General features: G+C 65.1%; 96 protein-coding genes (2 of these 96 cut by a window edge). 62 read left to right on the top strand and 34 right to left on the bottom strand.

Annotated elements, in window-relative coordinates; genetic code table 11:
* On the top strand, positions 1–593 hold the 3' portion of the coding sequence (locus AC51GT_RS12280; protein WP_496328923.1) for an aldo/keto reductase. 226 nt of this gene lie to the left of the window's left edge; 593 of the gene's 819 nt are visible here — the last part of the coding sequence; the start codon falls outside the window, past its left edge; its stop codon occupies positions 591–593.
* 6 nt (positions 594–599) lie between these two features.
* On the opposite strand, the gene AC51GT_RS12275 is transcribed toward AC51GT_RS12280, so the two are convergent.
* Positions 600–1,205 (bottom strand): TetR/AcrR family transcriptional regulator, encoded by a 606-nt coding sequence (locus tag AC51GT_RS12275; RefSeq protein ID WP_496323198.1) that lies wholly within the window; start codon positions 1,203–1,205, stop codon positions 600–602.
* A gap of 101 nt (positions 1,206–1,306) precedes the next feature.
* Between AC51GT_RS12275 and AC51GT_RS12270 the strand changes: the two genes are divergently transcribed.
* Both AC51GT_RS12270 and AC51GT_RS12265 read left to right on the top strand, forming a co-directional pair.
* A complete protein-coding gene (locus tag AC51GT_RS12270) occupies positions 1,307–2,653 on the top strand; it encodes a flavin-containing monooxygenase (RefSeq protein WP_496328922.1) in 1,347 nt (448 codons plus the stop codon).
* Positions 2,650–3,606, top strand: a complete 957-nt coding sequence (locus AC51GT_RS12265) for an alpha/beta hydrolase (RefSeq protein ID WP_496328921.1) — start codon at positions 2,650–2,652, stop codon at positions 3,604–3,606. Before AC51GT_RS12270 ends, AC51GT_RS12265 begins: the two co-directional genes overlap by 4 nt.
* Before the next feature lie 16 nt (positions 3,607–3,622).
* Here AC51GT_RS12265 and AC51GT_RS12260 read toward each other — a convergent pair whose 3' ends face one another.
* The gene (locus AC51GT_RS12260) at positions 3,623–4,396 is read right to left on the bottom strand and encodes an SDR family NAD(P)-dependent oxidoreductase (RefSeq protein ID WP_496323201.1); all 774 of its coding nucleotides are present in this window, start codon (positions 4,394–4,396) and stop codon (positions 3,623–3,625) included.
* A gap of 9 nt (positions 4,397–4,405) precedes the next feature.
* A complete protein-coding gene (locus tag AC51GT_RS12255; protein ID WP_496328920.1) occupies positions 4,406–5,386 on the bottom strand; it encodes a zinc-dependent alcohol dehydrogenase in 981 nt (326 codons plus the stop codon).
* 341 nt (positions 5,387–5,727) lie between these two features.
* On the opposite strand from AC51GT_RS12255, the gene AC51GT_RS12250 reads away from it, so the two are divergent.
* Both AC51GT_RS12250 and AC51GT_RS12245 read left to right on the top strand, forming a co-directional pair.
* A complete protein-coding gene (locus AC51GT_RS12250) occupies positions 5,728–7,428 on the top strand; it encodes a class I adenylate-forming enzyme family protein (protein WP_496328919.1) in 1,701 nt (566 codons plus the stop codon).
* Between the two features lie 28 nt (positions 7,429–7,456).
* The gene (locus AC51GT_RS12245; protein ID WP_496328918.1) at positions 7,457–7,987 is read left to right on the top strand and encodes a metallophosphoesterase family protein; all 531 of its coding nucleotides are present in this window, start codon (positions 7,457–7,459) and stop codon (positions 7,985–7,987) included.
* Here AC51GT_RS12245 and AC51GT_RS12240 read toward each other — a convergent pair.
* Complete coding sequence (locus tag AC51GT_RS12240; RefSeq protein WP_496323205.1) at positions 7,972–8,661, bottom strand: class I SAM-dependent methyltransferase; 690 nt, start codon at positions 8,659–8,661, stop codon at positions 7,972–7,974. The two genes, AC51GT_RS12245 and AC51GT_RS12240, sit on opposite strands and share 16 nt — an antisense overlap.
* A gap of 41 nt (positions 8,662–8,702) precedes the next feature.
* Here AC51GT_RS12240 and AC51GT_RS12235 point away from each other — a divergent pair, with 41 nt between their 5' ends.
* Both AC51GT_RS12235 and AC51GT_RS12230 read left to right on the top strand, forming a co-directional pair.
* The gene (locus AC51GT_RS12235; protein ID WP_496328917.1) at positions 8,703–9,671 is read left to right on the top strand and encodes an NADPH:quinone oxidoreductase family protein; all 969 of its coding nucleotides are present in this window, start codon (positions 8,703–8,705) and stop codon (positions 9,669–9,671) included.
* A gap of 28 nt (positions 9,672–9,699) precedes the next feature.
* Positions 9,700–9,981 carry a DUF2277 domain-containing protein gene (locus AC51GT_RS12230; RefSeq protein ID WP_496323207.1) on the top strand — a complete coding sequence of 94 codons (282 nt, stop codon included), beginning with the start codon at positions 9,700–9,702 and terminating at the stop codon, positions 9,979–9,981.
* Between the two features lie 113 nt (positions 9,982–10,094).
* Here AC51GT_RS12230 and AC51GT_RS12225 read toward each other — a convergent pair whose 3' ends face one another.
* From AC51GT_RS12225 to AC51GT_RS12190, 8 genes are all read right to left on the bottom strand, one after another.
* Complete coding sequence (locus tag AC51GT_RS12225; RefSeq protein ID WP_496328916.1) at positions 10,095–10,973, bottom strand: amidohydrolase family protein; 879 nt, start codon at positions 10,971–10,973, stop codon at positions 10,095–10,097.
* A gap of 192 nt (positions 10,974–11,165) precedes the next feature.
* Positions 11,166–12,377, bottom strand: coding sequence for an HNH endonuclease (locus tag AC51GT_RS12220; protein WP_496328915.1), 1,212 nt, complete (start codon positions 12,375–12,377; stop codon positions 11,166–11,168).
* 404 nt (positions 12,378–12,781) lie between these two features.
* Positions 12,782–14,149, bottom strand: a complete 1,368-nt coding sequence (locus tag AC51GT_RS12215; protein WP_496328914.1) for an acetamidase/formamidase family protein — start codon at positions 14,147–14,149, stop codon at positions 12,782–12,784.
* Positions 14,150–14,312: 163 nt separating this feature from the next.
* Positions 14,313–15,296 (bottom strand): LLM class flavin-dependent oxidoreductase, encoded by a 984-nt coding sequence (locus AC51GT_RS12210; protein ID WP_496328913.1) that lies wholly within the window; start codon positions 15,294–15,296, stop codon positions 14,313–14,315.
* A complete protein-coding gene (locus tag AC51GT_RS12205; protein WP_496328912.1) occupies positions 15,293–15,715 on the bottom strand; it encodes a carboxymuconolactone decarboxylase family protein in 423 nt (140 codons plus the stop codon). Before AC51GT_RS12205 ends, AC51GT_RS12210 begins: the two co-directional genes overlap by 4 nt.
* The gene (locus AC51GT_RS12200) at positions 15,712–16,659 is read right to left on the bottom strand and encodes an NAD(P)-dependent oxidoreductase (protein ID WP_496328911.1); all 948 of its coding nucleotides are present in this window, start codon (positions 16,657–16,659) and stop codon (positions 15,712–15,714) included. Before AC51GT_RS12200 ends, AC51GT_RS12205 begins: the two co-directional genes overlap by 4 nt.
* A complete protein-coding gene (locus AC51GT_RS12195; protein ID WP_496323214.1) occupies positions 16,656–17,393 on the bottom strand; it encodes an SDR family oxidoreductase in 738 nt (245 codons plus the stop codon). The genes AC51GT_RS12200 and AC51GT_RS12195 overlap by 4 nt, the downstream gene beginning before the upstream one ends.
* Positions 17,394–17,405: 12 nt before the next feature.
* Positions 17,406–18,872 carry an aldehyde dehydrogenase gene (locus tag AC51GT_RS12190; protein WP_496328910.1) on the bottom strand — a complete coding sequence of 489 codons (1,467 nt, stop codon included), beginning with the start codon at positions 18,870–18,872 and terminating at the stop codon, positions 17,406–17,408.
* Positions 18,873–18,938: 66 nt separating this feature from the next.
* On the opposite strand from AC51GT_RS12190, the gene AC51GT_RS12185 reads away from it, so the two are divergent.
* From AC51GT_RS12185 to AC51GT_RS12090, 20 genes are all read left to right on the top strand, one after another.
* Entirely contained in the window at positions 18,939–19,529 is a 591-nt protein-coding gene (locus AC51GT_RS12185) for a TetR/AcrR family transcriptional regulator (RefSeq protein WP_496323216.1), read from the top strand.
* Positions 19,526–20,743: a cytochrome P450 gene (locus tag AC51GT_RS12180; RefSeq protein WP_496328909.1), complete on the top strand. Its 1,218-nt coding sequence runs from the start codon at positions 19,526–19,528 to the stop codon at positions 20,741–20,743. Before AC51GT_RS12185 ends, AC51GT_RS12180 begins: the two co-directional genes overlap by 4 nt.
* On the top strand, positions 20,744–21,538 hold the full coding sequence (locus AC51GT_RS12175; protein ID WP_496328908.1) for an SDR family oxidoreductase: 795 nt from the start codon (positions 20,744–20,746) through the stop codon (positions 21,536–21,538). It begins immediately after the preceding gene.
* Positions 21,535–22,887, top strand: coding sequence for a cytochrome P450 (locus AC51GT_RS12170; protein WP_496328907.1), 1,353 nt, complete (start codon positions 21,535–21,537; stop codon positions 22,885–22,887). Before AC51GT_RS12175 ends, AC51GT_RS12170 begins: the two co-directional genes overlap by 4 nt.
* A 28-nt stretch (positions 22,888–22,915) precedes the next feature.
* Positions 22,916–23,107, top strand: a complete 192-nt coding sequence (locus tag AC51GT_RS12165; protein WP_496323220.1) for a ferredoxin — start codon at positions 22,916–22,918, stop codon at positions 23,105–23,107.
* A 15-nt stretch (positions 23,108–23,122) separates the two neighbouring features.
* Entirely contained in the window at positions 23,123–23,674 is a 552-nt protein-coding gene (locus AC51GT_RS12160) for a nuclear transport factor 2 family protein (protein ID WP_496323221.1), read from the top strand.
* The gene (locus tag AC51GT_RS12155; RefSeq protein WP_496328906.1) at positions 23,668–24,939 is read left to right on the top strand and encodes a hypothetical protein; all 1,272 of its coding nucleotides are present in this window, start codon (positions 23,668–23,670) and stop codon (positions 24,937–24,939) included. The genes AC51GT_RS12160 and AC51GT_RS12155 overlap by 7 nt, the downstream gene beginning before the upstream one ends.
* Positions 24,936–25,808 carry an SDR family NAD(P)-dependent oxidoreductase gene (locus tag AC51GT_RS12150; protein WP_496328905.1) on the top strand — a complete coding sequence of 291 codons (873 nt, stop codon included), beginning with the start codon at positions 24,936–24,938 and terminating at the stop codon, positions 25,806–25,808. The genes AC51GT_RS12155 and AC51GT_RS12150 overlap by 4 nt, the downstream gene beginning before the upstream one ends.
* A gap of 34 nt (positions 25,809–25,842) precedes the next feature.
* Positions 25,843–26,733, top strand: coding sequence for a PaaI family thioesterase (locus AC51GT_RS12145; protein ID WP_496328904.1), 891 nt, complete (start codon positions 25,843–25,845; stop codon positions 26,731–26,733).
* Positions 26,734–26,938: 205 nt separating this feature from the next.
* Positions 26,939–27,712 carry a TIGR03084 family metal-binding protein gene (locus tag AC51GT_RS12140; RefSeq protein ID WP_496328903.1) on the top strand — a complete coding sequence of 258 codons (774 nt, stop codon included), beginning with the start codon at positions 26,939–26,941 and terminating at the stop codon, positions 27,710–27,712.
* A complete protein-coding gene (locus tag AC51GT_RS12135; RefSeq protein WP_496328902.1) occupies positions 27,709–29,415 on the top strand; it encodes an acyclic terpene utilization AtuA family protein in 1,707 nt (568 codons plus the stop codon). The genes AC51GT_RS12140 and AC51GT_RS12135 overlap by 4 nt, the downstream gene beginning before the upstream one ends.
* Entirely contained in the window at positions 29,416–30,579 is a 1,164-nt protein-coding gene (locus tag AC51GT_RS12130) for an acyl-CoA dehydrogenase family protein (protein WP_496323227.1), read from the top strand.
* Positions 30,580–30,611: 32 nt separating this feature from the next.
* Positions 30,612–32,147, top strand: a complete 1,536-nt coding sequence (locus AC51GT_RS12125; RefSeq protein WP_496329097.1) for an acyl-CoA carboxylase subunit beta — start codon at positions 30,612–30,614, stop codon at positions 32,145–32,147.
* A 6-nt stretch (positions 32,148–32,153) separates the two neighbouring features.
* On the top strand, positions 32,154–34,139 hold the full coding sequence (locus AC51GT_RS12120) for an acetyl/propionyl/methylcrotonyl-CoA carboxylase subunit alpha (protein WP_496328901.1): 1,986 nt from the start codon (positions 32,154–32,156) through the stop codon (positions 34,137–34,139).
* 13 nt (positions 34,140–34,152) lie between these two features.
* Positions 34,153–35,310: an acyl-CoA dehydrogenase family protein gene (locus tag AC51GT_RS12115; protein ID WP_496323229.1), complete on the top strand. Its 1,158-nt coding sequence runs from the start codon at positions 34,153–34,155 to the stop codon at positions 35,308–35,310.
* Between the two features lie 23 nt (positions 35,311–35,333).
* Positions 35,334–36,092 carry an enoyl-CoA hydratase family protein gene (locus AC51GT_RS12110; protein WP_496323230.1) on the top strand — a complete coding sequence of 253 codons (759 nt, stop codon included), beginning with the start codon at positions 35,334–35,336 and terminating at the stop codon, positions 36,090–36,092.
* Complete coding sequence (locus AC51GT_RS12105) at positions 36,089–36,691, top strand: TetR/AcrR family transcriptional regulator (RefSeq protein ID WP_496323231.1); 603 nt, start codon at positions 36,089–36,091, stop codon at positions 36,689–36,691. The genes AC51GT_RS12110 and AC51GT_RS12105 overlap by 4 nt, the downstream gene beginning before the upstream one ends.
* A gap of 97 nt (positions 36,692–36,788) precedes the next feature.
* Positions 36,789–37,247 carry an SRPBCC family protein gene (locus tag AC51GT_RS12100; protein ID WP_496328900.1) on the top strand — a complete coding sequence of 153 codons (459 nt, stop codon included), beginning with the start codon at positions 36,789–36,791 and terminating at the stop codon, positions 37,245–37,247.
* Positions 37,234–37,557, top strand: coding sequence for an ArsR/SmtB family transcription factor (locus AC51GT_RS12095; RefSeq protein ID WP_496323233.1), 324 nt, complete (start codon positions 37,234–37,236; stop codon positions 37,555–37,557). Before AC51GT_RS12100 ends, AC51GT_RS12095 begins: the two co-directional genes overlap by 14 nt.
* A 217-nt stretch (positions 37,558–37,774) precedes the next feature.
* Positions 37,775–38,584 (top strand): crotonase/enoyl-CoA hydratase family protein, encoded by an 810-nt coding sequence (locus AC51GT_RS12090; protein WP_496328899.1) that lies wholly within the window; start codon positions 37,775–37,777, stop codon positions 38,582–38,584.
* A 58-nt stretch (positions 38,585–38,642) separates the two neighbouring features.
* Here AC51GT_RS12090 and AC51GT_RS12085 read toward each other — a convergent pair whose 3' ends face one another.
* From AC51GT_RS12085 to AC51GT_RS12035, 11 genes are all read right to left on the bottom strand, one after another.
* Entirely contained in the window at positions 38,643–40,043 is a 1,401-nt protein-coding gene (locus tag AC51GT_RS12085; RefSeq protein WP_496328898.1) for a GDSL-type esterase/lipase family protein, read from the bottom strand.
* Between the two features lie 82 nt (positions 40,044–40,125).
* Positions 40,126–41,514 (bottom strand): FAD-binding oxidoreductase, encoded by a 1,389-nt coding sequence (locus AC51GT_RS12080; protein WP_496328897.1) that lies wholly within the window; start codon positions 41,512–41,514, stop codon positions 40,126–40,128.
* Positions 41,515–41,518: 4 nt separating this feature from the next.
* Entirely contained in the window at positions 41,519–42,988 is a 1,470-nt protein-coding gene (locus tag AC51GT_RS12075; RefSeq protein WP_496328896.1) for an amidase family protein, read from the bottom strand.
* On the bottom strand, positions 42,985–44,172 hold the full coding sequence (locus tag AC51GT_RS12070) for an LLM class flavin-dependent oxidoreductase (protein WP_496328895.1): 1,188 nt from the start codon (positions 44,170–44,172) through the stop codon (positions 42,985–42,987). The genes AC51GT_RS12075 and AC51GT_RS12070 overlap by 4 nt, the downstream gene beginning before the upstream one ends.
* An 89-nt stretch (positions 44,173–44,261) precedes the next feature.
* Positions 44,262–45,134: an ABC transporter permease gene (locus tag AC51GT_RS12065; RefSeq protein ID WP_496328894.1), complete on the bottom strand. Its 873-nt coding sequence runs from the start codon at positions 45,132–45,134 to the stop codon at positions 44,262–44,264.
* Positions 45,131–45,904: an ABC transporter ATP-binding protein gene (locus tag AC51GT_RS12060; RefSeq protein WP_496328893.1), complete on the bottom strand. Its 774-nt coding sequence runs from the start codon at positions 45,902–45,904 to the stop codon at positions 45,131–45,133. Before AC51GT_RS12060 ends, AC51GT_RS12065 begins: the two co-directional genes overlap by 4 nt.
* Before the next feature lie 65 nt (positions 45,905–45,969).
* Positions 45,970–46,749: a creatininase family protein gene (locus tag AC51GT_RS12055; RefSeq protein ID WP_496328892.1), complete on the bottom strand. Its 780-nt coding sequence runs from the start codon at positions 46,747–46,749 to the stop codon at positions 45,970–45,972.
* A complete protein-coding gene (locus AC51GT_RS12050; protein ID WP_496328891.1) occupies positions 46,746–47,192 on the bottom strand; it encodes a cupin domain-containing protein in 447 nt (148 codons plus the stop codon). Before AC51GT_RS12050 ends, AC51GT_RS12055 begins: the two co-directional genes overlap by 4 nt.
* On the bottom strand, positions 47,189–47,953 hold the full coding sequence (locus tag AC51GT_RS12045) for a cysteine hydrolase family protein (RefSeq protein WP_496328890.1): 765 nt from the start codon (positions 47,951–47,953) through the stop codon (positions 47,189–47,191). Before AC51GT_RS12045 ends, AC51GT_RS12050 begins: the two co-directional genes overlap by 4 nt.
* Positions 47,950–49,608: an AtzH-like domain-containing protein gene (locus tag AC51GT_RS12040; RefSeq protein WP_496328889.1), complete on the bottom strand. Its 1,659-nt coding sequence runs from the start codon at positions 49,606–49,608 to the stop codon at positions 47,950–47,952. Before AC51GT_RS12040 ends, AC51GT_RS12045 begins: the two co-directional genes overlap by 4 nt.
* The gene (locus tag AC51GT_RS12035; RefSeq protein ID WP_496328888.1) at positions 49,605–50,378 is read right to left on the bottom strand and encodes a FadR/GntR family transcriptional regulator; all 774 of its coding nucleotides are present in this window, start codon (positions 50,376–50,378) and stop codon (positions 49,605–49,607) included. The genes AC51GT_RS12040 and AC51GT_RS12035 overlap by 4 nt, the downstream gene beginning before the upstream one ends.
* Positions 50,379–50,769: 391 nt before the next feature.
* Here AC51GT_RS12035 and AC51GT_RS12030 point away from each other — a divergent pair, with 391 nt between their 5' ends.
* From AC51GT_RS12030 to AC51GT_RS12015, 4 genes are all read left to right on the top strand, one after another.
* Positions 50,770–51,837, top strand: a complete 1,068-nt coding sequence (locus tag AC51GT_RS12030; protein ID WP_496328887.1) for an ABC transporter substrate-binding protein — start codon at positions 50,770–50,772, stop codon at positions 51,835–51,837.
* A gap of 181 nt (positions 51,838–52,018) precedes the next feature.
* Positions 52,019–53,107, top strand: a complete 1,089-nt coding sequence (locus tag AC51GT_RS12025) for an acetamidase/formamidase family protein (protein ID WP_496328886.1) — start codon at positions 52,019–52,021, stop codon at positions 53,105–53,107.
* The gene (locus AC51GT_RS12020; RefSeq protein ID WP_496328885.1) at positions 53,098–53,808 is read left to right on the top strand and encodes a YoaK family protein; all 711 of its coding nucleotides are present in this window, start codon (positions 53,098–53,100) and stop codon (positions 53,806–53,808) included. The genes AC51GT_RS12025 and AC51GT_RS12020 overlap by 10 nt, the downstream gene beginning before the upstream one ends.
* A gap of 106 nt (positions 53,809–53,914) precedes the next feature.
* Complete coding sequence (locus AC51GT_RS12015; protein ID WP_496328884.1) at positions 53,915–55,633, top strand: SulP family inorganic anion transporter; 1,719 nt, start codon at positions 53,915–53,917, stop codon at positions 55,631–55,633.
* A gap of 4 nt (positions 55,634–55,637) precedes the next feature.
* On the opposite strand, the gene AC51GT_RS12010 is transcribed toward AC51GT_RS12015, so the two are convergent.
* The gene (locus AC51GT_RS12010) at positions 55,638–57,245 is read right to left on the bottom strand and encodes an MFS transporter (RefSeq protein WP_496328883.1); all 1,608 of its coding nucleotides are present in this window, start codon (positions 57,243–57,245) and stop codon (positions 55,638–55,640) included.
* 545 nt (positions 57,246–57,790) lie between these two features.
* On the opposite strand from AC51GT_RS12010, the gene rpsL reads away from it, so the two are divergent.
* The 8 genes from rpsL (at position 57,791) to AC51GT_RS11970 (ending at position 66,432) form a co-directional block, all read left to right on the top strand.
* Entirely contained in the window at positions 57,791–58,165 is a 375-nt protein-coding gene (rpsL, locus tag AC51GT_RS12005) for a 30S ribosomal protein S12 (RefSeq protein WP_023956148.1), read from the top strand.
* A complete protein-coding gene (gene rpsG, locus AC51GT_RS12000; RefSeq protein WP_020109663.1) occupies positions 58,165–58,635 on the top strand; it encodes a 30S ribosomal protein S7 in 471 nt (156 codons plus the stop codon). Before rpsL ends, rpsG begins: the two co-directional genes overlap by 1 nt.
* 47 nt (positions 58,636–58,682) lie before the next feature.
* Positions 58,683–60,788, top strand: coding sequence for an elongation factor G (gene fusA / locus AC51GT_RS11995; protein ID WP_496323240.1), 2,106 nt, complete (start codon positions 58,683–58,685; stop codon positions 60,786–60,788).
* Between the two features lie 156 nt (positions 60,789–60,944).
* On the top strand, positions 60,945–62,135 hold the full coding sequence (gene tuf / locus AC51GT_RS11990; RefSeq protein WP_496323241.1) for an elongation factor Tu: 1,191 nt from the start codon (positions 60,945–60,947) through the stop codon (positions 62,133–62,135).
* 159 nt (positions 62,136–62,294) lie between these two features.
* The gene (locus AC51GT_RS11985) at positions 62,295–63,632 is read left to right on the top strand and encodes a cytochrome P450 (RefSeq protein ID WP_496328882.1); all 1,338 of its coding nucleotides are present in this window, start codon (positions 62,295–62,297) and stop codon (positions 63,630–63,632) included.
* A 139-nt stretch (positions 63,633–63,771) separates the two neighbouring features.
* The gene (locus tag AC51GT_RS11980; protein ID WP_496328881.1) at positions 63,772–64,389 is read left to right on the top strand and encodes a ClpP family protease; all 618 of its coding nucleotides are present in this window, start codon (positions 63,772–63,774) and stop codon (positions 64,387–64,389) included.
* On the top strand, positions 64,386–64,964 hold the full coding sequence (locus AC51GT_RS11975; RefSeq protein WP_496323244.1) for a ClpP family protease: 579 nt from the start codon (positions 64,386–64,388) through the stop codon (positions 64,962–64,964). The genes AC51GT_RS11980 and AC51GT_RS11975 overlap by 4 nt, the downstream gene beginning before the upstream one ends.
* A gap of 157 nt (positions 64,965–65,121) precedes the next feature.
* Positions 65,122–66,432: an HNH endonuclease signature motif containing protein gene (locus AC51GT_RS11970; protein WP_496328880.1), complete on the top strand. Its 1,311-nt coding sequence runs from the start codon at positions 65,122–65,124 to the stop codon at positions 66,430–66,432.
* 73 nt (positions 66,433–66,505) lie between these two features.
* Here the strand turns inward: AC51GT_RS11970 and AC51GT_RS11965 are convergent, their stop codons facing one another.
* The gene (locus tag AC51GT_RS11965) at positions 66,506–66,886 is read right to left on the bottom strand and encodes a helix-turn-helix domain-containing protein (RefSeq protein WP_496323246.1); all 381 of its coding nucleotides are present in this window, start codon (positions 66,884–66,886) and stop codon (positions 66,506–66,508) included.
* 127 nt (positions 66,887–67,013) lie between these two features.
* On the opposite strand from AC51GT_RS11965, the gene AC51GT_RS11960 reads away from it, so the two are divergent.
* The 6 genes from AC51GT_RS11960 to AC51GT_RS11935 all read left to right on the top strand — a co-directional run bounded on the left by AC51GT_RS11960 (position 67,014) and on the right by AC51GT_RS11935 (position 74,181).
* Positions 67,014–68,849 carry an N-acyl-D-amino-acid deacylase family protein gene (locus tag AC51GT_RS11960; protein WP_496328879.1) on the top strand — a complete coding sequence of 612 codons (1,836 nt, stop codon included), beginning with the start codon at positions 67,014–67,016 and terminating at the stop codon, positions 68,847–68,849.
* Positions 68,846–69,472 (top strand): TetR/AcrR family transcriptional regulator, encoded by a 627-nt coding sequence (locus tag AC51GT_RS11955; RefSeq protein ID WP_496323248.1) that lies wholly within the window; start codon positions 68,846–68,848, stop codon positions 69,470–69,472. Before AC51GT_RS11960 ends, AC51GT_RS11955 begins: the two co-directional genes overlap by 4 nt.
* 7 nt (positions 69,473–69,479) lie before the next feature.
* On the top strand, positions 69,480–70,436 hold the full coding sequence (locus AC51GT_RS11950; protein WP_496328878.1) for an o-succinylbenzoate synthase: 957 nt from the start codon (positions 69,480–69,482) through the stop codon (positions 70,434–70,436).
* A gap of 81 nt (positions 70,437–70,517) precedes the next feature.
* Positions 70,518–71,855, top strand: a complete 1,338-nt coding sequence (locus AC51GT_RS11945) for a cytochrome P450 (RefSeq protein WP_496328877.1) — start codon at positions 70,518–70,520, stop codon at positions 71,853–71,855.
* On the top strand, positions 71,855–72,481 hold the full coding sequence (locus AC51GT_RS11940; RefSeq protein WP_496328876.1) for a TetR/AcrR family transcriptional regulator: 627 nt from the start codon (positions 71,855–71,857) through the stop codon (positions 72,479–72,481). The genes AC51GT_RS11945 and AC51GT_RS11940 overlap by 1 nt, the downstream gene beginning before the upstream one ends.
* Positions 72,482–72,489: 8 nt before the next feature.
* The gene (locus tag AC51GT_RS11935) at positions 72,490–74,181 is read left to right on the top strand and encodes an AMP-binding protein (protein WP_496328875.1); all 1,692 of its coding nucleotides are present in this window, start codon (positions 72,490–72,492) and stop codon (positions 74,179–74,181) included.
* Here AC51GT_RS11935 and AC51GT_RS11930 read toward each other — a convergent pair.
* The gene (locus AC51GT_RS11930) at positions 74,086–75,594 is read right to left on the bottom strand and encodes an amino acid permease (RefSeq protein ID WP_496329096.1); all 1,509 of its coding nucleotides are present in this window, start codon (positions 75,592–75,594) and stop codon (positions 74,086–74,088) included. The two genes, AC51GT_RS11935 and AC51GT_RS11930, sit on opposite strands and share 96 nt — an antisense overlap.
* Before the next feature lie 15 nt (positions 75,595–75,609).
* The gene (locus AC51GT_RS11925) at positions 75,610–76,482 is read right to left on the bottom strand and encodes a universal stress protein (RefSeq protein WP_496328874.1); all 873 of its coding nucleotides are present in this window, start codon (positions 76,480–76,482) and stop codon (positions 75,610–75,612) included.
* A gap of 89 nt (positions 76,483–76,571) precedes the next feature.
* On the opposite strand from AC51GT_RS11925, the gene AC51GT_RS11920 reads away from it, so the two are divergent.
* From AC51GT_RS11920 to AC51GT_RS11895, 6 genes are read left to right on the top strand one after another with little or no spacing between them, the layout of a single operon-like run.
* Positions 76,572–77,204, top strand: a complete 633-nt coding sequence (locus tag AC51GT_RS11920) for an Rv1363c family protein (RefSeq protein WP_496328873.1) — start codon at positions 76,572–76,574, stop codon at positions 77,202–77,204.
* Entirely contained in the window at positions 77,201–77,671 is a 471-nt protein-coding gene (locus tag AC51GT_RS11915) for a hypothetical protein (RefSeq protein WP_496328872.1), read from the top strand. The genes AC51GT_RS11920 and AC51GT_RS11915 overlap by 4 nt, the downstream gene beginning before the upstream one ends.
* Positions 77,668–78,282, top strand: a complete 615-nt coding sequence (locus AC51GT_RS11910) for an Rv1363c family protein (protein WP_496328871.1) — start codon at positions 77,668–77,670, stop codon at positions 78,280–78,282. Before AC51GT_RS11915 ends, AC51GT_RS11910 begins: the two co-directional genes overlap by 4 nt.
* Positions 78,279–78,800, top strand: coding sequence for a hypothetical protein (locus AC51GT_RS11905; RefSeq protein ID WP_496328870.1), 522 nt, complete (start codon positions 78,279–78,281; stop codon positions 78,798–78,800). Before AC51GT_RS11910 ends, AC51GT_RS11905 begins: the two co-directional genes overlap by 4 nt.
* Positions 78,801–78,841: 41 nt before the next feature.
* Positions 78,842–80,047: an NAD(P)/FAD-dependent oxidoreductase gene (locus AC51GT_RS11900; RefSeq protein WP_496328869.1), complete on the top strand. Its 1,206-nt coding sequence runs from the start codon at positions 78,842–78,844 to the stop codon at positions 80,045–80,047.
* A gap of 47 nt (positions 80,048–80,094) precedes the next feature.
* Positions 80,095–80,790 (top strand): DNA alkylation repair protein, encoded by a 696-nt coding sequence (locus AC51GT_RS11895; RefSeq protein ID WP_496329095.1) that lies wholly within the window; start codon positions 80,095–80,097, stop codon positions 80,788–80,790.
* A gap of 9 nt (positions 80,791–80,799) precedes the next feature.
* Here the strand turns inward: AC51GT_RS11895 and AC51GT_RS11890 are convergent, their stop codons facing one another.
* The 3 genes from AC51GT_RS11890 to AC51GT_RS11880 all read right to left on the bottom strand — a co-directional run bounded on the left by AC51GT_RS11890 (position 80,800) and on the right by AC51GT_RS11880 (position 83,494).
* The gene (locus tag AC51GT_RS11890) at positions 80,800–81,849 is read right to left on the bottom strand and encodes a 2Fe-2S iron-sulfur cluster-binding protein (RefSeq protein WP_496323259.1); all 1,050 of its coding nucleotides are present in this window, start codon (positions 81,847–81,849) and stop codon (positions 80,800–80,802) included.
* A 39-nt stretch (positions 81,850–81,888) separates the two neighbouring features.
* Positions 81,889–82,506: a mycofactocin system transcriptional regulator MftR gene (gene mftR / locus AC51GT_RS11885; RefSeq protein WP_496323260.1), complete on the bottom strand. Its 618-nt coding sequence runs from the start codon at positions 82,504–82,506 to the stop codon at positions 81,889–81,891.
* Positions 82,507–82,585: 79 nt separating this feature from the next.
* Positions 82,586–83,494 carry an alpha/beta fold hydrolase gene (locus AC51GT_RS11880; protein WP_496328868.1) on the bottom strand — a complete coding sequence of 303 codons (909 nt, stop codon included), beginning with the start codon at positions 83,492–83,494 and terminating at the stop codon, positions 82,586–82,588.
* A 390-nt stretch (positions 83,495–83,884) separates the two neighbouring features.
* On the opposite strand from AC51GT_RS11880, the gene mftA reads away from it, so the two are divergent.
* The 5 genes from mftA (at position 83,885) to AC51GT_RS11855 (ending at position 87,915) form a co-directional block, all read left to right on the top strand.
* Complete coding sequence (gene mftA, locus AC51GT_RS11875) at positions 83,885–83,998, top strand: mycofactocin precursor MftA (RefSeq protein WP_496323262.1); 114 nt, start codon at positions 83,885–83,887, stop codon at positions 83,996–83,998.
* Between the two features lie 79 nt (positions 83,999–84,077).
* Positions 84,078–84,389 (top strand): mycofactocin biosynthesis chaperone MftB, encoded by a 312-nt coding sequence (gene mftB / locus AC51GT_RS11870; protein ID WP_496323263.1) that lies wholly within the window; start codon positions 84,078–84,080, stop codon positions 84,387–84,389.
* Positions 84,390–84,484: 95 nt separating this feature from the next.
* Positions 84,485–85,747, top strand: coding sequence for a mycofactocin radical SAM maturase (mftC, locus tag AC51GT_RS11865; protein WP_496323264.1), 1,263 nt, complete (start codon positions 84,485–84,487; stop codon positions 85,745–85,747).
* A 46-nt stretch (positions 85,748–85,793) separates the two neighbouring features.
* Positions 85,794–86,981 carry a pre-mycofactocin synthase MftD gene (gene mftD, locus AC51GT_RS11860; protein ID WP_496323265.1) on the top strand — a complete coding sequence of 396 codons (1,188 nt, stop codon included), beginning with the start codon at positions 85,794–85,796 and terminating at the stop codon, positions 86,979–86,981.
* A gap of 130 nt (positions 86,982–87,111) precedes the next feature.
* Complete coding sequence (locus tag AC51GT_RS11855; protein ID WP_496323266.1) at positions 87,112–87,915, top strand: mycofactocin-coupled SDR family oxidoreductase; 804 nt, start codon at positions 87,112–87,114, stop codon at positions 87,913–87,915.
* A gap of 121 nt (positions 87,916–88,036) precedes the next feature.
* Here the strand turns inward: AC51GT_RS11855 and AC51GT_RS11850 are convergent, their stop codons facing one another.
* The gene (locus tag AC51GT_RS11850) at positions 88,037–89,128 is read right to left on the bottom strand and encodes a CaiB/BaiF CoA transferase family protein (protein WP_496323267.1); all 1,092 of its coding nucleotides are present in this window, start codon (positions 89,126–89,128) and stop codon (positions 88,037–88,039) included.
* A gap of 153 nt (positions 89,129–89,281) precedes the next feature.
* Between AC51GT_RS11850 and mftE the strand changes: the two genes are divergently transcribed.
* The 4 genes from mftE to AC51GT_RS11830 are packed head-to-tail and all read left to right on the top strand — an operon-like array spanning position 89,282 to position 93,304.
* A complete protein-coding gene (gene mftE, locus AC51GT_RS11845; RefSeq protein WP_496328867.1) occupies positions 89,282–90,013 on the top strand; it encodes a mycofactocin biosynthesis peptidyl-dipeptidase MftE in 732 nt (243 codons plus the stop codon).
* The gene (gene mftF, locus AC51GT_RS11840; protein ID WP_496328866.1) at positions 90,010–91,497 is read left to right on the top strand and encodes a mycofactocin biosynthesis glycosyltransferase MftF; all 1,488 of its coding nucleotides are present in this window, start codon (positions 90,010–90,012) and stop codon (positions 91,495–91,497) included. The genes mftE and mftF overlap by 4 nt, the downstream gene beginning before the upstream one ends.
* 26 nt (positions 91,498–91,523) lie before the next feature.
* Positions 91,524–92,834, top strand: coding sequence for a mycofactocin system GMC family oxidoreductase MftG (gene mftG / locus AC51GT_RS11835; RefSeq protein ID WP_496323270.1), 1,311 nt, complete (start codon positions 91,524–91,526; stop codon positions 92,832–92,834).
* 44 nt (positions 92,835–92,878) lie between these two features.
* Entirely contained in the window at positions 92,879–93,304 is a 426-nt protein-coding gene (locus AC51GT_RS11830; RefSeq protein WP_496328865.1) for a PPOX class F420-dependent oxidoreductase, read from the top strand.
* A 3-nt stretch (positions 93,305–93,307) separates the two neighbouring features.
* Here AC51GT_RS11830 and AC51GT_RS11825 read toward each other — a convergent pair whose 3' ends face one another.
* From AC51GT_RS11825 to AC51GT_RS11815, 3 genes are read right to left on the bottom strand one after another with little or no spacing between them, the layout of a single operon-like run.
* Positions 93,308–94,450, bottom strand: coding sequence for an ABC transporter permease (locus AC51GT_RS11825; protein WP_496328864.1), 1,143 nt, complete (start codon positions 94,448–94,450; stop codon positions 93,308–93,310).
* The gene (locus AC51GT_RS11820) at positions 94,447–95,256 is read right to left on the bottom strand and encodes an ABC transporter permease (RefSeq protein ID WP_496328863.1); all 810 of its coding nucleotides are present in this window, start codon (positions 95,254–95,256) and stop codon (positions 94,447–94,449) included. The genes AC51GT_RS11825 and AC51GT_RS11820 overlap by 4 nt, the downstream gene beginning before the upstream one ends.
* Positions 95,253–96,467: an ATP-binding cassette domain-containing protein gene (locus tag AC51GT_RS11815; protein ID WP_496328862.1), complete on the bottom strand. Its 1,215-nt coding sequence runs from the start codon at positions 96,465–96,467 to the stop codon at positions 95,253–95,255. Before AC51GT_RS11815 ends, AC51GT_RS11820 begins: the two co-directional genes overlap by 4 nt.
* Before the next feature lie 963 nt (positions 96,468–97,430).
* On the opposite strand from AC51GT_RS11815, the gene AC51GT_RS11810 reads away from it, so the two are divergent.
* Both AC51GT_RS11810 and AC51GT_RS11805 read left to right on the top strand, forming a co-directional pair.
* Complete coding sequence (locus AC51GT_RS11810) at positions 97,431–107,003, top strand: amino acid adenylation domain-containing protein (RefSeq protein WP_496328861.1); 9,573 nt, start codon at positions 97,431–97,433, stop codon at positions 107,001–107,003.
* Between the two features lie 4 nt (positions 107,004–107,007).
* Positions 107,008–115,343, top strand: partial view of a non-ribosomal peptide synthase/polyketide synthase gene (locus AC51GT_RS11805; protein WP_496328860.1) — the beginning only. It continues 18,088 nt past the right edge of the window; only the first 8,336 of its 26,424 coding nucleotides appear in the window; its start codon is at positions 107,008–107,010; its stop codon lies beyond the right edge, outside the window.

Genomic DNA, 115,343 nt, shown 5'->3' with positions numbered 1-115,343 from the left:
GGAACGACGATCAGGGTTACGACACCACGATGCGGGCGTTCGAGAAGTCGCTGGGCACTTTGGGTCTCGACTACGTCGACATGTACCTGATCCATTGGCCGCTGGCGAAGGAGGGCAAGTTCGTCGATACGTTTAGGGCCTTCCAGAAATTGAAGGCCGACGGTGTGGTCCGGTCGATCGGGGTCTCCAACTTCACCCGCGCGCATCTCGAGGAACTGATCGAAGGAACAGGTGAGGTCCCCGTCGTCAATCAGATCGAGCTGCACCCGCGACTGGCACAGAACGAACTACGAGAGTTCCACGCATCGCTCGGTATCGTCACCGAAGCGTGGGGACCGCTGGGGCAGGGGAGTACGCTCTCCATTCCGGAAATCGTGGATATTGCTGCCGCCCAGTCGAAGACAGCAGCACAGGTGGTGCTGCGCTGGCACCTGCAGCGCGGCACGGTGGTGATCCCGAAATCGGCGGCGCCCGAACGTATCGAATCGAACTTCGCAGTGTTCGATTTCGAGCTCACCGACGAGCAGATGGCGCAGATCGACGGGCTCGACACCGGCGAACGCCTCGGCGCCGATCCCGACATCATGTGGTGATCGAAACTAGCGCGCGGGAGCGGCCCGTAGCCCCGGCATCACGTAACGCCGAAAGTAGCGCCGCACCGCGGTTTGATCGTCGGGGTCCAGACTCGGACCGGGAACCGTGGTCAGATTGATGAGCACCCGGGCCACCCACTCCGAAGCCTCGGCGATGTCGGTCGCCGGGTGGATGTCACCGCGATCGCGGGCGGCGATCACATAGTCCTGCCAGAAGGCGGCCAGCTCGGGCACCAGACCCTGGACCCCGATGCCCGCGCAGGCGGCGAACTCGTCGGGCTCGCTCAGGCGGAGCTTCATGATCAGGGCTCCCGGCGCATCGTAGGCGCTGCGACCGTGGGCCACACCGGCCGCCAGCTGGGCGTCGAAGTCGGCCAATCCGGCCAAGGTTCGGTGTGCATCGGCCCAGAACGCATCGTTGAGCCGCACGATCGTGGCGCCGAGCAATGCCGACTTGTCCGAGAAGTGCCGGTACAGCCATGCTCTGGACACCCCTGCGGTCTCGGCGACCTCGAGTACCGTGGTCGCCCGAATGCCCTTGGCTGCGAGGCATTCCTCGGCGGCATCGAGGAGCCGATCGTGAACACTGCGGGCATCGACGGAATCTGTCACGGGAGCAAACATAGCAAAACCGGTAGACACATTCTCCGATCTGTGTACTGTCGGGGTCAACAGATTGCAGAATGTGTCAACAGATCTTCTCAGGAGCTCTCATGCAGGGTCCGACCACGGCAGTCATCGGCGCAGGCATCAGCGGATTGACCGCCGGAAAGATATTGAACGACTACGGAATCCCGTACACCTGCTTCGAGGTCTCGGATCGGATCGGCGGCAACTGGGCGTTCAAGAATCCGAACGGTTACAGCAGTGCTTACCGGTCGCTGCACATCGACACCTCCAAACATCGGCTGTCGTTCAAGGACTTCCCGATGCCGGACGACTACCCGGACTTTCCGCATCACTCCCAGATCAAGTCATACCTCGAGAGTTACGCCGACGCCTTCGACCTCAAGGACAACATCGAGTTCCAGAACGGCGTCACCCACGCCCGCAGGCTCGACGGCGGGGGCTGGGAGTTGCAGACCCAGGCCGGCCAGACCCGGAGATTCGACCTGCTGGTGGTGGGTAACGGACATCATTGGGATGCGCGCAAGGCCGACTTCCCGGGAACCTTCACCGGTGAGTCGATACACGCACATCACTACATCGACCCGCAGGATCCGTTGCCGCTGACCGGCAAACGGATACTCGTTGTCGGATTGGGTAACAGCGCAGCCGACATCTCGGTGGAGTTGTCGTCGAAGACATTGCGCAACGAGGTGACATTGTCGACGCGGTCAGGCGCCTGGATCGTCCCGAAATACATTGCCGGCAAACCGGCGGACAAGTACTACCAGACCACGCCGTATCTGCCGCTGTCCTGGCAGCGCAAGCTGGTGCAGATGGGGCATCCGATGCTCTCGGGACGGCCGGAGAACTACGGGTTGCCCACCCCCAATCACAAACTGTTCGAAGCACATCCGACGCAGTCGGTGGAACTTCCGCTGCGGTTGGGTTCCGGCGATGTCATCCCCAGGCCCAACGTTCGTGAGCTCGACGGCGCCACGGTGCATTTCGAGGACGGAACCAGTGGCGAGTTCGACGTCATCGTCTATGCCACCGGGTACAACATCACCTTCCCGTTCTTCGACGAAGACTTCATCAGCGCGCCCGGCAACCACATTCCGCTGTACAAGCGCATGTTCAAGCCGGGCATCGACGACCTGGTCTTCATCGGATTCGCGCAATCGACCCCCACGCTGTTCCCGTTTGTCGAGTGTCAGTCCCGGCTACTCGGCGCCTACGTCGCCGGTAGATACCGGTTACCGTCACCCGAGGTGATGGAGGAGGTGATCGTGAGCGACCAGCAGAAGTACACCGGCCACATGCTCGATCGTCCACGGCACACCCAGCAGGTCGACTACTTCATCTACGAACACGACATGCGGACCAAGGAGCTGCCGGAGGGTCTGGCGCGGGCCGCTGACCTCGGTGCGCCCGACTGGGCGGTGGCCGCATGACCGCGCAGACCGCCGCCCCCGGCACCGGCAGTTCGGATTCCGGGCCTCATCTGACCCGGACGTTCTCCAGCGGCGGCGTCGAATGTGATGCCTGGTATTTCCGGGCAGGCACCGACACCCTCAAGGGTCCTGCCGGTACGCCCATAGTGGTGATGGCACACGGACTCGGTGGGACGAAGGATTCCGGCCTGGAACCGTTTGCCACGGCACTCGCGGCCAGTGGCCTGGACGTGTTCGCCTTCGATTACCGCGGATTCGGGTCCTCGGGTGGCGAGGACCGGCAGACGGTGTCGATCGAGGGTCAGCTCGAGGACTACCGCGCCGCCATCTCGGCCGCGAAAACGCTCGACGGTGTCGATCCCAACAGGATCGTCCTGTGGGGTGTTTCGTTGTCCGGCGGGCATGTGCTTTCCGTCGGGGCCGGCCGTGACGACCTGGCCGCGGTCATCTCGATGACCCCGCTGGTGAACGGTCTGGCAGCAGGGCGGTTGGCGTTCGCGAATGTGCCGGCCTCGGCGATCGCCCGCTCGACCGCGCTGGGGCTGTGGAGCCGGGTCCGCCGGAGCACCGGTCGGACGCCGACGATGATGCCGATCGTCGCCGAACCGGGTGAGATCGGCGCCATGACGCTGCCGGGCTACCTACAGGACTATCTCGCGATCGCGGGCCCCACCTGGCAGAACACCATCGACGCGGCGATCGGCCCGGAGATCGGTGGCTATCGGGCCGACCGGGATGCCGGCGACATCCGTTGTCCGGTGCTGATGCAGATCGCCGATTTCGACCGGGGTGCGCCACCGCACCCGGCCACCAACGCGGCAGTCAAGGCCCGGGCAGAAGTGCGCCACTATCCATGCGATCACTTCGGCATCTATTCCGGGAAGCCATGGTTCGACGCCGCGGTGCGCCACCAGATCAAGTTCCTGACCAGGCATCTCGGTGGGTTGGCGTAGCAGTCCCGACCGGCGGTCACAAACCCATGGCGGCAACGTGTTCGAGTAGATCGGGATAGCGCTTGGTATGAGCGCCGCCGTTGATGTCGAAGGCGGAACCGGTGATCCAGGACGCCTCGTCGGACAGCAGGTACGCGACCATCGCGGCGATCTCTTCGGGTTTGCCGCTGCGTCCCAGTGGGGTGTTCTCGATGTAGTCCTCGGTCATGCCGGGGACCAGGGACAGCCCGGCGACCAGTGGGGTGTCGACCAGGCCGGGGGAGATCGCGTTGACCCGGATGCCGCGCGCACCGAGTTCGAGGGCGGCGACCTGGGTCAGCATCAGGGCCGCGGCCTTCGCCGCGCAGTAGGCGCCCAGGCCGGGGGCGGGTTGGCGGCCGTTGAGTGAGGCGATGGTGACGATCGAACCACCGTCGGCGATATGGTGCGCAGCGTATTTGAAGGTGAGGAACGTGCCGGTCTGACAGACGGCGATGGTGGTGTTCCAGTCGGCCAGGCTCAGATCTGCCAGTGCGCCGGGGATGGTCAGGCCTGCGCAGTTGACCACCGACGTCAGTTGGCCGTGGTCGGTGCTCACCGACTCGAACAGTGAACGCACCGAATCCTCGTCTGCGACATCGACGGTGGCAGCCACTGTGTTGCCGCCGAGTTCGGTGGCCCGTTCGCGTGCGGCGTCGGCGTTGATGTCGGCGATCACCACCCGAAACCCTCTGGCGCTCAATGTCTGTGCGCTGGCCCATCCGATGCCGGAGGCACCGCCGGTGATGATGACAAGCGGGCTTGACTGCATGGGGCTCTCCTAGGGCGTGATGATGATCTTCTGCTGGTCACTCGGTTGGGACAGTCCGTCGACGACCTGCTGCAGGTCGTCCAGGGTCGCGTAACCGCTGACAAACCCGTCGAGCCGGAGGCTGCCATCGGCCAAAGCCGCCGCAGCGGTGCGGAATTCGTCGACGGTGTAGTAGCTGACGAAGCTCATCGTCACGTCTTTGACGACGGCGCCCAGTGGCATGAAGGTGTCCGGTTCCATGCAGACCCCGGCGATGACGATGCGGCCGCGTGGACCGGCCGCGTCGAGACAGGTAGCGATCATCCCTGGCTTGCCAACACATTCGACGACGAGGTCGAAGCCGGTTCCGACGCCGGCGGTGGTGGGGTCGATGGCATGCGTTGCACCCAGACCCACGGCCGCCTGCCGCCGCTGGGCCACCGGATCGCAGACGGTGATGTCGGTGATGCCGCGGTATCGAGCCCAGACCAGTGCCGACAATCCGACCGGGCCGGCGCCGACGATGAGCAGGCGGTCACCGGCAGCCGCGCCACCCCTGTTCAGGGCGTGCAGACCCACCGCCAGCGGTTCGACCAGGGCGCCGTCTCGGGGGTTGACCGAGGCGTCGAGCGCGACGGTGCCGGACGCTGCCACGGTGACGTATTCGGCGAATCCGCCGGGTCGAATCCCCAGCCCCACGGCCTGCGGGGTGGCGCATCGGGCGGGATCCCCGGCCGCACAGGAACCACACGCGGCGCACCCGATCACCGGCATGGCGGCGACCGGTGTGCCCTCGGGCCACTGATCGGCGACGGCCGATCCGGCGGCGGCGACCTCACCGGCGAACTCGTGCCCCATGATCGCGCCGTCGGGCAGCAGGGGATAGGTCTTGAGATCTGAGCCGCAGACGCCGCAGCCGTGGACCCGGATCAGCACCTCGTCGGACGCGGGCCGGGGCTCGGCGATGTCGCGGACGACAAACCTTCCACCTTCGATGACGGCTGCACGCATTGCTGCAGATTAACCGCCGGGCCGCCGACTGTGTTGACGAATGGCGTAATTGGCAGGCGTTGTCGCTCAAACACTTTCGTGTTCTCTTTGCTTCGGCGTAAACCCTTGTGCAGTACGTGCCGATCATCAACACTGTCAGGCATGTCCGAGGCTGATGCGAATGTCTCGATCGTGCCCGGCCTTGCGTCTGGGGTACGGCGAGGTGGTCCCGGCAGCGGGTGTCGAGCGGTCGCCGACGCCACATCGAGCAGATCCGCGTGACCGATTCTGGCCTTTCGTCATAAAACTAGAACTTGTTCTCATATGCTCGGTGGCGTGTGCAGCCAAGGAGGTGGTCGATCGTGAGTGCAGTCCTCGAACCGGTGTCGCTCTATCGCGAGCTGGAATCTGACCTGACCGGGCCGGATGGTCCGTTTGCGCTGGCAACAGCCCAGGTCCGCGGTGAGTCCATGCTGGTCTACCGGGACGCCCCGGCGTCGCTGGATATGGTGTTCCGCGAACTCGTCGAGACCTATGCCGACAAGATCCTGTTGATCGAGGACGACGTCCAATACACCTATCGTGAGGTCGCAGAGCAGGCCGGACGCCTGGCCGGAGCGCTGGCCGCCGAGTATGGCGTCGGACCCGGAAGCCGGGTCGGCATCCTGATGAAAAATCAAGTGGCGTATGTTATTTCGATCATGGCCATCGCCCGCTGTGGTGGCGCCGCGGTGCTGTTCAACAGCCGGGAGTCCGTTGTCGAGACCGGTCACGCACTGGCAGATGCCGACTGTGTGGTGGTGATCGCCGACGACAAGCGCGCCGAGATGGTGCGTTCGGCGGGCTCAGAGGTGCCGTTGTTGGTGGTCGGTGACGCGCTGCCCGGTGGGTCGGCCCGGTCATATGCCGACGTGATGGCGGAGTCGTTCGATCCGCCGGCACCGGTCGCGGTCGACCCGGAATCGCTGTGTTTGATCCTGTTCACCTCGGGCACCTCGGGCCGGAGCAAGGGTGTGCTGCTGACGCAACGCAACATCTGCACGATGGTCATGAACCTGCTGATGATCAAAGAGGTCAACATCCTCACCAATGCCCGCAAGTACGGGATGGAACCCGATGCGCTGCGCGGGTTGATGCCGAGCCTGTCGGCGCTGCTGATCTTTCCGCTGTTCCACACCTCCGGTCTGGTCTGCGTCCTGACCTCGATGACTTCCGGCGGGTTTGTGGTGATCCAGAATCGATGGAACGCGCAGACCGCGATCGGATTGATCGCCGAGCACAAGCTGGCGATGCTGGCGGGTCCGCCGATGGTGATCACGGATCTGCTGGCGACCAACCCGGCGCCCGAGGCGCTCGCCAGTCTGGTGAACGTGGCACCCGCCGGGCAGGCGACCCCACCTGACCTGGTGAACCGGATCAGCGAGGTGCTCCCGTCGGCCGGCCGGAGTGTGGGATGGGGGATGACCGAAGCGGCCGGCAGTGTGTGTACCGCCGGTGGCGACCTGCTCGCCGCGTATCCGGAATCGTCCGGACCGCTGAGTCCGGTGATGTCGGTGCGGGTGGTCGATGACGCCGGAACGGTTCTGCCGGCCGGCGAGGTCGGCGAGCTGCAGGTCCGAGGGCCGCTGGTGATGGCGGGATACCTCGATCGTCCTGCCGAGACGGCTGCGACCTTTGACGGATCCTGGTACCGCAGTGGCGATCTGGGCTATCTCGACGTCAACGGTCTGGTGTTCGTCGTCGACCGTAAGAAAGACATGGTGATCTCGGCGGGGGAGAACATCTACTGTGCCGAGGTCGAGCAGGCACTGATGGCCTCGGACCGGTTCACCGAGGTCGCCGTATTCGGGGTCCCGGACGAGCGACGTGGCGAGGTGGTGGTCGCGGCGGTCGCACCCCGGGACGGTGTGAACCTCACGGAGGCCCAGGTCAAGGACATCGTGCGCGACGCGCTCGCCGACTACAAGGTTCCTGCCGCGGTGGTGTTCGACCTGGCACCGTTTCCGCGTAGTGCCACCGGGAAGATTCTCAAAAGAAAAGTGCGCGAGCAGTATCGGGGCTGATGTCCGCCGGCAGGTTACCGTCGTAGGTGTGGACCTACTGCTCATCTCCGACACCCACATCCCCAAGCGGGCCCGTGACCTGCCGGCGCCCGTCTGGGAGGCGGTCGAGCGCGCCGACGTCGTCATCCATGCCGGCGACTGGATCGATCTGGCGTCGTACGAAGCGCTCGAGGCGCGGTCGGCCCGGTTGATCGCCTGCTGGGGCAACAACGATGGCGACGATCTGCGCGCTCGGATGCCCGAGCGCGCAGACGCCGTGCTCGGTGGTCTGCGGTTCACCGTCACCCACGAGACCGGGGCCGCGACGGGACGGGAGAAGCGGATGTCGGCGGCCTACCCGGACACCGACGTCCTGGTGTTCGGGCACAGCCACATTCCCTGGGACACCACGTCCGACACCGGGCTGCGGCTGCTGAATCCGGGGTCACCGACCGATCGGAGGCGGCAACCGCACTGCACGTACATGACCGCCACGATCGGCGACGATTCCGTGCTGGACGTGCAGCTGCACCGCCTGCCCCGACCCGCCGAGACCCGCACCGCTCAGAACAGGGGCTGACCCGGGTTCCCGGAGTCGCGCCGTAGAACCCGCAGTGAGCCCTGTGCGCCGACCTCGGTGAACTGCCCGGTGCCCAGTGCCTTCTGGTAGATCTCGAACGGTGGCCGGCCGCCGTCGGCCGGATCGGGGAACACGTCGTGGATCAGCAGGGCGCCGCCGATACGGACCCAGGGAGCCCATCCGGCCAGGTCGTTCTGTGCAGCTTCGCTGCTGTGCCCGCCGTCGATGAACACAAAATCCGCGGGCCGGCCCCAGATGCGGGCGGCGGCTGTGGAGGTGGCCAGCAGGCCGATGACGGTGTCTTCGAGTCCGGCGTCCCACATCGTGCGTCGGAACCGGGCCGAGGTGTCCAGCGTGCCGGTATGGGGGTCGACGAGGCTGGTGTCGTGGTACTCCCAGCCCGGCTGGTGTTCTTCGGACCCGCGGTGGTGATCGATGGTGGTGATGGTGGCGCCCACCGGCTGGGCAGCGGCACCGAGGAAGACGGTGGACTTGCCGCAGTAGGTGCCGATCTCGACACCGATTCCGACTGCGTCGGGGGCTGACAGGTATTGGCGCGCAACCCGATACAGTGCGGTCGCCTCGTCGATCGGCATGAAGCCGGGGGCATCGATGGCGGCTTGGAGCTGGAGTTCACTGGGCTGGTCGTCGTGCTTCTGGGGAGCAGAGGTCATATGAGTGATCCTATCGGCGTCCCCGCGTAGGGTTGGGCGTTATGAAGGCTCAGATACTGAACGAAGAGACAGGTCCGAGTGGGTTGACCCTGACGGAGGTCCCCGATCCGGTACCGGCCGACAATCAGCTGCTCATCGACGTGAAGTCCTGCGGAGTCTGCTTTCCCGACCTGCTGATGAGTCAGGGCAAATACCAGCTGCGGATCCCGACCCCGTTCACGCCCGGTACCGAGGTCGCCGGTGTGGTGGCGCAGGCGCCGGCCACGTCCCGGTACTCCGTCGGTGATCGCGTTCAGGTGATGTCGGTGGTCGGTGGATTTGCCGAGCAGGTACTCGCCACTGATGAGCAGTTGCTACCCATTCCGCCGGAATTGACCTTCGACGAGGGCGCGGCGATGGGGATCAACCTGCAGACTGCGATCTTTGCCCTGAAGACGCGGGCCAATCTGCAGCCGGGCGAGACCGTTGGTGTGCTCGGTAGTGCCGGCGGCGTCGGTGTCGCCACCATTCAGGTGGCCAAGGCAATGGGCGCCCGGGTCATCGCCATCGTCCACCGCAAGGGTGCCGAGGAATTGTTGCGGGGTCTGGGAGCCGACGAGGTGGTCCAGCTCGAAGAAGGCTGGGGTACAAAGATAAAGGAACTCACCGGCAACGGTGTGGATGTGCTGATCGACCCGGTCGGTGGTGAGGTGTTCGACGAGGCGCTGCGTCAGGTTGCTCCCGACGGCAGGTTCGTGGTGATCGGGTTCGCGGCCGGCGGTATTCCGACGGTCAAGCTGAACCGGGTGTTGTTCCGCAACATCTCCGTGGTCGGTGCGGCGTGGGGCGAATACGTGCGTACACATCCCGATCTGCCCGCGAAACTCCACGACGACCTCACCGCGATGGTCGCAGCCGGGATGCGCCCCCCGGTGAATCGCACCTATGCCCTGGCCGATCTCCCGCAGGCCCTGGACGATCTGGCCAATGGAAAAGTCCTGGGCAAAGCGGTTGTCAAGATATCGGAATGATAAATCGAGAACGATGAGGAGTTAGCCCATGTGCCGCAACATCACCGAGCTCCGAGGGCTGGAGCCGCCCGCAAATGACGTCGAAATCGAAGCGGCGGCGCGACAATACGTGCGCAAGGTGAGCGGCGTGCAGAAACCGTCGGCGGCGAGTGTCGAAGCGTTCGAGCTCGCCGTCGAGCGGGTCACCGCGGCGACCACGGAACTGCTGCAGGCGTTGCCTCCACGACGGCAGCCGCCCAAGTCCGTTCCCCCGCTCCGGCGTCCCGAGGTGCAAGCCCGGATCGCGGCGCAGGCGGCGCGGCAGAGCTAGCCGTTCTCCCGGCCAGCTCCACCGTCGACCCCGAACCCGCCGGCCCGAAGCCGTCGAGCGTGCCGAAATTGCCGTCGAGCGGGCCGAAATTGCTCAAGGACCAGGCGGTTGAGTCAGGTTTCGATACCGAACAGGCGGGCCGCGTTGTGGTGCAGCACGCCTCGCACCCAGTCGTCGTCCAGGCCGAGGTCGATGACGGCTTCGAGTGCGCTGGTGTAGCTGTACGGAATATTCGGGAAGTCGCTGCCCCATAGGATGCGATCACCTAGGTCGGTCAGCTTGTGCCGCGATTCGGTCGGAAACGGTGCACCTTCCTCGGCAAATGCGGTGAACGCCATCGTCGTGTCGAGATGGACGTTGCCGTAGATGCCGGCGAGGTCGAGGAAGTCGTCGTACTCGGGCATACCCATATGGGCGATGATCAGTGGTAGTTGCGGAAAGCGTTGCAGTAGTTCACTGATGGGCTCAGGGCCGGTGTATGTACCCGGTGCCGGGCCCGACCCGCAGTGGATCACCACTGGTACACCGGCGTCGGAGATCGTGCCCCAGACATCGTCCAGAAGTGGATCGGTGGGACTGTAGTCACCGACCTGGATATGCGATTTGAACACTGCTGCACCGGATTCGATGGCATCGGCGACATACGCCGGCGCCGTCACCTCCGGGTAGAACGTGGCCGTGCGCAGGCAGTCGGGTGTGCGAGCTGCAAAATCGGCGGCCCAACTGTTCAGCCAGACCCCCATGTCCGGTTTGTGTGGGTAGATCATCGAGGTGAATGCCCGAACACCGAAGTCGCGCAGCGTCTCGATGCGCTGGTCCTCATCGGCACGATAGGTGATCGGCCACTCGCGGCCGACCATCGGTCCGACCGAATCGAAGTATGCCCACACCTTGTCCATCACCGATTTCGGCATGAAGTGGGTGTGTACGTCGACGAGTCCGGGCAGGTCGAGCCCCTGCCAGATCGACCGGACGGCGTTCGGCTCAGCCACCGACAGGGATTCTGGTCCACACACGGCCCTCACGTTACCCACGCCAGAGGCCGGGGTGGTGCTGCCGCCGGGGGTTCGTCTCCGGCGGCAGCACCGGCGTCACACTATGGAGTTGTCAATTTTCATGCACGGTCCCGACGAGAGCTCGGGTGCGCTGGTGGGAAGCGTGTGAATTGAGGGAGGATGATCCGGTCAGGCGGCGAGGGTCAGGGTGCGTCGGTTGTAGGCCGGTAGGGGTCTTCGCTGCGGGTCGATATCGGCGGGCGGGATCATCCACGGGTGCCCGTCGGAGCCCATGATCACATCCCAGCCGGTGTTGTGGACCGCCATATGGCAGGTCCGGCAGAGCAGGCACCCGTTCTCCAGAGTGGTCGCGCCGCCGTCCACGAAGTGCACGATGTGGTGACAGTCCGACCAGCTCGCATGTCCGCCGCATTTCACGCAGCAGACGTCGCGGATGATGATGGCTTTGCGGACCAGCCCGGTGAACAGCCGTTTCGGTGGGCTCAGATCGATCGGGACGTCCTGTCCGTCCAGGGTGATCGAGGTGATCGCCGAATCGCACGCCAACATCGCAGCGGTCGCCTCGGTGACCGGACCCATCCAGGGCAGGGTCGCGGCCTCGGGATGATCGGCAGGCACGGTCACCATCACCTCGGTCCGCGGCGCCGACACCAACGTCTGTCCACCACCGCCGCAGTCCAACAACCGGTGCAGGGCGTCGGCGCGGCGTTGGGTCGGGGAACGCGGATCATCCGAGCCGTCGGGTTCGGGATGTGCCCGGGACCACCGGTCCAACGCCGAGTGCAACTTTTCTCCGATGACAGCATCCACATCGAACGTGCCGACACAGCGGCCCTCACGGACTTTGTATTCGAGACTGTTCAACGACCGGTCTTCGGCCGGCGGCGGACCACCGGTATCTGCGGCGACCTCGTTACCCAGTGCCCGGGCTGCGGCGCTGATTTCTGCCGGTGGTGCTCCGGAGATGGCGTGGTTCAACAGTTTCCGCTCGAACCCGACCTGCTGCTCGGCGGTGACCGGATCCGCGGATCGCCCGACCACATGCGCCACACCCTTGACCACCGCGTCCACGTGTTCGGATGACAAGAACCCGTCGCGCGAATATCCGGCCGTACGATCCAGACCCGCCAAACCAGGTCCGATGCGCAGCCATCGGTATGCAGATGCCGGCGCTGCACCTTTGGCCTGCAGCAACTTTGATGTCGTAGACCCGGACTTACGGGCGATCCCCGACTCGTCGATCACCGCCGCACACACCGCCAACTGATGCTCGGTGGCGTTGCGGAGGGTGATCAGATCCTTCACCACCCCCACCACAGCGTTGGCATCGTCGGGTATCGGCAAGTCGACCAGATCGTCGACCATCTCGAGAAGTCGCATGGCACAGCACCTTCCAACGGGAACACGAACCGGGAACGTCGACCGGAGTGTGTCTGCGGGGAAGGCGTCAGATACATGATACGTGTGGTCGATTGACTCCACTGTACCCATTCGAACGCGTGTTCGCAAGGATTATTTGTGGCTAATGCCGTTCAGGTGCAACCATTTTCGATAGTAAGGCGAAGAAAATCGCGCGGAGTGGGGCACTGGCTACCGGCGATCCCATGACCTCGAGAGTCCGGTGAGGCATATCGACTCGGCGGCCGCGTTGCGACCGGCGAGCTCCACCCATGAAGGTTTCCTCATGCTCGTAGGCTACGACGGGCTATTCGAAGGTTGTGTGACGTGACCGGGTGCAAGGTTTCACGTGCAACTCGGTCGCCGGAATCGGGGAGCCTTGGTCATCAGCTGAAGTGGTCCTTGTAGATCTGACCATGTACACCGACGGTCCGGTCGACCACCTGTGACACGGTGAAGTCGGCCGCCGCCGAGAGATATGCGTAGGCGGTTGCACGGTCCATGCCCCGATCGTTTTCGAGGAAGTCGAGAGCGTTGACGACAGCGCGTCGCATTGCGGCGTTGAGGTCGCTGCTCTGGCCGTCGATCGCACCGTCGGGATCGGATAGGCCGATGGGGATCCAGGATTCGGCAGTTTCCGCGAAGGGGTAGCCGTACGCGACACTCGGTGCGTCCCCGGATCCGGGCTTGCAGACCGTCAAGCGGAAGGTGCCGCGCAGCGAACCCTCCATCGCTGTCAGTGCGACCTCCCCGTCGCCCATCGCCATGTGTGGGTCGCCGACGTAGAACAGCGCACCGGGCGCGAAGACCGGAAGATAGAACGACGACCCCTCGCCCAGCAGTCGAATGTCGATGTTGCCGCCACCCAGCGTGGGCGGGATCGAGTTCGAGGTGGGCGCCGTCGGATCGGCATCGGTGGAAAATGCAACACCCATCATGCCCATGAACGGACGGAGCGGAAAGCGGACGCGAGAACCCTGTCCAAAGGGCATAACCCCCAACCCATCTTCGATGGATGTGAAGATCGAAACGTTGCCCTGTCGTGTGGGGTCGGGGTCAGCCCTTCCGTCGGTTCCGACCGGAGGCATCACCTCGGCGAGGTCGATGCCTGCGGGTGCGCCACCGTCGCTGGTTCTTGCCAGTGAACCCTTGCCGTGTCGACTGGAGACAACGCCGTACGGCACGCGCGGAATGGCTTCCAGGGTCTCGATCTTGAGGACGTCTCCCGGTTCGGCGCCCTCGACGAATACCGGTCCGGTGACCACATGGGGGCCGTCCTTGCTGAAGGTCCGCGGTGTCCGGTTGTAGTCCGCGGCGATGGCGGCAGCGTCCTGCAACACATCGGTCTCTGCGACGCCTTTGGTTCCGAAGTACTCGATCGGGTTACGGCCCTGGTCTTCGAGTATGCCCTCGTGTGACACGGTGTCGATGGTGATGGTCTGGCCGGATTTCATCCGAATCGCCGGGGAGCTGTGCACGTTCGGGACATATCCCCACAGCACTTGGTCCGGAACGGACCCCAGATACAGGTCTCCGGACCTCTCGCCCTGCCCCGGCTGCAGAATCGGGACACCGCCGGCATAAGGCAGGGCCGGTGACGACACGGTCGGTCCCGGAGATGCGTCGGAGCAGGAAGCGGTCACTCCCGCGACACCGACCCCGGCACCGATCGCGGCGACGCTCTGGAGGAATCGGCGCCTGCCGAGTCCCTGGGATAGCAGTTCCGCGGCAGCTTTCGAAAACTCTTCGGGCACAGTGATCCTCCGGTGCGTTGTCGGATGTCCGAAACTACCGAGAAGTTGTTTCCTACGAGTTGCGCACGATGCGCCAAGATGTCGGAGATTGTTAACCGGTGGCGAGGTTTGAAGCCGACCGTGATGGGACACATTCGGCCGGACGATCGCGCGGGCCGTCGGATCAGGTGCGCAGGGCGGGGATCACCTTGTCGCCGATGAGGTGGACGCTGTCCCATGACGGCTGCTCGGGCATCCCGCCGCAGAGCGGGTGGCTGGTGACGAGCCGGAACTCTTTGCTGCGGCAGCGTTCGATGAGTTCGTCAGGAGTACAGACGACATATCCGCTGCCACTTCGGAGTTCGTCCACGGTCGTGGAGCTGTCGCGGACGTGGGAAGCGTGATCACCGTGCCAGGCGTCGTAAGCGCGGGCGTCGGCGAGGAGGTGGTCGCCGTACGCGTGCCAGAATTTGTCGGGGTCTTCGGCGCAGAAGACGGTGGACGGTCCGGGTGGGGGTGTCATGACAAAACCCGGTTTCCGACCGTGTCTGCGGCATTCGGCGTCGTAGAGGTCGCGGAGGTCCGGGTCGGCGACCTGTGGAGCGAAACCGAGATCGAGACGGGCTGCCCGCCGGGCTGCGGCCCGAGAACCGCCGCCGTAGAACAGGAATGGATGCGGCTGGGACAGGGGAGCGGGGGTGACGCGAACCCTGCGTCCGTCGTACTCGAACTCCTCACCTGTCCAGGCCTGACGCAGCACACCGATGGCGCGCTCGATGTCGTCACCGCGGGTGGCCCAGGTTTTGCCGAACTGCTCGTACTCGGCGGGCAGGTAGCCGAGCCCGAGTGTGTACGTCACCCGGCCGCCGCTCAGGTTGTCGAGGAGCGCGATGTCCTCGGCCAGGCGCAGCGGGTCATGTAGATTCACCACGATCGCGGAGATGGTGATCTGGATCCGCTCGGTGCACGCGGCGAACGCGGACCCGACGATCAGCGGGTTCGGCAGATAGCCGTCAGGTGAGCCGTGATGCTCGGAGAGCATCACGGCGTCCTGATCATGGGTGTCGAGATAACCGACCTGCTCCACGGCGCGCTTGAACAGTTCGGCCCGTCCGTCCGGCGTGGCACCTGGCGCACGAAAGTCGTAGCGCGTCGCGAAGAAGGTCATGTCGACTTGTTCTGCTTTGCGAGTTTGGCCTCGTGCTTCTGGATGACGGAGCCGAACATCATGTTCATCCTCGAACCCTGCGGCCATCCGACGTAATAGCAGAGGAACAGGGCGATTTCGAGGAGTTCATCACCGGTGAGCTCACCGTTGGCCAGTGCTGCGCCCGCCTGGATCTCGGCCACATCGATCTGTCCGGTTGCGGCCAGGACGCCAAAGATCAGCAGGCGGCGGTCACGGAAGTTCAGGCCCTCACGGTTCCAGACGTCGGCGAAGAGATGTTCGGTGAGGTAGGCGTAGAAATCACCCGGCCCGTCCTGCATCTCGAAGCCGTACACCTTGGCCATCGTGTCCATGCCTTTTTGGCGCAGCTCCGAGGTCGGTGCCTGTTCACCGTTCGAGGAACCCTGTTCGGTCGTCATTTCTTTTCCTTTCCAGAGGTCGAGCTGCGCTTCGCTGCGTCTCGGCCATCGGTCGAGCTCCGCTTCGCTGCGTCTCCGCCCACGCCCAGACCGTCTGCGAACCGGTCGAGAGCTACTTCACCCAAGGGGAGTTCGACGCCGAGTTCGCCACCGAGGGCCAGTGCCAGACCGAGGTCTTTTTCGCCGAGGTCGCGCACGTGGCTCAGGATGTCGTACCAGAAGTCGTCCGGCGGGATGGGAGCTGTGTTGTCCCGCAGGATGATCGAACCGGCGCCACCGGTGATCGCGTCGGTGTGACGGACGACCTTGCCGAGTTTGACGATGTCGATCCCGGCCGCCTCTGCCAGCCGTGAGGCCTCGGTTGCGGCGGTGAAGGAGATGAAGTGCAGCAGGTTTCGGGCCAACTTCATCTTGGTTCCGGCGCCGATCGGACCCGCGTGCATGATCATGTCGGACATCAGCGAATAGGGCGGCTTCAACTTCAGATAGGCCTCGCGCTCACCCCCGACCATGATCGCCAGACGGCCCTCCTTGGCGCCGCCGGCCCCACCGGATACCGGCGCGTCCACCAGTGAGACGCCCTGTGCAGCACACACTTTCTCCAGATCGATCGCGGTCTGCGGTCCGATTGTGGAATGGATGGCGATGACGGTGCCCGGCGCGGCGGTCTCGAGGATGCCGTGCGATCCGGCGACCACGGTGTTGACCTGCTCGTCATTGAGGACGGTCACGCCGATGACGGTGGCGGTCTTGGCGACTTCGGCGGGGGAATCGGCTCGGGTCGATCCTTCGATGGTGGCCTCGGGCCGCGTATCGCAGACGACCAGGCCACCCGGCCATTTCGCCAGGCGCTCGGCCATCGGTGCGCCCATGTTGCCCAGGCCGATGAAGCCGACCGGTGCGCTCTGGTCCGACGCGGTGTCGGCGGCCTGTTGTTCGCTCATGATCGGATGATCTGTCCGCCGTCGACGTTGAAGATCTGACCGGTGATCCAGCCGGCCTCGTCGGAGAGCAGGAACAGGCACATACCGGAGAGATCTTCGGGAGTGCCCATGCGCGACAACGGGATCTTGCCGACCATGTCCTTGACGATGCTGCTCGGAGTGGTCGATCGGGTCGCCTCGGTGTCGATCGGACCGGGGGCGATCGCGTTGATGCGGATCCCCGATCCGCCGAGCTCGGTGGCGAGCTGCTGGGTCAGGCCGTTGATCCCGACCTTCGCCAGACCGTAGAAACCGCTGTACAACCATGCGGCGGTGGAGGACTGGTTCACGATGGCGCTACCGGGCTTCATCTGCCCGTACACGGCGCGGGTGACGTTCAGTGCGCCGTCGAGGTTGACGCTCATGAACTTCTTGTAGTAGTCCCACGGGACCGTGATCAGGAAGTCCAGTTGCATGCCGCCGTAGATCGCCGCATTGTTCACCAGGTAGTCGATCTGCCCGTAGGCCTCCAGCGTTGCCGCCGCCAGGGCCTGCGCGGATTCGGGCTCGGCGACATCGGTGTTGACGTACAGACCCCCGATGTCGGCGGCGACCTGCTTGCCTGCCTCGTCGTTGAGGTCGGCGATCACGACATTCGCACCCTCGCCGGCGAGCTTGCGGGCATAGACCTCGCCGATGCCACCGGCAGCGCCGGTGACTATCGCCGTTTTGCCGTCAAATCTGTTGTTGCTCATCAGTCGATCTCCTTATGCCGGTGTCGCCACCGCTTTGATTTCCAAATACTCTTCGAACCCGGCCACGCCCATCTCGCGACCGATGCCGGACTGCTTGTAGCCACCGAACGGGACGTCGGCGGAGTACCAGATACCGCCGTTGATACCCATGGTTCCGGTGCGTACGCCGTCGACGACCTTCTTGATCCGCTCCGGATCGGTACCCCACACCGCGCCCGACAGGCCGTAGGGGGAGTCGTTGGCAATGGCGATCGCGTCGTCGTCGCCGTCGTGCGGGATGATCACCAGGACCGGCCCGAAGATCTCTTCCTGCGCCACCCGCGCCGAGTTCTCCAGCCCGGAGATCAACGTCGGCTCGATGAAGAAGCCCTTGTCCTTGTCGGCCGGGCGTCCGCCACCGATCTCGATGGTTCCGCCTTCGTCGCGGGCGAGCTGGAGGTAACCCTCGATCCGCTCGCGCTGGACCGCGGAGATCACCGGACCGCAGATGGTCCCGGGATCTGTCGGGTCACCGGCGGGTAGCCCGGCCATCCCGGCCTTGACCAATTCGATTGCCTCATCGTATTTCTCGCGGGGCACCAGCATGCGAGTGGTGAGCGCGCAGCCCTGGCCGGCGTGGGTGACCACCGAGAACGCGGCCATCGAGCAGGCGGCCCCCAGATCGGCGTCGTCGAGAACGATGTAGGCCGACTTGCCGCCGAGTTCGAGGAAGACCCGCTTGAGCGTCTCCGCCGCAGCGACCATCACCTTCTTGCCGGTGGCGGTCGAACCGGTGAAGGAGACGACGTCCACGCGCGGATCGGATGACAGCAACGCCCCGACGCTGTGATCACTGGACGTGACGATGTTGATGACGCCCGGTGGGAAGTCGGTCTCCTCGGCGATCACCTTGCCCACCAGGGCCGCACACCACGGGGTGTCGGGAGCGGGCTTGAGTACCACGGTGCAACCGGCGGCCAGGGCGGGGCCGATCTTCGCGAAATTGATCTGGTGGGGGAAGTTCCACGGGGTGATCGCACCGACGACGCCGGCCGCCTCGCGTTGCACCGTGCGATGGGTCTTGATGCCCATCGGCTTGGCGCGCCCGAGGTCGGTCTCCCACTCGTAGCTCTCGGCCAGATCGGCGAAGTAGCCCAGATCGGCGATCGGGCCTTCGAGCTGCGGGCCGGAGGTCAGGAATGCCGGGGCGCCCACCTCGGCGATGGTGATCTCACGGAGTTCTTCGATGTGACCTTGCAGCGCATCCCGGAGTTGGCGGAGGCAGCGGGCACGGAAGGCGTGATCACGCGACCACGTGGTGGTGTCGAACGCGATGCGGGCGGCACCGATGGCGGCATCCATGTCCCCGGTCGTGCCGTCGGCCGCGTGGCCGATGACCTCTTCTGTCGCGGGGTTGATGATCGCGAACGTGCCCCCCGATCCGGGCGCCAATTTTCCGTCGATCAGCAGCTCGGAGCTGGTTTCTGGTCTGAGCGTCATAACTGGTCGTCTCCTTCTGGACACGTGTCTGGACTGCGGTTTGAACGTAGTGTAACGTCACTGTCCATGTCCAGTCCGGTTTCTTTCGAATCCACCCGCCGCCGACTCACAACCGCGCAGGCCGAGACCGTCGGCAAGCTCACCGAAGCCGCGGTCGAGGTACTCCGTGAGGTCGGATATGACGCCCTCACCGTGCGGTCGGTGGCCAAGCGCGCCGGGGTTGCCCCGGCGACTGCTTACACCTACTTCAGCTCCAAGGGACACGTCGTCGCCGAGCTGTTCTGGCGTCGGTTGGCGGAGGGCATCACCGAACCCGATCCGTCGGCGCCGCGCGCGGACCGGGTCGCCGTGGTGCTGCGTTCGGTGTCGCTGGCCGTCGAGGACGACAGTCACCTCGCGCGCGCGGTCACCGCGTCGCTGCTGGGATCGGACCCCGACGTCGAACATCTCCGGTTGCGGATCGGTCTGCTGATCCGCCAGCGAATTTCGGATGCGCTGGCCGGTGACTCAGGTGAGCCCGTCGACGAGGGGGAGCTCGAAGCCCTGGAAATGCTGTATTCCGGTGCTCTGGTCCGCGCCGGTATGGGTTACGAATCGTATTCCGCCATCGCCGATCGGCTGGTTGCCGCGGCAAAACTACTGCTGGAGCGCCGATGACCGCACAGACGAAGCTCTCATTCGACCCGTACGACTACAACTTCCACGAGGATCCGTATCCGACCTATGCGCGGCTGCGGGCCGAGGCGCCGGTCTATCACAACGCGGACATGGACTTCTGGGCTTTTTCCAAGCACGAGGATGTCCGGACCGGTTTCCGGGATGCGGCGCGGTTGTCGAACAGTTGGGGAGTCTCGCTCGACCCGGCCGCCTACGGACCCGATGCGCACAAGTCGATGTCATTTCTGGCGCTCGATGATCCGAAGCACATGCGCATCCGCAAGCTTGTCTCGAAGGGTTTCACACCGAAACGTGTTGCCGAGCTGGCCGATCGGATCGGTGAACTCACGCAACAACATTGGAGTCGCTGCCTCGAGATGGGGGAGTTCGACTACGTCACCGAGTTCGCCGGCCTGCTGCCGATGGACGTGGTCTCCGAGCTGCTCGACGTGCCGGTCGGCGACCGCGCGCACCTGCGTACCCAATCCGACCTTTTGATCCACCGCGACGAAGGCGTGTTCGACGTACCCGAAGCCGCGGTTCACGCCTACTTCGAATTGACCCGCTACTACTCCGAGTTGCTGGTGGAGCGGCGCAAGAAGCCGGGCACCGATCTGGTCTCGGCGCTGCTCGACGCCGAGATCCTCGATGACGAGACCGGCGAGAAGACCCGGCTGACCGAAGACGAGATCATCGGTTTCATGATCCTGATGATCGTCGCCGGCAATGAGACGACCACCAAGCTTTTGTCCAACGCGGTGTACTGGGGCTGGCGTTTCCCGGATCAGCTGGCGATTCCGATGGCCGATCACGAAGCGGTGCCGCAGTGGACGGAAGAGACTCTGCGGTATGACAATTCGACGCAAATCGTGCTTCGGCGCGTGATCGAGGACGTCGAATACGGTGGTTACACCATACCCGCCGGCCAACGGGTTCTGCTGCTGCTGGGATCGGCCAATCGTGATGAGGACGTCTTCGACGAGTCGGACCGCTACCTGATCGGCCGGGACTCCTCGCAGACGCTCACCAGCTTCGGCCTCGGTACCCACTTCTGCCTGGGCGCGCATCTGGCGCGGCTCGAGGCGAATGTTGCTCTCTCACAGATCGTGCAGTCGATCAATCAGGTCGACATCGACATCGACAACGCCGCCCGCGTGCATTCGGTCAACGTCCGCGGATTCGCGTCGCTCCCCATGAAGGTGAAGGTGCGCTGAATGCCTCGTTTCCCCGCTCATCCCGATCGCCGTCCGGTCATCGTCGCCGGCGCATCCTCTGGGATCGGCGCCGCCACCGCGGTGATGCTGGGCGCCGCCGGTTATCCGGTTGCACTGGGCGCCAGACGAGTTCAGAAGTCCCAGGAATTCGTCGATCAGATCAACGCGGCGGGAGGCGAGGCGGTGGCACTACCGCTCGACGTCACCGACGCGGCATCGATCGATGAGTTCGTCACCAAGGCCGAAGCCCAGTTGGGCCCGATCGAGGTGGCGGTCTCCGGTGCCGGTGACCTCGAGCCGGGCCGTGCCCACGAACTCAGCAACGACGACTTCGCCGCGCAGGTCAACATCCACCTGCTCGGCGCCCAGCGACTGTTCCGCCGGGTCGTCCCCGACATGGTCAAGCGGCAGCGCGGTGACTTCGTGTTCGTCAGCTCCGACGTCGTCACCTGGCCGCGGCCGCAGATGGCCGCCTACGTGGCGGCCAAACGAGGCGTCGAAGGCCTGTCCGACGTCGCCCGAATGGAACTCGAAGGCACCGGTGTCCGCTCCAGCCTGGTCCGGCCGGGCCAGGTCATGACCGGCATGGGCATGAACTTCCCCGCCGAGGTCGCCGAATCGGTTCTCAACGACTGGGTCCCCTGGGGCCTGGCCCGGCACAGCAACTTCCTCAAGCCCGAACACCTCGCAACAGCCATCACAACCATCGTTTCCATGCCTCGGGGGGCCCATATGCGCCTGGTCGAGGTCGAGGCAGAAGCCCCGATCGAACGCACTGGAGGAGACAGCAAATGACACTCACCAAACCCAAGCGCGTATCGGGTGGCGAAGGCGAACACGGCCACCTCGACGAGTTGGCCAGCGACCCGATCGGCCTGTTCTGGCGGGTCCGTGAGGAATGCGGCAATGTCGGGGTCTTCCAGCTCGCCGACCGTGAGGTTGCCCTGGTTTCCGGTGCCGCCGCCAACGAGGCCTTCTTCCGTGCCTCGGAAGAAGACCTCGATCAGGCCGCCGCCTACCCGTTCATGACTCCGATCTTCGGCGAGGGCGTGGTCTTCGACGCCAGCCCCGAACGTCGTTCGGAGATGCTCCACAACCAGGCGCTCAAGGGTGCCCACATGAAGCAACACGCCATCACGATTCCCGCGGAGACCGAGCGCATCATCGCCAACTGGGGTGATGAGGGTGAGATCGACCTGCTGGAGTTCTTCGCCGAGCTGACCATCTACACATCGTCTGCCTGCCTGATCGGCAAGAAGTTCCGGGAACAACTCGACGGACGGTTCGCGCACCTCTACCACGATCTGGAGAAGGGCACCGACCCGATCGCCTACGTCGACGCCTACGCAGACATCGAGAGCTTCCGTAAACGCGATGCCGCCCGAGTCGGTTTGGTGGAGCTGGTCCAGGGGATCATGGACACCCGTCTCGTCGGAGAGCCGGCGACGGACGAGGACCGGGATCTGCTCGATGTCCTGATGTCGATCAAGGATGACGAAGGTAACCTGCGTTTCACCGCCGACACCATCACCGGCATGTTCATCTCGATGATGTTCGCCGGCCACCACACCACTTCGGGCACCGCGGCGTGGACGCTGATCGAACTTCTCCGCCATCCGGAGTACATGGATCAGGTCACCGACGAGCTCGACGAAATCTACTCGGGCGGAGCCGAATACAGCTTCGGTGCGATGCGGCAGATCCCCAAGCTCGAATCGGCACTCAAGGAAGCTCTGCGTCTGCATCCGCCGTTGATCGTGTTGATGCGGGTGGTGCAGAACGAGTTCGTGGTCGAAGACGTCCAACTCGAGCCCGGACAAGCGATTGCGGTGTCGCCGGCGATCTCGAACCGCCTGCCCGAGGATTTCCCTGAACCCGACAGCTTCGACCCGGACCGCTATCTCGAACCCCGCCAAGAAGACCTCGTCAACCGGTGGACGTGGATTCCTTTCGGTGCGGGCCGGCACCGTTGTGTCGGTGCACAATTCGCGATCATGCAGCTCAAGGCGATCTTCTCGGTGCTGCTGCAGAACTATGAGTTCGAGATGTCCCAGCCGTCCGAGTCCTACAAGAACGACCACTCGAAAATGGTTGTGCAGCTGGCCCAACCCTGCAAAGTCAAGTATCGCAAGCGCAGCAGCTAGTGCTCAGAGCTGTGGTGAGGAGGATCTTGTGAGAATCGAAGTTGACCTGGACCTGTGCCAGGGGCACGGGATGTGTGAGATGGAAGCACCCGACCTCTTCGAGGCCGAGCGGGATTCGGTGAAGCTCCTTGACCCGCAACCAGATAGCAGCCATTCGGCAGACGTGGAGCGTGCGGTGCGTTACTGTCCGACTCAAGCCCTCAAAATTGTTGAAGAATGAAAGTTGGATACTCCCATGTCATTTGAACGCGCTGAACTCGACGAGATGGTGGAGCGCTGGCTGCAGGCCAACGTTGATTGTGAGAAGACCGGCGACTGGCGGCCCCTGGCGGAGTTCTACACCGAAGATGCCACCTATGGGTGGAACTACGGCGCCAAGCACGACTTCATGGCGGTCGGTCGCGACCAGATCCGTGACTACGCGATCGGTTTCGAGATGGACGGCCTCGACGGCTGGACCTATCCGTACCAGACCTGGGTCATCGACGAGAAGACCGGCGACATGATGGGTTTGTGGAAGCAGATCTTCGAGGCCACGCGCGAGGACGGCACCCACTACGCTCTCGAGGGAATCCAGGGCAGCTGGTTCAAATATGCCGGCAACTTCCAGTGGGGATGGCAGCGCGACTTCTTCGATTACGGCAACGTGACCGCGCTGTTCATGGAAATGATGACCGACGGTGTGATGAGCAAGGGGATGCAGGCCCGCATCGACCGGGTCCTGAACGCGAAAGAGCTTCTCCCGGGCTGGTACCCGTTGGGTAAGACTCCCGTCGAGATGTGGTGAACACTGCGATGTCGTACGCCGAACTCGATCGCCCGACGCTGGCCCGGCTGCTGCCGGAACTGCTCCTGTCGGGTCAATTGATCGACCGTTCCGGAATGGCCCACTGTATCGGCGCTTTCGGGCGCGAGACCATGGCCCAGATCGCCATCGACGAGTGGATGGCGGCGAGCCCGGTTTACACGAAACGGATGCGGACGGCGTTGCAGATCGACGGTGACGGCGTCGCGGACATGTTCAAGTGTCTGCAACTCGACATCGGGGCGCCGCCACAGTTCATGGATTTCCGATACACGATCTTCGATGACCATCACGGTGAGTTCGTGCTGAATCATTGTGGCGCGCTGATGGATGTCGAACCGATGGGTGATGACTACGTGACCTCCATGTGTCACGACATCGAGGACCCGACGTTCGATGCCACCGCGATCGCCACCAACAGGCGGGCACGCATCCGCCCGATCCACCGGCCACCACGGCGTCCGGCAGATCGGCACCCGCACTGCGCGTGGACGGTGACCATCGATCCCGACCGCGATGAACTCCCGTTGCCCGAGCGGTCGATCATCATGTCGGCGACGCGGGCGGCGAACGTCGACCTGTCACCGATCATCACCGGTGGAGAGGGCCACGACGACTACCGGGGCCCGGTCTGGGACGATCTGCGGTTCGCCGACTGGTCACACTCGGCGCTGATTCGAATGGCGGAAGAGGTTGCGCTGCAACACCAACTCCTGGCCCTGGGTTTCGCGATGTCGGTGCGGGAGAAGTCCGAGAGCGACGACCAGGCGGCCGGTATCTTCCGAAAGCAACTGACCGGCATCTCGGGCCTGACCGCCGATCGGCTTCGGCGTTGTCTCGGCGTCGAACAGGATGCCGAAGGGTTGGCGGCGGTGCTGCGGGTGCACCCGATCCTCGGACCCGACCAGTATGTCGGCGCACGGGTGTCGATTCACGGTGAAGGGGAGCGCGCGACGGTGCAGCTGCGGCTTCCGCGCACCTCCGATGCGGTCGCCGACAACGGCTGGATCGCAACGATCGACCCCGACCACCTCGAGCCGGTTCTGGCCATGGCGTCGGCCGTACATCCCACCTGGTCCGTGGTCTCCGGTCATCATGAGGAGGATGACCTGGTGATCGAGATCGGCCGCGGTGAGGCGATCAAGGAGTCCGGCGAAGTCGCCATCGCGCGCTTCAGCGGCGGCGCGACCTTCGAGTTCGCCGACCGCGGCATACCGCTGTCGATCACACCGGTCTCGGCCGGGTGAACTCTCCGCACCTGCAAGGTAAGCGGGCCGTGGTCGCCGGATCCAGTCGGGGGATCGGACTGGCCGTCGCGACCAAGCTGGCCGCGGAGGGTGCCTCGGTGGTGGTCAATGGCCGCGACGACTCGACGGTCAAGGCCGCCGCGGCGCAGATCGTCGACATCGGCGGCAGCGCGGTACCGGTGGTCGGCAACGTCGCCGACGAGAGCGTCGCCCAGGAGATGGTGTCGACCGCGATGCGCGAGTTCGGCGGACTCGATGTGGTGATCAACTGTGCCGGCGTCGCCGAGCCGGAGGGCTCGTCGATTCTGACGATGACCACCTACGAGTTCTTCGCCCAGCTCGATGCCCATCTGGTGAGCACCTTCGAACTGATCCGCGCAGCCGCGCCGATACTCGTCGAACAGGGCTCCGGCGCGATTGTCACCACCGGTTCGGCGGCGTCGGCGGGCAATTTCGGTGGGACGGGGTACCCGGCCGGTAAAGGCGGGGTCAACAGTCTGTCCCTGGCCGTGGCCGCGGACCTGCGCCCACACGGCGTGCGGGTCAACGTCGTCTGCCCCGGTGGCAAGACGAGATTGTCGACCGGTGCCGGATATGAAGCTCACATCAGGGATCTCTTTGATCGTGGTCTGCTCGACGAGTTCACCCGCGATGCCGCGCTGGACCCGGTCCCGCCGGAGTACGTGGCGCCCCTGTACGCCTATCTCGCAAGTGATCTGGCCGACGGTATCACCGGTCAGGTCTACAGTGCGGCAGGCGGATTCATCGGAAAGTACCCGGCCTTCGACCCGGCGTTCGTGGCCTACCGGGGTCACGACGCCGAGCCGCCGTACACACTCTCCGAACTCCAGGTGATTTTGTCCGAGTGAACGTCGGTATTGCGTGCGTGATAGGCATGTTTTCATGACGCAGACCACGAATCCCATGGAAGTGCTCGGTATCGAGTACGCCACCGATGAGCGAGGACGCCGTACCTTCCGACAGGTTCTGGGGACTGCGTTGGTAGATCACCGGGGCGAGATCGGGATGACCTCGTTTGCGACCATTGCGGAGATTGTCGGAGGCTCGGCTTTTTACGGTGCGCAGCCACCTGGATCGGCGACCGTGCAGTCGCGGCTGTCGTTGTCGGTCCCGAGTCCGGCACGACCGGGAAGTCAGGTGTCGGGGGTCGGACACCTGGTCGGAACCAGCGGTGGCCATGGTGTGACGTCCGCCGAGCTGATCGACGAATCGGGGGCGGTTGTCTGTCTGGCGATCGGCCGCGGCGTCGTGGTCAGCCGGGCCACGGGCGAGGCACCTGATCACGAGACCGGTCGTCCGGCCGGCAGCATCGAGCCCATCGACCAGCCGCCGCTGCCTGCGCCGTTGGACCCGGAACTGACCGGAGCCGAGATCCTCGCCGGGCTCGCCGACGAATCGATACCGGCGGGCCCGATCCAGAGACTGCTGGGTCTGCGGGTTGCGGCGGTCGGCGCGACCACCCTCGAGCTGAGCGCCACACCGAGTCCGGCGATGGCCAACAAGATGGGCACAATGCACGGCGGGATCGTGATGGCACTTCTGGCCGAGGCCGCTTCTCTTGGAGCCGAGTTGTCGGCCAGGGCAGGCAATCGGTATCAGGTATCCGACATCTCGGTCAGCTTTCTGCGATCACCCGCCCTCGACCAGGGCGACCTGACCATCGCGGTGGAGCAGGTCAAGGCGGGCCGGCGCATCTGTTCGGTCACCGCAACGATGATTCAACCGGATGGCACCGTCGTCGCCCAGGCCACCGCGGACGCCGCCGCCGCCTGACCGCCGAGCGTGCCGAACCAACCGCCGAGCGTGCCTTAGTTACCGTCGACCGTGCCGAAGTTGTATCCGCGCAGGTATTTTCGGCACGCTCGACGGTGATTTCGGCACGCTCGGCGGGGGGATGGCGGGGGCCTCTGGGTGAGGCGGGTCCGAAAAACAAGCACATGCGCTTGCTTTTGTGAGTGGCCCGTGTCACGCTGGCCGCGTGAGCATCGTTGCCGAACTGGTGGCCGACCTGTCGGCGGAAACCGACGTTGTCGACCAGATGGTGTCCGGTCTGGACGAGAACGGTTGGGCCACACCAACTCCTGCCGAAGGATGGGCCGTCAGGGAGCAGATTGCGCATCTGTCGTGGACAGACGCGCAGGCGCTTTCCGCTGCGACCGATCCGGAAGCGTTCAACCGCACGCTGGTGGAGGCCTGGAAAGACCCGACGGGGTTTGTCGATGTGGCCGCCCGCGAGGAAGCGGGCAAACCCACTGCACAACTGCTCGATGACTGGCGGCAGCGACGTCGTGCGCTGGCCGACGCGCTGCTCGCGTACCCGACCGGGCAGAAGTTGCCGTGGTTCGGTCCACCGATGTCGGCTGCCTCGATGGCGACGGCCAGATTGATGGAGGTGTGGGCGCACGGTCTCGATGTCGCCGATGCCCTCGGTATCGTCAACAAGCCGACGGCACGACTGAAATCGATTGCGCATCTGGGCGTTCGAACCAGGGACTTCGCCTACCAGGTCAACAATCAGACGCCACCTGCGGAGGAATTCCGGGTGGAACTACAGGCGCCCGACGGTTCGACGTGGACATGGGGCCCTGATGATGCCACGCAGCGGATCTCCGGGTCGGCGCTCGACTTCTGCCAACTGATCACCCAACGCCGGGGTACGGACACGCTCGACATCGTGGCGACCGGCGACGACGCTCGCCACTGGGTCACGATCGCGCAGTGTTTTGCCGGCCCTCCCGGAGGTGGACGATGAGCGGCACCATTCGGGTCGGCAATGCCTCGGGTTTCTACGGCGACCGCTTCTCGGCGATGCAGGAGATGCTCACCGGTGGCAACCTCGATTGCCTGACCGGCGACTACCTGGCCGAGCTGACGATGCTCATCCTGGGCCGCGATCGACTCAAGGATCCCGCCACCGGGTACGCGAAGACCTTCCTCCGGCAACTCGAGGTCAACCTCGGTACCGCGCTGGACGCCGGCGTCACGATCGTCAGCAACGCCGGAGGGGTGAACCCCGCTGGACTTGCCGCGGCGATCGGTGAGCTGGCCGAGAAACTCGGCCTGGCACCGAAGATCGCCTATGTCGACGGTGACGACCTCGGATCCCGTGCCGCCGAACTCGGACTCGGCACGCCCCTGACGGCCAATGCCTACCTGGGCGGTTTCGGGATCGCCGCAGCACTGCGATCGGGCGCCGACATCGTTGTCACCGGCCGGGTCACCGATGCGTCGCTGACCGTCGGACCTGCTGTCGCCCATTTCGGTTGGGGTCCTGGTGATCTCGACCAACTGGCCGGAGCTGTTGCGGCGGGGCACATCATCGAATGTGGTACTCAGGCGACCGGCGGCAACTATTCGTTCTTCACCGAGATCGACGACCTGGCGCACCCGGGATTCCCGATCGCCGAGATCTCCGCAGACGGCGAGTCCGTCATCACCAAGCACGACGGCACCGGTGGTGCGGTCACCGTGGGTACAGTCACCGCACAGTTGCTGTACGAAGTCGGCGGTCCGCGTTACCTCGGGCCTGATGTGACGACCCGGCTGGACACCGTCACCCTCACCGAACTCGGGCCGGACCGGGTTCGGGTCAGCGGTGTGCGCGGCGAGAGGCCTCCGGAGACGCTGAAGGTGTCGCTCAACCATCTCGCCGGGTTCCGCAACGAGGTGACGATGGTGTTGACCGGCCTCGACATCGAGGCCAAGGCCGCACTGGCGCGGAGCCAGTTCGAAGCCGTATTGAGCACCCGCCCCACCGACCTCACCTGGACGCTGACCCGGCTCGATCAGGACAACGCCCCCTCCGAGCAGCAGGCCAGCGCACTGCTGCAATGTGTCGCCAAGGATGTCGACCAGAATGTTGCGGGACGTCAGTTCTCCTCGGCTGCAGTCGAGTTGGCGTTGGCCAGCTATCCCGGATTCACCATGACCGCCCCGCCCGGGCCGGCCTCTCCATACGCGGTGTTCGAAGCCGGATACGTTCCGGTGGGCGAGGTTTCACATACCGTGCATCACGCCGACGGGTCCACCGAGCTCATCGAGCCCGGCCGGTCTGTCGAGGCGGGTGTACCCGTGGACGAGGCGCAGGCTGCACCTGCTGCGCCGGTCAGTTCGTGGGGGCCGACCCGCGTGGCACCGCTGGGCGACATCGCGGGCGCCCGCAGCGGCGACAAGGGCGGCAACGCCAATGTGGGTGTGTGGGTGCGTAACCCGGAACACTTCGACTGGCTGGCTGCGACGCTGACCGTCGAACTGTTCAAACAGTTGATTCCCGAGGCGGCCGACCTCGAGGTCCACCGCCACGAACTCCCCAATCTACTCGCCGTGAACTTCGTTATCGAAGGAATTCTCGGTCGAGGAGTGGCTGACAATGTTCGATTCGATCCGCAAGCAAAAGGGCTCGGAGAGTGGTTGCGTTCGTGTCATGTCCCGATCCCGATCCGGTTTGGAGAATAGATGAAATCCCTTGAGTCCAAGGCTTGGCACACTCCGGAACGCCAGCAGTTGCGCGAGTCCGTGAAGACCTTCGCCGAGCGCCACATCCTGCCGTTCCAGGATGAGTGGGAGCGCAGTGGCGAACTACCCCTGGATCTGCACAAGCAGGCCGCCGACGCGGGGTTGCTCGGACTGGGCTTTCCCGAATCCGTCGGCGGCAGCGGCGGCGACCTGATCGACGCCACCATCTGTGGTGAGGTACTGCACGGTTCGGGTGTGGCCGGTGGCGTCTTCTCGTCCCTGTTCACCTGCGGAATCGCGTTGCCGCATCTCATCGCGGCCAACGACCCGGAGCAGATCGAGAAGTGGGTGACCCCCACCCTGGCCGGTGAGAAGATCGGCAGTCTGGCCATCACCGAGCCCGGTGGCGGCAGCGATGTCGGGCACCTGACGACCTCGGCAGTTCGCGACGGCGACCACTACGTCGTCAACGGATCCAAGACGTACATCACGTCCGGTGTCCGCGCCGACTTCGTGGTGACCGCGGTCCGCACCGGTGGACCGGGCGCCGGTGGCGTATCGCTTCTGGTGGTCGAGAAGGGCACGCCGGGTTTCACCGTCACCCGCAAGCTGGAGAAGATGGGTTGGCGTGCATCGGATACCGCCGAACTCTCGTACGTCGACGCGCGGGTTCCGGTCGCCAACCTGGTCAATGCCGAGAACTCGGGCTTTTTCCAGATCGCCGGCGCGTTCGTCACCGAGCGGGTGGGATTGGCCGTCCAGGCCTACGGGTGCGCGCAGCGCTGCCTCGATCTGACGCTCGAATGGGTGCGGAACCGAGAGACGTTCGGCAAGCCGCTCATCGCACGGCAGTCGGTGCAGGAGACGGTCACCGAGATGGCCCGCAAGATCGACGTCGCGCGGACCTACACCCACGCAATCGTCGACGCCGCGATGGCCGGTGAGACCGACCTCATCGCCGAGGTGTGTTTCGCCAAGAACACCGCCGTCGAAGCCGGTGAGTGGGTGGCGGACAAGGCCGTTCAGCTCTTCGGTGGCGCCGGCTACATGACCGGCACCGAGGTGGAGCGTCAGTACCGGGACATGCGGATCATCGGCATCGGTGGCGGTACCACGGAGATCCTCACGGGTCTGGCGGGCAAGCGGCTGGGCTACCACCCGTGAGCGCCGCCGGGACCGGATCCGCCACCGAGACGATGCTCGCCAGGCTCGGTGAGATCGAGGAGTTGTTCGCCCAAGCGCTGGCCGGCGGTGGCGAGAAGAAGGTCGCCCGGCATCGTGAACGCGGCAAACTGCTGGCCCGGGAACGGATCGAGCTGCTCATCGACGAGGACAGCGCGTTTCTCGAGCTCGCGCCGATCGCGGCATATGGATCCGAGTTCCCGGTGGGCGCATCGATCGTCACCGGCATCGGCGTCGTCGAGGGCGTCGAATGTGTACTCGTGGCCAACGATCCGACCGTCCGCGGAGGTACCTCGAATCCGTGGACGCTGCGCAAGGGTCTGCGGGCCAACCAGATTGCGCTCGAGAACCGGCTGCCACTGATCAATCTGGTGGAGTCCGGCGGCGCGGACCTACCGACGCAGAAGGAAGTCTTCATCCCCGGCGGGGCGATGTTCCGCGACATCACCCGATTGTCCGCGGCCGGGATCCCCACCATTGCACTGGTATTCGGCAATTCGACCGCCGGTGGCGCCTACCTGCCCGGCATGTCCGATCACACGGTGATGATCGAGGGGCAGTCGAAGGTGTTCCTCGGTGGTCCGCCGCTGGTGAAGATGGCCACCGGTGAGATCAGTGACGACGAGTCCCTGGGCGGCGCGCAGATGCACGCCCGCCAGTCGGGCCTGGCCGACTACTACGCCGCCGACGAGCAGGATGCGATCCGGCTCGGACGGCGGATTGTTGCCCGGCTGAACTGGCGTAAGCAGGGCCCGGGACCGGTGGCACCGTCCATCGAACCGAAATATCCGGCGGAGGACCTGCTGGGCATCGTGCCGGGTGATCTGCGGATCCCGTTCGATCCGCGCGAGGTGATCACGCGGATCGTCGACGAGAGTTTGTTCGACGAGTTCAAACCCGAATACGGTTCGTCGCTGTGTACCGGGTGGGCGCGGCTCCACGGCTATCCGATCGGCATCCTCGCCAACGCCCAGGGGGTGCTCTTCAGTGCCGAGTCGCAGAAGGCCACCCAGTTCATCCAGTTGGCGAACCGGTCGAACACGCCGCTGTTGTTCCTGCACAACACAACCGGCTACATGGTCGGGCAGGAGTACGAGCGCGGCGGCATCATCAAACACGGTTCGATGATGATCAACGCGGTCTCCAATTCGACGGTCCCCCATATCTCGATGCTGATCGGCGCCAGCTACGGGGCCGGGCACTACGGCATGTGCGGGCGGGCCTACAACCCGCGGTTCCTGTTCACCTGGCCCAGCGCCAAATCTGCGGTGATGGGTGCAGCCCAGCTCGCCGGTGTGATCTCGATGGTCGCGCGCAGTGCCACCGAGGCCCGTGGCGGCACCGTGGACGAAGAGGCGGACGCCGGTATGCGGGCCATGATCGAGGCGCAGATCGAGAAGGAATCGATGCCCGCCTTCTTGTCGGGGATGTTGTACGACGACGGGATCATCGATCCGCGGGACAGCAGAACGGTTCTCGGACTGTGCCTCTCGGCGATCGACAGCGGACCCGTACAGGGGACGAGCAACTTCGGCGTTTTCCGGATGTGATGGGTGATGACTGACAAGAACGTGACCTCTGTGCTGGTCGCCAACCGCGGCGAGATCGCCCGACGGGTATTCGCGACGTGCCGGCGGATGGGCATCGGCACCGTCGCGGTGTATTCCGATGCCGATGCCTCAGCGCCTCATGTGGGTGATGCCGACGTTGCGGTCCGATTGCCGGGCAACACCTCCTCGGAGACCTATCTCGATGCGGCGAAGGTGATCTCGGCGGCCCGTGCTGCCGGCGCCGATGCCGTTCATCCGGGCTATGGCTTCCTCTCGGAGAACGCCGAATTCGCTCAGTCCGTGCTCGACGCGGGCCTGACCTGGATCGGTCCGGAACCCGCCGCGATTTCTGCGATGGGGTCGAAGGTCAATGCCAAGGAGATGATGCGGGCAGCCGGCGTTCCCACCTTGGACAACCTCGACCCGGCCGCGGTGACCGCCGATCTGCTCCCGGTTCTGATCAAGGCCTCGGCCGGCGGTGGCGGCCGAGGCATGCGCATCGTCCGCGACCTCGGTTCGCTTCCCGAGCAGGTGGAGGGTGCGCGCCGAGAAGCCTTGTCGGCGTTCGGGGACGGCACCGTCTTCTGTGAACCCTTCATCGAACGCGGACACCACATCGAGGTTCAGGTGCTCGGTGACGACGCCGGCACCGTGTGGGCGGTCGGTGAACGTGAGTGCTCGATCCAGCGGCGACACCAGAAGGTCATCGAGGAGGCTCCGTCTCCGTTGGTGGAACGTCTCGGAGCCGGACTGCGCGACAAGCTGTTCGACGCCGCCCGCGCTGCCGCGTCCGCCATCGCTTACACCGGAGCCGGGACCGTGGAGTTTCTCGCCGACGACGACGGCCGGTTCTACTTCCTCGAGATGAACACCCGCCTGCAGGTGGAACACCCGGTGACCGAGGAGACCACCAAGCTCGATCTTGTTGCCTGGCAGCTCCGGATCGCCCGGGGTGGAGTTCTCCCGGCGCATCCACCTGCACCGCAGGGGCATTCCATCGAGGTACGGCTGTATGCGGAGGACCCGGCGGTCGATTACCAGCCGCAGTCGGGACGGTTCCACCGGTTCGCGGTCGACGCCGACAGCCGGTTCGTCCGACTCACCGAGTCGGGTGTGCGAGTTGATTCGGGCATCACCGATGGGGGTGAGGTATCGACCTTCTACGACCCGATGCTGGCCAAGGTCATCAGCTGGGCACCTGACCGCGGTGCCGCGATCGACATCCTGGTCCGGGCACTGACGTCGGCCCGGCTACACGGCCCCCGGACCAACCGGGACATGTTGGTGAACATGTTGCGCCACCCTGATTTCCGCAGAGGCAACACCACCACCGAGTTCATCGACGAGTTCGGGCTCGGCGTGTTGGCCGCGCCACTGGCGGGGGCGGATCACCTACGACTGGCCGCCGTCGCGGTGGCACTGGCGGACGCGGAGGGCAATCGTCGACAGGCCGGTCTGCCATTGCCGTCGGGCTGGCGCAACCTGGCGTCGGGGCCGCAATCCAAGACCTACGTCCACGGCGAGGATGAGATCGCGGTTCGCTATCGGCACGCCCGGGACGGTGTGGTCCTGCCCGATGACCCGGATGTCACCGTGACCGGGATCGCCACGGATGCAGTCATTCTCACCGTCGCCGGAGTGGACCGGACATACGCAGTCAACCGATACGGCGAGAGCGTGTGGGTGGACTTCGCAGGTGGGTCGGTGGCACTGATCCGCCGGCCCCGGTTCATCGACCCCGCCGAGGTCGATACGCCGGGTTCGCTCCTGGCTCCGATGCCTGGTTCGGTGATCCGGGTCGCGGTGGCGTTGGGCCAGCAGGTCACCCGCGGCGAGCCGCTGATGTGGCTCGAAGCGATGAAGATGGAACACACGATCGCCGCCTCCGCAGACGGCGTCGTGGAAGCGTTACCCGTAGCGCCGGGACAACAGGTGTCGGTGGGGGAGATCCTCGCCGTCATCACCGCGCAAGAGCTGACCGAAAGCGATTGAGGGAGAAGGCATTGTGAGTTTTGTCGAGACGGATGAACAGAAGGCGCTGCGCAGTTCGGTGGCGGGACTCGGTGGCCGGTTCGGCCACGAGTACTTCCTGGATTGCGCCCGCAGCGGCCGCAAGACGACGGAACTGTGGGCGGAGGCGGGCAAGCTGGGCTTCATCGGGGTCAACCTCCCAGAGGCGTACGGCGGCGGCGGTGCCGGGATGTACGAACTGGCGATAGTGATGGAGGAGATGGCCGCCATCGGCAGCGGTACGTTGATGCTCGTCGTCTCCCCGGCCATCTGCGGCAACGTGATCGCTCGCTTCGGTACCGAAGAGCAGAAGCAGACGTGGCTTCCCGGCCTGGCCGATGGAACCATCACGATGGCGTTCGGTATCACCGAACCCGATGCCGGGTCGAACTCCCACAACATCACCACCACTGCCCGACGCGACGGCGGCGACTGGTTGCTGTCGGGACGGAAGATCTACGTCTCGGGTGTTGACCAGGCGCAGGCCGTGCTCATCGTGGCCCGCACCGAGGACGCGAAGACCGGGCGGCTCAAGCCGGCCCTGTTCATCGTCCCCACCGATGCACCGAACTTCGAGTTCAACGCCATCGAGATGGACCTGGTCAACCCGGAGAAGCAGTTCCTGCTGTTCCTCGACGATGTTCGCCTGCCTGCCGACGCACTGGTCGGATCCGAGGATGCGGCGCTGAGCCAGTTGTTCGCCGGACTCAATCCCGAACGCATCATGGCTGCGGCCTCGGCGGTCGGGATGGGCCGGTACGCACTGGGGCGGGCGGTGGAGTACGTCAACGAGCGCACTGTTTGGAAGACGCCGATCGGTGCACACCAGGCCATCGCCCACCCCTTGGCAGTCGGCAAGATCGAGATGGAACTCGCCAAGTTGATGATGCAGAAGGCGGCGTCACTCTATGACGCCGGCGATGACTGGGGTGCCGCCGAGCCGGCCAACATGGCCAAGTACGCGGCCGCCGAGGCCTGTGTGAAGATCGTTGATCAGGCCGTACATTCGTTGGGCGGCAATGGATTGGCCACCGAATATGGTCTGGCGCCGCTGCTCAATCTCTGTCGTATCGCGCGGGTCGCGCCGGTGAGCCGGGAGATGATCCTGAACTTCGTGGCGCAGAACAGCTTGGGCCTTCCGAAGTCGTACTGAGGACGCACTGACAGGATGAGCAGATGAACGAGGTTGTCCGATATCGGGTTGATGGTGGGATCGCCACCGTCACACTGGACTCGCCTGCCAATCGAAACGCGATCTCGATGGCGCTGGTGGACCAACTCCTCGCCAGGTTGCGCGGTGCCGCCGACGATCCGCAGGTGCGGGCGGTGGTGTTGACGCATACCGGTGGAACATTCTGCGCCGGAGCCGATCTCGGTGAGGCCGGGCAGTCGCGTCCTGAGGTCATGATCGATCTGATGCGAGCGATCCTGGAATTGCCGAAGCCCGTGATCGGGCGGATCGACGGTCACGTGCGCGCGGGTGGATTCGGACTCGTCGGTTCGTGCGATCTGGTTGTGGCCGGTCCGGCCAGTACATTCGCGCTGACCGAGGCCCGAATCGGCGTCGCCCCATCGATGATCTCGCTCGCGGTCCTGCCTCGACTGACGTCTCGCGCCGCCGGACGGTACTTCCTCACCGGTGAGAAGTTCGACGCGACTGTTGCACAGGAGATCGGCTTGATCACCGTTGCCGCCGCTGATGCGGCAGCAGTCGACCATGTCGTGTCGCGGTGGTGTGGTGATCTGCGCAAGGGATCCCCACAGGGGCTCGCGGCCAGTAAGAAGCTGACCACCGCCGCGATCCTGGCCGGATTCGATGCGGATGCCGGACGCCTGGCCGCGGAGTCGGCGGCACTGTTCGGCTCGGATGAGGCCAGGGCCGGCATGGCGGCATTCCTGAACAAGCAACTCCCGCCGTGGCTGGTCGATCAATGACCCGGGGCACCACGCGGTCACCGCAACAGGATCGGAGCCGGGCGACGCGTCAGCGTCTTCTCGACGCCACCATCGATGTGCTGGCGACGGACGGGTGGGCGGCGTGCAGTGTGGGCGTCGTCGCCACCCGTGCCGGGGTATCGCGTGGTGCGGCCCAGCATCATTTTCCGACCAGGGAAGACCTGATCACCGCGGCGCTCGAGCATGCCTTCGAGCTCCTCACCCTGCGGGCCGTCGAGGAGACCAATCGGCTGCCGCAAGGGGAGGGGCGGATCGAGGTCGCGGTGTCGACCGCGGTCGAGTTCTACACCGGTATCGAGTTCAAGGCGGCACTTCAGGTGTGGTGTGCGGCGGCGTCCGACCAGGCGCTCAAAGAGCTGATACTCCCGCTGGAGGGCAGGTTCGGTGTCGCGGCACATCGGATGACCGTGCAGATGCTCGGCGTCGACGGTTCCGATCCGCGCATCCACCGGCTCGTGCAGGCAACACTCGATTTTGCCCGGGGCCTCGGGCTCGCCGACACGTTGTCCGACGACTCGGCAAGGCGCAAACAAGTCGTGAGCACGTGGGCCCAGGTGCTGCAAGAGTCGTTGACCTGACCTGCGCCGACCGAGAACATGCAACCTTTCGGTTGCATCGTTGGGCCACAATATGCAATCCTGTGGTTGCAGGAAGATAAGCAACCGAGAGGAAGCCATGACTGTCGAACTCGATCGCATCGAAAAGCAGATCGAAATCAGTGCACCGGCCGAGCGGGTATGGACACTGATCTCCGAACCCGGGTGGTTCGTCAACAACGAACAGATCACCGAACATCGGATCGAGACGTCCGGGGACATCAGCATCATTCATGACCCGACGCACGGTGCATTCGCATTCAAGACCGTAACGCTCGACCCGCCGAGATATGCGGCCTTCCGCTGGCTGGCGGATGTTGACGATACCGCGACCGCCTCGACCCTCGTCGAGTTCTGGATCGATGAGAACTCCACCGGCTCAGTGACTCTGAGGGTTCTGGAAAGTGGATTCGCCTCGCTGCCCGGTGATGCCGCCGCGCGACGCAAGAAACTCGATGGGAACACCGAGGGGTGGACCATCGAACTCGGTGTCGCCAAGCGACACGTCGAAGGCGTGCATGCCGATGCCAAAGGCTGAACCCGCGCTGCCGGTGGTGTTCGCGGCGTTGGCCGACGACACCCGCTGGAATCTGTTGGTGCGGTTGGGCAAGTCATCCGCGTCGGCATCGGCGCTGGCCGCCGAGTTCCCGGTGTCGCGGCAAGCCATCGCCAAACACCTTGCGACTTTGGAAGAAACCGGCCTCGTCTCGTCGGAGAAGGTCGGTCGCGAGGTCCAGTTCACCGCTGTCGGTGCCCGGTTGAGTATGGTCAGCCGGGAATTGGCGAGCATCGCATCGGGTTGGGATCGCCGACTGGCCGATATCAAGGAGCGCGCCGAAAACCCTTGACCGTGCCCATATCCCCGTCGACCGTGCCGATATCCCCGTTGACCGTGCCGACGTTGTCCGTGACTTGGTGTCCGGTCCGCGTCACGACGGCACCCATATGCAACGTCGGCACGGTCGACGGTCGGATGGGCACGGTCGACGGCGATATCGGCACGCTCGGTGGAGGCGGGTGCCGCCACGTCGGGGCGTGGAGCCGGGGGTCTGGTAGGAACGATTCATGACGCAAACCCCGAACACGCAAGCTGTGGTGACGTGCGAAGTGAACGACGGGGTCGCGCAGGTGCGCCTCAATCGACCGGAAAAGATGAACGCCCTCAACGGTGAGATGTTCGAGCAACTGGTGGCGGTGGGCCAGGATCTGATCGCCCGGACCGATATCTCGGCGGTGGTCCTGGCTGGTGAGGGACGCGCGTTCTGTGCGGGCCTGGACATGGCGGAGTTCGAACGGATGGCCTCAGGTGCCGAAGCGGTGGTGGTCGAGCGCCCACGACTCGGCGCTGCGGCTGCGCTGGCCCAGCAGGCCGTCCATGTCTGGTCACTGGTGCCGGTGCCGGTGATCGCAGCCGTGCACGGGGTGGCATTCGGTGGGGGATTGCAGTTGGCGCTCGGCGCCGACATCCGGATCGTCGGGCCGGACGCCAAGCTGTCGGTGATGGAGATCGTCTGGGGCCTCATCCCGGATATGACCGGCACTCAACTTCTTCCGGAACTCGTCGGACGCGACGTGGCCAAAGAACTTGTGTTCACCGGCCGTCAAATCACCGGAACCGAAGCTGTGACACTGGGTGTGGCCACTCGGTTGAACCTGAATCCGGTGGTCGCGGCGACCGCGTTGGCCACCGAGATCGCCGGAAACTCCCGCAACGCGCTGGTGCATGCCAAGGCGCTGCTGGACCTGGCCGGCCGCACCGATCTGGCCGCCGGCTTCGATGCCGAGCAGGTCGCGATCCGGGAGCTGATCGGATCGCCGGAGCAGATCGCCGTGGTCCGCGAACGCCAAGAAGCCCTGGCCCGTAACAAAAAATGAACTCTGTCCCGCCGGCCGGCGGGACAGAGTTCACTCATCTTGTTGGTCGAAACCGCGGCTACGCGGCCGATCCCCAGGAAGAAGACCCGGACGGCGCGGAGCACGGATTCTTGATCTGTTCGAGGGAAACCGTGTTCGCGAGGAGTTGATAGCCGGCGGGAGTCAGGTGCAAGCCATCGCCGCCGTCGAGATCAGCCCGGATATATGAGGGATTGGCAGGATCGGCGATGGCCTTGTCGAAGTCGACGATGCTGTCGGCCGGGCTGCTCTTGCGGATCCACTCGTTGACCTGGATCCGTAGGGGATTCAATGTGGGATCGGCGGTGACGCCGTAGCTTGCGTTCGCCCCGGCCGGCGTGATGGTGCCTTGCACGACCCGGATACCACGTTTGTGCAGCGAAGCGATGATGCTCTGGTAGCCCTGGGTCAATGATTCGAACGTCGCACCGTGGCCCAGATCGTTGATGCCTTCGAACAGCACAACCGTGCTCACGTTCGGTACCGACAGCACGTCTCGGTTGAGCCGACTGAGTGCTGAGGGTCCGGCAGCCGGGTTGGAGGTCCCGTCCATGGTGACCATGTTGCCGGTGATTCCCGCGTTCACAACGGTCAACGGGAGACCTTCGCCATTGATGCGGGCGGCGAGGAAGTCGGGCCACCGGACGAGTTCGTCGAGGCCAACCGGTGATTCTGGGTTATGGGGCGGCATCACCGTTCCCCGGTAGCCGTCGGTGAGAGAGTCGCCGAACGCCACAACTGCCCCGACCCCGGGCGTGAGCACGTCCATCCCGGTCACGAAAAGCCGTGACGTGGTGGTGTTGTCGAAGGGCGCGTCGCCGACCTCGAAGGTCTGATCCCCGGCGCCGGGGTCCGTTTGATAAGAGTGCTGACGGGCCGCGAAATGGCGCGTCGGCGCTTCGACGAATGCCGGCACGTATGTGCTGATCGCCAGGGATTCGCCCGCTGCGAAGGGCAGGACCGTGGGATCGCTGACGACATCGGCACCCGCCGGCACCGTCACCGAGACCTGACCGTTGAAGAGCAGCGGGACGGGAGTGGCGATCTTTGCGCCGCCGGCTTGCTTCGCCGCGCTCGCCCCACCGAACGTCAAGGGTGCTGTCCCGAACAGGTTCGAGAGACGGACGCGCAAGACCTGTCCGTCCCGGGTGGGCGTGATGATCGATCGAACGGTCGAGTTCTCGACCTTGATCGCGAAATCACCGCTGGGGTCGGTGGGGATGCTGCGGGCGCTTGAATCCGATGCAGGCGCACCCCATGCACCAACCCAGGGGCCCGGTGCCGGGCAGTTGGTCGGCGTGGGTGCCGCAGTCGCCGGGCCGGTCGGTGCGACCGTGAGAGCGGCACCGACGGTTAGTGCGACGAGGGCTGTTCCGGAGAAGCGTTTGGCCGCAAGCCAAAACGTGCTCCTCACCGGACGTGTCCGATATTCAGATGTCATGGTCACAACAATAAGTCACCGGGACCCGGAATGACGGATGAACGGTGTTTCGCCTCACGAAGTGATTCGTCCAACACTTTAACTATTGTTCGAGCCGAGGTGCGTTGTGGATCAACACATCTCGTGCAAGCGATCCTTCGTGCCCGAGTTGGATCGACGGCAACTTTCCGGGATTGAGAAGCCCGAGCGGATCGTAGCGGCAGGCGGCCTCCCACCGGGGTGGTAAGGCATCGTGCACAACCCAGCTATGAGGGCTGTCTACGTTCAGTCCCGCATCGCGCAGCTGTTGCATCCCGGCGAGTAATGCCTCGTCGCTGATGTGTGGGGCCAGGATTCGTGCCTGGAGACAGGGGGTTTGATCCCGGATGCCCTCCAGCTGTACTACTGCGCCGGGAAATGCCTGGGCGACAAGAGTCCGCTTGTCGACGATCGCGTTGCCCCGCACCAGGACGTGAAACAGCTCAGGTCGTTTTGTCTTCGCGCGGACCGTGGTGTGGTTGTTGATCAACGTCGCCAGGAATCGGGTCGCATCTGGCCGGATGTCGTTGACCTGGCCGCCATGTCGGCTCAAGATCTCAGTGACCTCCGGAATCTGATCGACGGTCACCACGCCCCGAAAGTTGGTCTTGTTCGGCTGCAGACCCGGATCTTCGGGGAACAGCGCCGCGAGTTCGGGCTCGGTGACGGCGAGCAGCTGCGGCGGAGGCGAGAGGTCCAAGATCTCCAGCGCCGCACGAGCTCCGGCCTCCAGATCAGGGACCGAGGCGAACAGGCCGGTCCATTCACGAGCGGGCACGGTCTGTAGGCCGATCCGCACCATGAGCCCGGTGGTGCCGAACGCGTGGACGTGCGCTGCCGCCTCCGGGTGTTCGACGGTCACGGGTTCGGCGGCCGCGGTAACCGGTATCAGGGTGATCTCCCGGACGAATCCCTCATGATTGAAACCATTCTCGATGGAACCCGGGCCACCGGCACCACCGCCGACGTAACCGGCGGCGGTGCTGTTCAACGTGGTCGGGTACATCGCCAACTCACGGCCGGTGCCGTCGAGGAAGTTCATCATGTCCTGCCAGGTGGTTCCGGCCATCACCTCCAGAACACCGTCGTCTCGGAGCGACATCTCCCCGGACAATCGGCTGAAGTCGACGATGATCCCGCGCGCCAGCGGGATCGTCTGGCCGTAGTTGGACGTTCCTTTACCTCTGGGTATCACCGGAATCCGGTGCCGGTGGGCAAAACGCGCGACCTGTCGGACATCGTCTGTGGTCGCCACTGTGACCACCGCGCAGGGCTGCTGCCGAGGAATTGAGTTCGCGATGATCGGTGACACCCAAGAGAAATCGCGGGTCGCGGCCTTCAATGCCGATTCGTCGGAACGGATCTTCGCCCGGGGATGCAGGGTGGTCCGCAGTTCCGATTCGATTGCGGGCCAATTCAGAGCAGTGCCGAAGCCGGTGTCGACGTCGCTCATCGCCTCACCATCCGGTCGGAGCCGTGTAACGCAGGATACCGGCCTCTTCGGCCAGGATCGCCGTCATCAGTGTTGTCCGGTCATCGAGGTATCGGCCGAGGAGTTGTGCACCGATCGGCATTCCGCCGGAACCGGCTCCGAGTGGGATGACGGTGGCGGGACCGCGGCCCAGGCTCGAGATTCGGCTCCAAGCATTGACCTGATCATGTGCCGCAGTTGCGACACCATCGATGTCGAGTGTTCGGATGTCGACGGGAACGCTGGACAATTGCGGTGCCGCAGTCGGGACGGCCGGGCACAGGATGACGTCGAACTCGTCGTGAACCTGCGCCCATTGCGCGGCGATCGTGCGTTGGGACTCGAGGTCCCGCAATGCGGTACGAAGCGACTGCACATGTCCTTTGGCTGCGGCGACGTCAGGAGAGTCATCGGAACGCTCGGCGTTGCGGACGCTGCGTTCCCACGCCTCGTCGTCGAGGCCATGGACAACCTCACCGGCCTGCAGTCGGACGAACAGGTCCACTGCTTGCCGGCCGGAGACGGGCGGAGAGGTGAGTTGACCTACTCGCGCGCCTGCCGATTCCAATGCCTGCGCGAATGATTCGATCGCAGATCGGGTCTCCGAATCCACCATGGCGGCCGAGTCGTCGAGCCAGAGCCCGACCCGTAGCGCCCCGAGCGAAGTGACACGAGATTCCGGAAGGACCAGTCGCCAGGCGGCGGCATCCATGCCCTCGGCGCCGGCGATCGCGGTCAAGAACCGGTCGGCGTCGGCTGCGGACCGGGTCATCGGCCCTACCACTGAGACGAACGGCTCGAGCAATCCGCCGTTCGGCCAGGGCATGTGGCCGAGTTTGGAGACGATCCCGTTCGACGGGCGGTGACCGAACAACCCACACCAGGCGGTCGGGATCCGGAGAGAACCGGCGAGGTCGCTACCGAAGTCGGCCACCGACAACCCGGCGGCCACCGCGGCCCCGGATCCGCCGGACGAGCCGCCAGGGCTGCGCGTGGGGTCGAACGGGTTGCGGGTCACACCGAAGGCCTCGTTCGAGGCCTGATGATCTGCCAGATAGACCGGCACGTTGGTCTTTCCGAGGATCACCGCATCGGCCTCGCGCAGACGCCGCACCAACGGTGAATCCACAGCCGCTGTGCGGGCATCGGACAATCTTCCGTGGGACGTGCGCATCCCGGCGGCATCGAAGCAATCCTTGATCGTCACCGGCAGACCGGCCAGGATGCCCAGTGGTTCGCCTGCCCGACGACGCGCATCGACGTCGCGTGCGGCCTTCCTGGCACCGTCGGCGTCGAGGTCGACAACCGCGTTGATCTCGCGACCGGCGGCGCTCTCGATCAGGGTGAGTTCTCGTTCGACGAGCTCCACCGCCGACAGCTCTCCGCCTGCCATCAGCGCAGTCAGGGCGGCGCCGTCGAGTTGGGTCAACGAGTCGAGTTCCGAGGCCGAGCTCACAGTGCTGCCACCGGCTGGTTCCGAGCAGAACTTTCTTGAAGCTGCGGCATCACCTCGGTACCGAACATCTCCAGTTGCTCGCGCTGCTGCCCCGGGGACAGTCCGAGGGCATCCATTGCCACCGACAGCCGGGTCACACCCAGCGAATCACGGTATTCGGCAATCGTTTCCGCGACCTCGTCAGGAGTTCCGACCACATAGACCTTCTGTGCCATCGACTCCTCGAGGGTCGGGGCGTAGTCGAAGGGGGTCTTGTTCATGCCGGCGGGCGGATCGTAGGTGGCGAACCGGCCGTATGGGGACAGGAGCTTGGTCAGTTCGTCATGGCCGGGTCGGGCCAGTGCGACGGCCTCTTCGTGAGTGCGTGCGACATTCACGTGTAGTACCAGCATCTGTTCGTCACCGACTTTGCTCTCGCGGCCGAAGCCGTTGATGAGTTCGGTGTGCGCCTCCCAGGCTTGGCGAAGCCGCGAGATCGACTGTCGGGTGTACACGCCGATGTGTCCGTGCTCGGCGACATACGACACCGTCCGCGGCGAGGTGCAGGCCTGGTATATCTCGACCGGTCGCAGTACGTTCGGAACCAGCGCAAGGTCTTCGACCACGCCACCCCGATCCGGGATCCCGGCCGGCGGGAACTGAAAGTGCTTGCCGCGGTGGCAAAACCGGTCCGACGTGAAGGCGAGGCGGATGGCCGCCATCGCCTCCTCGAACGTGGCGCGGTTGATCTCTTCGGCCGACTCCGACATGGAATTGTCACCCGACTCGACGTTGGATCCGAAGGTCTGCAGTTCTCGCGGCACGGTGCCACGACCGACGCCGAAACGCATCCGCCCACCGGTGAGGATGTCTGCGGCCGCGAAATCCTCGGCAAGTCGGAGCGGGTTCCACTGGGGAACGATGTTGAACATCTGGCCGAAGTTGATCGACTTCGTCTGCGCCGCTGAATACAGACCCAGCAGGATCTGGTTCGGGATGACCTCGTAGCCCTCGTGCTGGAAGTGGTGTTCGGTGTACCAGAAGGTATCGAAGCCAACAGCATCGGCGGTCTTGGACAGTTCGACAAAATCGTTGAAAGCCGCCGCATAGTCCTCGCGGCCGTAACGCCGATCGGTGGCGACGGGGCCGCTGCTGCCGGCGTCGGGCATCCGGACTGCACCGAGGATGTTCGCATCAATACGCATGTTCTGACTCATTTCTGAAAGGTCTGAGGATCGGAAAAGGCCTGTGGGGAGCTGCAGGCCCGGAATTCGAGCAGTGGTGTTCGCGACGATCACTCGTCGTGGTTCATGGCCGATTCGTGCCAGCGGCGCAGCGTGAGGAACTCGACGAGGCGGACCAGTCCGAAGAGCAACAACGACACCAGGCTCGCCGCGATCACTGCGAGGAACAGGCGCGGGGTCATCAGTTGCTGCGCGGTCGAGGTGATCACATAACCCAGACCGCCCTGGCCACCGCCGATTCCGGCGACGAACTCGCCCACGATCGCGCCGATCACCGAGGTTCCCGCCGCGATGCGGAGTCCGGTCAACATGTACGGCAGTGCAGAAGGAACCCGCAGGATCACCATCTCGTATGGCTTGGATGCCCCGGCCATCTCGAACAGCTGGACCAGATTGCGGTCGGTCGATTTGAGTCCGGTCAGGGTGTTGGCGGCGACCGGGAACACCGCGATGATGGCGGCGATCAGAGTGTTGGTGGTGATGCCGGCACCCATCCAGACCACCATGATCGGGGCGATGGCGATGATCGGAATGGTCTGTAGCAAAACGAGATACGGATAGAGCCCGCGCTCGGCGAATGACCATCGCGACATCACGACGGCAGCCGCGAAGCCGACAACCGCGGCCAGCAGGAAGCCGCCGTACGCTTCCCGCATCGTGACCAGCGTGGGTTCCACCAGTGTGGGCAATGCGGGGCCGATCTCGTCGATCAGGTCACCCGGGCTCGGGACCAGGTAGGAGGGGATGTCGAAGATGATCAGACAGGCCTGCCACAAAGCGATGAGGATGACCAGCACGAGTGCGGGTGGTGCCACGGCCCGACCTGCGCGGTGAAGGACGGATTTGTTCTTTTTCGTTGTCCCCGCGGGGACCGGCTCGTCCGTTGATCCGGTGACCGGCATGCGGCTCTCGGTGATGCTCATGCTGTCGCCAATCTTGCGCCGATGTAAGTGGTGAGCTTGTCGAGTGCTTCTTCATCGCGTGGCGCGTCGATGTCGGCGGTCGGTGGGCTCGGTGATTCGACCTGCTCGACGATGCGTCCGGGTCCCGACGCCATCAGGAGGATGGTGTGGGAGATCCGGACGGCCTCCCGGATGGAGTGGGTGATGAACAGGACGCCGAATCCGCGCTCGGACCACAGCCGGATCAGTTCGTCGGCCATTCGATCGCGGGTGAATTCGTCGAGCGCGGCAAAGGGTTCGTCCATCAGCATGAGTTCGGGTTCCGACGCCAGCGCCCGTGCCAGGGACACCCGCATCTTCATCCCGCCGGACAGCTCCCGAGGCAATGACTTCTGGACCGACTCCAGGCCGACCAGTTTCAGCGCCGCGACGGCGCGCTCCCGAGCGACGTTGCGGGGCACTTTACGGATCTTCGACACCAGTTCGGTGTTGGCCAAAACGGACCGCCAGGCAAGCAGCGTCGGGTCCTGGAAGACATATGAGCTCTGGTCCGTGTTCAGCGCCAGGGTGCCGGTTGTCGGGGTCGACAATCCTCCGGCCATGCGCAGCAGGGTGGTTTTTCCGCAACCCGATGGACCGACGATGGTGACTATCTGTCCGCGTTTGATGGTCAGGTCGACCGGCGCGAGCGCATTGAACCCGTTGGCGTAAGTCTTGGTGACAGAGTTGAATTCGACCAGTGCGCCGGTCGTGCCCGGCTTCACCGATGATGTGGTGGTCGACTGGGTCATGGTTCTCCTTGGTCCAAAAGAAGCGTCGCTCATCGCCGCAGGCGCGGCCGGCGTCGAAAGGGGAATCAGCTGGCGGTGAATTCGAACTGGGAGATCTCCCTGAACACCGCCGAGAGGCGAGAGGTCCAATGTTCGACGATCTGCGCGCCCACCGATGCATTGGCGCTCAGAGGATCTCCGATCACGCCGTTCTTGGTGAGATCGGCTGACAGCCAGGCGGTCGGCAGGGCGCCCTCGAGGGTGAGCTCGCCGGAAGCGGGGAACATGTCGGGCAATCCCTTGCCGCCGATCACCGCACGGTCCATCTTGACGAGTTCAGGCGCCAGCGCCAGCATCACCGAGGTCTCGACATGTCCACCGTGGATGGAGTATTCGTGGTCGGGGATGTCGATGGCCTCCGGATGGCCGAGGCGTCCGGTGGTGACGGGAAAGACCAGCAGATCCGTTTCGCTGCGGATATCGCGCGCCGCGACGTCCAGCAGGGACGGATTCCCGCCGTGGCCGTTGACGAAGACCAGCCGGGTGAAACCGGAAGCGGCGACGCTGCGGCCCACGTCCAGGCAGACATCCAGAAGGGTCTTGGAGCTCAGGCTGACCGTGCCGGCCCAGCCCAGGTGCTCCGTCGATTTGCCGTAGGTGAGAGTTGGCAGGGTCCACACGGAGGTCTCGGGCGACACCGCGGCGGCCGCGGCAGCGGCCACCCGCTCGGCGACCAGCGCGTCGGTCACCACCGGAAGATGCGGTCCGTGCTGCTCCATGGCGCCGATCGGTTGCACGATGACGGTGCTCTTCTTGTCCAGGGCGGCAACATCTTCGGTACTCAGGTGGTCGAGGCGATGATTCATGAGGGGGTACCCAAGGCTTTCAGATCGGTGGAGTCCCAGGTGGTAGGGGTGCCTGCGGACACGAGGTCGGCGAAGCCACCGTCGTCGAGGGCGCCGCTGTCGGAGACCATGATGGTCACTGCGTAAAGGCGTTGTGAGTCAGAGCTGTTGATGATTCGGTGATGAGATCCCGGGGGCAGCACCAACGTGTCCCCGGCTGCCAGGTCGACGGTGTGTTCATCGCTGATCGCGATACCGGTACCGGACAGGATCACAAAGATCTCCACCGAGTCGGGGTGAGAGTTGACCGGCTGGCTGCCGCCGGGCTCCCAGACCTCGTAGAACACACTGGCCGAACTGGCGTCATGGGGACCGGCGAGCATTGCCAGCTTGACGGTGTCCTGTGGAGAGATCAACGTGGGTACCACGTCGCCCAGACTCCGGTGGATGGGTGCGGGGGTCATTGCTCGATTCCTTTGAGTGCGTTGATCACGGCTTCCGCGTCGGTGGTGAATCCGAAGCACTGACGGGTGTTGTAGACGGTGGCCTCATGGCAATAGTCGGGCGAGGTGGTGGCGGAGGCATCCTCGACGAGGATGACGTCATACCCGAGGCAGGCAGCATCGATCAGCGTCGAATACACGCATTGGTCGGAGTTCACGCCGGAGAACAGCAGGGTGTCGACGCGCAGATTCCGCAGGATCGAGTCGAGTGAGGTGTCCCAGAAGCCGCTCATCCGGTATTTGTCCACGGCGATATCAGTTGGCGAGGCCTGCAGTCTGTCGACCACCGCTGCGCCCCAGGCATCTTTGGTCAGTACCCGGGACCCGTTCGGCATGGTCGCACCGATGCCGGAACCGTCGAGTTCCGGGTCGTAGACGTGCACCACGTTCGGCGGCAGATTGGCGCCATCGGGACGGTTGCCCCAGTTCACCCAGATGACGGGAATGCCCGCCGCTCGCGCAGCCGGGATGAGATCGCCGAGCTTCTCGATTGCCCCACCGAGTACCGAGACGTCCACGCCGATCGAATGCAGCCAGCCGCCCTCGGTGCAGAAGTCGTTCTGCATGTCGATGACCAGGAGAGCCGTTCGGGCCGTGTCAAGTCTCACCGGGGAAGGGGCGGCTTCGAAATCGACGGTGTGCACCGCGGCGGTCGGACGGATGAGGTCTATGACGTCGCCGGTGCGGTTCCACCTGTTCCGGCTCCCGGAATCCCGGATCATCGTTGTGTCACTTTCTGCATCATCTCGCCGGCGATGGCGAGCAGGGTGAGATCGGTTCGGGGTGCACCGACAAGACACAATCCGACCGGTCGAGATCGCTTGTCTTGCAGACGCGGAATGGTGACCGCGGGCAGTCCGGCCAGGGACGCGAAGCACGTCATCCGGAGAGTTGCGGCGCGATGGGCCTCGATCTGTGCCTGTCCGGCCGTACGGTCGGGGGCACCAGATGCAGCGGTCGGAAGCAAGAGCACGGTGTCGGAGAGCAGGTCATGAAGAACTGTCCGTGCCTGGGTGAGTACAGCGTTCGATTCGGCCGCTTGCTCCGGACGGATCTGCGAGGCCACGGTGAAGCGAGCCATCACGTCGTCGCCGACCGTCCCCGGGTTGGCGGACAGCCAGGTCCCGTGGCTCTGCCACGCTTCGTAGGCCTGCACGGTGCGAAACGCCGTGAACCAGGACTCGACCTGGCCGGCGGCGAGGTCGGCGGTGTGAACTCGTGGAATCCGACCCTGGCCGGACTGCGTGGTGATCTCGGCCCAGAAACTCTGTTGCACGGCAGGTTCGGCCTGTGATTCGAGGTTCGGGATCCGGATCATGCGGGTCGGTCGGGTTCCCGCGGCAAACGGGAGCAGGACCGACGCGACCTTGATCGACTCCTCGACGTCGCGGGTGAGCCACCCGACAGTGTCGAAACTCGGGGCCAACCCGAGCACGCCTTCGGTGGAGATCGCGCGGTGGGTGGTGCGGATCCCGATGAGTCCCTGGTACGAGGCAGGCACCCGGATGGAGCCCGCGGTGTCGGTACCGAGACCCGCCGATACCTGGCCCAACGCGACCGCCGCTGCCGGGCCGTTGGTGGACCCGCCGCTGATCCCCTCCGGCACAGCGGGATTGGGGGGAGTGCCGAAGTGTGCGTTGGTGCCGGCCAGGCTGTAGGCGAACTCGTCGGTCTGTGCAATGCCGGTGATGTCCGCTCCGGCGGACATCAGTGCCGAGAGTGCCGGCGCCGTGACCGACTCTTCGGCAGCGGCCGCGGCCCAGGTGGGATTGCCCGCGCCGATGCTGTGGCCGCGGACGGCGAACAGGTCTTTGACCGCCAGGGTTGTTCCCGACAGGACACCGGCTGCGGTTGACCGGATGAGCGGAGTGCCGACTGTGCGCCAGATACTCGGATCGGTGGAGTTCGTTGCCACATCATCGGTGTCGAGCACCTTTGGTGCCGTCACATGGGCCAGTGTGATGTGCCACGCGGAGCCAGGAGTCCCACTGCGCTGCCACAGTTGTGTCTGTACTCCGCGGGCGCCTCCGTCGACGGATGTGGTGGTGGCCATGATGACCGCACTGTCCGGCGTGATGGCGCGTAGCTCGATCGCGATCACGCGTCGGGTTGGTACACCCGACCGAGTGGCACGAAAGGCCGCTATGGCGTCGTATCCGACGAGGACGGTGGGCGCGTCCGCGCGCACCGTGGCCGGGCCCGGTGCGAACAACCTGTCCAAGGTCGCAACGTCGTTGCGCCGCAGCGCCACCTCGTATTCGCTGAAGGCGGCGATCAGCCCGGCAGGAATTCCATCGGGGGCGGAGATGGTGAATGTTGCACTGTCGCGGCGATGTCCGAGTTCCGTCGTCGGGTGTGCCGGGGCGTGAACCGTCACTTCTCACCACCTGTCATGTCGTCGAATGTCTCCTGGGTCATGGATGCGACCTCACCGAGGTGCCGGCGCATCGCTACTCGTGCTCCGTCGGCGCTCCCGGCCGTGACGGCCGCCAGGATCGACCGGTGGCCGAGGTACGAGACCTCCCGCGCATGACGCGTGGAGTGCGAGAGGATGCGAGTGGTGCACGTCCACGATCCGGCCAGGGTGTTGATGGCCGACATCAGTGGGTTCTGCGATGCTGCGGCAAGAAGCATGTGGAACTCGAGATCGCAGCGCAGCGATTCATCCGGTGTCAAGTCGGTCATCGATCGGCGCAGAACCTCTTCGAGTGCAAGAAGATTGGCCGGCGTCGCGCGAAGGGCCGCGAGTTCGGCCAACCTCGGCTCGATGGTCTCCCGTAGTTCCGCGACGTCACGGAGTTGATGTTCGGCGTCGGAGAGCTCGGCGTACAGGGTCTGGACCCGCTGCGGCATCGGCATCACGGTGGTACCACGTCCGGGTCGGCGTTCCACCAGGTGTTTCGACTGCAATTCATGCATCGCCTCTCGGAGTGAGGCTCGTGATACTCCCATGTGAATGGCGAGCTCCCGTTCGGAGGGAAGGCGGTCTCCGGCGGCGAGTTCTCCAGTGGCAATGAGCTTTTCGAGATGTGAGGCAATCTCGGCGCTGACGCTCTCACGCCCGGCGGAGGTGTTGTGGGCCATGGACAGTGCGTCGATGGGTACCGTCCGTCCGCCCGCATTCCCGGGCCCGGTCTTGGGTAACAAATCATGCCTCCCTGGTGCTCGGAATTGCGGAATTGGCCTGACCAATCGGATTGATTGGTCTGACCTTAGTCAGATTCGCGGCCGCATCGCCAGGCGTGGAGGCAACCTGCAACGGGTTGTTAACAATGGAAACAATCTGGACATTACGGGACTGGTTCCCGGCGGAATATGCTGTTGGAACTGCTATTTGGGTACGAGCGATCCCGCCCAGTGGACGTCAAATGTTTCCAACAGAGTTCTCTGTTTCGTAGGTGTGAACAAGTACCGCCTGGAATTGACGACGGATTCGCGTCGCCTCTACGGTCTACTTGGTCGGACCAAGTTCACGTGGTCCCGATTCTCGAGCTGACAATTCGTCAGCTTTCCCTGAAATCTCTTTATTGGAGCCGCCATGCGCTGGGTTGTCCGTTCACGACGTCGTCTGATGGGTCTGACGGCAGTAGTTGCTTCTCTGTTGGTGGTCACCGCCTGTTCGGGCGGGGACTCCGAGGGGGGAGAGGATTCACTGACTGTTCAGTTGAGCTGGTTCACCAATGCGCAGAACGGTGGCTGGACAACCGCGGTGACCGAGGGATACCTCGCCGAAGCGGGCTTCGACAATGTCGAACTGGTGGCCGGTGGCCCGAACGTCTCAGGCATTCCCTTGCTGGCGTCCGGTCGCGCCGACATCGCCGTCACCACGACCGAGAGCTATCTGCAGGCCCGCGCGCAGGGTGTGCCGGTCACCGCCGTCTACAACGAGTTCGACATCGCACCCACCGGCATCCTTTTCAAGAAGGAAAACGGCTGGAAGGACTGGGAAGATCTGGCCGGCAAGAGCTGGACGGTCGCTCCGATCAGCCTGGGTTGGCAGTGGGTGCAGCAGGACCTGGGCATCGACTTCACCACCCAGAACTTCAACGGTTCCAATGCGGCGTTTCTGGCGGTCCCCGACGGCATCACGCAGGGCTATCCGACCAATACCGTCTACGAGGCCCGTCAACAGGGTTTCGACCTCGACTACCTGGGCTATTCGACGGCCGGCTTCAACCCCTACGGGCAGATTCTCGTGGTCGCCGACAGCTATGCCGCGGAGCACGGTGAAGAGCTGACCCGGGCCCTGGCGGCCCTGAGCAAGGGATGGCAGGCGTATATCGGAGACACCGAAGCCGCCACGACCGCGAACGCGCAGATGCTCGAGGAGAACGATCAACTCGCCGAGGATGTCAACTGGTTCACCTGGGATGGCCAGCGCAAGTTCGTGATCGGCGACGCCGCCGGCACGACGATGGGTGAGATGGGCGACGACCGTTGGCAGACCGTTGTCGACCAGATGATCTCGATGGGTGCGCTGCCCGCCGACTTCAAAGCCGACAAGCTCTTCGACAATCAGTTCGTTTCTGACGAGTACAAGTGGCCGACGCTCGAAGAACTCCCGGCTGCACCTGCCGGCGTGTACGAGGGCCCGCCGCCGGCCTGATCAAGGCGCGACCAACCCGGATCTGAGGGAGGGCGGTCCATTGCATTCCGACCTGCATCGCAGATGGTCAGTGTCCGAGTATCCGCATACAACACCCGCCGAACACACCAGGTTGAAACAGCTGGAGACATACGGTGGCTGACCTCCTGCCGAAGACGCAGGTGAAACGAGATCTGACCAGATGGTGATTCTGCAACCGGGTGAACCCGGTGGGATCGAGGGCCGGTACCTGTCGGCCGAGACGTCGAACCTCTACTGGGGTCGATTGCCGACGGTCGACGCCGCCCCGGCGATGAAAATCGAATCGGGTGAATCGGTGACCATCGACACGCTGTCGCACGAGGGACTGATGGAGGACCAGGGGCGAGATCCGCTTGCCTACTTCAGCTCACATGGGGTCGCCGACGACGATGTGCTCGTCGACATGATCGATCTGGCCAAATCGTCGACACCGCACACCTTTCGGGTCGACGGTCCGCACGTGGTGACGGGCCCGATTCATGTCGAAGGCGCCAGGCGCGGTGACATCTTGAAAGTCGAATACCTGAGGCTGCAGCCGAGGGTCCCGTACGGCGTCATCTCGACCAGGCACGGCCTCGGTGCGCTGCCGGGGGAGTACCCCACGGCAGGCGAGAACGGAGAAGCGCAGGCGATACAGAGCCAGTTCTGTCGCGCTGACATCGAAACCGGCACCGGCATCATCGACCTCGGCGAAGGTCGCGAGATCCGATTCGGGCTGAATCCCTTCATCGGACTGTCCGGCGTCACCGCCGATACCCGAGATGCGCTCAGCACCGTGCCGCCGGGGCGACACGGTGGCAACCTCGATGTCAAAGACCTTGGGGTGGGAAGTGCGCTATACCTCCCGGTCCAGGTGGACGGTGCCGGTTACTACATGGGCGATCCTCACTTTGCGCAAGGCAACGGGGAGGTTGCACTGACGGCACTCGAGGCGTCGCTGCGTGCGACAGTACGACTGACCGTCCTGAGTCGGCAGGAAGCGTCTGCCGACGTCGGCTTCGTCGACGGCCCGTGCGGGTCGACCGCCGAATACTGGATCGGTATAGGACTCGACCGGGATTTGAATCTGGCAATGAAAAAGGCCGTGCGAGAGGCGATTCGGATCCTCCACGAGGTGGCGCAGGTTCCACCGTCGGTGGCGTATCTCTACCTCAGTGCGGCAACCGATTTCGTTGTCAGTCAGGTCGTCGACGATGTCAAGGGAGTCCACTGTCGGATCAGAAAGGCGGACTTCGCACCATGGCACTGAGTTTCGGGGCAGGGCGTCTGAGGGGCATCGACGCCGCGGACGTCCGGACGTTCTGCATGCTCGCGCTGACCTTTTCGACGGGTATCTCCGATGCTGTCGGCTACCTCGCGCTCGATCAGGTGTTCACCGCGAACATGACCGGCAACGTCGTGATCATGGGTATGGGCATCGGACAGGCCGACGGGTTGCCGGTGCTCGGGCCCATCCTCGCCCTGGTCGGGTTCATGGCCGGCGCCGCCATCGGTGGCCGGTTCGTCCGCCACGAAAAGGCCAAGTGGACCCCGCGGGTCACCGGCGCACTGTTCGCGGTGGCGGCGGTGCTCTGCGCCACCGGCATCATGTTGCTGGTCGTGCCGATCGACCACGGACTGACGAAGCCACTGGCGACGATCCTGCTCGCCACCCCGATGGGGCTTCAGGCGGCGGTGGCCCGACACGTGGCCGTCGCCGATGTGACCACCGTGGTGGTCACCTCGACGATCACCGGGTTGGCCGGTGATTCCCGGTTGGGTGCCGCGCGTGAGCAACTGTGGGTGCGGCGACTGCTTGCGGTCCTGGCGATCGGCGTCGGTGCGCTGGTGGGGGCGGCCCTGCTGTTCATCGACGTCAGTGCCGGGGTGCTGGCGTCGGCGGTCGTCACGGTTGTGGTCGCGGCGATCGGACACCACCGTCACGCGGTGGAGGAGAAGGACGGGGACTGACGGATCCGATCGGGGGTTTCTTCGCCGAGAGGGGGGTTCGGGCTGACAATGGTCCGAGGGACCCACCTGGCCGGGTCTGAAGAAGTCGGACGTTGGGGAGAAACCCGTGGGAAATGTTGTGACAGATGGCTTGGCGAAGTTGCCGGGAGTTGCGACAGCGCGGTCCTACCGCAAGGAATGGCTACGGCCGGACATCACCGCCGGCCTGGTTCTGACGGCACTGCTCATCCCGGCGGGGATGGGATATGCCGAGGCGGCCGGGTTGCCGGCCTACGCGGGCCTGTACGCCACCATTGTCCCGTTGCTGGCCTATGCGGTGGTGGGACCATCGAAAATCCTTGTCCTCGGCCCCGATTCGTCGCTGGCACCGCTGATCGCGGCGGCCGTCCTGCCGTTGGCGGTGACCGACGACCCGGAGGACGCGCTCGCACTGGCCGGTGTCCTGGGGGTCCTGGTCGGACTCATCCTGCTCCTCGGCGGATTCCTGCGTCTGGGCTTCGTCACCGACCTGTTGTCCAAGCCCATCCGACTCGGTTACCTCAATGCGATCGCCCTGATCGTGGTGGTCGGCCAGTTGCCCAAGCTGCTCGGGTTCTCCGTCGACGCGGACAGTTTGATCGGTGAGGTCCGGGAGACCGTCAAGGCCATCGCGAACGGCGACATCGATGTCCGCGCCGCCGCAATCGGTCTCGCGTCGCTGGCCATCATCATCGCGTTCCGCATCTGGATCCCACGTGTTCCCGGCGTACTCGTCGCGGTCATCGCTGCGATGGTCGTCTCGGCGGCACTGGGTCTGACAGACGACATCGGGATGGTCGGGGCACTGCCGGAAGGGATGCCGCTGCCGTCGTTCGGTGGCGTCGACTGGGGGGACGTGGCAGAACTCATCGGACCCGCCGCCGGCATCGCGCTGATCGCGTTCGCCGACACCGGTGTCCTCTCACGCACCTTCGCGGCCCGCCACGGCGAGGACGTCAATGGCAGCACCGAGATGAAGGCCATCGGCGTCGCCAACATCGCGGGTGGAATGTTCAGCGGGTTTCCCATCTCCGCGAGCGGATCCCGTACCCCGGTGGCCGAGCAGAGTGGTGCCAAGACCCAGCTGGCCGGCGTGGTCGGTGCGCTCGCGGTCCTGGTGTTCGTCCTGGTCGCTCCCGGTGTCACCGAATACCTTCCCGACGCAACGTTGGGTGCGGTGGTGATCGTGGCCGCGATGGCACTGGTCGACGTCGGCGGCATGATCCGGATGTGGCAGATGAGCCGGACCGAGTTCGGTCTCGCCGCGGCGGCCTTCCTCGGCGTCGCACTGGTCGGTGTCCTACAGGGTGTCCTGGTGGCAATCGCACTGTCGTTCATCGCAGTGGTCGCCCGGTCGTGGCAGCCCTACCGCACCGAACTCGTCCGCACGCCGGATGAACCCGGCTTCCACGACATCGAACGTCATCCCGAAGGGGAGCGCATCCCGGGGCTGGTGTTGGTGCGCTTCGACGCTCCGCTGTTCTTCGCGAACGGTGACATCTTCGACAACTTCGTGCGGTCGGTGGTGGCGGAATCGAAGACCCCGGTGGAATGGGTCGTCGTCGCCGCCGAGGCGCTCACCGGTCTGGACACCACCGCCGTCGACGAACTGGTCGACCTCGATACGTATCTCGAAGGCAAGGGCATCCATCTGGCCTTCGCGGAGATGAAGGGACCCATCAAAGACCGGCTCATCCGGTTCGGTGTCGGGGACAGGTTCGGCGCGGGACACTTCCATCCGACCATCGAGGCGGCTGTGGCCGCATTCCACGACCGCGGCAACCGCCTCAGTGGTTCCGAGTCCTGACCGCTCAGCCCAAAGCGGCGTCGGAGGTCGGTGGCGGGGGATCGGGTAGCCGGATCATCCGCAACGCGTTGAGGAGCCCGAGCAACCCGGCCACGATCGGGATGAGCAGGGCTATCTGAAGTGCGATGGGCCGCGCGTCGGTGTTGATACGGATGACCTCGTCCTTGATCGCCGGAGGCTGGTCCACGAGCAGGTCGTCGAGTGCGGTGTTGCTCATCACCTCGGCGTCGTCCTCGAGTACCTGCGCCACCTGTGCCTGCTCGGCGTCGGGGAGCACCGAGCTCGACTCCGACATCGAGGTGAACGTGAACGACAACGTGGCCAACATGATCGCGCCGGCGAACGCCAGCCCGAACGACAGACCGAAGGATCCGGCGGCCGAATTGGTGCCTGCGGCCTCGCTGACCCGTTCATCCGAGATGGGACCGAGTGTGTAGTTGTTGAGTTGCGAGACGAGCAAACCCAGGCCCGAACCGGCGACGATGAGCGGAATGATCAACGCCCACCCGAACTCGGCGCGGGGCACGATCGGGACCAGGACCGCGATCCCCGCCGTGAGCAGACCGAACCCCCAGCAGACGATGATGCTCGGGCGCCGGTGCGTCAACGTCCGGCCGGCGATCAGTGCCACCGCGAACATGCTCAGCGACAGCGGTGCCAGCGACAGGCCGGCCTGCATCGCGTTGTATTCGAGCACCATCTGCAGGTAGATGGGCAGCGCGATCATGGTGCCGCCGAGCGCGATCTGCTGGAGCATCTGTCCGGTGATGCCGAGCCGGAACAGCTTGGACTTGAACAGTTCCGGATCGAGCAGGGTCGGTTCGCCGCGCCGCTTACGTCGGACGAGCCAGTACATCAGGCTGCCCAGGGCCACCGCCCCGGTCGCCAGGAGCGCGCCGACGGCCTCGCCGCCTTCTTGCCAGACGAGGATTCCCAGCACGATGCCGCCCATGCCCAGAACCGAGAGGGCCGCGCCGACCAGGTCGACGCCCCGGGGGCCGGTGTACGGCACATCGGCGACGAGCTTGATGCCCGACAGGACGACGATGATGATCACGACTTCGAGGACAAACGCCAGACGCCAGGACAAGTAGGTCGTGATGAAGCCACCGAGGAGGGGACCGACCGCAGCGGCGATCGCAGCGGCCGCGCCGACGAGGGCATAGACCTTCTTCTGTGCGTCGCCTTCGAAGTTGCCGTGGATCAGTGACTGCATCGCGGGCAGGAGCAGCGACGCGCCGATGCCACCGAGGATCGCCCAGAAGATCACGATGGTCATCAGGTTCTGGGCCACCGCCATCGCCGCGGCTCCCACCGCATATCCGAGCAAACCGAGCACGTAGGCCCGTTTGCGCCCGATGAGGTCTCCGACCTTGCTGCCGATCAGGATGAAGGCCGCCGAGACGAGTGCCTCGAGGGCGATCGCCGATTGGACACCGCTGACCGTCGTGTCCAGATCGCGGACGACCGACGAGATCGAGACGTTCATCAGGGAGGTGTCGACCACCAGGACGAACATCGCCATGGACAACAGGAGAGGTAGCAGCCGCTTGCCGCCCGCCGCCGCCTGGCCGGAACTGCCGGAACTGTCGGAACCGGGTATCTCTGTCATCTCCGCATCCCAACCCGAGTTCCGACAGTTGTTCAATTCTCGGCCGGCGGCATCGCCTGCCAAGATGACCGTAAACCCTTTGTTCAGGCTCGGTCGGGCAAATGTGGCAGCTCGGGTGTTCGCCGGCCGAGAACGCGCCGAAAGCTGCGGAACAGATCGCCGCAAAGGGTGGTTGACCACGCTGGATCCCGCGCTGTGCGGTCGGCCGTCGGTGTCGCCACCTGACCGGCGGCGACCTGCAGAATTGCTCTGGTCTGCGCAGGTGGCGGACGATTTTGACCTGGGGTAACCAAGTCGGTAGAGTTGACCGCTGGTGCTCGGCCTCCGCATTAATCCAAATGGCCGGGTCTCATCTGCGTGCCTTCACCTATCACGCCGGGCAATTTCGACACGCCCGACTATGGGGTAGGGGAGGGCTCACCTGACCAGGGCTTTTGGGTCCTGGTGGGGCGTACTGCGGAGGTTCCGATGTTTCATCGGAAGCTTGCCCGGAGCAGAAACCGCAGTAAATGTTAGAAGAACGCCGACAAAAGGAAGAACTCTCAGTGCCAACTATCAACCAGCTGGTCCGCAAGGGCCGTCACGACAAGCCTGCCAAGCAGAAAACGGCAGCGCTGAAGGGCAGCCCGCAGCGACGCGGCGTGTGCACTCGCGTCTACACCACGACTCCGAAGAAGCCGAACTCGGCGCTTCGTAAGGTCGCCCGTGTCCGCCTCACCAGTTCGGTTGAGGTGACCGCATACATCCCCGGTGAAGGCCACAACCTGCAGGAGCACTCGATGGTGCTCGTTCGCGGTGGTCGTGTGAAGGACCTCCCGGGTGTGCGCTACAAGGTCATTCGTGGCTCGCTCGACACCCAGGGTGTCAAGGCCCGTAAGCAAGGCCGCAGCAAGTACGGCGCGAAGAAGGAGAAGGGCTGATGCCACGTAAAGGACCCGCGCCCAAGCGCCCCCTCATCAATGACCCCGTCTACGGCAGCCCGCTGGTCACCCAGCTGGTCAACAAGATCCTGCTGGACGGCAAGAAGTCGACCGCCGAGCGCATCGTGTACCAGGCTCTCGAGCAGGCTCGCGAGAAGACCGGCACCGATCCCGTCGTGACCCTCAAGCGTGCGCTGGACAACGTCCGCCCCGCCCTCGAGGTCAAGAGCCGTCGCGTCGGTGGCGCCACCTACCAGGTGCCCATCGAGGTCAAGCCCGGTCGTGCGAACACCCTCGCCCTGCGTTGGTTGGTCACATTCAGCCGGCAGCGTCGCGAGAAGACCATGGTCGAGCGTCTCGCCAACGAGCTGCTCGACGCGAGCAACGGTCTGGGCGCTGCAGTCAAGCGTCGCGAGGACACCCACAAGATGGCCGAGGCCAACCGGGCGTTCGCGCACTACCGCTGGTGACACACAGCAACAGCTGCAACAACTTTCAATTCAGAGTGAGGAATTAAGTGGCACAGGAAGTGCTCAGCGACCTCTCCAAGGTTCGCAACATCGGCATCATGGCTCACATCGATGCCGGCAAGACCACAACCACCGAGCGAATCCTCTTCTACACCGGCGTCAACTACAAGATCGGCGAGACCCACGACGGCGCCTCGACGACCGACTGGATGGAGCAGGAGAAGGAGCGGGGTATCACCATCACCTCCGCTGCGGTGACCTGTTTCTGGAACAAGAACCAGATCAACATCATCGACACCCCCGGGCACGTCGACTTCACCGTCGAGGTGGAGCGAAGCCTGCGCGTGCTCGATGGCGCGGTTGCTGTTTTCGACGGTAAAGAGGGTGTGGAGCCGCAGTCCGAGCAGGTCTGGCGGCAGGCCGAGAAGTACGAAGTCCCGCGTATCTGCTTTGTCAACAAGATGGACAAGCTGGGCGCCGACTTCTACTTCACGGTTCGCACCATCGAAGAGCGTCTCGGTGCCAAGCCGCTGGTTCTCCAGCTGCCCATCGGCGCCGAAGACGACTTCGACGGCGTTGTCGACCTCATCGAGATGAAGGCCATCACCTGGCGGGGCGTCGTCCCGACCGGTGCCGAGCCGACCATCGAGGAGATCCCCGCGGATCTGGTCGAGAAGGCGAAGGAATACCGCGAGAAGATGATGGAGACCATCGTCGAAACCGACGAGGTGCTTCTGGAGAAGTACTTCGGCGGCGAAGAGGTCACCATCCCGGAGATCAAGGCTGCGATTCGCAAGCTGACCGTCAACCGGGTGCTCTACCCGGTGCTGTGTGGCTCTGCGTTCAAGAACAAGGGCGTTCAGCCCATGCTCGACGCGGTCATCGACTACCTGCCGAACCCGCTCGACGTTCCCTCTGTCGAGGGTCACGCGCTCGGAAACGAAGAAGAGATCCTCTCGCGCAAGCCGTCGTCCGAAGAGCCGTTCGCGGCGCTGGCGTTCAAGATCGCTTCGCACCCGTTCTTCGGCAAGCTGACGTTCGTACGGGTCTACTCGGGCCACATCACGGCCGGCACCGGCGTGCTCAATGCCACCAAGGGCAAAAAAGAGCGCATCGGCAAGCTGTTCCAGATGCACGCCAACAAGGAAATGCCGGTTGAGGATGCCACGGCGGGCCACATCTACGCGATGATCGGCCTCAAGGACACCACCACCGGTGACACCCTGTGTGACCCGAGCGCACCGATCGTCCTGGAATCGATGAGCTTCCCGGATCCGGTCATCAACGTCTCGATCGAGCCGAAGACCAAGTCGGACCAGGAAAAGCTGGGTGTCGCCATCCAGAAACTGGCCGAAGAGGATCCGACCTTCTCGGTCAAGCTCGACGAGGAGACCGGCCAGACCGTCATCGGCGGCATGGGCGAGCTCCACCTCGACATCCTTGTCGATCGCATGAAGCGTGAGTTCAAGGTCGAGGCCAACGTCGGCAAGCCGCAGGTTGCCTACCGCGAGACCATTCGCAAGACGGTCGAGAAGCACGACTACACCCACAAGAAGCAAACGGGTGGTAGCGGCCAGTTCGCCAAGGTCATCGTCAAGCTCGAGCCGTTGGTCGACGCCGAAGACGGCGCCACCTACGAGTTCGTCAATGCGGTGACCGGTGGTCGCGTTCCTCGCGAGTACATCCCATCCGTGGATGCCGGTGCGCAGGACGCGATGCAGTACGGCGTGCTCGCCGGCTATCCGCTGGTCAACCTGAAGTTCACTCTGCTTGACGGCGCCTACCATGACGTCGACTCGTCGGAGATGGCGTTCAAGATCGCCGGTTCGGCTGCAATGAAAGAAGCAGCCCGGATGGCGGGCCCGGTAATCCTGGAACCGTTGATGGCCGTCGAGGTCACCACGCCAGAGGATTACATGGGCGACGTGATCGGCGACCTCAACTCACGCCGTGGTCAAATCCAGGCCATGGAAGAGCGCAGTGGCGCCCGTGTCGTCAAGGCACTGGTTCCGCTGTCGGAGATGTTCGGCTACATCGGCGACCTCCGGTCGCGGACCCAGGGCCGGGCAAACTACTCCATGGTGTTCGACTCGTACGCTGAAGTTCCGGCGAACGTGTCGAAGGAGATCATTGCCAAGGCAACGGGCGAATAATCACCCGTCGCCTCGGCGATAGCGCCACCGGCGCACAACAAATTAAGAGATCGCTTGTGCGGGGAAGGGTTTCGAAAAACCCTTCCCCGACCAAGAACTAAACACACAGTGACCGGGATTGTCCCGGTCGCTCGAGAAGTCCAGGAGGACAATCAAGTGGCGAAGGCGAAGTTCGAGCGGACCAAGCCGCACGTGAACATCGGCACCATCGGTCACGTCGACCACGGTAAGACCACGTTGACGGCGGCCATCACGAAGGTGCTGCACGACAAGTACCCGACCCTCAACGAGAGCTTCGCGTTCGATCAGATCGACAAGGCTCCCGAAGAGAAGGCTCGTGGTATCACGATCAACATCTCGCATGTGGAGTACCAGACCGAGAAGCGCCACTACGCGCACGTTGATGCCCCTGGTCACGCTGACTACATCAAGAACATGATCACCGGTGCTGCTCAGATGGACGGTGCAATCCTCGTGGTTGCCGCCACTGACGGCCCGATGCCGCAGACTCGCGAGCACGTGCTGCTCGCCCGTCAGGTGGGTGTTCCTTACATCCTCGTCGCGCTGAACAAGGCCGACATGGTTGACGATGATGAGATCATCGAGCTGGTCGAGATGGAGGTGCGTGAGCTCCTCGCTGCACAGGAATTCGATGAGGATGCTCCTGTCGTCAAGGTCTCGGCACTCAAGGCGCTCGAGGGCGATCCCGAGTGGGTCAAGACGGTCGAAGAGCTCATGGACGCTGTCGACGAGAGCATCCCGGAGCCGGTTCGCGAAACCGAGAAGCCGTTCCTCATGCCTGTGGAGGACGTGTTCACGATCACCGGTCGTGGCACCGTTGTCACCGGTCGCGTGGAGCGTGGCGAGGTCAAGGTGAACGAGGAAGTCGACATCGTCGGCATCCGCGAGAAGACCACCAAGACCACCGTCACCGGTATCGAGATGTTCCACAAGCTGCTCGACTCGGCACAGGCCGGCGACAACGCCGGACTGCTGCTGCGTGGCCTCAAGCGTGAGGACGTCGAGCGCGGCCAGGTCATCATCAAGCCGGGTACCACCACCCCGCACACCGAGTTCGAGGGCCAGGCCTACATCCTGTCGAAGGACGAGGGTGGACGGCACACCCCGTTCTTCAACAACTACCGTCCGCAGTTCTACTTCCGTACGACTGACGTGACGGGCGTTGTGACCCTGCCCGAGGGCACCGAGATGGTCATGCCCGGTGACAACACCGAGATGTCCGTCAAGCTGATCCAGCCGGTCGCCATGGACGAGGGCCTGCGCTTCGCGATCCGTGAAGGTGGCCGCACCGTTGGTGCCGGTCGCGTCACCAAGATCAACAAGTAAGCAGTAGTACCCAGCCAGAACGCGAAAGCGCCCGATCCCTTCAGGGGGTCGGGCGCTTTTGTTTGTCCTGGGCGGGAAACTGTCTGTTTACGCGGTTTACAAGTACCTTCTTCCAAAGATACGATTATGAAAATCCGTTTCAATGGAGGTGCTCGGCCCATGCCCACCAAGTTCTCGGAGATACCCGTCGGTTCCGGCCTCACGGAGATCCCGTTCTCGAAGCGCAACGGGGCCCTCGAGGTGCTCGCGATGCGGCGGGACCCCTTCAAGCACGCGGACGAGCGACATGCGAAGTTCGGCAGGGTGTCCGGGATCAACGCATTCGGCCAGAAGATCGTCGTGGCCTCGGGGCCGGCGGCCGCCGACGAGTTGCTGATGAACAAGAAGAAGGCCTTCGCCAATGGGCCGGCATGGTCGTATCTGATCGGCCCGTTCTTCAACCGGGGGGTGATGCTCCTCGATTTCGATGAGCACCGCCATCATCGCCTGATCCTGCAGCAAGCGTTCAACACAAAGGTGCTCAAGGGCTACATGGATGCCATGCAGCCGATGATCCGGCAGCGGATGGAAGAGCTTCCGACCGGAGATGTGCTGCTGTTCAAGGAGTTCAAGGCGCTCACTCTCGATGTGGCTCTCGAGGTGTTCCTCGGCATGGAGCTCTCGAAGGCCGAAGCCGATCGCATCAACAAGGCATTTCTGGAAACGGTTCAGGCCGGCACCGCCGTGATCCGTAAGCCGGTCCCGGGAACCCGGTGGTGGCGTGGGGTGCGATCCCGCAAGATTCTCGAAGAGTTCTTCTACCAGCACATCCCCGCCAAGCGAGCCGTCGAGACACCAGACCTGTTCTCCCAGCTGTGCTTTGCCGAGAGCGAAGAGGGACACCGATTCACCGACGACGACGTGGTGAACCACATGATCTTCGTCCTGATGGCGGCGCATGACACGTCGACCATCACGATGACCCAGATGTGCTATCAGATGGCGAAGGCGCCGCAGTGGCAGGAGCGGACCCGTTCGCAGTCGCTCGAACTGACGCCGGACTTGTCGTACGACGATCTCGCCGCGCTGACCGACCTCGACCTCGTGATGAAGGAATCGCTGCGACTGTGCCCGCCGGTACCTGCTCACCCGCGTACGGCGGTGGTGGACACCGAGATTCAGGGTTACTTCGTCCCGAAGGGCACGATGGTCGCGGTGCCCAGTCAGGCGAACCACGTGGACGCGGAGTACTGGAAGGATCCGTGGACCTTCGATCCGGAACGGTTCACCAAGGAGCGAGCCGAGGACAAGGTGCACCGGATGGCGTGGAGCCCGTTCGGCGGCGGCGTACACAAGTGCATCGGCCTGTACTTCGGCCAGATGGAGATCAAGACAATCATGCATAACCTGCTGCGTGACTTCGAATGGTCGGTGCCCGCCGACTACGTGATCCCGATGGATTACAGCTCGCTGCCGATCCCGAAGGACGGACTGCCGGTGACCCTGCGCCGCCGCTGACCGTCGAGCGTGCCGAACCGACCGTCGAGCGTGCCGAACGGACCGTCGAGCGTGCCGAAGTTCCGGCGCTGCCGTCGGCAGAACTGCTCAGGGCAGCAATGCCTTTCGCGGACCGGTGCGGTTCGGCACGCTGAGCGACATGGACAATACCCACAACGGCAACAGCACCATCGACGACGATCTGGTGACCAGACTCTTTCATCAACGCGTGGTGGTACTCGGCGATCAGCTCGATCAGATGCTGGGCAATCGGCTCTGTAGTCAGCTGCTCTTGCTCTCTGCCGAGGACTCGCACAAGGACATCAGTTTCTGGATCAATTCGCCGGGCGGTTCGGTGCCGGCGATGCTCGCGATCATGGACGTCATGCGGGCGATCCCGAATGACGTGAGCACACTGGCCCTCGGGATCGCCGCCAGCGCGGGCCAGTTCCTGCTGTCGGCCGGAACGCCGGGCAAGAGATATGCGCTCACCCACTCGCGGATCCTGATGCATCAGGGATCGTCGGGTATCGGCGGTACGGCGGTCGATGTCGAGTTGCAGGCCGACGACCTGCGACATACGCGCGATACCGTGCTTTCGATCATCTCCGCCAACACCGGAATGCCGCTCGAACGTATCGTGAGCGACTCTCTCCGCGACCGGTGGTACACCGCCTCGCAGGCCGTCGACTACGGTTTCGTCGACCGGGTGGTGGACGGGGTAGAGGACATCTATCCGGCATTCGCGCGGCCGGTTGCGTTGGGTGGCAAGCGATGAGCAGCTATACCGTGCCCTATGTGATCGAGAAGACCGCAGGTGGGGAACGCTCACTGGACGTCTACAGCCGGTTGCTCTCCGAACGGATCGTCTACCTCGGAACCGAGATCGACGATGGTGTTGCCAACGTCCTGATCGCGCAGATGCTGCACCTGGCGTCAGACAGTGCGGGACAACCCATCAACCTGTACATCAACTCGCCGGGCGGCTCGCCGTCGGCGATGCTCGCCGTCTACGACACCATGCGGTTCATCAGTTGTGATGTCGCGACCACGTGCGTCGGTCAGGCAGTCGGTGCGGCGGCCGTTCTGCTGGCCGGTGGTACAGCTGGACAGCGGGGGATTCTGCGCCATGGACGAGTGGTGTTGCATCAGCCGGCCATCGAGGGGAAGGGATCGATTCCCGATTTGATCATTCACGCCGATGAGGTGTTGCGCGTGCGGGGTGAACTGGAGGAGTTGTTGTCTCGGCATACCGGTAAAGACCTCGAGACCTTGCGGCGAGACACCGACCGGGATCTCATCCTGCGCGCCGACCAAGCTGTTGCGTACGGTCTGGCCGACCAGATCCTGTGATCCCGCACGCGGTTGCGATGTCGTGGTCGGAGACTTGTCGTACCGCCGCTGTAAGATAGGCGGTCCTGCTTGTGTGTCTCGTGAAACATATTGGGGCACAACAATTAAGTTCTCTCGAACACTTGTGCGATGGGCCTTCTGGGCGTAGTCTCGAGTCATGGACTTCGGGGGAATGTTCGCCAGGTTGTCAGATCTGGCCGGGGATGCGGCTGTGGTCGCCGGTGACGATGCTGAGATTTCAGCTCGCACGGTGACGGTTATTCGACTCAACCATGTTGTGGAACATATACTTTTCCGCCTGGTCGGTGAAGTCGATCGGCGTGGGTTGGCGCAGAAGTCAGGTGAGCGGTCCACCGCCAGACTGCTCCAAAAGGAGGGGATGGCGCCGGTGGCAGCCCATCGCTACGTACGGGTGAGCAAGGCCCTCGGTGACATTCCATCAGTGGCGGCCTACGGTGTCGACGGAGCGCTGTCGGGTGAGCATGTGGACTCGATCATCAAGGGCCTCAACCATATTGACCGGCGGAGCCCGGACTTGCCTGATGCTGATCGAGACGATTGTGTGCGCGGCTTGCTCACCGAAGCGTTGATGGCCAGCCCGGCGGCGGTGTCGGCGCGGGCGCGGCAGATGGCGATCGTGCTGTCGCCGCCGGACAAACAGATCCCCGATGCCGAGAACCACGACCTCAACGAGTTCACCCTCGGCAACGGTGACGACGGACGCAGCCACGGCATTCTGGGCTTGGACAACCTGCTGGGCGAGAAATTGCGGGTCGCCCTGGATCCGTTGTCGAGGCCGGTACCCGAACCCGATGGGTCACCGGACCGTCGATCGAATGCCCAGATCCGTGCCGATGCTCTGGAGCAACTTCTCGATTCGTACCTCGATCAAGAAAACCGGCCGACGCGTGGCGGGGCCAAACCGCATGTGGTGGTCACGGTGACACCGGAACACCTGCAGGCGCTGCAACTACGCGGCATCCCGGGCGCCAAGGCTCCCGCGTTGGCGCCGGCCTTCGAGTGGACCGGACCCGCATCAGCATCAACGGCGCAGCTGGTGGCCTGTGATTCGGTGATCACGAAGATCTTGCTCGACAACAATTCGGTGCCCCTCGATGTCGGCCGCGATCAACGGACCGTGACGCCGGCCATCCGCAAAGCGTTGATCGCCCGCGACCGGGGCTGCGCGTTCCCTGGTTGTGACTGCCCTCCCGGGCGGACGGATGCCCATCACATCGACTTCTGGAGCCATGGCGGTGGCACCAGCATGATCAACATGGTCCTGCTGTGTCGTCGACACCACCGCTACATCCATCACCGTGGCTGGGAGGTGTTCGTCAACCGCGATGGTCATCGCCCCGGACGACGCCAGCAGGACCCCGATCAGATCCAACGCCCGCCGCACCCTGACCACCGAGCTCACCGCAGCTTGATCAACCCGCAGTTTTGCCTTCCGCAACACGGCTGAACCCGTGTACTGCAAGCTCTTTGAGAACTTCATAGTGTGAATGCCCCAGTCGCGTGGGCGCTTTGGATGGTGGTCAGGAGGCCATTCGGAGGCTCACGTGACCGCCGGACCCATGCGTAGTTGCCGTCTTGCGCTGGATCCCACCAACGGCGGTCACGGCAGACCGTCGCCGTGCGAGGCCTTCGAGCACATCGGCGACGCCGCGGGTGACCTGGAGGAGCGAGAGTCCGAGGGCGCCGCTGACGGCGGCCAAGATCTCGGAGGACGCTTCTTTGCGGCCGCGCTCGATCTCGGACAGGTACTGCGGTGAGACGCCTGCCTCGGCAGCGATGTCGGTGAGGATGCGTTGCTGTTCGGTACGTGCTCGCCGCAGGACCGCGCCGAGCGCCTCACGCCACAGCAGTTCCATCGACACGGGTTCGGTGTCGGCAACGCGCGTGAGATGTGGGCCCATGGGTTCGACGATAGTTGGCACGCTCGCCCCGCGGTGGCGGGATCTGCTGTGAGCAGAAACGAAAAAACATAGCGAGCGACTGCTCGCTATGTTAGGTTGGCCACACTGCCCGTGATGGAGGTCACAGATGAGTGTTCAGCTGGACGATACCCGAGGTGTCGATGACGGCGGCGAGAGGTCGTACGACATGGTGGTACGCGGTGGGACCTGGTTCGACGGAACAGGAGCGCCGGGCCTGGTTCGTCATCTGGGGATCCGCGATGGCCGTGTGGTGGCGGTATCGGCGCGGCCGCTGCCGGCCGGGCCGCAGACGCGCGTGATCGAGGCGGGCGGCCAGTGGGTGATGCCGGGATTCATCGACGTGCACACCCACTATGACGCCGAGGTGCTCGTTGCCCCGGGATTGGGGGAGTCGGTGCGCCACGGCGTCACCACCGCGTTCATCGGCAACTGCTCGCTGTCGACGGTGTACGCCGGCCCGGTGGATTCGGCCGATCTGTTCAGCCGGGTCGAGGCTCTCCCGCGGGACCACGTCATCGCGGCGCTCGAAGGCGGTAAGACGTGGACCGATCCGGCGTCGTACATCGAGGCGATCGAGCGACTGCCGCTCGGCCCCAACATTGCGGCCTTCCTCGGGCATTCCGACATCCGCGCCGACGTCATGGGACTGGGGCGATCCACGGACCGTGCGCACCGGCCGAGCCGGGGCGAGATGGCACGGATGCTCGACGCCGTCGAAGATGCGCTGGACGCGGGCTTTCTCGGGGTTTCGGCGATGACCAACCCCTGGGACAAGCTCGACGGCGACCGCTATCGGTCGCGGTCCCTGCCGTCGGTCTACGCGCGCTGGGGTGAGCGCCGCAAGATCAACAAGGTGCTGCGCCGGCGCGATCGGGTACTGCAGACCATCCCGAACCTCAACACCAAGTACGACATCCTCTTTTTCCTGGCGTCGAGTACCGGATTGGGTCGCAAGCCGCTCAAGACGTCAGTGCTGGCCGCCGCTGATGCGAAGTCCGACCGCTGGGTGCGGCGCATCTTCGGACCGATCGCCACCGTTGCCAATTCCTGGGGCCGCGGGGCGTTGCGGTGGCAACATCTGCCGATCCCGTTCCAGGTGTACAGCGACGGTATCGACCTGGTGGTGTTCGAAGAGTTCGCCTCGGGGCGGGCGGCTCTGCACCTCCGGGAGGAGATGGGGCGCAACGATCTCCTGAAGGACCCCGAATACCGGCGTTGGTTCCGCTCCGACTTCGAGAAGAAGTTCAGCTCGCGGATCTGGCACCGGGACTTCGACGACGCGGAGATCACCGAATGCCCGGACAGCTCGGTGGTCGGTAAGACCGTGGAGCAGGTGGCGCGCGAACGGGGTGTCCACAGCACGGACCTGTTCCTCGACCTGGTCGTCGAACACGGCACAGCGTTCCGGTGGCGCACGGTGATCACCAACGACCGTCCGGACATCGCGGACTGGCTGATCAACCAGAACGGCGTGACCGTCGGCTTCTCCGATGCCGGCGCGCATCTGCGCAACATGGCGTTCTACAACTACGGGATCAGGTTGCTGCAAAGGGTGAAAGAAGCCCAGGGCGGTGCCCGTACCCCGTTCCTCACGGTTGAGGCCGCCGTCCACAAGCTCACCGGCGAACTCGGCGAGTTCTACAACCTCGATGCCGGATTCTTACGGGTGGGTGATCGTGCCGATCTTGTGGTCGTCAATCCGCACGGGTTGAATGATGAGACCAAAGAATATGCCGAAGAAGCGATGGCGGAGTTCGGGGGGATCAAGCGGATGGTCAACAGAAATGACGAGGCGGTGAGCGCAGTGGTGGTGTCCGGTGAATACCTGTATGGCCGTGGACAATTCGCGCCAGGGTTCGGTACCACCACCCGCAGTGGCCAGTTCTTGCGGGCCGGTGCCACCGCCGAGAAGAAGCCGACAGTGGCCAAGGTTGCTTCGTGAGTTCTGCCGCAGACGCTGAGCACGAGATCATCCCACCACCACGGCGTACCCAGGAGCAACGCCGAAACGCCACGAAGGCCCGGCTGGTACAGGCCTGCGTGGATTCGCTGTGCGAACTCGGATATCAGCGCAGCACCATCAGTGAGATCTGTGCGCGCAGCGGAGTCTCGCAGGGTGGTTTGTTCCGGCATTTCCCCACTCGGCTCGATCTGGTGATCGCGGCCGCGGACGACGTACGGCAGAAGCAGTTCGAGGCATTCTCGCAGTCACTGTCGTTGCTCGACACCGGGACGCTGTCCGACTGTCTGCTGCTGCTGCGTGCGGCCTGCCGGTCCCCGATCAACGGAGCCTGGTATGAGCTGCTGGTGGCGGCTCGCACCGATGCCGCGTTGCGGGAACGCTTGGCTCCCTTGACCTCTGAGTATCACAATCAGATTGCCGCGTTTGCGCGGACGTTGCCTGCGGTGCAGTACCTTCCCGAGGGGCAGGTCGAGCTCATCGCTCTGACGGTGGTCCATGTGTTCGACGGTGAATCCGTCAGCGCAGCGGTCAACCCGCAGCCCGGTCTCGACGACGCACGGCTCGAACTGCTTCTCCGGTGGTTGTCCGGGACGTCGGAATGATGCGCAGATGACGGGACATCCGTCCTATGCGGAGTTGGCCGAGCAGGCCGTTGTCGTCTCGCTGCCGATGAATGTGCGGTTCCGCGGCATCACCACCCGCGAGGTGTTGCTGCTGCGGGGTCCGGCAGGCTGGGGTGAGTTCGGCCCCTTTCCGGAATACGACGATGTCGAGTCGTCGTCGTGGCTGGCGGCGGGGATCGAGGCGGCGTACCTGGGTCCGCCGGAACTCCTCCGCGACGTCGTTCCGGTCAATGCCACCGTGCCGGCGATTCCGGCGGAAGACGTCGCGGCGTTGCTGACGCGGTTCCCGGGGGCCACCACCGCCAAGGTCAAGGTGGCACAAGAGGGGCAAACCCTCGACGACGACGTCGCGCGGGTGGCCGCGGTGCGAGAGCACATTACCTCCGTGCGGGTCGATGCCAATGGGAAGTGGACCGTCCCGCAGGCGATCACGGCGTTGCGGGCGTTGGGGGAACTCGAATACGCCGAGCAGCCCTGCGCGACACTCGAAGAGCTCGCTGCGGTGCGGGCGGCGGTCACCACCCCGATCGCTGCGGATGAGAGCATCCGCCGGGCCGAGGATCCGTTGCGGGTGATCGAGGCCAAGGCTGCCGACGTTGCGATCCTGAAGGTCGCGCCGCTGGGCGGGATGCGGCGGGTCCTGGACCTGGCCGCACAGATCCCGATCCCGGTGGTGATCTCGAGTGCACTCGATTCGGCGGTGGGTATGTCCGCCGGGGTTGCGGCGGCAGCAGCCTTGCCGGTGGCACCTCCGGCCTGCGGCCTGGGCACCGGCGGGCTGTTCGTCACCGACGTGGCCGAGCCGTTTGTGCCCGACGGCGGGATGGTGGCACCCCGGCGGGTCGAGGTCGATATCGCGTCTGTCCCGTTGGCCTCCGAGGAGCGTCGTCGCTGGTGGTTGGACCGATTGCGCCGGTGTCATGCGGTGCTGGCGGCGGGCTGAGCGCAGCCGGGGGTATGGATCACCGCGGACTTTGAAGATACAATTTCTTCAAAACGTTCCATCGGCGGAGGGTTGTAATCCATGGCGGTCATCCTGGCACCGGCGCCACCCGACAGTGATCTCGAACCAGTCCATGGGTCGACCACCAACGGCGTGATCCAAATTCTCCGGATGCGCCGCGATCCGTTCGCCTTCGCCCGGGCCCAGCAGGCCGAGTTCGGCAACATCTCGTTCATCAACGCCTTCGGGCAGCAGATGGTCACCTGCCGTGGTCCGGTGGCGGCCGATCAGATCCTGATGAACAAGCAGAAGGCGTTTGCCAACGGCCCGGCGTGGAGCTTCTTCATCGGCCCGTTCTTCAACCGCGGAGTGATGCTGCTCGACTTCGAAGAGCACCGGCACCACCGGCTGATCTTGCAGCAGGCCTTCACGCCGCCGGTCCTCAAGGGCTACATGCAGGCGATGCAGCCGATGATCGCCGAGCGCATCAAGCAGTTCCCGGTGGGTGAGGTGAAGCTGTTCAGTGAGTTCAAGGCGCTGACCCTCGACGTCGCACTCGAGGTGTTCATGGGCCTCGAACTCCCGCAGAACGAAGCCGACCGGATCAACAAGGCGTTCATCGAGACGGTGCGAGCCGGTGTGGCGATCGTTCGCAAGCCCGTCCCGGGCGGTCGCTGGTGGAAGGGTCTGCGCTCCCGCAAGATCCTCGAAGAGTTCTTCATGAGCCATATCGCGGCCAAGCGTGCGACCGAGACTCCGGACCTGTTCTCTGTGCTGTGCCACGCCGAAAGTGAAGAGGGACATCGTTTCACCGACGAGGACGTCGTCAATCACATGATCTTCGTGCTGATGGCCGCCCACGACACCTCGACCATGACCATGACCCAGATGGCGTACCGCATGGCCAAATCGCCCCAGTGGCAGCGGCGGGCCCGCGCGCAGTCGCTCGAACTCGGACCGGACCTCGCCTACGACGACCTGTCCAAGCTGGCCGACATCGATCTGATCATGAAGGAGTCGCTGAGGATGTGCGCCCCGGTTCCGGGGCAGCCCCGGATCGCGGTGAAGGACACCGAGGTGATGGGGCACTTCATCCCCAAAGGGGCGATGGTCTCGGTGCCCGGGCTGACCAATCACTACGATCCCGAGTACTGGAAGGACCCGTACACCTTCGATCCCGAGCGGTTCACTCCCGAAAGGGCAGAGGACAAGTCGCATCGGATGGCATGGCACCCCTTCGGGGGCGGTGTCCACAAATGCATCGGGTTGTACTTCGGTCAGCTGGAGATCAAGACGATCATGCACCACCTGCTGCGCGGCTTCGAATGGTCCGTCCCGGATGATTACACGATGCCGATGGATTACAGCGCGCTACCCGTCCCGAAAGACAAACTCCCCGTCACGATGCGGCGGGTGTGATGGCACAGCGCACGACGGGCACAGCGGACCGGACCGGTGGTACCCGTAAGGTCCGCAACACCGAGTCGCCCCAGGAGCAAGAGGATGCGATTCTGACAGCGGCCCGAAAAGAGTTCGAAGAGAACGGGATTCGCAAGACGGGGGTCGACGACGTCGCGAAGCGGGCCGGAGTGAGCCGGAGCACCCTGTACCGGCGTTTCCCCAACAAGGAAGCACTTCTGCTGGGTGTGGCCGAGCGTGTCTACCTCGACGGCATGCGCATGCTCGAGGCCGCAACCGTCGGCCACGGCGCTCAGGATGCGGTGGTCGAGGCTTTCGTCGCCGGGGCGCAGATGGTCAACGACGACCCGCTGATCCGGCGGATGATGTTCGATGAACGTGATGCGCTGCAGGGGATCACCAAATCGGTGACCGGTCTGTTCATCGAGATCGTCACCGGCCGGATCATGCAGACGTTGCGTGGCGCCGGGGCAAAGATGTCGGACGAGGATCTGCATGCGGCGACCGAGATCCTTGTGCGTCTGGTGATTTCGTTCCTCGACACACCGCCGCTCGATGAAGGGCGGCAGTCCCCGGAGTCGGTTCGCGAGTTCGCGCGCCGTTATCTCGCCCCCATGGTCAGGTGAACCGGTAGATGGCGAAACTGCAGAAGGTCCGGACCGAGTTGCTCGCCCTCCGGGAGCTGTCGCGGGCCGGTGCGCTGCCGAGTCCGAAGCTGCTGCCGCAGATCGCCAAACTGCGTCTCGCCGGTGGTGAGGCCGCCGGCCCGTCGATCTACGGATCGATGTACGGCGACCGGGTGGCGATCGTCGACCCCGATGGATCGCTCACCTATGCCGAACTCGCGCGCACCTGCAACGGCCTGATCAACGGCCTGCGGGAGGTGTTGCCGGCCGGCAAGCAGCCAACCGTCGGGGTGATGTGCCGTAACAGCAGGTATGCGGTCATCGGTCTGCTCTCGGCCGGCGGGCTCGGTGCGCGGGTGGTGTTGCTCAACACCGACCTCGGTGCCAAACAGATGGCGGAGGTCGTCGAACGCGAGCGGGTGGACGTGATCCTTCACGACGCCGAGTTCACCCCGGCCCTGGAACTGATCGATACCGGTGTGCGCCGCTACGTCGCCTGGGCCGACGAACCCGGTGATGTCGGGGCCAGTGATGCGCAGACCGTCGATGAGCTCGTGGCGCGTTCGTCCACCGAGTTGCCGCCGGCGCCGTCATCCTCGTCGTCGTTGGTCATCCTGACCAGCGGTAGCACCGGCGCGCCGAAAGGTGCGCCCCGCGAAGGGGCGCCGGCGATGTCGCTGCCGGCCGGATTCGTTTCGAAGATCGCGATCCGTGGCAGCGATCGGGTGCTGATGTCGGCGCCGGCCTTTCACGGATGGGGCCTGCTGGCCACGATGGTCTGCCTGCTCACCGGTGCGACGGTGGTCATGGACCGGCGCTTTTCGGCGCCGAACTCGTTGGAGTTGCTGATCGAGCATCGGTGTACCGCGGCGATGATGGTGCCGACCATGCTGCGGCGGTTGATGGATCAGGGCGCCGACGAGTTGTCCCGCGTCGATCGCTCCACGTTGCGGATGATCGCGTCGGGCGGCGCGAAACTCGATGAGTCGCTCGTACTCTCGGTGCAGAAGCAGTTCGGGCATGTGTTGCACAACCTCTATGGCGCCACGGAGGCCTCCTACATCACCATTGCGACGCCGGAAGATCTTGCGGTCCGGCCCACCACGGCCGGACGGGCACCTCTCGGTGTCGAGGTTGCGATCATCTCGGGTGGGGTCCGGGTGCCCACGGGGCAGTCGGGCCAGATCTATGTCCGCTCGGGCAGTCAGATCAGCGAGTACACCAACGGCGCGTCCAAGGAAACGCTCGACGGGATGCTGAACACCGGCGACACCGGACGGATCGACGCCACCGGCCGGCTGTTCGTCGAAGGACGCAGCGACGGGATGATCATCTCCGGTGGCGAGAACGTCTTCCCCGAAGAGGTCGAACTCGCACTGGGGCGCCACCGGGACATCGTCGATGCCGCGGTGGTGGCGGTTACCGACGCCGACTTCGGTCAGCGGCTGCGTGCCTTTGTGGTTCCGCGCGACGGAGCGACCATCACCGAGGCCGACGTGAAAACGTACGTCGGCACGGAGCTCTCGCGCTCGCGTGTGCCGCGGGATGTCTTCGTGGTGCCCGAGCTACCCCGTGGTGCTCAGGGCAAGGTCACCAAGTTGACGTTAGATGCGCTTGTCGCCGCTCGAAGCACTCCCGGTGTCCCCGCGCGAAGCACTCCCGAAGCCCCCGAGCGGGTCGGTGGTCAGGTTGAGCAGTGAGTGCTTGCGGCCGTAGATGAGGTAGTAGGTCAGCACCACGCCGACCCACAGCAGGAAGAACATGTACGTGTACCAGTGCAATCCGTACAGGATGTAGATACATGCGGCGATGGCCAGGATGGGTGTGACCGGGTAGAACGGCACCTTGAACGGCCGGTGCAGATCGGGTTCGCGACGGCGCAGGATGATCACACCGAGGCTCACCACGGTGAAGGCCGTCAGCGTACCGATGGAGACCATGTCGACCAGATAGTGGAGCGGGACGAACCCGGCGAGCAACGCAACGATGATCGCCACGACGACGGTGTTGTTCACCGGTGTCATCGTTCGGGGGTCGATCCTGGTGAAGAACTTCGGGAGCATGCCGTCGCGACCCATCGCGAACAGGATGCGGGTCTGTCCGTAGAGGGTCACCAGCGTGACGGAGAAGATCGAGATGACCGCGCCGAGTGAGAGCACCAGCGCCGGCCACGACTGCCCGGTGACGTCTTGCAGGATGACGGCCAGACCCGCTTCCTGACCCTCGAACTTCGAGGCCTGCTGAGCGCCGACGGCTGCCAGCGCCACCAGTACATAGACCAGGACGACCGTGACGAGTGCGGCCATCAAGGCCCGCGGCATCGTGCGTTGTGGATCCTTGACCTCTTCGCCGGCGGTGGAGACCGCGTCGAGCCCGATGAAGGAGAAGAAGATGACACCCGCCGCGGCGGTGACGCCGTTGGCTCCGTCCGCGAAGAAGGGCGTCAGGTTGTCGCTGCTGAACGCGGTGAACGCGATCGCGCAGAACATGGTCAGCACAGCGAGTTTGATGGCAACCATCACGGCGTTGGCCTTGGCCGACTCACTGGCGCCGCGGATCAGCAGCAGGGCACACAGACCGACGAGGACGACGGCGGGCAGATTGACCCAGCCCGCCTTGTCATCCCACGGCGCGGCCGAGAGGGCCTGCGGGATGGCCGGGATGTGGAGATGGTCGAGTAACTCGTTGAGGTACTGACTCCAGCCCACCGCAACCGCGGCCGTCGAGACCCCGTACTCCAGGAGCAGACAGCCTGCCACCGCCATCGCGACGAGTTCGCCGAGCGTGGCGTAGGCGTAGGAATACGTGGATCCGGAGACGGGCACCGACGACGCCATCTCGGCGTAACAGATCGCGGCCAGGCCGGCGGCGATGCCGGCGACGATGAACGCAACCACCACCGACGGCCCGGCTTTCGGTACGGCTTCGCTCATCACGAAGAAGATGCCGGTGCCGATGGTCGCACCGATTCCGAAGCAGGCCAGTTGGGTGGTGCTGATGGTGCGCTGCAGACCGGTGTCGGCCTCTGCCTCATCGCCTCTCGGAATCGGTTTGCGGCGCAACAGTGTTGCCGCGGTCAGTGCACCGGGCTGTTGCGCCGGTTTCTTGTTCATGTCCATGTGTGCACCTCAGCCTGGAAAAATGATTGCCGGAACAGTGGCGGAGGCAACGATTCTGGCTGCCCGTGAACCCAGGAACACCCGCTTGATCGGATCGCGGGGAGTGGTGCCGATGGCCAGCACCTCACCGCTGCGCCACTCGATCGCGTCGAATGCGGAGTCCCAGTCGTTGCCGGTACTGATCGTGGTCGTGGTTGTCGGGTCGATGATGTTGTGGGTCACCAACGCATTCATCGCGTCGGCGATCTGTTCCCGCCACGCGTCCATCACGGTGCGTTCGACCTCCAGGCCGATCTCCGGCGGGAACATGTCGGGGGGCCTGACGCCGAAGGTGGCCACCCGCAATGGAACCGCCATCTGTTCGGCCAGGTCGCGGGCTGCCACCACCACCTCGGCACCGTGTTCCTCACCCGAGTAGGCGCAGGTGACACCGGTGATCTTCGAGCAGCTGTAACCCTTGGGGGCCAAGGCCAACGGGATCGAACTCGAGTGCATGAGACGGCTCGTGGTCGCGCCCAAGGACATCCGGCCACTGTCCGAACTGTGACTGGTACCCAGTACGAGGATGTCCGCGTCGTGGTCGGCGAGGACCTTGTGCAACGACTTGGGGACCGACCGCTCACTCATCCGCAGGAATGTCGCCGGCGTCTGTGGGAAGCGCTGCTCGAGGTGGGCACGAGCGGAGGATTCGGCGTCGTCACCGTACCGCCGGGCGTACGCCCTGAACTCGGCGTCGACCCGGGCCATCGACGGAGTCGTCCAGGGCTTGGGGGTGACGGTCACCAGGACCACGGTGGTTGCCAGGGCGTCGGCAAGACTTGCGCCGAGCTCGAGTGCCTCATCACCGCCGCGGCCCGGTTGGTATCCGACAACGATGCTCATGCAACGCAATCTATCCCGCACCGGAGTTGTTCGGCAGGCGCAGGACCCGGTTTGTCCGCGAACGTGTGCTGCGACACTACGATGAACCGGTGCTCGACATCCGCACGCTGCTCAAGGCTGCCCCCGCATCCGATCGTGCCCTGGTCAGGGCCGATGCCGCGGCGCGCGCCGAATTGCGTGATGCCCGCACCGCCCTCACCGAACTCGAGGCCGGAAGCGACGATCGCCGACCTGGGACACGCCCTACCTGGCTGTTGGTCCTGGCCGCGTTGGTGGTGGTCGCGGCGGTGGCAGCGGTGGTGGGCGGGGTCCGCTACGCGCAGGCCGACCGGGGATACAGCGACGACGACTACATGCGTGCCGCGGCGGCTCGGGTCCAGGTTCTGCTCACCCCCGACGGTGGTGACGAGGGACGGCGATCTGCGCAGATCATGACTGGGGCGACCGGTGAGTTCGAGGACGAGTTCGCGCAATCGGTCGACGCGTACACGCAGTTCGTCGCACAGATCGGCGCCCAGGCGTCCGGCACCGTCGACGGTGTGGGTCTGTCGACGAGGTCGGGCGACCGGGCGACGCTGATCGTGACGGCCGCGATCACCGTGCGCAGCGACCTCACCGATGTCGCATCGGCCGAACCTGCGCCGCGCCGGTTCCGGGTGCAGGTCGAGATGGTGCCGGACGGCGGTTCCCTGAAGGTCTCGGCGCTGGAGTTCTTCGGATGAGCCTGCGCAGACCGATCGCCGTTGCCGTCATCACCGCGCTGGTGGCCGTCGCCTGCGCGGTGGGACTCGGTTTCGCGTGGCAGCGGTATGAGAATGATCAGCAACTGGACCGCAACCGGGCGCAGGTCGCCCGGCAAGCCGGCCCACTGGTGGCTCAACTCTTTTCTTCCGACGCCGCGGCCGCGGACGGCCGTGATCAGGCCAGGGCAGCGGTGACACCCGGGTTCGCACAGCAGTACGCCGCGGTCCTGGACGCAGAACCGCCCGCCGGCGTCACGATCGAGTGGAAGCCGGTCCATACCGGCATCTCCGGTGTCTGGGAGAACCACGCTGACGTGGTTGTCTCCGCGCTCGTCACCGAAACCGTGCCGGGTTCCGGGCCCACCACCGCCACCAAGGTGGTCGACGTCGAGCTCGAACGATCCGGTGGACAGTGGAAGATCGCCCGAGCGGACGAGGTGCTGTGAGCGAGCAACCCACCACCACCTCGCACCGGGTCGAGCAGGCGCGCGAACGGGTGGCCGCGGCCGACGCGGCGGCCAAGCGGGCCCGGGCCGCGGCCGCGCCGGCACTGCAGGCACGCTGCGAACGGCGGCGCGGACGTCTGATGCTGGTCACTGTCTGTTGCGTCCTGGTGGCGGTGGCCATGCTGTCCCTCACGATCGTCCTCGTCGTCGCACATCGTGGCGCCGAGGCCGACCGGGAGCGTGACCTCTCCATCCTCGACGACGCGCGCTCGGCGGTGGCGACCCTGCTCACCATCGACCCGGTGCGGCCCGAGGAGTTCGTCGATCAAGCGATCGAGGTCACGTCCGGTGAACAGCGCGACCGGTTGGAGGGCTCGCGGGAACAGTTGGTCGAGGTGATTCGCGGACTTCGGGTACCCAGCACCGGCCAGGTCCTGTCCGCCGGGATCGTCGGCGAGGTCGACGGCGGTGGTGCTCAGGTGCTGGTCGTCGCGGAGGGCACCAACCCGACAGTTCTGGGAGCCGATCCGTCGCAGAATCGGGTGGCGCTGCTGGTGACCATGAAGGACTCGGGCGACAACTGGACCATCGACCGAACAGAGCTCCAGTGAATCAGGACATGCGCACGATGTCGGTTCGGCACCGGATCGTCGGGGGACTCCTGGCAGCTGCCCTGGTGGTGTCGTCGGTGATCGCGATCGTCGGGTTCATCGGACCCGGCCGACCCGGGAGCGGCGACGAGGACGAGCGCCGGCAGGTGCAGTCGGCCACCGCCGACGCGGTCACCGCGTTGATGACGTTTCGGCCGGACACACTCACCGCCGCACAGGAGAGCGTCGGTGCACGTCTGACCGGTCGTCTGCTGCTGGAGTTCCGCAGTCAGGGTCCCGGCGTGGTCCTGCCGACCGCGGTCGAGTCCGGAGCCCGGATGACTGCCCAGGTCCTGGCAACGGGAGTCGAGGACATCGATGACAACAGTGCCCGGGTACTGGTGTTCGTGAACCAGGACATCTCGTTACCCACAGCACAGCCGCCGCAACAGGTGGTGGCTGTCACAAGGTGGGCGGACATGCGTAAGGTCAACGGCAATTGGCGCCTTGCCGGGCTGCAACCTGTTGGGCCGGGCTAGCGCGGGCGATTCAACTCCGAGTAGGGATGCGAGGTGTGGCGATGAGCGCCGCAATTGTGATTGTCGGAGCCGGACTCGGCGGTGCGCGAGTGGTCGACGACCTCCGCAGCGAAGGGTACGAGGGTGACCTCATCCTCATCGGCAAAGAGGACTACGCACCGTACGACCGTCCGCCGCTGTCCAAGGCCGTTCTGGTCGGGGAGCAGGACCGGGTCGACCTCAAGCCCGACGACTTCTACGTCGAGAACAAGATCGATCTGCGGACCGGAACGCAGGTCACCGCGATCGATCCGGCCTCCCACACGATCACCGTGCAGCCGACCGGTGGCGGCGAGTCCGAGACGATCGTCTACAGCTCATTGGTCCTGGCGACCGGCCTGCATCCCCGCACCCTGCCGTTCGCCGACGGACTGTCCGGCGTGCACGTGCTGCGAACCGTCGATGACGCCCACACCTTGCGCTCGCAGATCGACGGCGCCACCCGCGCGGTGGTGGTCGGCGCCGGGTTCATCGGCTGTGAGGTCGCGGCGAGTCTGAAGACCCGTGGTCTGGACGTCACCGTGGTCGAACCGGCACCCGCGCCGATGGCCGTGGCACTGGGCGAGAAGGTCGGCAACATGGTCGGCCGCATCCTCACCGACCGGGGAGTCGAGGTCCGCACCGGCGTCGGCGTCACCGATATCGTCGGCGAGGCAGGCAAGGTGACCGGTGTCGAACTGACGGACGGGACCGTGCTGCCCGCCGACATCGTCGTGGTCGGCATCGGGTCGACACCGGTGGTCGACTACCTCGAGGGTTCCGGTATCGAACTCGCCGACCGTACTGTCGGCGGCGGTATCGCCTGTGACGCCGAAGGCCGAACCAGCGCGGCCGACGTGTACGCCCTGGGCGATGTGGCGAACTGGCAGGACGCGACCGGCGTGCCGTCGCGGGTCGAGCACTGGAACAACGTGGTCGAGCAGGCGAGCAAGGTCGCCAATGCGATTCTCGGTGTCGTGGTGGAGAACCCGCGGCCTGCCGTCGCGTATTTCTGGAGCGATCAGTTCGAGGTGAAGATCCAGGCGCTGGGCCATCCGTCCGGCCTCGACGACGTACATGTGGTCCTCGAAGAGGACGGCAAGTTCGTGGTCTATTACAGCCGCAGCGGCATCTTCACCGCGGTGGTCGGCGCCGGCAAGCCGGCTGCGGTGATGAAGATGCGCGCCAAACTCCTTGCCCCCACCCCGATTTCGGACCTGTTGGGCTGATGGCGCGGGCCGCCGTGCCGGGCCCGCGGCCCACCGCGGCGGCGGTGATGGCAGCACTCGACGCGCTCGGTGACCCCGATCGCGCCCTGGGTTCGGCGTCGTTTTTCAAGTCCGGCCCCGGCGAGTACGGCGAAGGTGATCATTTCATCGGGGTGACGGTTCCGCAGCAGCGCGGGGTCGCCAAGGATTTCCGTGGCCTCGACCGGGTGGGTGTGCGGGCGTTGCTCGACAGTGATGTCCACGAGCACCGGCTGACCGGACTGTTCCTGCTGCGCAACGGGTTCGAGAAAGCCGCCGGCGCGGAAGAACGGCAGGCCTGGGTCGACCTCTACCTACAGGCGGTGTTCGACGGCTGCGTCGACAACTGGGATCTGGTGGACAGTTCCGCCGAATACGTGTTGGGGGCCTTCCTGCTCGGCGGGGACCACCGGCCACTGCTCGACCTCGTCGACCATGACGACCTGTGGGTGCGCCGGGTGGCGATCATCGCGACCGCGGCATTCACCAAGAGCGGTGACCCGGTGCCCATCCTGGATGTGGCGCCGCGCGTCCTGCCGGACCGCCGCGACCTGATCCAGAAGGCGGTCGGCTGGATGCTCCGAGAGATGGGCAAGCGCATCGACCGGGGATTGCTGCTCGCCTTCCTCGATGAACACGCGGCCGAGATGGGCCGTACCGCACTGAGTTACGCGACCGAGCACCTCGACCCCGATCAGCGCGCCCACTATCGTGCGCTCAGGTGAGACCCACGCTCAGAACTCGACTTTGAGTACCGGTGACGTCGGTCGTGCCTGACATCCGAGGATGTAGCCGTCGGCGACGTCCTCCTCGTCGAGCGCGCCGATGTGCTCCATCTCGACGGTTCCCTCGGTGAGAGTGCAGGCACACGAACCGCATTCACCTTCGCGGCAGGAGTAGGGGACGTCGAGGCCCGCGCCGAGCATGATGTCGACCAGGGTTCGGCTCTTGGGCCACGACAACTGGTGGACCTCGCCATCGAGTTCCACCTCGACCGACGCGGCGTCGGCCAGTTGCTCCTCGGTGAGCTCGACGGGTTCGGTGTCCTCGAACGGGTCTCCCGACAACGATGTGAAGACCTCGGCGTGCACCTGATGGTGCGACATCTCGATGGCGGCAAGCGCCTTGTGTACGGCGTCCATGAACGGGCCGGGGCCGCACATGTAGGCGTGATAGGCCTTGAACGGCCGGAGCAACGTCGCGAGCTTGTCGGCCGACGGGAGCCCCTGGACCGATTCGAGCCAGTGGATCACGGTGAGACGCTGCGGGTATCGGTTCTGCAGTTCCTTGAGCTCGTCGCCGAAGATCACATCGCTCTCGCTGCGGTTCGCGTAGAACAGGACCAGGCGGCCGCTGCCCTTGAGCAGTGCGGATTTGAGGATCGACATCACCGGGGTGATGCCGCTGCCGGCACCGAGCAACAGGATCGGCGCGTCGAGGTCAGTCGGTGTGAAAACGCCTGAGGGCGGCAGCACCTCGATCTGGTCGCCGGCGCCGACGTGCTCGCAGATCCAGTTCGAGCCGTACCCGTCGGCGGTGCGTTTGACGGTGACCTTCGGCTTCTCGTCACCCCACGGGGACGAGGCCAGGGAATAGCAGCGGGCCACCGATCCGGTTTGATCACTGGGGATCCGGAGCGTGAGGAACTGGCCGGGTTTGTAGTCGAACCGGTCGGCGGCATCATCCGGGATGTCGAAGACCAGCGACTTCGCGTCGCCCGTCTCGTCGATCACCTCGGCCACGGTCAGCACAACACTGCGCGTGCTGTGTGGGGTGACGGTCACCGGCGTACCTCCTCAAGGGCCACAAAATGAGAACACGTTCTAGTTTAGATTACCAGCCGCCGCGGTCGACCCCAACTCGCTGTCGAGGCCGTTGCTCAACACCCGGGCACCGCGGGTGAGCAGTTCGTCGAGGTCGGCGTCCGGGTCGTCGAGCCACTGCTGGTATGCGGCCAGGGCTGTGCCCAGCAACGTCCAGGCGACGGTCTGCGGTAAGTGGTCGCCCGGCTCGGTGCCGGTACGGGCGGCCACGAACTCGGCGACGACCTCGCGCCACCCGGTGTACATCAACATCGAATGCGCCTGTAGTGCAGGCACACCCAGGAGTAGGCGCATCCGTTTGCGGTGGTGATCGCGGTGGTTCGGCGGAACCTCGTTGAAGTCGAGCAGGGCATTGCGCAGCGCTTCGGAGACGGGCATGTCGGCCGGGACATCGGCCAGCAGACGGCGCATGTCGTCCAGATGCTCGTCGAAGTCACCCCAGGCGATGGCGTTCTTCGACGGGTAGTAGCGGAACAGTGTGCGTCGGGCGATGCCGGCGGCCGCGGCGACGTCGTCGACGCTGGTCTCGTCGAATCCGACCTCGGTGAACAGCTCGATCGCCGCGTCGGTGATCTTCGACTTGGTGGTGGTCGGCCTGCGACCGATGGGGGTGGTCATGGCAACCGTGATGCGTTGATCAACTCATCATCTCCGTTCGCCTGACCAGCATCGTGGGTGGGAGATCCATGGTAGATCCTCAGCGGTCGATGAAGTCGATCACCGCAGCGGTGAACGCGTCGTTGCTGTCACCGGCCGCGGTGTGCCCGGCGCTGTGCAGTTCGGTCACCTCCAGATCCGGGATGAGTGCCCGAAAGGCGTCCACCGACTCCTGGCTCACGACGTCGGAGAGCCGGCCGCGGATCAGCTGGATCGGGATCGTCAATCCGAGTGCCTGTTCTTCGAACATGTCACTGGGCAGCACGGCCGGACCACCGGTGATGTCGAGGAACGCCGGATCCCAGTGCCAGTACCACCGGCCGTCCTCGCGTCGACGCAGGTTGCGCTTGAGACCGTCGGTCGTTCCGGTGGTCGGGCGGTGTGGCAGGTATTCGGAGATGGCGGCCGCGGCCTGTTCGAGATCGTCGAAACCGTCACCGCCCGAGGCCATGAAATCCCGGATCCGTGTGGTACCACGCTCTTCCGGCCTGGGCACCACGTCGACCAGGATGAGCCGGTCGACCGTGTTCGGCGGCGCCATCGCAGCCACGCCGATGCCCGTCAGCCCACCGAGACTGGCACCGACGATCGTGACCGGCAGTGCCCGCCCGGTCACGGTGGGAAGCTGTTCGAGCACGCGGAGTCCATCGGCCTGCAGGACGGCCGGACTGTAGTCACCGTCGGGGGCCCAATCGCTCTCGCCATGCCCGCGGGCGTCGAGGGAGATCACCTCGTGGCCGTGTGCGGCCAGCAATGCCCCGGTGTTCTTCCAGGAGAACCTCGTCTGGCCGCCACCGTGCATCAGGAGGACGATCCGTGGTGACGGCGTGCCGCTCGCACCGTCTACGGCCCGGTCCGCAGCGGCCGGCGACCAGTGGTCGGCGACGAGGCGGATGCCGCCGGACCCGGCGAACTCGACCTGCCTGGGCTGCGGTGTTGTTGTCGGCACGGATGCAACTCCTTTTCGGGGGAACCACCTCGACTGTGTCACCTCGCGCTGCCGAACGGTCGGCAGGGTCGCGCAGACTCGTCTTCGACGCAGAGCGCGAACAATTACGGGATACCACAACGCAATTCATCGAGCATGAGATCGCACCCCATGCAGCGCAATGGGCGCCAAGACATTGATCTCCGCACGTCGGTGAAGCTCAACTCGGTGGTGTCCTGGGCGTGCTGAAGATCCCATCGGGCGGGATCTCGGAGTGTAAGTGCAGAGCCTCTGACCTGCATGTCTCGCGGTTTTCAAGAATTTAACAGTTGGGTTCCGCGGAAACTCTGGCCTTTGTGCACTCAGTGCCATTATGGTGGTGCTCACACCAACTACCAGGAGGTAAGCCAGATGACAGCCCAGAATCCTTCCGTGTCCGCCGATGCAGCCGGCACCGAGACCGACCTCGTGACCGAGTCGTTGGTCGAAGAGGTGTCCATCGACGGCATGTGCGGCGTCTACTGACATGTCCGTCTCGACGAGTCGAGCTCCGGCTTCGCCTTCGTCTGCGCCCATGACTCCGGCTTCGCCTTCGTCTGCGCCCATGACTCCGGCTTCGCCTTCGTCTGCGCCCACGACGCCCGTGGTCGCGTTCGATATCGACCGGGCGTGGGTCCTGAACTCTTCGGTCGCCCTGCGGCCTGAACCGTTCGGCGCGCTGCTGTACCACTTCGGCACTCGTAAACTGTCGTTCCTGAAGAACCTGACAGTGGTCGAAGTGGTGCAGTCGCTCGGTGACCACGACAACGCCGCCGATGCCATAGCCGCTGCCGGTATTGCCGACAGCGACCGTTCGTTGTACGTCAATGCGCTTGCCGCGCTCGCGACTTCGGGAATGATCGTCCCCAGAACCTGAAGTTCTCCCGTGCTGCTCGGTGCCGCAGCCCTCGGCCCCGAGCAGCACGCCAGGCGTCAGCCCACGCCGCACCATGTCACTTGTGAGGAACCCCAATGACTTCCATTTTGGAGCGCCCCGCGGCGTCTCGTCAGCCGGTTGGCCGCCTGGTTGATCAGTTCGAAAAAGGCCTCGACGCACCGATCTGCCTGACGTGGGAGTTGACCTACGCCTGCAACCTGTCGTGTGTGCACTGCCTGTCCTCGTCGGGCAAGCGTGATCCGCGCGAACTCGACACCGAGCAGTGCAAGGCGATCATCGATGAACTGCAGCGGATGCAGGTCTTCTACGTCAACATCGGTGGCGGTGAGCCGACGGTCCGTCCAGACTTCTGGGAACTGGTCGACTACGCCACCGATCACCAAGTGGGCGTGAAGTTTTCGACCAACGGCCTGCGGATCGACAAGGCCGTTGCGCAGCGCCTGGCCGCCAGTGACTACGTTGACGTGCAGATCTCGCTCGACGGTGCCACCGCCGAGGTCAACGACGCGGTACGTGGTCCCGGTTCGTATGCGATGGCCATCAAAGCGCTCGAGAACCTCCATGAGGCCGGTTTCGCCGATGCCAAGATCAGCGTGGTCGTCACCCGCCAGAACGCGACGCAGCTCGACGAGTTCAAAGCGCTCGCCGACAAGTACGGTGCCACGTTGCGCATCACCCGGCTACGTCCGTCGGGCCGCGGCGCCGACGTGTGGGATGACCTGCACCCGTTGCCCGAACAGCAACGCGACCTCTACAACTGGCTGGTCGAACACGGCGACCGGGTTCTGACGGGGGATTCCTTCTTCCACCTGTCGGCCTTCGCCGAACCGGGTCAGGGCGCACTGCCGGGGCTCAACCTCTGTGGCGCCGGTCGGGTGGTCTGCCTGATCGATCCGATCGGTGACGTGTACGCCTGCCCGTTTGCCATCCACGAGAACTTCCTCGCCGGAAACATCCTGTCGGACGGCGGATTCAAGACGATCTGGCAGGAGTCGGATCTGTTCCTCGAACTGCGTGAGCCGCAGAACGCGGGAGCCTGCACCAAGTGCCAGCACTTCGATGCCTGCCGTGGTGGTTGCATGGCGGCGAAGTTCTTCACCGGACTTCCGCTCGCCGGCCCCGACCCCGAATGTGTACAGGGTTTCGGTGAATCGCTGCTCGCCGAGGACCGCAAGGTGCCCTCGGCCAACAAGGACCATTCGCGCGGCGTACCGCTGACGCTGATGACCAGGCCGCCGTCGCGTGACTGCGACGAAAACCCACTCGCCGGGTTCGTGCCCGGCAATTCCGAAGGCGGTGCCGGTCTTCGGCCGGCCGGCCTGATCCCCGCCAAGTAACGAAGACCCCCCCGGCAGAGCTGCCGGGTGAGCAAAGGATGAAGTAATGGCGAACCCCTGGTTCGAGACGGTGCTCGAAGCCCAGCGTCGGGCGAAGAAGCGACTCCCCAAGTCCGTGTACTCCTCGCTGATCGCGGGTAGTGAGAAGGGCATCACGCTCGCCGACAACGTCGACGCGTTCTCCGAACTGGGATTCGCTCCGCACGTGGTCGGCGCGCAGGCGCAGCGCGAGTTGTCGACATCGATCATGGGGCAAGACATTTCGTTGCCCGTCATCATCTCGCCCACCGGTGTGCAGGCCGTCGACCCCGAGGGTGAGGTCGCGGTCGCCCGTGCCGCGGCGGCCCGTGGCACCGCGATGGGACTGTCGAGCTTCGCCAGCAAGCCCATCGAAGAGGTCACCGCGGTCAACGACAAGATCTTCTTCCAGGCCTACTGGCTCAACTCCCGCGAGGACATCCTCAAGCGTGCCGAGCGGGCCCGCGCAGCCGGGGCCAAGGGTCTGATCGTGACCACCGACTGGTCGTTCTCGATGGGTCGCGACTGGGGCAGCCCGGAGATCCCCGAGAAGGTCGACCTCAAGGCGCTGCTCAAGCTCGCGCCGGAGATCGCGATGCGCCCGCGATACGCGCTGGACTGGTTCAACAAGGGCAAGATCAACATCCCGGACCTGACCGCCCCCAACGTGGTCGACAAGGGCGAGCAGGGACCGACGTTCTTCGGTGCGTACGGACAGTGGATGCAGACCGCACCCCCGTCCTGGGAGGACCTGGAATGGCTCCGCAAGGAGTGGGACGGCCCGTTCATGGTCAAGGGCATCACCCGTCTCGATGACGCGAAGCGTGCGGTGGACATCGGTGCCACCGCGATCTCGGTCTCCAATCACGGCGGCAACAACCTCGACGGCACCCCGGCCACCATCCGGATGCTCGGACCGATCGCGGACGCCGTCGGTGGCGACATCCAGGTGCTGCTCGACGGTGGCATCCGGCGCGGCAGCGACGTCGTCAAGGCGCTGGCTCTCGGTGCCGACGCGGTCATGATCGGTCGCGCCTACCTGTGGGGCCTGGCGGCGAACGGACAGACCGGTGTCGAGAACGTCCTCGACATCCTGCGCGGCGGTATCGATTCGGCGCTGATGGGGCTGGGCCGCAAGAGCATCCACGATCTGACCCGCGACGACATCATCATCCCGGAGGGCTTCGAGAAGCGGTTCGGCGAGACCACCGCATAGGCTTCGGTCAACAGGGCCACCCGTTGTGGTCACACCCGGCAGTCACCACAGCCGGGTCTGACCGCAGCGGGTGGTTTCCGCTGTCGAGGATCTACTGGGCAACCAGACTAGAACACGTTACAGTTCGTCTATGGGAGACTTCGACGGCAAGGTCGTCTACATCACTGGTATCGCCCGTGGACAGGGTCGCAGCCATGCGATCCGGTTCGCCGAGGAAGGCGCCGCGGTCATCGGACTCGACGTCTGCCAGGCGGTCACCGCCACCGGCTACCCGCCGGCCACCGCGGAGGATCTCGAGGAGACGGTTCGCCTGGTGAAAGCGGCCGGCGGCAACATCCTGGCCCGGCAGGCCGACACCCGTGATCTTGTTGCCCAGCAACAGCTCGTGGCCGACGGGGTGGCGCAGTTCGGCCGCCTCGATTACGTGATCGCCAATGCCGGCGTCCTGACCTGGGGTGGCGTCACCGAACTGCGCGAGAGTCAGTTCACCGACGTCATCGACATCAACGTCAACGGCACCTGGAAAACGCTCAAGGCAACCATCCCCGCCATGATCGAGGCCGGCAACGGTGGTTCGATCGTGATCATCTCCTCGGTTGCCGGGATCAAGTCGATGCCGATGCAGGCCTCCTATTCGGCGTCCAAGCACGCGCTGGTGGGGTTGGCGCACACGACGGCAAAAGAACTGGGAGAGCATCGGATTCGGGTCAACACGGTCCACCCCTACGGTGTCGACACCCCGATGTGCCTCGAGGACACCGACGCGCTGGCCGTCTTCGAGATGCCGCAGTACAAGGCGCATTTCGAGCCGATCCTGACCGGGATGGCCAAGTCGGTGGACATCACCGACTCGGTGATGTTCCTGTGCTCGCCGAAGGCCAAGTTCATCACCGCGTCCTCGATCGAGGTCGACATGGGTGCGACCAAGGTCTAGACCGACAAACGAGGCCGAGCCGGTCATACAGCAAACGAGCCGGTAATACGAAGACGAGCCACAAATTTGTGGCTCGTCTTCGTATTACCGGCTCGTCTGCAGTTGGGTCGGCCGGGTGGTGTCAGTCGAGCCAGAGGGTGGCCGGGTCGGTCGCGGTGCGGGCCGGCGGAGCCGGGACATCGGGAACCGTGCGCGAAAAGCGCGGCGCCACAGAGGCTTGGGTGACACCGTCGAGTTCGATGAGGCTGCCCCGGGCGGCGAGATGCTTGTTCTGGGGAGCTTCTTCCCAATCGAGCACCGGGGATGCGCAGGCGTCGGTGCCCTCGAAGATCGACGTCCACTCGTCGCGGGTCTTGGACTTGAACACCTCGGCGAACCGGACCTTCATCGCCGGCCACTGCGGCATGTCGAGCTGGTGCGGCAGGGTGTCATCGTTCGCCAATCCCATGCCTTCGAGGAGCAGGGCGTAGAACTGGGGCTCGATGGCGCCGACGGCGAAGTACTTGCCGTCGGAGGTCTCGTAGACGTCATAGAACGGGGCTCCGGTGTCGAGCAGGTTGGCGCCACGGTCGTTGCCCCACATGCCCGTTCCGCGGAACGCCCACATCATCTGGCCGAGTACCGAGACCCCGTCGACCATTGCCGCGTCGATCGTCTGACCCAGCCCGGACTTCTCACGTTCGAGCAGCGCGGCCAGGATGCCCTGCACCAGGAACATCGATCCACCGCCGAAATCGCCGAAGAGGTTCAGCGGGGGTGTGGGAACCTCGTCCGCACGGCCGACCGCGTGCAGCATCCCGGTCAGGGAGATGTAGTTGATGTCGTGTCCGGCCACGCTGGCCAGCGGACCGTCCTGGCCCCATCCGGTCATGCGGCCGTAGACGATGCGTGGATTGACCTTCGCGACGTCTTCCGGCCCGAACCCCAGGCGTTCGGTCACGCCGGGGCGGAAACCCTCGATCACCACATCGGCCTTCGCGATGAGGTTCATGATGGCCTCTTTGTCGGCGGGGTCTTTGAGGTTCGCCTCGACGACGGTCCGGTTGCGCAGCAGTTGGTCGGCGGCCTGGCCCGGCGCGGGCAACTTGCCCGCCCGCTCGACACGCACCACATCGGCCCCCAGGTCCCCGAGCATCATCGCCGCGTGCGGGCCCGGCCCGATCCCCGCGAACTCGACCACCCGTGTTCCGCTCAACGGCCCGTTCTTCGTCATTCGCTGCCCCTCATCGTTGAAGTCTGCGCCGCGTCTGGCGGGCGCGGTGTTTCGCAACCGGTTACGGTCGGATTCCCAGTAAACCAGGTACCGAGCGATTGCTCGGGTGGTAAACCCTTCAGGCGTCGCCCGATACGGTCTAACATGGTCCGAATGACACCGGCGGGCGAGCTCGGACTTCAGAGCTGGACCGAGCTGAACGGGCGATCAACAACCCTTGTCGTCCCATTGGGATCCATCGAACAACACGGACCACACCTGCCCCTCGACACCGACGTCCGGATCGCGGTGGCAGTGGCAGAGGCGGCTGTTCGCCCGGGTGGTGTCGACGCCGGGGACAGCACCGCTCTCGACATCATGCTCGCCCCGCCCCTGAGCTACGGGGCCGCCGGTGAGCACGAGGGGTTTCCCGGCACGATTTCGATCGGTCAGGAGGTTCTGCATTCGGTGCTGGTCGAGTACGGTCGAAGTGCCTGCCGTTGGTCTTCACGGTTGTTGTTCGTCAACGGGCACGGCGGTAACGGTCGGACCCTGCTGTCCGCGGTCACGCAGCTACGTTCGGAAGGGCGTGACGTCGCTTGGTTTCCCTGCGCCACGGCCGGTGGCGATGCACACGCGGGTCATACCGAAACATCGCTACTGCTTCATATTTCACCGTTGATCGTGCGGTCCGACGAGATGGTCCGCGGCAACGTGGCCCCGGTCTCGGAGCTGATGGCGTCGATGCGTACGGGGGGTGTCGCGGCGGTGAGTGACAACGGAGTACTCGGGGATCCCCTGGCCGCCTCGGCGGCCGATGGAAGGCGAATGTTGAACGAGATGGCCGCGAAGCTCTCCGACGCGCTCGAGCGGTGGCAGGTCGACGCGAACGGGATGTTGCAGTGATATCGGAGCAAGACGACCGCCCCGAGGAGCGTGTTGCTCCCGCTGCGGCTGATCCGGCGGGCCGGTTACCGCCGGTGGGCTTCCAGGTTCAGATCGACTCCCACTGCACGGTGACGTCGGATCGTCGGCATATCGTCGGTGGCTCGCCGCTGCGATTGCTGAACCTGTCCGAGGTCGCCGGTGGCCTCCTCGACCCCGATGGCCGGCTGACGGTGCGCGATCAGCTCACCTCGGCCCTGGCCCGCAAACTCCTCGACGCCGGGGTGGGGCATCCGCGACCGATGTTCGGTCCCACGGACTCCGCTGTCACCGTGGTGATCCCGGTGCGCGACAACCAATCCGGCATCGACCGGCTGCTGAAGGTACTCGACGGGCACAAGGTTGTCGTGGTGGACGACGGTTCCGGCGTCCCGATCACCGCACCCGGCGCGACCCTGTTGCGCAACGAGACGAGTCAGGGACCGGCGGCCGCCCGCAATCGCGGTGCCGCGCAAGCCGATACCGAACTGGTGGCGTTCCTCGACTCCGACGTCGTCCCAGAACACGACTGGCTGACCAAGCTGCTCGGTCATTTCTCCGACCCGAAGGTGGCGCTGGTGGCGCCGCGGATCGTCGCCCTCGATCCCGGTGGCGGCGCGATGTCACGGTACGAGGCGCTCTGCTCGTCACTCGATATGGGCTGGCGAGAGGGGCAGATAGCACCCCGCTCGCGGATCCCGTATGTTCCGAGCGCTGCGATGATCGTGCGGCGCAGCTGCTTTGACGGATTCGACCAGTCGATGGAGGTGGCCGAGGACGTCGACCTGTGCTGGCGGCTACATCAGAGCGGCTGGTCCCTGCGATACGATCCGGTGGCCACGGTGGCGCACGACCATCGGCAGCGACTGTCGAAGAGTCTGGATCGCAAACGGTACTACGGGACCGGCGCGGCGCTGCTGTCCGGTCGTCACCCCGGCATGGCCGCACCGTTGGCCTTGACCGTCCCGATGGCGGCAGCGATGGCAGCATTGGTGACCGGTACCGGCTGGGGTGTGCTGGTGGCATTGGTCGTGTTCGGTGTGTTGGGCGGACGCCTGCACCGCCGGGTGTCCTCGATGCCGGATGCGGCCCGAATGGCAGCCAAGTTGACCGCCCAATCTGTGGGCTTCGGGATGTTGCAGTCGGCGTCGGCGATGTGCCGACACTACTGGCCGCTCTCATTCCTGCTTGCCCTGGTGTCCAAGCGGTTTCGGACGCTGCTCCTCGCGGTTGCGGTGGGGGAGGCCGCGTATGAGTGGGTGCGGCTCGAACTGGTCAACCCCGAGCCCGGCGCCCGGGTCGGCTGGTGGCGGTTCATGATCCTCAAACGTCTCGACGACCTCGCCTACGGCACCGGGCTCTGGCAGGGCGCGTTGGCCGGTCGCAGTATGGATGCGCTCTACCCTCAGATCGGCAATTCGGTGAACGGCAGACCGCGTTCGTCGAGCACGCCCGCCGCCGGGTGAGTGCGTTCACGCCGGGGGGATCTCGGTTGACCACCGGTGGTGCGGACGTGATCATCGTCGGTGCCGGCAGCAGCGGATGCGTGGTTGCCGAACGTCTTTCGCGCGATCCCGATCGCAAGGTGCTCTGGCTCGAGGCCGGGGCCGGCATGCCGGAGCGGGCCATGTTGAGGCTCGACCGGCTGCCGGTGGAGTCCGGCTCGGGGCGGGCGGTGCACTTTCCCAGCCGGCAGGGTTTCGATCTGCCGCGGGGGCGGGGTCTGGGGGGTTCCTCGGCGGTCAACGGCGGCTATTTCATGCGCTGGCACGAATCCGATTTCGCCGCCTGGCCGTGGGAACGCGCAGCCATTGCCGCCGACTACGATCGGCTCGACGGCGGACGTCCCGGAGGCGGCACCATGCACGTGTCGGCGTTTGGCGACGACGAGCTGCACGACTACGCGAGGGCATTCGAAAGCCATTGGCATGACGAGGGTTTCGACGGCATCGCCGAGCCCTGGCCGGATACGGGTGTCGTCCGGGTCCGGTCGAACCGGGATGGCGACCGGCGATGGACCGCCGCGGAGGCGGTGACGCCGGGTATCGAGGGCCGGTCCAATCTGCGGTTGGTCACCGACGCCGAGGTGACCGGACTGCGGCGCACGTCCGAGCGGGTCACCGCGGTGGTGGTCGGGGAGCAGGTCATCGCCGCCGACGAGGTGATCCTCTGCGCCGGGACCCTGGGCACCGCGCAACTCCTGGCCAGGGCCGGCATCCTCGAGGCATCCGGCGTCCGGGTCTGGGAGCACCGCGAGATGCTCGTCCGGTTCGCCCCGGCAGATGCGCCGACGCAGGCGGCAAAGGCGTTGCTGCAAACCGTGTTGCACACCGATGACGGAATCGAAGTGCGCTGCTACAACGGGGATTTCGCAGACTTCATCGCCGGCGTTCCGGCGGGGGGTCCGGCGATCGGTGTTGCCCTGATGCATCCCGAGGATCCCGGTTCGATCGACTGGGACCTCACCAGGGGGCTGGTTGTCGATCTCGGCGAGGTCGGTCGGTCCGACACCGAGAAGCTCGCGGCCTGGGGGGAACGGGTCCGGGAGATGCTCGACGGCCCTCGCTTCGTCGGGCTCGTCGATCGGGGCCCACGTGGCGCGGTCGTCGACCCGGTGATCCGCACCTCCCAGCATGCGTGGGGCACACTCCCGATGGGTGTCGACACCGATTGGCTCGGCGCTCTGGTCTCGGTGCCCGGATTGCGGGTTCTCGATGCATCGATCCTGCCGACGGCGGGGTCGAGCGGCCCCCACGCGACAGTGATGATGGTGGCCTCGCATATCGCGGATCAGATTGCCTGAACGGTATTCGAGATCAAACAGATGATCATGAGTACCGTGAAACGATGACCTCGCTTTCTGATCCCGCGGTGCGGACGTTCCTGCAATCCGGGACGAAGACCGGCCACCTCGGTTACACCGCATCCGACGGCAGGCCGCTGGTCGCTCCGGTCTGGTTCGTCGTCGACGGCGACCGGCTGGCGTTCAACACCGGTGCCCGGACGGCAAAGGGCAGGGCTCTGGCCCGCGACAATCGGGTGGTGATGTGTGTCGACCTACCGGAACCGCCCTATGCCTTCGTCCAGGTGCAGGGCATCGCCCACCTCGGTGACGATCTGCCCGAGGTCCGCCGGATCGCAACCGCCTGCGGGACGCGCTATATGGGCGCCGACCGCGGGCCGGAGTTCGGTGACCGCAACGGCGTTCCCGGTGAGTTGGTGATCTGGATCGAGCCGACCAAAGTCATTGCCGCGCTCGATATGACGGCTTAGCGGTCAGGTGCGGGTGGCTGCCGCCCTGCGGAATCCACGGACCGCCGGATAGAAGAAGATCGCGATCACGACAACTGCCCACAGGATGGTCTTGGTCAAACTCTCGGCCACCGGTCCGCCCAGTGCCAGGGCCCGCATACTGTCGATCGCACACGTCATCGGTTGCTCGCGCACGACCGGCTGTATCCACTGCGGGTAGGCGTATACCGGCGCGAAACCGGAATTGAAGAACATCAGCAGGCTCGACAGCAGTGACATGAGTTGTACGAGTGGGAGATTCGTCGACGACATCGCGACCGTCAGCATGACCGTCGAGAATGCGGCACCGAAGAGCAGCGGTACGAGGAAGATTCCCAAGGCCGGTAGCAGTCCCTGGTCGAATCGCCAGCCGATCAGCATGCCGAATGTGGTCAGCGCGATGGTGGCGACGAGAATTCGGGACAGTTCCGAGATGAGACGCGCGCTCAGGTCGGCTCCCTTGTGAACCGGCAGCACGTACAGGCGGGTCAGCAGTCCGGTACGTTGTTCGCGCCGAAGCCTGATACCGGCGATGAGGGACCCGAACATCGCACCGACAAGGACCACCAGGGGCACGGTGCCGTAGGCGCTGTTGATACCGGTGGCGGCGGTGATCGCATCGCCCAGTACGACTTTGAACATGATCATGCTCAGGGCGGGGAAGACGATGCTCTGGATGAGGACCTTCTTGTCACGGGTCCACACCGTCAGTTGCCGGCCCGAGAGGATCGCGGTGTGCAGGAGATAGGCCCGCAGACCGGTCTCTTGCGCGTGGGTGTCGGGCGGGAACGTGGTGGCCAGTGCCACCGACCGGTCGTCGGTCCGATCACCGACCGGCCCCGTCGGCGAATCCTGGGGACGGTCGCCGTCGTCGAGGGAATCCGATGCCACGCCATCGGAGCCGTCGGTGTGGTCCGGGCGTTCGCTCACCCAGGGGCCGACCGTGGTGCGCAGCGTCCCGGTCCCGGGAAAGCTGATCGTCTCGTCCTGTTCGCTGTCGGCGGCGCGCCTGGTCCGCGAGCGAGCCGGGTCCAGATGGGCCCGCCACCAATGATTCTCAGGGCCCGTACCGGAGGCGCGGTGCCGCGGTGTCGTGGACTCGGACGTCGAGTTGTCGGTGGTTGTCATGCGCGTGAGGTCCGGATGGCGGCCACGACGATGCCGGTGACAGCGAGTGCGACGAGCCCGGCGGCCCAGCACACCGCCGGGATCACCTGACCGGTTGTCACCGCACCCTCATCGAATTGCCGCATCAGAGCGGCGAATTGGGAGACCGGTTGGTTACGGGCGAAGGGTTGGATCCATTCCGGGAACTGGGACTCGGGAACAAACCCGGTTGACAACATGCCCAGGATGAGCGTGGGCAACGTCATCGCCTGGCTCGTCGATTCCGGGTTGCCCGCCAGCGTTCCGATCACATCGGCCCCGAAGGCGAAGACCACACCGACCACGAAGGCCACCGATAGGAATCCGAGCAGATACCACGGCCCATGATGTGCTCGCCACCCGATGACCAGCCCCGAGATCATCGCCGACGTCAGGGAGACGGCGAGCAGAACAGTGTTTGCGCCGAGTCGTGAGAGCGGCGAGACCATCGGGTTGATCGGCACCGTCCGCAGGCGGGTGGTCACGCCGATCGTGAGGTCGTTGGCCGAACGCATCGCCGCAGAGGTTGCCACAAAGCTCGTCGACTGCAGGCAGATGATGGGCATGAGGAACTGGGCGTAGTCGACGCCGGCGTACAGGCCCATGACCTTGTTCAGGGGCACGAAGAAGCAGAGCGTCAGGAGGACCGGGGCCAGGACGCACAGTGCGAACTCACCATGGCGCCACATCGTGGTCAGGAATCGCCGATTCAGCGCCAGCCATTGCCGAACAGGTTGTATCCGCGGACGCGCCGAATCGAGGGCCCCGGGGTTGATGATGGTGCTCACGAGTCGCCGTCCGGCTTGACATACGAGTGTTCGGTCAGCGTCAGGAACACGTCATCGAGCGAGGGCCGGCGTAGACCGATGTCGGTCAGCGCGATGTCTGCCTCGTCGGTGAGACGGACGATCTCGACGAGCGTTGCGGCCCCCTGCGGTGCGGGAACGATGAGCGAGCTCCCGGCCGGGTCGGAGCGGATCGCATCCCGGTCAACGAGGCCGGTGAGCAGCTCGCGGATACGCGGCAGGTCGGTGGGCAGGCTCGGAAGGATCTCACAGAATGTGCCGGCGACCTGTTCCTTCAGTTCGGCCGAGGTCCCCTCGGCGATCACCTTGCCCTTGTCGATGACGATGATGTTGTCGCTCAGCAGATCTGCTTCCTCGAGATACTGGGTGGTCAGCACAGTGGTGATGCCCTGATCGCGCAGGGCGCTGACGATCTTCCAGACCTCCTGGCGGCTCCGTGGGTCGAGTCCGGTGGTCGGCTCGTCGAGGAACACCACCTCGGGACGAACCACCAGGCCGCAGGCGATGTCGATCCGGCGGCGCATACCGCCGGAGAACTTGCCCACCCGCCGCGAACCGGCGACCTCCAGATCGAACGCCGCCAGCAACTCGTCGGCCCGGCGGGTCGCCGCCTTTTTGGACAGGCCCATCAGCCGGCCGAACAGGACGAGATTCTCACGGCCGGACAAGGATTCGTCCAAAGCCGCGAACTGTCCGGTCAGCATGATCGATTTGCGCACGGCGGCACGGTTTTTGGCGACGTCGTGGCCGGCCACAAACGCTTGACCGCCATCCGGGCGCAGCAGCGTGCACAACATGTTGACGGTGGTGGTCTTGCCCGCGCCGTTGGGACCGAGGAGTCCGAGGACCTGGCCGCGGGGAACCCGAAAGCTGATGCCGTCGACTGCGGTGAAGTCGCCGAACCGTTTGACCAGTCCGTCCACCACGACCGCGTCGTCGGCGTCGGTCGATGCGGGTGTACTCGCCGCTGTACCTGCTCGGGCAGGCGTTGCGTCGGCGGTGTGACCCGGGTGCGATTCTGGTGCCCGATGGCGCGCTGCGGCCCCATCGGCATGCGGCTCGACGTCCGAGTCGGCCGTATCGGGTTGTGCCTGTACCGGCATTGTCCAGTCCGTTCTGGTTCGCGTCTCGCGAGCTGTCTGGTCCTTTTCCTCGCCGCCGCCGACGGCCATCGTCGGGTTCGGTTCTGCCATTATTCGCGGCCTGCCCTCTTTCGATTCCACAAATACCATGCCGGTCGGCCGTTCTATTCATCGCGCCGGATGCCTGGTCGGTTACCCCTACTTATTAGCAGAGCTTTTATTTGTTTTAGGTAACTTCTATTCGATGACCAATGCATCTGGCACGCAAGAAATAGCGTGTCCGAACCGGTTCAAAAGCGGATTCTGATCAATATTGCTCAAAGTTGGTTTCGACCTCTGATCGGCCCCGTCATATCACCCCCCGTGTTCGAGGATCGGATCGAGACCTGAGCGTATCGGAAGATTGCAGACCGATGCGCTGGGCGTGGATGAATCTCCATGTCCGTCTGTGTTCGGCAAGTTTAGAGGACCGACCCGACGTCCGGCGTCCGATTCGGGGCATACGTCCGGAATGTCCGTATCGGTGTGGAGGACAGCGGGATTCGATCCGGAAGAAACAGTGGCGCTTTGACGTTCCTCTGCCTGAACGTCCTACTCGCATCGGGCTTTCGAAGATCTGGGTATTCGGGTAGTCGGCTACTCGTGTTGCCGTCGAGCTGCGGCGATACGGTGATCACAATCCGTTGCCGAATGAAACGATACGAGGACGAGCGCAGATCCCGGAGCGGCCGGAATATCCACTGAACGACGGACAAATCAGTCGATTGACTGACCGTGGCACGCAGAGATCGGAGGCCGGCGATGAGATCGAGGCGCCGCGGTAACCATTTCGTTGCCCCGTTCGATAAGGGCATTGATCGGATTGTTCGATCGACGTCGGTCAGTCGGCGTGTAACGCATGGGGGAGTCGGGGAGATATTGCTAGAGACATTCTTTGGTGGGTCCGCAGAATGAATTGTCGTCCCTTCAAGCTAACGCGGCTGCAACCGACCGGATATGCCAGTCGATTTGGATACGATTTCATTCTCGTGAATTTTGTCGGAAAAGATCGGGGGAGTGTTCTGCAATGACGTCATGGACATCCGATCCGGGATCGGAGCAACAGTGGGCGTGAGCGACGCGGTTACGGCTTCACAGCCCGATCTTCGCGACAGTGCGTTTCCGATTTCTGCAGCGCAACGCGGAATATGGTTCGCCCAGCAGGCTCTGGGCGACACCCCGATCAACATCGCGACTTTTGTGGACTTGTCGGGGCCGGTGGATTTGGCACTGTTGACGGACGCGACCAGGGCCGTGGCCCACGAGACCGCTTCGGGGTATCTCAAACTCATCGAGACCGATGGCCTCCCGATGCAGGTGGTCGACCGCCGCTTCGACGACACGATCGAGTTCTTGGACTTCTCCGCCCGAGCCGATCCCCACGCGGCCGCCATGGAGTGGATGCGGGCCGACTACGCCCGGCCCGTCGCCTTGTTCACCGACCGCCTCGCGGTCTCCGCACTGTTGAAGATCGGTACCGACCGGTTCTTCTGGTACCTGCGGAGCCACCACATCGCTGCCGATGGATTCTCCGCAATGACCGGTTTGCGGCAGGTCGCCGAGGTGTACAGCGCCATGGCCCAGGGCCGGAGCCCGTCGTCGGGCAAGGCTCCCGATCTCCCTCAGATCGTCGCCAACGAGCAGCGGTACCGGGAATCGACCCGGTTCGCGATGGATCGCGACTACTGGTCGGAACGCACGGCCGGCCTCCCGGCGGCGTTGTCGCTGAGTCCGAAGGCCGCCGGTCCGGGTGCCTATTCGCTGGTGGCGTCAACCGAATTGGACACCGAGACGGCCCAGCTGCTCTCCCGTTCGGCCGAGTCTGTGGGTGGCGCGGCCCCCGTGGTCGTCGCGGCATTCGCCGGATACCTGTCCCGGATGTGCGATTCGGACGACGTCGTCCTGAGTCTTCCCGTCTCCGCCCGCCACACCGCCGCACTCCGGCGTTGCGGCGGGATGGTGTCCAACATCGTCCCGCTTCGCCTCGGTGTGGCCGTCGACCGTTCGGTCGGCGATCTGCGGAAGGCGGCACAGACCGAGCTGACCGGTGCCCTGCGCCATCAGCTGTATCGGCACGAGGACATGCGCCGGGACATCGGTATCGCCGGTGAACACGGACGGTTCGGCCCGGCGGTCAACATCATGATGTTCTCGCCGACAGTGGAGCTGGGAACGGCGATCGGCACCACCCACGTACTCAGTACCGGTCCGGTGCTGGACCTGTCACTGAACATCTACTCGGGCGAATCGGACAATCTGCGAATCGACTTCGAGGCGAATCCGAATCTCTACGAGGCCGACGAACTGTCCGATCACCACCGCCGATTCCTGGCTTTCCTGCACCGGTATCTGAAAGCGGGCGACGACGTCGCGGTCAGCGACCTCGAACTGCTCGACGAGGTGGAGACCGCCTCGATCCTGGAGGCCGGCGCAGGCTCGGCCGGTGTGGTGGATCCGAGTCCGCTGAGGTCATGGGATCGGCAGGTCGTGGCCGGACCGGACCGGGTCGCCGTGATCGGCGCCGGCGCCGGCGTGACGCGCGCCGAGCTCGATCAGCGGTCGAACAGGCTTGCGCACGAACTGATCTCGCGTGGTGTCGGACCCGACGATGTCGTCGGGCTGGTCCTGCCGCGAAGTCCCGAGTGGGTCGTGGCGATGCTGGCCGCGTGGAAGGCCGGTGCCGCCTACGCACCCATCGATCCGGACGCCCCGCTCAACCGGGTATCGGCGATCCTCGACGACTGCGACAGCGCGGTGGTCATCACCACCGCGTCGTGGGTGGGTGCGGGCGCGCCCTCTGCCACGAGCCGCCAGATCATCGTTCTCGACGAGCCGGAATCCGCGGCCACCATCGCCCGCCGTGATCCCACCACCCCACCTGATCGCTGGTCGCAAGCCGGTGCCGGAGCGTGCCTGGCCTACGTCATCTCGACGTCGGGCTCCACCGGTCGGCCCAAGCCGGTTCTGGTGCCGATGGCCGGCGTGGCCAATACCCTCACCTGGTACCGGCGGACGATGGCGCTCGGTGCCGGAGACGGTGTACTGGTCGCGTCGTCGCCGAGCTTCGACCTCACCCAGAAGAACATCTGGGCCGCCCTGGCAGACGGCGCGACGATCAACCTGGCGAACGATGGGTTCGACCCGGACGACATCTGCGCGCGCATCGCCGCCGGCGCCGACGACGTGCTGAACATGGCACCGAGCGCGTTCGCCGTTCTCTCCGAACATGATCGGACGAAGGTCACCACCTCCGTGCGATCGCTGGTTCTCGGTGGCGAGCCGGTCCGTCCGGACCAGTTGCGTGAGCATCTGGCAGCGGGCACGGCGATCTACAACAGCTACGGTCCGACGGAGTTCTCGGACGTCGCCTCGTTCCACCGTCTGGACTCCGCGCCCGAGGCCTATGCCGCCGGCGCGGTGCCGATCGGCGGTCCGATCGACAACATCTCGCTCTACGTGCTCGATTCACGACTGCGCCCGGTACCGCCGGGGGTGGCCGGTGAGCTCTACCTGGCCGGCGTCGGTGTCGGTCGGGGATACGCGAACCGATTCGGGGCGACGGCAGCGGGTTTCGTGGCCAGCCCCTACGGATCCGGTGAGCGCATGTATCGCACGGGCGATGTGGTCAGCTGGGATCGCCACGGTGAGTTGCGGTACCTCGGTCGTGCCGACCACCAGGTCAAGATCCGTGGTCTGCGCATCGAGCTGGGTGACATCGAGGCCGCATTGCTGGCCCACCAGGATGTCGCGCAGGCGGTGGTCACCGTCGACACGAGTGGCCCGAGCACCCGATTGATCGGTTATGTGGTGGCAACCGAGGGCGCCGAACCCGATCGTTGGGCGGTGATCGAATACCTGTCGCAGACCCTGCCCGGTTACATGGTTCCGGCGACGGTCGTGCTGCTCGACGTGATGCCGCTCAGCGGCAACGGGAAGGTCGATCGAAAGGCCCTGCCGGAGCCCGACTTCGGTGTCCGGTCGACCACATTCGTCGCCCCGTCGACACAGCTCGAAGAGACCATCGCGGGCGTCTTCGGTAATGTTCTCGGGTTGGCCCGGGTCAGCACGGCCGACAGTTTCTTCGTCCTCGGCGGTGACAGCATCATGTCGATCCAGCTGGTCTCACAGGCGCGGGAGGCCGGGATCGCCATCACCACCCGCGACGTCTTCGACTGCAAAACCGTTGCCGGACTGGCGGATCTGATCACCCAGCGAGCAGCGACGGACTATGTGGTCGAGGTGCTCGAAGAACTCCCCGGCGGCGGCGAAGGCGACCTGCCATTGCTCCCGATCGGGCACTGGATGATCGAGCAGCAGCACTGGACGCGGCTGTCACAGGCGACCGCGATCAGATTGCCCGACGGACTGCACACCGAAAGCCTCGAACCGGCGTTGCAGGCGATCATCGATCATCACGATGCACTTCGTTCACGACTGATCGAGGTCGATGGTCAACGGCGACTGCACGTGCGCGAGCGAGGTGCCGTCGACGCACGCGGTGTCCTCTGCGCCGTCGACGATCACCACACCACGACCGACGTCCTGATCGCCGCCGAACTCGAACTGGCCGCGAAACGGCTCGATCCCGGTCGCGGAGTGATGTTCCAGGCCGTACATCTGCCCGAACCCGATGGCACCGGGGGGCTGCTGCTCCTCGTCGCGCATCACCTGGTGATCGATGGCGTTTCGTGGCGGGTGCTGCTACCCGACCTGGCGATCGCCTGGTCGCAACATGCTGCGGGCCTGCCCATTTCGCTGGAGCCGGTGGGGACATCGCTGCGCAGGTGGGCGCACGCGACCGCGGAGATCGCATCGGCGGGAAGCCGCCGGGACGAGATGCCGCTGTGGCTGCGAACCGTTCAATCGCCGCAGACGCCGCTGGGATCGCGGCCGCTGAACCCCGATGTCGACAAGGCCGCGACGACGGCGACAGTCCAGGTGACCGTTCCTGCGGACGTGACCGGTGCAATGCTCACCCGCCTGCCGGCTGCGTTCCGGGGCGGCGTCAACGACGGATTGCTGGCGGCGTTGCTGCTCGCAGTCAGCCGCTGGCGGCAGTTGCGCGGCGACGACTCGGAGTCGGTGCTGGTGGCGCTCGAGGGCCACGGGCGTGACGACGACATCGTCGCCGGTGCCGATCTCTCACGTACGGTCGGCTGGTTCACCAGCCTGTTCCCGGTTCAGCTGACCCTGCCCCCCGGCACCGACCTCGCCGATGCGCTGCGCGGCGGTCCTGATGCTGCTCGTGCGATCAAGGCAGTGAAGGAACAACTACTCGAGATTCCCGATGGCGGCGTTGGTTACGGCATCTTGCGCTATCTCGATACCGAAGGGGCCCAACAATTGTCGGGCGGCACCGACCCGCACCTGATCTTCAACTATCTCGGTCGCCGCGCGGTCGGCGGCACCGCAGCGGACTCCGGTGCCGGGGCCTGGATGCCGGAGGAGACGATCGGAACCTGTGGGTTCATGGCGACGGTGGATCCCGACGCGCCGTTGACGGCTCCGCTGGAGATCAACGCGGGCGTCGAGGGCGATGGATCGGCCGCCCGGCTGGTGGCCTCGCTCTCGTACGCCACCGGAATCCTGTCGGAAGAAGACGCCCTTGAGCTCGGCGCTCTGTGGGTCGAGGCGATGGCTGCCCTGTCGCAGCATGCCGGTGAGACCGGAAGCGGTGGGCTCACCCCGTCCGATCTGCCACTGGTCGAGGTGGACCAACGTCAGATCGGTGCTCTGGAGGACCGCTATCCGGGACTGACCGACGTCTGGCCGCTCTCGCCACTGCAGCAGGGGATGTTCTTCCATTCCCTGTTGGCGGACGGCGGCGACATGTACACCGCGCAGATCGTGCTCGAACTCGAGGGCAACGTCGATCCCGATCGGATGCGGGCCGCCGGCGCCGGCCTGGTGGCGCGACACGATGTGCTGCGGGCGGCGATCACCCAGGACGTCGGTACCGGCGACGTCATCCAGGTGGTCCGTCGCGATGCCGAATTGCCGTGGCAGTTCACCGATCTGGGTGACCTCGTGGCCACCGATCGGGCCGCGGCACGTGACGGACTGCTCGACGCCGAACGCGCCGAGAGGTTCGATCTGGCGTCTGCCCCGCTGACGCGGATGCATCTGATCCGGCAAGACGAGGCCCACTGGGTGCTGGCGATCACCAACCATCACGTGGTCGCAGACGGCTGGTCGACGCCGCTGCTGATCCGCGACCTGCTGACGATGTATGCGATGGGTTCGGCGGGTGCGCTGCCCCGGGTCCGCTCCTACGGAGACTTCCTCGGCTGGTTGCAGACCCGTGACAAAGAAGAGGCCACGCGTCGATGGACGCAGGTACTGCAGGGTTCCGAACCGACGATGCTCGTCGAGCGCTTCACCCCGGACGGTTCCGATGTGCCGGTCGACATGACCCGGACATTGACCCCGGAACTCGATGAGGCGCTACGTTCGATGGCGCGGACGCTCGACGTCACCCTCAACACGGTTCTGCAAGCGGCCTGGGCAATGGTGTTGGCGCGCAAGAGCGGCCGCCGCGATGTGGTCTTCGGGTCGACTGTCTCCGGCAGGCCCGCGGAACTGAGCGGTGTCGACACGATGGTCGGGCTGTTCATCAACACCCTGCCCGTCCGGGTCCGGCTCGATCCCGGGGAGTCCGTCGCCGACCTCCTGATCCGCCTGCAGCGTGAACAGGCCGCGATGATGGACCACCAGCACCTGGCGCTCAACGAGATCATGTCGGCCGCCGGCGGCGGAAACCTGTTCGATTCGCTGCTGGTGCTGGAGTCGTACCCAATCGACAAGCAGGGGTTGTCCGAGGACACCGACATCGCGGGCATGCGGCTGGCAGGTGTGGGCGTACGTGACGGTTCGCACTATCCGCTCGCCGTGGTCGGCCTACCCGGCGACCGGTTCGAGATCAACTTCAAATATCTGCCGTCCGCCCTAGATGCTGCCTCCGTCGCGGACTGTGCCGACCAGTTGCTCTCGGTGATGAAGGGTTTCACCGAAGACCACCAGCGCCCACTCGCGAAACTGCCGGTGGTCGGCGAAGCGGAGCAACAACTCCTGATGCCGGTGCGTGGCCCCGCCGCCGCCGCGGTCAAGACCCTGCCCGACCTGCTCCACACGGCCGCACGGGATGCTCCGGACGCGGTCGCCCTGGTCGCCGCCGACCGGATCGTGAGCTATCGAGAACTCGACCAGCTCTCCGGTTCGCTGGCCCGGGTCCTGCGCAGCGAAGGAGTCGGACCCGACGACTTCGTGGCCGTCGCCCTCGGGCGATCGGTCGAATCGCAGATCGCCCAGTGGGCGGTTGCCAAGGCCGGCGCCGCATTCGTGCCCGTCGACCCCGGGTATCCGGCCGACCGGGTGGCGCACATGATCACCGACTCCGGCGCGACCATCGGGTTGACCACCTCCGAACACGTCACCAGACTCCCGGAAGACCTCAGGTGGCTCGAACTCGACCGCCCCGCGCTGCGCGAGCGGTGCGCGAGCGCCCGTACCTCCGGGTCCGGGCCCCTCACCGGTGCGGTGTCACCGCAGCAGGCGGCCTACATGATCTACACCTCGGGTTCGACCGGCGTGCCGAAGGGCGTCGTGGTCACCCATGCCGGGTTGACGAACTTCGTCGAAGACCAGCGGACGCGCTATCGGTTGACCGCGCGGTCACGGACCCTGCACTTCTCGTCGCCGAGCTTCGACGCCTCGATTCTGGAACTGTTCCTCGCGACCGCGGCCTCGTCGACGATGGTGATCGCGGACCAGAACGTCTACGGCGGTGAGGAATTGCATCACCTGTTGGCCGGCGAGGAGATCACCCACGCGTTCGTCACACCGGCCGCGCTGGCGACGGTGGACCCCGAAGGTCTGCCTGCGCTCGGTACCGTGATCGTCGGCGGAGATGCGTGCGGGGCCGATCTGGTGGCCCGATGGGGCGTGGGGCGGGCGATGTTCAACGCCTACGGCCCGACCGAGGCGACAGTGGCCACCAACGTCAGCGAGGTTCTGTCGGCCGATGATTCGCCGGTGACCGTCGGTGGTCCGATCGTCGGCGTCACCGAGATGGTCCTCGACAGCTGGTTGCGACCGGTGCCGGTGGGCGCCGAAGGCGAATTGTATGTGTCCGGAGCGGGTGTGGCGCGCGGATATCACGGCAAGCCCGGTCTGACCGCGGGGCGGTTCGTCGCCGATCCCAACAATCCCGGCGGCCGGATGTACCGCACCGGAGACGTGGTGCGCTGGGTTGACCGGGCGGCGGCCGGAGAGGCGCCGCGACTGGAGATCGAATACGTCGGACGTAGCGATCATCAGGTCAAGGTACGTGGATTCCGTATCGAACTCGGTGAGATCGACGTCGCGCTGGCAGCCCACGAATCGGTCGAGTTCGTGACGACGGTCGGGCGCCAGGGGCCATCGGGGAGCACGGTCCTGGTCTCGTACATCGTCCTGGTCCCGGGAGCCTTGGTGACCACCGGTGAACTGACCACCTATGTCGCACAACGACTCCCGTCCCACATGGTGCCCGCGAGCATCATGGTGCTCGAGGCGGTCCCGCTGACGGTGAACGGCAAGGTCGATCGCGGCGCGTTGCCCGACCCAGAGTTCGGTGATCCCACCGAGGCGATCTATGTCGCACCGACCACCGCGGACGAGATCGCGATCGCCCAGGTGTTCGCCGATGTCCTCTCGATCGAGCGGGTGTCCGCTGTGGAGTCGTTCTTCCGTCTCGGTGGTGATTCCCTCTCGGCGACGCGCGCGGTGGCCCGCCTCACCGCCGCCACCGGGCGCCGGCTCGGTGTCCGCGACCTCTTCGAAGCACCGTCACCGGCCGCGCTCGCCGCCCGCGTCGCGGCGGCACCGCGGGCCGGTTCCCACCCTGAACTCACCGCGTTGCCGCGTCCCGACTTCCTGCCGCTCTCCCTAGCACAACAACGGATCTGGGTCATCAACCGTCTCGACCCGAGCTCGCCGGCATACAACATCGCCGGAGCGCTGCGCATGCAGGGACATCTCGATGTCGAGGCGCTGGAACTCGCGGCGCGCGATGTGATCGCCAGGCATGAAACGTTGCGCACCCACTACCCGGAGCGCGACGGTGTCCCGGGACAGATCGTGTTGGCGCCGTCGGCAGTCGACATCTCGCTGGATCCGATCGCGATCGGCGACGAGGATCTCGACAGTGAGCTGACCGACTTCGCGGCCCGCGGCTTCGATGTGACCGCAGCACCCCCACTGCGGATGCGCCTGCTGCAGTTGGCCGATGATCACCACGTGCTGGCCGTGGTGGCGCATCACATCAGTGCCGACGGTGAGTCGATGGGGCCGCTGGCCCGAGACCTCATGGTTGCCTACGTCGCCCGTTCGCGCGGCGAGGCGCCGGCCTGGCAACCACTCGAGGTGCAGTACGCCGATTACACGTTGTGGAAGCGGGATCTGCTCGGCGACGCCGACAACCCGGCCACGGTCGCCGGGCGGCAACGCTCGTTCTGGGAGCACACCCTGCATGACATGCCCGAACTCCTGGAACTGCCTGCCGACCGTCCGCGTCCGCCGCGCCAGTCGATGCGCGGCGCCCGCGTGGACTTCGAGATCGATGAGCAATTGGTCTTTCGGCTCAACCACATCGCGGCCGGTCACGGGGCCACGCTGTTCATGATCATGCACGCGGCGTTCTCCGCTCTGCTGTCGCGGTTGAGTGGACGCGAGGACATCGCCATCGCAACCCCGGTCGCGGGCCGGGGTGAACAGGCCCTCGACCACCTCATCGGGATGTTCGTCAACACGGTGGTGCTGCGGGTCGGCGTCGATCCCGGTGCGGAGTTCATCGATCTGCTGCACGGGGTCCAGAAGACGGATCTCGAGGCATATGCCCATGCCGACGTGCCGTTCGATTCAGTGGTCGATCAGGTGAAACCCACTCGTAGCGAGGCCTTTTCGCCGCTCACCCAGGTGATGCTCGCGATGGAGACCCCGGCGGTGTCAGGGCTGTTGCTGCCCGGTCTGACCGTCGGTGAGTACGACTGGGGCGTGGTGCCGGCGAAGATGGACCTGAAACTGACGTTCGCCGACAATCGCGAGGACGGCAGCGTGGTCGGCCCGCTCAACGCGTCATTCCTGTACGCCACGGACCTGTTCGATCACGGCACCGTCGTCCGATTCGCCGACCAGTTGCTCCGGATCCTCGACGCCGTCGCGACAGATCCCCGCGCGGTGGTCGGTGACATCGACATCTGGTCCGTCGCGGCGCAGCCCCCGAACCTGCGGGATTCGCTGGTCGAACCGACGACCGTGGCCGACCTGCCGGGGATGGTGGCGCTGGTCGCCGGTGAGGATCCCGACCGGCCGGCACTGCGCTCCGGGTCCACCGAGGTGACCTTCCGGGATCTGCACGACCGGCTCTCGGTCCTGCAGGAATCACTGGCCCCCAGCGGGATCGGCATCGATGCGGTGGTGATGACGGCGTTGTCCGGATTGGCGCCGGATCTGCTCCTGCCCGGTAGCGGACCCAACCTGGAGGAGGTCGTGGACACCCTCGTCGCGGACGCTGCCTCAGCAGCGCAGACGGTGGCGAGGCTGTCATCGAAACCCCTGCGGATCGCCTGAGGCGATGGCGGTTCAGAACAGGACAACGCGCACCCGAGACCACAATCATCACGTTCCCCAGGAGGACACATTGCCGTTCGCGCAGTTGCTCGATGCGATCAGTCGACTCGCAGCGCGTGATCCCGGTGCCGTTGCATTCGAACACGAAGGGGCCGGGGTCCCCTGGGTAGACCTCGAGGCGCGCCTGGGTCTGCTGGCCGCACCGCTGGCAGATCGGGGGATGGGCCCGAACGAAGTGCTGTCCGTGGTCATCTCGGGCTTGTCCCCGACGATTGCCGCCGCGGACGGTGCCCTGGCGAGGGCCGTGGGGCAGGTCCTGGCAGTGGCCGAGGCGGAGTCTGCCGCGACCACCACCGCGACGCTGGCAGACCTGTTCGAACGGCAGGTGGCGGCGACACCGGAGGCGGTCGCACTCATCGGTGACGACACGACCTGGACCTATGCCGAGTTCGACCGGCGGGTCAACCGTCTGGCCCGCCATCTGATCGGCATCGGCGTCGGCCCCGAGGTTCGGGTGGTGATGGGTGTCCGACGCTCGCCGGACATGATGGTGGCCATCTACGCGATCGTGAAGGCGGGCGGCGCCTATGTGCCGGTCGACCCGGATCATCCGCCGGCGCGGATCGCCGAGATCATCTCCTCGGTGCAACCGCTCTGCGTACTCACGCGCGGCGCGGACGGCCTGACGGTTCCGGCCGGAACGCCTGTGGTGGATCCGGATCTGCTGGATCTGTCTGCCCAGGGCGACGGCCCGATCACGGACGCGGAGCGTCGCGCTCCGCTCCGTGCGGACAACCCGGCGTACATCATCTTCACTTCCGGGTCGACCGGACGCCCCAAAGGTGTTGTGGCCTCGCACCGCTCGGTGGGTGAGTTCCTGGCGCGGCGGCAGCAGGTCTACCGGGTCGGCCCGGCCGACTGCATGTTGCAGAAGACCCCGGTGACGTTCGATGCCGCGGTGCGCGAGCTGTGGTGGCCGCTCGTCAGCGGAGCACGTCTGGCCATCGCCGCCGCCGACGGGCAGCGGGACCCGCGATATCTCGCCACCGCGGTCGATCATCACGGCGTGACGGTGATGCACTTCGTGCCGTCCATGCTGGCGGTCTTCGTCGACGCGCTGCAACCGGGGGAGGGGCAATCGCTCCGCGAGATCCTCAGCGGCGGAGAACAACTGACGTCGCAACTCCTCGGACAGATTCGCGCCAAACTGAATGCCGCGGTGAGCAACGAATACGGGCCCACCGAGTTCACCGTCTCGGGTACGCGGCATCCGAGCGGCGACGAGGACCTGTCGCTGCCGGTGGTCGCCATCGGCACCCCGTACCAGGGTCTGCGTGCGTACCTCCTCGACCGGCGGTTGAGAGAGGTCCCGCCGGGCATCCCGGGCGAGATATATCTCGCCGGCCCGCAGATCACGCGAGGCTACGTCAATCGCCCGGACCTGACCGCCGCGCGCTATGTGGCCGACCCGGCGGGTCCGGCGGGCGCGGTGATGTACCGGACCGGCGACGAGGCCCGGCGCCGGCCGAACGGTGATCTGGAGTACCTGGGACGCACCGACTTCCAGGTGAAGTTGCGTGGGTTCCGGATCGAACTCGGTGAGGTCGAGACCGTGCTCGCCCGGGTGACCGGGGCGGCCAGAACCGTGGTCGTGGTCGACCCGGACGACTCGGGATTCGAGCGCCTGATCGGCTACGCCGTCCGGCCGACCACCGATGTCGAGGACGACGACCCGGTGCGCAGGCAGCTCGCAGAGTTCCTGCCGGACTACATGATCCCGGCCACGATCATTGCGCTCGACGAGTTGCCGCTGACCTCGCACGGGAAGCTCGACCGAAAGGCATTGCCCCGCCCGCACGCAGCCAGATCGGCCACCCCGTACCGGGAGCCGGGCACATCGACGGAGAAGGTGGTGGCCGCCGTCTTCGCGGAAGTGCTGGGCGCCGAGAGGGTGGGCGCGGACGACTCCTTCTTCGACGTCGGTGGTAACTCGCTGTCGGCGACGCGCGTCGTGGCGCGGGTCAATTCCATGCTCGACGCGGACATCGGTCTCGCCGAATTGTTCCGGACCCCGACGGTGGCGGGCTTCGCCGCCGGAGCCGAATCGGCCGCCGGCACGGCAGACCGTCCGCGGCTGGGACCCCGGGCCCGTCCGGAGCACCCGCCGTTGTCGCTGGCCCAGTCCCGGATGTGGTTCATCAACCAGTTCGACACGTCCTCGCCCGCATACAATCTGCCGTTGGCCGTCAGATTGACCGGTTCGATCGACCTCGACCTGATCGCGCGTGCGGTCCGGGTAGTCATCGAACGTCATGAAGCGTTGCGCACCGTCTTCCCCTCGGGGGAGGGCGGACCGTGGCAGCAGATCCTGCACCCGGCCCAGGTCGATCTCGCGCTCGACCCGATCGACGTCGAGGACGAGGACGATCTGCGGAACCGGCTGGCGGCCTTGGCATCACGGGGTTTCGACATGACCGTCGAGGTCCCGGTCCGCCCGGCAATCTTCCGGCTCGGCCCGACCTCGCATGTGCTGGTGCTGGTGCTGCACCACATCGCCGCCGACGGCGCATCCCTGTCGCCGCTGGCGCGGGATCTGGTCGCCGCGTACCTGGGATTGTCGAGCGGTGAGGGGCCCACCTGGCAGCCGATGCCCGTGCAATACGCCGATTACGCTCTCTGGCAGCATGAACTGCTCGGATCCGAGTCGGATCCGGAGTCGCTGGTCTCGCGGCAGATCTCCTACTGGACCGATGCCCTGGCGGACATCCCGGCGGTCCTCGAGCTTCCGACCGATCGGCCGCGGCCCGACCGCCCCTCGATGCTCGGCGGTCGTACCGAGTTCACCATCGACGGTGCCCTGCACCAGCAGATCGCCGCAGTGGCGTCCGAGCGCGGCACCACGGAGTTCAGTGTGCTCCACGCGGCGTTCGCGCTGACGCTCTCGGTGCTGTCCGGAATGGACGACATCGTCATCGGGACACCGATCGAAGGCCGTGGAGAACGCGAACTGGACGGGCTCGTCGGCATGTTCGTCAACACCCTCGCGCTGCGTACCGAGATCAAACCGGGGGCCACCTTCGCCGAACTGTTGCGGGCCACCGCCGACTCCGACCTCGGAGCCCTGGCCCATGCGGATGTGCCGTTCGAGCGGTTGGTGGAAGTGCTTGCGCCAGAGCGCACCACCGCACACACCCCGATCTTCGGCGTCACGCTGGCCCTGCAGAACAACGAACCCCCGGTCCTGGATGCGCCGGATCTGTCGATCGCCGAGTACGACAGCGGTGTCACGTTTGCCAAGTTCGATCTGCAGCTGGCGCTGAACCCGACAACTGCCGGCGGCCTGGCGGGGATGTTCGTCTACGCCACGGACCTCTTCGACCAGGCGTCGATCGAGGATCTTGCCGAGCGCTTCATCCGGATACTGAAACAGGCGGTGGCGCAGCCGGACATCATCGTCGGACGCATCGGTGTGCTCTCCGATTCCGAGATCGCCGACCTGTGCCCGGTCGTGGGTTCGGCCCCGGAAGCGCCGGTCACGCTCGGTGAGTTGCTCGACTCGGCGGCGAGCGTCGATGAGAACGCCGCCGCGGTGATCTGGGGCGATGACGTCCACAGCTACCGGGAACTCGACCGACGATCGAATGCGCTGGCGCAGATCCTGATCTCCGAAGGCGCCCGGGCCGATCAGTTTGTCCCACTGGCTCTTCCGAGATCATTCGACGAGCAGGTCGGCCTGTGGGCGGTGGTCAGGTCGGGGGCCGCGTTTGTGCCGGTGGATCCGGCCTACCCGCGGGACCGCATCGATCACATGATCACCGATTCCGGTGCGGCGATCGGCATCACGCTCTCCGAGCATCGTCCGCAATTACCGGATTCGGTGCGGTGGGTGGTTCTGGACGACCCGCAGACCCGGCAGGTGCTGGACGAGGCCGCTGCATCCGGGGGCGAGGTCCCGGTTCGACTGTCGCCGCAGCACATCGAGAATGCCGCGTACATGATCTACACCTCGGGCTCGACCGGGGTGCCCAAGGGCGTGGTGGTGACCCACCGGGCGATGGCGAACTTCGCCACGGAACTGCGAGAGCGATACTCGGTGACCTCGCAGGCCCGCGTCCTGCATCTCTCGTCGCCGAGCTTCGACGCATCGATGCTCGAATTGCTGCTCGCCGTGTCGGCCGGGGCCGCACTGGTGATCGTGCCGCCAGGGGTGTACGGCGGCGACGAGTTGTCCCGGGTGATCACCGCGGCCTCGGTGACCCACGCGTTCATCACGCCGGCGGCGCTGGCCACCGTCAACGCCGGCGACGCCGACTCACTTCGGGAGCTGGTGGTCGGCGGCGAGGCCGTACCCGAGAGTCTGATGAGGGATTGGGCGCCGGGCCGGCACTTCCACAACGGCTACGGCCCGACCGAGACCATCATCATGGTTACCATGTCGCGGCCATTGCAGCCCGATGGCGCCATGACCATCGGTGGCCCGATCCGCGGCGTCTCGGCGATGGTCCTCGACCGGAGCCTACGTCCGGTACCGGTCGGGGTCAGCGGTGAGCTGTACATCGGCGGACTGCAGATGGCCCGTGGATACCATTGCCGGGCGGGGTTGACCAGCGACCGGTTCGTGGCGAACCCGTTCGGCGATGCCGGGACCCGGATGTACCGGACCGGTGACGTCGTGCGATGGATGAGTGATCCGGCCGGGGACGCGAACCTGGAGTATCTGGGCCGCAGTGACTTCCAGGTGAAGGTACGCGGGTTCCGGATCGAACTCGGTGAGATCGACGCAGTTCTGCAGAGCCACAAGACCATTGATTTTGCGGTGACGCAGGGGCGCGCCGGGCCGACGGGCGCGACGGTCCTGGTGTCCACGGTCGTTCCGGTCGAAGGCTTCACCGTCGACACCGACGAGCTGCTGCGGCATGCCGCCGAGTCCCTCCCCGAGTACATGGTCCCGTCCGTTGTCATGGTGCTCGATTCGGTACCGATGACGGTGAACGGCAAGCTCGACCGGGCGGCCCTGCCGGAACCCGACTTCGCGGCCATCGCGAGCACATCGTATGTGGCGCCGTCCTCGGTGCTCGAAGAGGTCTTGGCCGGTGTGTTCGCAGAGGTGCTGGGGGTACCGCAGGTCGGCGTGACCGACTCCTTCTTCGCGCTCGGTGGTGACAGCATCGTGTCCATCCAACTCGTGTCCCGGGCCAAGGATGCCGGTGTCCAGATCACCGCGCGAGATGTCTTCGAGCGCAAGACGGTTGCCGGGCTGGCCGAGGTGGCGGTCCTGCAGCCCGCCGACATGACGCCGGTGCTCGAAGAACTCGACGGAGGTGGGGTCGGCGAGATGCCGCTGACCCCGGTCATGCACTGGGCGCTCGAACGTGGGATGGGCGATCGCTTCTCGCAGGCGGTGATGCTCACATTGCCGCCGGGTATCGATCAGCCCACGCTCGTTGCCGTGCTCGGCCGGATCCTCGACAGCCATGACGTGCTCCGAGCGCATCTCGACACCGCGGACGGGTCCGCTCCGGGGCTGGTGGTCGATCCGGTCGGCGGAATCGACGTGGAACGGTCCATCACGACGATGGAGTTCGGCACCGATGCGCTGCCGTCGACCGAAGGCTTCGCCGCACTTGCCCGCGCCGCCCTCGACGACGCCGCGGATCGACTCGATCCCGCCGCCGGCGTGATGGCCAGGTTCGTGTGGTTCCGACCCGCCACGGGTGTCGACGGAAACGGCCGGTTGCTGCTCGTGCTGCACCACCTCGCCGTCGACGGGATCTCCTGGCGGATCATCGTTCCCGCGCTGGCCGGTGCCTGGGCCGAACTGACCGCCGATGTGACCCTGGGCCTCGGCACAGAGGTGACGTCGATGCGCCGGTGGTCCCATGCGTTGGCCGCGCAGGCGAGTGATCCCGTACGCACCGGTGAACTGCCGTACTGGCAGTCGGTGTCAGATCTCGACGAATCCCCCCTGGGCGCAAGGGATCTCGATTCGAGCGCCGATACCATGCGGACCGCTCGGAAGCATTCGGTCACCCTGCCGGCCGAGGTGGCCGATGCGTTGACCACCGCGGTTCCCCGGGCCTACGGGGCCGGTGTCCAGGATGGGCTGCTGGCCGCGCTCGTGCTGGCGATCACCGCCTGGCGTCGTGACCGTGGTGTCCCCGACGCGCGGTCCCCGCTCGGGCTGACGCTCGAGGGCCACGGTCGCGAAGAGAGTGTCGCCCCGGGCGCCGACCTGTCGAGGACCGTCGGCTGGTTCACCACGGTGTATCCGGTCCGTCTGGGCATCGGAGATGTCGATGTCGACGACGCGCTGGCCGGCGGACGCTCCGCCGGAGGGCTGATCAAGGCGGTCAAGGAGACGCTGCGAGCGGTCCCCGACAACGGGGTCGGATACGGCCTCCTGCGGTATCTGAATGCCCGCACCGCTCCGGTTCTCGCCGCCGCCTCCATTCCGCAGGTCAGCTTCAACTATCTGGGCCGGCTCGGTGGACAAGAGGTCACCGACGACATGACCCGGCACGGCTGGGTTCCGGTGACCGAAGGTCAGAACCTCGGCGGTGCAACAGATCCCGACATGGGACTCGGTGCTGCGATCGATGTGAACGTCTCGGTGGTCGGCGGTGGAACGCTGTCGACAACGTTCACCTACGCCGGCAATCTGTTCGCCGAATCCGAGATCGTCGCGCTGGCCGAGCACTGGACGACCGCGGTCGCAGCCATCGCCCACCACGCCGCGCAGCCCGATGCGGGCGGGCTGACCCCCTCCGATCTGCCCCTCGTGAGCGCCACCCAGGGGCAACTGGACTCACTGGAAAAAGCCCACCCCGGCATCGCCGACGTGTGGCCGCTCTCGCCGCTACAGCACGGGATGCTGTTCCATGCGTTGATGGCTCGCGAATCGGCTGCGGTGGTCGACGTGTACGTCGCGCAGTTCGTGCTCGGTCTCGACGGGCGACTCGATGTCGAACGGCTCGGCCGGGCCGCGAACGCCCTGCTGGACCGGCACGAGAGCATGCGGTCCACCTTTGTCGTCGACGAGGACCTCGGTGCGGTGGCGCTGGTGCGTACCGGCCTGAATGTCGGTGTCACGGTGCATGACCTGTCGACGATCGGCGAATCCGCCAGGGTGGCCGAACGCGACCGGATCCTGGCTGCCGACCGGGCCACCGGTTTCGACATGTCCGCGGGTCCACTGATCAGGATCGCCGCGTTGGCATTGGCACCGGATCGCTGGGACGTGGTGATCACCAATCACCACGCGATACTCGATGGTTGGTCCACGCCACTCGTACTGCGCGAGCTGATGGTGCTCTACGCCACCGATGCCGACCGATCGTCGCTGCCTGCCACGCGCCCGTACAGCCTCTATCTGCAATGGTTGCAGCAGCAGGACCGCACCGCCTCGGCGGCGGCCTGGCAACGGGCCCTGTCCGACGTCGACGGACCGACACTGCTGTCGCCACGGTCACGGGGGCAGGATCAGGCGTCGCTGCCGGGTGTGGTCACGCGTGAACTCAGCGCGCACGAGACGCAGCAGGCCACGGCACTCGCCGGCCGGCTGGGTGTCACGATGAACACTCTCGTCCAGGGTGCGTGGGCAATCGTGCTCGGCGCCATGACAAACCGCACCGACGTGGTCTTCGGTTCCACCGTCTCCGGCCGGCCTCCGTCGATCACGGGCGTGGAATCGATGATCGGTCTGTTCATCAACACGGTGCCGGTGGCCGTCCGCGTGGACAACGCGCTGGCGGTGGCCGAGTTCCTGCAGCGTCTGCAGAGCGCGTCGTCGGACCTGCTCGACCATCAGTACCTTGGGTTGGCGGACATCCACCGACACGGCGGCCCCGGGGCGGTCTTCGACACCGCGGTCCTCTACGAGTCCTATCCCGTCGACAGCGCCGGGGTGGGCGGTGGTGTGGACATCGCCGGTGTCCGGTTGCGTGATGTCGAATCCGCTGCGGCCAGCCACTTCCCGTTGTCGATCGTGGCAGCGAACACCGATCGTCTGCATTTCGCCGCGAAGTTCGCGCGGGAGAGCTTCTCCGAGGACGTCGCCGACTCGCACCTCGATCGACTGCTGCGGGTGCTGCGGTCCTTCATCGCCGACCCGACGGCGAGACTGGCCGCGCTGCAGCCGGCCTCGCCGGCGGAACTGGCCACGACCGCCGGGTGGAACCCGTCGCCGGAACCGATGGGGACGCGGACGCTGGTCGATCTCTTCGATGATCAGGTCGCCCGAACACCCACGGCCACCGCGATCATCGGTGAGAACGAGGTCCTCACATACGAGGAGTTCGATGCCCGTGTCAACCGGCTCGCGAGAGTGCTGATCGGGCAGGG

The organism is Williamsia sp. z34, assembly GCF_059553395.1.
This window is presented reverse-complemented; position numbering and strand designations above follow the sequence as displayed.

Coding starts and splice junctions, on each gene's coding strand:
- AC51GT_RS12030 (WP_496328887.1), top strand. CDS start 50,770: ATGCGCTGGGTTGTCCGTTCACGACGTCGTCTGATGGGTCTGACGGCA.
- mftC (WP_496323264.1), top strand. CDS start 84,485: ATGACTTCCATTTTGGAGCGCCCCGCGGCGTCTCGTCAGCCGGTTGGC.
- AC51GT_RS12060 (WP_496328893.1), bottom strand. CDS start 45,904: ATGACCCAGTCGACCACCACATCATCGGTGAAGCCGGGCACGACCGGC.
- AC51GT_RS11810 (WP_496328861.1), top strand. CDS start 97,431: ATGGACATCCGATCCGGGATCGGAGCAACAGTGGGCGTGAGCGACGCG.
- mftD (WP_496323265.1), top strand. CDS start 85,794: ATGGCGAACCCCTGGTTCGAGACGGTGCTCGAAGCCCAGCGTCGGGCG.
- AC51GT_RS11900 (WP_496328869.1), top strand. CDS start 78,842: ATGAGCGCCGCAATTGTGATTGTCGGAGCCGGACTCGGCGGTGCGCGA.
- AC51GT_RS11895 (WP_496329095.1), top strand. CDS start 80,095: ATGGCAGCACTCGACGCGCTCGGTGACCCCGATCGCGCCCTGGGTTCG.
- AC51GT_RS11935 (WP_496328875.1), top strand. CDS start 72,490: ATGGCGAAACTGCAGAAGGTCCGGACCGAGTTGCTCGCCCTCCGGGAG.
- AC51GT_RS12095 (WP_496323233.1), top strand. CDS start 37,234: ATGCCAAAGGCTGAACCCGCGCTGCCGGTGGTGTTCGCGGCGTTGGCC.
- mftA (WP_496323262.1), top strand. CDS start 83,885: ATGACAGCCCAGAATCCTTCCGTGTCCGCCGATGCAGCCGGCACCGAG.
- AC51GT_RS12120 (WP_496328901.1), top strand. CDS start 32,154: ATGACTGACAAGAACGTGACCTCTGTGCTGGTCGCCAACCGCGGCGAG.
- AC51GT_RS12045 (WP_496328890.1), bottom strand. CDS start 47,953: ATGATCCGGGATTCCGGGAGCCGGAACAGGTGGAACCGCACCGGCGAC.
- AC51GT_RS12185 (WP_496323216.1), top strand. CDS start 18,939: ATGTCCAGTCCGGTTTCTTTCGAATCCACCCGCCGCCGACTCACAACC.
- AC51GT_RS11960 (WP_496328879.1), top strand. CDS start 67,014: ATGAGTGTTCAGCTGGACGATACCCGAGGTGTCGATGACGGCGGCGAG.
- AC51GT_RS11850 (WP_496323267.1), bottom strand. CDS start 89,128: ATGACGAAGAACGGGCCGTTGAGCGGAACACGGGTGGTCGAGTTCGCG.
- mftR (WP_496323260.1), bottom strand. CDS start 82,506: ATGACCACCCCCATCGGTCGCAGGCCGACCACCACCAAGTCGAAGATC.
- AC51GT_RS11945 (WP_496328877.1), top strand. CDS start 70,518: ATGGCGGTCATCCTGGCACCGGCGCCACCCGACAGTGATCTCGAACCA.
- AC51GT_RS11825 (WP_496328864.1), bottom strand. CDS start 94,450: ATGACAACCACCGACAACTCGACGTCCGAGTCCACGACACCGCGGCAC.
- AC51GT_RS11975 (WP_496323244.1), top strand. CDS start 64,386: ATGAGCAGCTATACCGTGCCCTATGTGATCGAGAAGACCGCAGGTGGG.
- AC51GT_RS11980 (WP_496328881.1), top strand. CDS start 63,772: ATGGACAATACCCACAACGGCAACAGCACCATCGACGACGATCTGGTG.
- AC51GT_RS12105 (WP_496323231.1), top strand. CDS start 36,089: ATGACCCGGGGCACCACGCGGTCACCGCAACAGGATCGGAGCCGGGCG.
- AC51GT_RS12055 (WP_496328892.1), bottom strand. CDS start 46,749: ATGAATCATCGCCTCGACCACCTGAGTACCGAAGATGTTGCCGCCCTG.
- AC51GT_RS12200 (WP_496328911.1), bottom strand. CDS start 16,659: ATGAGCGAACAACAGGCCGCCGACACCGCGTCGGACCAGAGCGCACCG.
- AC51GT_RS12180 (WP_496328909.1), top strand. CDS start 19,526: ATGACCGCACAGACGAAGCTCTCATTCGACCCGTACGACTACAACTTC.
- AC51GT_RS12220 (WP_496328915.1), bottom strand. CDS start 12,377: ATGCGACTTCTCGAGATGGTCGACGATCTGGTCGACTTGCCGATACCC.
- AC51GT_RS12230 (WP_496323207.1), top strand. CDS start 9,700: ATGTGCCGCAACATCACCGAGCTCCGAGGGCTGGAGCCGCCCGCAAAT.
- AC51GT_RS12110 (WP_496323230.1), top strand. CDS start 35,334: ATGAACGAGGTTGTCCGATATCGGGTTGATGGTGGGATCGCCACCGTC.
- AC51GT_RS12205 (WP_496328912.1), bottom strand. CDS start 15,715: ATGACGACCGAACAGGGTTCCTCGAACGGTGAACAGGCACCGACCTCG.
- AC51GT_RS12050 (WP_496328891.1), bottom strand. CDS start 47,192: ATGACCCCCGCACCCATCCACCGGAGTCTGGGCGACGTGGTACCCACG.
- AC51GT_RS12100 (WP_496328900.1), top strand. CDS start 36,789: ATGACTGTCGAACTCGATCGCATCGAAAAGCAGATCGAAATCAGTGCA.
- AC51GT_RS12145 (WP_496328904.1), top strand. CDS start 25,843: ATGACGCAGACCACGAATCCCATGGAAGTGCTCGGTATCGAGTACGCC.
- AC51GT_RS12235 (WP_496328917.1), top strand. CDS start 8,703: ATGAAGGCTCAGATACTGAACGAAGAGACAGGTCCGAGTGGGTTGACC.
- AC51GT_RS11985 (WP_496328882.1), top strand. CDS start 62,295: ATGCCCACCAAGTTCTCGGAGATACCCGTCGGTTCCGGCCTCACGGAG.
- AC51GT_RS12125 (WP_496329097.1), top strand. CDS start 30,612: ATGCTCGCCAGGCTCGGTGAGATCGAGGAGTTGTTCGCCCAAGCGCTG.
- AC51GT_RS12010 (WP_496328883.1), bottom strand. CDS start 57,245: ATGACAGAGATACCCGGTTCCGACAGTTCCGGCAGTTCCGGCCAGGCG.
- AC51GT_RS12265 (WP_496328921.1), top strand. CDS start 2,650: ATGACCGCGCAGACCGCCGCCCCCGGCACCGGCAGTTCGGATTCCGGG.
- AC51GT_RS12130 (WP_496323227.1), top strand. CDS start 29,416: ATGAAATCCCTTGAGTCCAAGGCTTGGCACACTCCGGAACGCCAGCAG.
- AC51GT_RS12090 (WP_496328899.1), top strand. CDS start 37,775: ATGACGCAAACCCCGAACACGCAAGCTGTGGTGACGTGCGAAGTGAAC.
- AC51GT_RS12175 (WP_496328908.1), top strand. CDS start 20,744: ATGCCTCGTTTCCCCGCTCATCCCGATCGCCGTCCGGTCATCGTCGCC.
- mftB (WP_496323263.1), top strand. CDS start 84,078: ATGACTCCGGCTTCGCCTTCGTCTGCGCCCACGACGCCCGTGGTCGCG.
- AC51GT_RS12210 (WP_496328913.1), bottom strand. CDS start 15,296: ATGACCTTCTTCGCGACGCGCTACGACTTTCGTGCGCCAGGTGCCACG.
- AC51GT_RS11930 (WP_496329096.1), bottom strand. CDS start 75,594: ATGAACAAGAAACCGGCGCAACAGCCCGGTGCACTGACCGCGGCAACA.
- AC51GT_RS12020 (WP_496328885.1), top strand. CDS start 53,098: ATGGCACTGAGTTTCGGGGCAGGGCGTCTGAGGGGCATCGACGCCGCG.
- AC51GT_RS11915 (WP_496328872.1), top strand. CDS start 77,201: ATGAGCCTGCGCAGACCGATCGCCGTTGCCGTCATCACCGCGCTGGTG.
- AC51GT_RS12190 (WP_496328910.1), bottom strand. CDS start 18,872: ATGACGCTCAGACCAGAAACCAGCTCCGAGCTGCTGATCGACGGAAAA.
- AC51GT_RS11855 (WP_496323266.1), top strand. CDS start 87,112: ATGGGAGACTTCGACGGCAAGGTCGTCTACATCACTGGTATCGCCCGT.
- AC51GT_RS11830 (WP_496328865.1), top strand. CDS start 92,879: ATGACCTCGCTTTCTGATCCCGCGGTGCGGACGTTCCTGCAATCCGGG.
- AC51GT_RS11940 (WP_496328876.1), top strand. CDS start 71,855: ATGGCACAGCGCACGACGGGCACAGCGGACCGGACCGGTGGTACCCGT.
- AC51GT_RS12025 (WP_496328886.1), top strand. CDS start 52,019: ATGGTGATTCTGCAACCGGGTGAACCCGGTGGGATCGAGGGCCGGTAC.
- AC51GT_RS11925 (WP_496328874.1), bottom strand. CDS start 76,482: ATGAGCATCGTTGTCGGATACCAACCGGGCCGCGGCGGTGATGAGGCA.
- AC51GT_RS12170 (WP_496328907.1), top strand. CDS start 21,535: ATGACACTCACCAAACCCAAGCGCGTATCGGGTGGCGAAGGCGAACAC.
- mftE (WP_496328867.1), top strand. CDS start 89,282: ATGACACCGGCGGGCGAGCTCGGACTTCAGAGCTGGACCGAGCTGAAC.
- AC51GT_RS12065 (WP_496328894.1), bottom strand. CDS start 45,134: ATGAGCATCACCGAGAGCCGCATGCCGGTCACCGGATCAACGGACGAG.
- AC51GT_RS11950 (WP_496328878.1), top strand. CDS start 69,480: ATGACGGGACATCCGTCCTATGCGGAGTTGGCCGAGCAGGCCGTTGTC.
- rpsG (WP_020109663.1), top strand. CDS start 58,165: ATGCCACGTAAAGGACCCGCGCCCAAGCGCCCCCTCATCAATGACCCC.
- AC51GT_RS12260 (WP_496323201.1), bottom strand. CDS start 4,396: ATGCAGTCAAGCCCGCTTGTCATCATCACCGGCGGTGCCTCCGGCATC.
- AC51GT_RS12070 (WP_496328895.1), bottom strand. CDS start 44,172: ATGCGTATTGATGCGAACATCCTCGGTGCAGTCCGGATGCCCGACGCC.
- AC51GT_RS12085 (WP_496328898.1), bottom strand. CDS start 40,043: ATGACATCTGAATATCGGACACGTCCGGTGAGGAGCACGTTTTGGCTT.
- AC51GT_RS12135 (WP_496328902.1), top strand. CDS start 27,709: ATGAGCGGCACCATTCGGGTCGGCAATGCCTCGGGTTTCTACGGCGAC.
- AC51GT_RS12160 (WP_496323221.1), top strand. CDS start 23,123: ATGTCATTTGAACGCGCTGAACTCGACGAGATGGTGGAGCGCTGGCTG.
- AC51GT_RS12080 (WP_496328897.1), bottom strand. CDS start 41,514: ATGAGCGACGTCGACACCGGCTTCGGCACTGCTCTGAATTGGCCCGCA.
- AC51GT_RS11815 (WP_496328862.1), bottom strand. CDS start 96,467: ATGGCAGAACCGAACCCGACGATGGCCGTCGGCGGCGGCGAGGAAAAG.
- AC51GT_RS11965 (WP_496323246.1), bottom strand. CDS start 66,886: ATGGGCCCACATCTCACGCGCGTTGCCGACACCGAACCCGTGTCGATG.
- AC51GT_RS12255 (WP_496328920.1), bottom strand. CDS start 5,386: ATGCGTGCAGCCGTCATCGAAGGTGGAAGGTTTGTCGTCCGCGACATC.
- AC51GT_RS12195 (WP_496323214.1), bottom strand. CDS start 17,393: ATGAGCAACAACAGATTTGACGGCAAAACGGCGATAGTCACCGGCGCT.
- AC51GT_RS12240 (WP_496323205.1), bottom strand. CDS start 8,661: ATGACCTCTGCTCCCCAGAAGCACGACGACCAGCCCAGTGAACTCCAG.
- AC51GT_RS11970 (WP_496328880.1), top strand. CDS start 65,122: ATGGACTTCGGGGGAATGTTCGCCAGGTTGTCAGATCTGGCCGGGGAT.
- AC51GT_RS12270 (WP_496328922.1), top strand. CDS start 1,307: ATGCAGGGTCCGACCACGGCAGTCATCGGCGCAGGCATCAGCGGATTG.